This is a genomic window from Streptosporangium album, from assembly GCF_014203795.1.
Classification (GTDB): domain Bacteria; phylum Actinomycetota; class Actinomycetes; order Streptosporangiales; family Streptosporangiaceae; genus Streptosporangium; species Streptosporangium album.
This window is the reverse complement of record NZ_JACHJU010000002.1, coordinates 1-115343: the sequence shown is the minus strand read 5'-3', so window position 1 is coordinate 115343 and position 115343 is coordinate 1. Positions and strand designations below refer to the sequence as shown.

Below are 115343 nucleotides of genomic sequence, written 5' to 3'. Positions count from 1 at the left end.
ACCGCCGTCGCCACGCCCGGCGCCAGCGGGCGTAACAGCTCGTCGAGCACGGCGACACCCACCTCGTCCGCCCGGTCGGCCCCCTCGACCGCGAGCACCACCGCCAGCAGGCCGTCCTCCGTCTCGATGTGCAGAGTGTGCAGCCGGGAGACCACACCCGGCAGGTTCGCGTCCCCGGAGGCGAGCAGCTCCAGGAGCTGGTCCAGCACCCGCCGCTCGATCCGCTGCGCCGCCTCCAGCCTGGAGCGCTCCAGCGCGACCAGCGCGGCCAGCTCCACGATCAGATCCTCGTGCTCACCCCCGGCCCGCACCTGCTCCCCCGCGTAGGCCAGAAACCAGTTGGCGATCCGGTGCGGCGCCCCCTTGCTGACCGGGAAGACCGACAGCACGGTGCCGTCGGCCTGCGTGGCCGTACCTGGGAGGAAGCGAGCGGACAGGAACGCGTGCGCCAGCCGCGCACCGGCCCCCGCGGGCAGCGGTTGCGAACCCACGACGACCCGGCCGGTCGCCGACATGACCCAGCAGGGGACATCCAGCTCTCCGGCCACCGTGGTGACGACCTTGCTCAGGCTCCCGCCGTCCACGAGGGTGCTGGCCAGCCTCCTGCGGGAGCCGTACGGCCTGCTCGGGACGGAGCCGAACTCGTCGATCAGGGCACGCAGCACATACTCGGTGAGGGCGCTGAAGGAGACCTCCACGCCGAGGGCGAGCATCGGCAGGCCGGCGTCGGCGCAGGCGTCGATGAGGTCGGCCGGCGGGACCTTGAGCGCGGTCCCGGAACAGAGCGCGGCGACCCTGGCCTCGGTGAGCGCGGCCACGAAACGCCGGGCGGACTCCGGGCCGTCATGCCAGGTCAGCTCGGTGAGGACGAGCTCGTCGGCCTTGAGGAAGCGGCCCGGCTCGATCAGGTCGGTGGTGGCGATGCCACGGATCCGGCGATCGAGCAGATCATGACCGCTGAGCACCTTCAGCCCCAGGTGGTCGACCTGGCACAGGTCCCTCAGGCGCATACCAGTAGGTTAGCCGCAGCTCATACCGGCCAGGACTCCCGCCGCCAGGCCGCGTCCCAGAACAGCCACTCGTAGCGGGCGGTGGTCAGCGCGTGCTCGCGCAATCTCCCGCGGTCCGCCTCGGGCAGCGACGCGGCGACCTCGTCGAGCAGGTCCAGCACCCCGGCGACGGTCTCCTGGTAGTGCTCGTTGCCGTAGGTCTCGATCCACCACGCGTACAGCGGGTCGGGCGACGACTGCTTCAGCAGCTCCTCGCCGACCTTCGCGTAGATCCAGTAACAGGGCACGATCGCGCCCAGCGCCTCGGGGAAGGTGCCCAGGTGACATGCGCGCAGCAGGTAGGAGCCGTAACCGACGGTGGTGGGGGTGGCGCCCTCACCGCGCGCGTCGTCCTCGTCCATGCCGAACGCGGCCAGCAGCTCGACGTGGAGGCTGTGCTCCACCTCGACCGTGCGCGCGGCGTCCCCGGCGAACCGCTGCACCACGGCCGGGTCCGCCGCCCGCGCCCCGCAGGCCGCCAGCGCCCGCGCGTAGTCGGGCAGGAAGTGCGTCTCCTGGACCACGAAGTGCCGGAAGACCTCGCGCGGCAGCGTCCCGTCGGTCAGTCCGGTGAGAAAGGGGTGGGCCAGGATCTCGCCGTAGACCCCCTCGACGACCTGCCACACCTCATCACGGAACCGGCTCACGCCAGCGATGCTATCGGCATCGGCCGCCCCGGGCCCTCCGGAGGGCCGGGGTCCGCGATGTCACAGCGCACCGTCCCGTCTCGTCCTCCCTGAGAGACTCACGGAGGGAAGGCGAGAATGCCTCATATGCGGGGCGCTGTGGCCTCTCCGGAGAGCAGCCGGCGCATCACGACGCGGGGCGCGAGTTCGATGCCCAGCTCCCGCTCATGAGCCACCAGCCCGGTCAGCTCCGGCCCCCACTCGGCCGGATCGAGCGTGGCGAAGCCCCGCTGGGCATACCACGGCCCGTTCCACGGCACGTCCCGGAACGTCGTCAGCGTCACCGCCGCCGACCCGGTCGAGGCGGCATGGTCGCAGACCGCCTCCAGCAGGCGCCCGCCGATGCCCTGCCGCCCGTGGGAGGGGTGGACGGCGAGCTGGTCGAGGTGGACCAGTCCGTCGACCCAGCCGATCATCGCGAAACCGACCGGCGGGGCACCGGCGACCAGCACCCGTGACGGGTCGTCGGTCTCCTCGATCATGGTGGTCCCCTCCGGGAAGGTGATGCCCACCTGGGCGAACACCCCGTCGGCGGCGACCTCCACCGCCGCGAGGCCGGGCAGCTCCCCGGCCACGGCCCAGCGGACCTCAGTCGAAGTCGAAGATCGAGTGCTTGTCATAGAACTGGAGGATATAGCGGCACCGCACACAGATCATCAGGATCACCTGGCGGGGAGTGAACCCCCACCGGCTGTCGATCCTGCCATGCTCCTTCTGGAACTCCGTGCTCTGGCAGAGGGGACAGACGAGCTCGGATCGCGTCACACCCGGTAGACGGACGGCTCTCCACCGGAGTTCCCGGCCTACAGGTCGAGCAGGGGCTCCAGACCGACGGTCAGTCCCGGGATCTCCCCGACCCGGCGGACACCGAGCAGCACTCCCGGCGTGAAGGACGAGCGGTTCATGGTGTCGTGGCGGATGGTGAGGGTCTCCCCGTCACCGCCCAGCAGCACCTCCTGGTGGGCGATCAGCCCGGCCAGCCGGACCGAGTGCACGCGGACTCCGTCCACCTCCGCCCCACGGGCCCCGTCCAGCTCCGCGCTGGTCGCGTCGGGCATCGGCCCGGATCCGGCCTTCCGCCGCGCCTCGGCGACCAGCTCCGCCGTACGGCGGGCGGTCCCGGAGGGCGCGTCGGCCTTGTTCGGGTGGTGCAGCTCGACGATCTCGACGGAGTCGAAGTAGCGGGCGGCCTGCTGGGCGAAGTGCATCATCAGCACGGCCGCGATGCCGAAGCTGGGAGCGATCAGCGCGTTGACGCCGGGATTGCCGTCCAGCCAGCCCCTGACGGTCGCCAGGCGTCCGGCGTCGAAGCCGGTGGTGCCGACCACCGGGTGGATGCCGTGGGAGATGCACCATTCGAGGTTGCCCATGACCACGTCGGGGTGGGTGAAGTCGACCACCACCTCGGAGCCCGACAGGCCCTCGATCGGGTCGCCCGCGTCGACGGCCGCGACCAGCTCCAGGTCGTCCGCCGCCTCGACGGCCTTGCACACTTCCACACCGACACGCCCTCGGGCGCCCAGAACTCCAACCCTGATCACGGCCCAAGGTTATACCGTCACACCGCGCGGAAGCTCGCGAGCCACCAGGACCACGGACGCATCGGGAACGTGGGCCACCCGGACCATGGGCACCCCGCCTGATGAGCCACCCGGACCGCAGGCCGTCTCCCGTGCCCGTCCGGTGGGAACGGACCGCGGCCCGTGAGCAGAACGGCCCCGGCGCGTGGAGCGCCGGGGCCGTCAGCGAGAGGGACGGTCAGCCGTTCACGGCCCAGCCGAAGTCCTTGTCCTCGTAGGGGCCGATCACCGCGAGGGTCATCGGCCGGTTGAGGACGTCACAGGCGACTTCGGTGATCTCCTCCGGAGTCACCGCCTCGATCCGGGCGAGGACGTCGTCGACCGAGAGAAGCTCGTCATAGACGAGCTCGCCCTTGCCGATCCTGGACATCCTGGAACCGGTGTCCTCCAGCCCCAGCACGAGGCCGCCGCGCATCTGACCCTTGCCGCGAGCGATCTCCTCCTCGGTGATGCCGTCGGCGACCACCCGGAGGACCTCCTCCCGGCAGATCTTCAGCACGTCATCGATCTTCGACGGCAGGCAGCCGACGTAGATGCCGAACTGCCCGGTGTCGGCGTAGGCGGAGGTGTAGGAGTAGGCGGAGTAGGCCAGTCCCCTCTTCTCCCTGATCTCCTGGAACAGCCGCGAGGACATGCCGCCGCCCAGAGCCGCGTTGAACACGCCGAGCGCGAAGCGGCGCTCGTCGGTGCGGGTGAGGCCGGTCGTGCCGAGGACCAGGTTGGCCTGTTCGGTCGGCCGATGCACGAGCCGCACCCCGGAGCGGGCCTCGATGCCGGGACCGGACAGCCGCGGAGCGACCGGCGAGGCGTCCCCGCCGAGGGCTCCGGCCCGCTCGTAGGCGGCGGCGACCAGCGCCACGACCTGCTCGTGGGTGACGTTGCCCGCCACCGACACCACGGTGTGCGTCGGCAGGTAGTAACGGCGGTAGTACTCCGCGATCCGGTCACGGCTGACAGCGTTGATCGAATCGACCGTGCCGAGGATCGGCCGGCCGATGGGAGTGTCGCCGTACATCTCGGCGGAGAACTGCTCGTGCACCATGTCGGACGGGTCGTCGTCGTGCATGGCGATCTCTTCCAGGATCACGCCACGCTCGGCTTCGACGTCCTCCGGGGTGATGAGCGAGGAGGTCACCACGTCGGCGAGCACGTCGATCGCCACCTGCAGATCCTCGTCGAGGACCCGCGCGTAGTAGCAGGTGTACTCCTTGGCGGTGAAGGCGTTGATCTCACCGCCGATGCCCTCGATCGCGGCGGAGATCTCCAGCGCGTCCCGCGTCGGGGTGCCCTTGAACAGCAGGTGCTCAAGGAAGTGAGAGGACCCCATGTGCTCGGGGGACTCGTCTCTGGACCCGATGCCGACCCACATGCCGACCGCGACGGAACGCACGGTCGGCATGGACTCGGTCACCACCCGGAGCCCACCGGGGAGGACGGTGCGCTGCACGACCCCGGCGCCCTCCTTGCCGGGGTGCAGAGTGGTGGTCGTCACGAGTTGCGGTCTTCTCCCCCGCGGCTGCCGCCGCCGCTGGTCCGGGTGCGGGTGCGGCGGGGCCGCTCGTCACGGGGCCGCTCGTCGGCCGCGGGCGCGGCTGCGGGCTGCTCCTCGGGAGCGTCGCCGTCGGCCTTGGCCGCGGCCTCCTTCTCGACGACCTCGACGGGGACCAGGGAGAGCTTGCCGCGCGAGTCGATCTCGGCGATCTCCACCTGGATCTTCTCGCCGACGTTCATGACGTCCTCGACGTTCTCGATGCGCTTGCCGCCGTGCAGCTTGCGGATCTGGGAGACGTGCAGCAGGCCGTCCTTGCCCGGCATGAGGGAGATGAAGGCACCGAAGGCGGCGATCTTGACGACCGTGCCCAGGTAGCGTTCGCCGACCTCCGGCATGTGCGGGTTGGCGATGGCGTTGATCGCCGACCTGGCCGCCTCGGCGGACGGGCCGTCGGTGGCGCCGATGTAGATGGTTCCGTCGTCCTCGATCGTGATCTCGGCGCCGGTGTCGTCCTGGATCTGGTTGATCATCTTGCCCTTCGGGCCGATGACCTCGCCGATCTTGTCCACCGGGACCTTGATCGTGATGATGCGCGGGGCCGTCGCGTTCATCTCCGCCGGAGAGTCGATGGCCTCCTGCATCACGTCGATGATGGCCAGGCGGGCGCCCTTGGCCTGCTTCAGCGCGGCGGCCAGGATCGACGCCGGGATGCCGTCGAGCTTGGTGTCGAGCTGGAGGGCGGTGATGACCTCCTTGGTGCCGGCGACCTTGAAGTCCATGTCGCCCATGGCGTCCTCGGCACCGAGGATGTCGGTCAGCGTGACGTACTGGTCGCCCTCGTTGATCAGGCCCATCGCGATGCCCGCGACGATGCCCTTGAGCGGGACACCCGCGTCGAGCAGCGCCATGGTCGAGGCGCAGACCGAGCCCATGGAGGTCGAGCCGTTGGAGCCGAGCGCCTCGGAGACCTGCCGGATCGCGTAGGGGAACTCCTCGCGGGCCGGAAGGACCGGGACGAGCGCCCGCTCGGCGAGCGCGCCGTGGCCGATCTCGCGGCGCTTGGGCGAGCCCACGCGGCCGGTCTCACCGGTGGAGTAGGGCGGGAAGTTGTAGTTGTGCATGTAGCGCTTGGTGCGCTCGGGGTTGAGCGTGTCGATCATCTGCTCCATGCGGAGCATGTTCAGGGTCGTGATGCCCAGGATCTGGGTCTCGCCACGCTCGAACAGGGCGGAGCCGTGCACGCGGGGCACGACGTGGACCTCGGCGTTGAGCTGACGGATGTCCTTGACGCCACGGCCGTCGATGCGGACGCCCTCGGCGATGACCCGCTCGCGCATGAGCTTCTTGGTCAGCGAGCGGAACGCGGCGCTGATCTCCTTCTCACGCCCCTCGAACTCGGAGCCGACCTTCTCGACGGCCAGAGCCTTGACGCGGTCGAGCTCGGCCTCACGCTCCTGCTTGCCGGCGATGGTCAGCGCGGCGGCGAGCTCGCTCTTGACCGCGTTGGTCACGGCCTCCAGGACGTCGTCCTGGTAGTCGAGGAACAGCGGGTACTCGGCGGTCTCCTTGGCGGCGACCTGGGCGATCCTGGACTGCGCCTCACACAGGACCTTGATGAACGGCTTGGACGCCTCCAGGCCCTGGGCCACCGTCTCCTCGTTCGGCGCGACGGCGCCGTCGGCGATGAGCTTGAGCGTGTCGCGGGTGGACTCGGCCTCGACCATCATGATCGCGACGTCGCCGTCCTCCAGGACACGCCCGGCGACCACCATGTCGAAGGTGGCGTTCGCCAGCTCCGAGTGGGTCGGGAAGGCGACCCACTGACCCTCGATCAGCGCGACGCGGACGCCGCCGATCGGGCCGGAGAAGGGCAGCCCGGCGAGCTGGGTGGACAGGGACGCGGCGTTGATCGCGACCACGTCGTACAGGTGGTCGGGGTTGAGCGCCATGATGGTCGCCACAACCTGGATCTCGTTGCGCAGGCCCTTGACGAAGGACGGGCGCAGCGGCCGGTCGATCAGACGGCAGGTGAGGATGGCGTCCTCGGAAGGACGGCCCTCACGACGGAAGAACGAGCCGGGGATGCGGCCCGCGGCGTACATCCGCTCCTCGACGTCCACCGTGAGCGGGAAGAAGTCGAGGTTCTCCTTGGGATGCTTGGAGGCGGTGGTCGCGGACAGGACCATCGTCTCGTCATCCAGATAGACGACGGCGGAACCCGCCGCCTGGCGCGCGAGCCGCCCGGTCTCGAACCGGATGGTACGCGTGCCGAAAGAGCCGTTGTCGATAACGGCTTCGCTGTTGTGGACACCCTCCACGGGGGACCTCCTTGTGTCGGTCGCCCGCGTCCCCTCAGGCACGCGTCTCGCACCTGAGTCGTCTTCTTAGCCTGCTCCCCGTAGGTGCAGCGCCGGTCTTCGATCGAAGCGCCCGGTTCCGTACGGCTTACACCGTGATGACCGGGGGCCACTACCGAGGACCGGCCCTCCGACGCCGTGGGGCGCGCTTGCTGGCGGACGCGGGGCACTGTCTCGGCTATTCAGTTTGCTCACCGAAACGGTGTCCATGTGGCGCGACGCGCCGGGACCCGTCTCGAGAGATTCGCTATGCGATGAGGGAGTGGCGCGGACGCCACTCCCTCACAACTCTATCGACGCAGGCCGAGCCGCTCGATCAGCGAACGGTAACGCGTGATGTCCTTGCTCGCCAGGTACTTCAGCAGACGGCGGCGGCGACCGACGAGCAGCAGCAGGCCGCGGCGGCTGTGGTGGTCGTGCTTGTGCGTCTTCAGGTGCTCGGTGAGCTCGCTGATGCGCTTGCTCAGCAGCGCGATCTGCACCTCGGGGGAACCGGTGTCGGTCTCACCCTTGGCGTACTCACCGATGATCTGCTTCTTGGCTGCGGTGTCGAGCGACACTTTTCTCCTTGAACTCCTACGGGCACGCGCGATGTACAAGATGCCCGAGCGACCGTGCGTGCCTACAGTCGCCGTGGCGAGGTCAGCGCCGGGGCTGTGAGGCCACCGGTTACAGAGCTGACATGCCAGGTTACCACCGGCACCGGACCGTCGCACATTCTCGGCCACGCCGCGCCACCGGCCGGCGTCCGGGGAGAATCTCAGGAGGTGAGACGGCGTGCCTCGTCCACATCCGCGTGCATCTGCCGGATGAGCGCCTCGATCGAGTCGAACTTGACGTTGCCGCGGAGCCGGGGCCCGAAGTCCACGGCCATGTGGGCGCCGTAGAGGTCCAGGTCGTCGCGGTCGAGCGCGTAGGCCTCGACGGTGCGCGGCACCCCTTCGAAGGTGGGGTTGGTGCCCACCGAGATGGCGGCGGGCCAGCGCTCGCCGCCGTAGACGGCCGGCAGATTGCCCGTCGAGATCCCCTGCAGCCAGCCGGCGTAGACGCCGTCGGCGGGGATCGCGGTGAAGTCGGGCGGTTCCACGTTCGCCGTGGGGAAGCCGAGCCGGCGCCCGCGCTGGTAACCGCGGACGACCACGCCCTCGACGCGGTGCGGACGGCCGAGCGCCGTGGCGACGGCCTCCATGTCCCCGGCGGCGAGCCGCTCGCGTATGAGAGTGGAGGAGATGGTCTCCCCGTTGCTCACCAGCGGGACCGCCTCGGCCACGAAGTCGTACTTCTCACCGAGGGTCTGCAGGGTCTCGACGTCGCCCGCGGCCTTGTGCCCGAAGCGGAAGTTCTCCCCCACCACGACCCCGCCCGCGTGCAACCGGTCGACCAGCACGGTCTGCACGAACTCGTCCGGGCTCATCCGGGAGAACTCCAGCGTGAACGGCAGCACGCACACCGCGTCCACGCCGAGTTGGGCGAGCAGCTCGGTGCGGTGCCGGGCCGTCGTCAGCCGGGGCGGGTGCGTGCCGGGCCGCACCACCTCCTCCGGATGCGGGTCGAAGGTCACCACGACCGAGAGCAGTCCGAGCTCCTCGGCCATCTCGACCGCGCGGGCCACCATCTGCTGGTGCCCGAGGTGAACCCCGTCGAAGACGCCGATCGTGATGACGGACCTGCCCCAGTCTCCGGGCACGTCGTCCAATCCGTGCCAGCCTCGCACCGCAGCCTCTTCCCCTTGTAGCGGATCGATCCCTAAAGCCTGCCATGCCTGGCGGCCATCTCTCCAATCGGGGAGCTCATTGGAAAGTGACAGGCCACCTGACGTCCTCCGGCAAGGCTAAGCGCGGGACGTTCGGTACGGCACCGCTCCTGGGCGATCGGGCAGCGGGGGTGGAAAGAGCAGCCGGTGGGCCGGTCGATCGGGCTGGGCACGTCGCCGGTCAGCACGACACGCTCACGGCGCGGCGCTCCGGACCCGTCGTCGATCTCGGGGACGGCTGACAGCAGCGCGTGAGTGTAGGGATGCGAGGGAGCCGCGTACAGCGCCTCGGCCTCGGCCACCTCGACGATCTCCCCGAGGTACATCACCGCGATCCGGTCCGACACGTGCCGCACCACGCCCAGGTCGTGCGCGATGAAGACGTAGGTGAGCCCGAGCTCCTCCTGGAGATCGGCGAAGAGGTTGAGCACCTGCGCCTGAACCGACACGTCGAGCGCGGAGACCGGCTCGTCGGCCACCACGAGCCTGGGCGCCGGGGCGATGGCCCTGGCGATGCCGATCCGCTGGCGCTGGCCGCCGGAGAACTCGTGCGGGTAGCGGTCCAGATGGGTCCTGGCCAGGCCGACCAGGTCGAACAGCTCGCCAACGCGTTTCCTGATCGCGCCGGCGTCGCCGTACCCGTGAATCCTGAGAGGTTCGGCGACGGCGTCACCTGCCGTGCGGCGCGGGTTGAGCGAGGCGTAGGGGTCCTGGAAGACGAGCTGCAGGCCCTTGCGGACCGGGCGGAGGGCGCGCCGGGACAGGCCGGTGATGTCCTGCCCGTCGAACTCCACCCTGCCCGCGGTGACGTCGGTCAGCCGGACCAGGCAGCGGCCGAGCGTGGACTTGCCGCACCCGGACTCGCCGACCACGCCGAGGGTCTCCCCGGCGCGCACCTCCAGCGAGACCCCGTTGACGGCCCGCACGCCGCGGCCGCCGCGCGCCTTGAAGTGCTTGACCACGTCGGTGGCCCTGAGCAGGGTGCTCATCGTCGTATCCGTTGTGTTCACGGGTTGCTCACCGCTCCTCATCCGCTGTGCGGGCGCTGTGTCGCACCGGGGTGGCCTCCAGGCCGCTCCGGTCGCCGCGCCGGATCTCCGCCCTGTCCTCCCCGGGCAACCAGCAGGCGTCGAGATGGCCGGACCCGCCGACGAGGGAGGGGACCTCGTCGCAGACCGCGTGGCGGTGGGCGCAGCGGTCGGCGAAGGGGCAGCCGCCCCCCGACGCGCCGGGCGTGCCCGGGATCGTGGCCAGCCGCCGGACGCGCGGGCCGTCCACCCGGGGCACCGAATCGAGCAGGCCCCAGGTGTAGGGATGGCGGGGGGTGTGGAAGACGTTCTTGCGGGGACCGCGCTCGACCGCCCGCCCGCCGTACATGACCAGGACCTCGTCCGCGATCTCCGAGACCACTCCCATGTCGTGGGTGATCATAATGATCGCCGATCCGTGGTCGGTGCGCAGGCCGCGCATCAGGTCGAGGATCTGCGCCTGGGTGGTGACGTCGAGCGCGGTGGTGGGCTCGTCGGCGATCAGCAGCCCGGGGTTGCACGACAGCGCCATGGCGATGACCACGCGCTGGCGCATGCCACCGGAGAACTCGTGCGGGTAGGAGTCCACCCGCTTGCCGGGGGCCGGGATGCCGACCTCGTCGAGCAACCTGACCGCGCGATCGCGGGCCTCCTTCTTCGAGATCCTCTCGTGGGCGCGGATCTGCTCGGCGATCTGCCAGCCGACCGTGTAGACGGGGGTGAGGGCCGTCATCGGGTCCTGGAAGATCATGGCGATCTCCCGGCCTCGGATGGCGCGCATCTCCCGATCCTTCAGAGCCAGCAGATCCCGGCCGCGAAAGATGATCTTTCCGGAGATTTCCGCGTTAGGTGTACGGATCAGCCGGAGCACGCCGAGCATCGACACGCTCTTGCCGGAGCCCGACTCCCCCACGACGCCCAGCACCTCGCCGGGCCGTACGGAGAACGACAGCCCGTCAACAGCCGTGAAATGGCCCCTGCCGGTGCGGAAGCGCACCCGGAGGTCGTCGACTTCGAGAATCGGTTGGTCAGGCACGGCGCACCCTCGGGTCGAGCCGGGCGTACAGGACGTCCACCACGGCGTTGGCCAGCACGACGAAGAAGGCGGCATAGAGGACCGTGCCCATGATCACGGGTAGGTCCAGGTTCTGCAGCGCCTGGTAGGTGAGCTTGCCGACCCCCGGCAGGCCGAAGACCACCTCGGTGAGCAGTGCCGCGCCGCCGACCAGAGCGCCGAAGTCCAGGCCGAACAGCGACACGATCGGGATCAGCGAGCAGCGCAGGGCATGCCTGATCAGGATGCGCCGTTCGGACAGGCCCTTGGCGCGGGCGGTGCGCACATAGTCCTCGTTCAGGGCCTGGATCAGCTCGCCGCGCAGCAGCCTGGCGTAGATCCCCGCGTACAGCAGGGCCAGGGTCAGCCACGGCAGGAGCAGGTGCAGCGCCCACTGTCCCGGGCTCTGCGAGAACGGGACGTAGCCGAGCGGCGGAACCCAGGAGAAGACCGAGTCGTGCAGTTCCTTCTGGGTGACCAGGTTGACCACCTCACCCAGCCAGTAGACCGGCAGCGAGACGCCGAACACGCCGAGCAGCATGACCAGCGGGTCGACCAGCGTGCCGCGCATGGCGCCGGCGAGGGTGCCCATCGCCACCCCCAGCACCATCCAGATCACCGCGGCGCCCACCACGAGCGAGAGCGTGACCGGGACCGCGTCCATGATCTGCGGGATCACCAGCGTGCCGCGGTTGACGAAGGAGGTGAGGTCGTGGCTGACGAACAGGTGCTTCATCATCATCAGGTACTGCACCGGCAGCGGCCGGTCGAAGCCGAAGGAGGCGCGCACCTGCTCCAGCGTGGCCGGGTCGGCGTTCTTGCCCGCGATGCGGGCCGCCGGATCCACGCCCGGAGTGGCGAAGAAGATCAGGAAGACCAGCACGCTGATCGCGAAGAGGACGAGCACCGCGGCGCCGAAGCGCCGCAGGATGTAGCCGATCATCAGGCGCCTCCCCGCAGCCGGGCGTTCGGGTCGAGCGCGTCGCGCACGCCGTCGCCGAAGACGTTGAGCGCGACCGCGGTCAGCGCGACGAACAGTCCCGCGGCGATGGTGATCATCGGCCGGGTGTAGAGCAGGGCGAGGCCGTCGTTGATGATCGTGCCCCAGCTCGCGTCGGGCGACTGGACGCCGACCGACAGGAACGACAGCGCCGACTCGGTGAGCATGTTGAGCGCGGTCATCAGCGGCAGGAACACCACCACCGTGGGCAGGATGTTCGGCAGCACCTCACGGCGCATGATCCGCAGGTCGCTCGCGCCCAAGCCGACGGCCGCGTGCAGGAACTCCTTGTCGCGCAGCGCCATGACCTGGCCGCGCAGCGGCCGGGCCACATAGGGGACGTAGATCAGCGCGATGATGACGATCGGCAGCGCGAGGCTGCCCGCGTCGATGTGGACCGGCCCCAGGTGCAGGCCGCTGGTGAGCAGCACCACCGACAGGCAGATGGCCAGCAGGTAGACCGGGAAGGCCCAGATCACGTCGAAGAACCGGGAGAGCAGCGCGTCGATCCAGCCGCCGAAGTAGCCGGCGACCACGCCGAGCACGGTGGCCAGCGCGCAGCAGAGCAGCGCCGAGGAGACGCCGATCAGCAGGCTGTTGCGCCCGCCGTACAGGAGCCTGGCCATGACGTCGCGGCCCTGGTTGTCCGCGCCGAGCAGGTAGTGGCCGGGGTCGCCGGTCGGGCCGATCGGGGTGACGCCCAGGCCGAGGCCCTCGGTGCTCTGCTGGAGGACCTGGACCTCCTGGCCGCCCACGACCGTGGTGCCGGAGATGTTGGAGACGAACGGTTCGGTGTGCGCGATCGAACCCGCGTAGACCGGGGCCAGCAGGCAGACGAGCGCGATGAGGAGCAGCCCGGCTCCGGCGGTCAGCGCGGAGCGGTTACGCAGGATCCGGGTGGCGGCCTGCCGCCACGGACCGGCACCGGGCCGGACCGGGGCGGCGACGGCGGGGATGGGCTCGGCCCCGCTCACCGTGCTCATCTACTTGACCCAGAGCTGGGAGATGAGCATGAAGAACTGCTTGTGGAACTGGTAGTTGCCGACCCTGCTGGAGACGAAGTCCACCTGCTTGGGGGTGAACAGCGGGATGATCGGGCTCGCCTTGGTCAGGTCGCGGTCGATCTCGCCCCACTTGGCGTTCGCGGCGTCCTTGTCGGTCCGGTCCAGCGTCATGGCCTCGGCCATCCGGGCGTCGATGTCCTTGTCGCAGTAGCCGGAGATGTTGATGCTGGAGTCGCTGCCCGGACGGAAGGACGCGCAGGAGAGCAGCACGTGCAGGAAGTCCGAGGCTGCGGGGTAGTCGGCGTACCACTGGGAGACGCTGACCTGGACCTTGTTCTTGTCGTTCTGGATGTAGGTGAAGTGGATGTTCGTCGAGATGACCTTGAGCTTGGCCTGGTAGCCGATCTGCTCCAGGGTGCTGCGGACGTACTCGCCGATCTGCTTGCCCACCTCGTCGTCGGCGACGACCACGGAGACCTCCTGGCCCGCGGTGCCCGACTGCTGGACGAGCTCCTTGGCCTTGGCCAGGTCCGGCTTGGGGAAGTCGCAGAAGTCGGCGTGGCCGGGGATGCCGGGCGGCAGGAGCGTGCAGGCGGGCTGGGCCACGTTGGCCCCGCCGTACATCTTCACCACGGCCTGGCGGTCGATCGCCCAGTTGAGCGCCTGGCGGGCCTCGGGCTTGTCGAACGGCGCCAGGTTGGTGTTGAGCGGCAGGTACCAGAAGGCCGAAAGCTGGTTCACGTGCGCCTGGGAGGCGTACTTGGTGCCGATCTCGCTGAGCCGGTCGGCGGGCAGCGGGTCGAAGACCCAGTCGGCCTGGCCGTTCTGGACCGCGGTGACCGCGGCCTCGGCGGTGAGGCCGTAGGAGTAGACGATCTCGTCCGGGTAGCCCTGCGGCTGCGCCTCGCGCGACCACTCGGTGAAGTTGGGGTTGCGGACGAGCTTGAGCTCCTTGTTGGGGTCGTAGGAGGCCGCCGTGTAGGGCCCGGTGCCGCCGATCGGCTTGGTGCCCTGGTCCTTGTCCGGGGTGTCCTTCGGCAGCACCGCCGCGTGCGGCAGGGCGAGCTTGAGCGGGAACTCCGAGTCCGGCTCGACCAGGTTGATCGTGACCGTGTTCTTGGCCTTGTCGGCCACCACGCCCTTGTCGAGCGTGCACTCCTTGGGCTTCTTGACGCAGGCGGCGGCGCCGACGATCCCGGCGTAGAAGGTGCCGGAGGTGGGCCCGGAGACCTTGTAGATCCGCTCGAAGGAGGCCACCACGTCGTCGACGGTGACCTCGCCGCCGCCGGCGAACTTCACGCCCTTGCGGAGGGTGAAGGTGTAGGACCTGCCGTCCTGGCTGACCTGGGGCATGGCCTCGGCCAGGTCCGGGACCAGGTCGTAGGAGGCCTCGCCGCCGACCTTCTTGAAGGCCAGCAGGCCGTCGTACATGGCCTGGAAGACCTGCCAGTTGCCGTTGCTGTAGTTGATGTGCGGGTCGAGCGTGCCGTCGCCGGCCTTGGCCTGCAGGCGGAGCGTGCCGCCTCTGTGCTGCTCCTGGAATCCCGCGGAGCTCGCCTGGGAGGAGCCGGCCGGGTCGGCCGGTCCGGCCGGGGACGAACCGCCGGAACAGGCGGCGACGGACAGGGCGAGCAGGGCCGCGCCCGCCGCGATCGAGATGGTGCGCTTCATGGGGGTCCTAGTCCGTGGAGTCGAGGAATGAGCCGACCACCTGCAGGAAGAGCTCCTCTTCCTCGATGTGCGGCATGTGGCTGGAGTGCTCGAAGATCTGCCATCGGACGTCGGGGATGTGGTCCGCGAAGGGCTGCACGGTGCGAGGGGTGGCCTCGTCGTGCCGCCCGGAGACGAGCAGGGTCGGCGCGGTCACCCGGTGCAGCCGGTCGACGACCGACCAGTCCTGCAGGGTGCCGACGACGTGGAACTCGGTCGGCCCGTTCATCGTGTGGTACACGGTCGGGTCCTCGGCGGTCTTGGCGTCGCTGGCCAGGACCTCCGGCGGATTGGGCACGATCATGCAGACGTGGCGGGCGTTGAACACCTTCTCCGCCGCGCGGTATTCGGGGCTGTCGGTGGTCCCGGCGGCCTCGTGCTCGCGGAGCGTCCGCTCGACCTCGGCCGGGAGCTCGGCGCGCAGCCGGTCGCACTCCTCGCGCCAGAGCTTCATCGAGGCGGGCGAGTCGGCGATGATCAGCCCCTTGAGGCCCTCGGGCCGCAGGACGGCGTGCTCGGCGGCCAGCATGCCGCCCCATGACTGGCCGATCAGGTGGTAGCGGCCGGCGATGCCGAGATGAGCGAGCAGGTTGTCCAGCTCGTCGAGGAAGAGCTCGGCCGTCCAGAAGCCGGCGCCGCGGTCGGGCAGGTGGGTGGAGAGCCCCACGCCGAGCTGGTCGTAGTGGACGACCGCCCGGTCCTGCTCGGCCAGCCGCGCCATGCGCAGCGTGTAGTCGTGGGCCGCGCCGGGGCCGCCGTGCAGCACGACGAGGGGGGCCTTGTCCGCGTTCAGGTCGCCCGTGACGCGGTACCAGGTATGCCAGTCCTTGAAGGGGGCCAGGCCCTGGGTGGTCGGTTCGGGGATCGCCACCGCAGTCCTCCATATAACAAGTGGGGCACATGCCACCAGATGAGACGAATGTCCGTGTTGTGGACATCTTATGGATTAATGGCCTGAACACAATACCTTTTTTGGAATCGTGTGGTTGTGTAACGTTCCGGGTGTGCACCCCGACTCGACGCCCCCGACCACCGACGACCTCTCCCGCATGCTGGGGCAGGTGCTGGGCGACACCGCCCAGTCCTCCGTGCTCAGCCCGGTCAGGGTGCACTCGGTGGCCACCGAGGTGGCCGACCGGCTGATGACCGCCGTCGCGATAGGCGACTACCTGCCCGGCGAACGCCTCCCCGGAGAGCGCGAGCTGGCCACGATCCTCGACGTGAGCCGCGCGACGGTCCGCGAGGCCATCGGCCGGCTCCAGGCGGTGGGCATCGTGGAGATCAAGCGCGGCCGGACCGGCGGCGCCTACGTCAGGGCGAGCTGGACCGAGGCCACGGCCTCGGCCGTCCGCCGGACACTCCTGCCCCGCTGGCCCGAGCTGGAGCAGCTGTTCGACCTGCGGTGCCTGGTGGAGGGGCTGGTCGCGCGGACCGCCGCGCTCCGCCGCACCGACGAGGACCTGGCGGCCATGCGCGCGGCGCTGGACGGCTACGCGCAGGCCCGCACGCTGGGCCAGGAGCAGGCCGCCGACGCGGCCTTCCACGGCGCCGTGCTGGCCGCGACGGGCAACCCGAAGATCAGCGCGCTCAGCAGGGACATGCTGACGCGGGTGAGCCTCGGATTCCCCGTCGAGCCGTACGGGGAGGACGACCCGGAGGACTACCAGCGGGCGCTGATCGAGCACCGGAAGATCTACGAGGCCATCGCGGCCGGCGACGCCGGGCAGGCGGGCTCCCTGGCGGAGGAGCACTTCACGCTCACCTCCGACATGATGCGCGCCATGCTCGAACGCGCCCAGGAACGGACCGCCGGATGACCCGGCCCCGCCCGGCCGGAGAACGGCCCTAGGAGCGGCTCTCCAGGTAGCCGATCAGCGTGCGGACCATCGCGCCCGTCGCCCCCGCCGGGCCGAGGTCGGTGGCCTTGTCCAGGTAGGCGGTCGTGGCGAAGTCCAGGTGGGCCCAGGGCAGCCCGGCGGTGAACGGTCGCAGGAACAGTGCGGCGATCGTCGCGTCGGCCAGGCTGCCACCCTCGTTCTTCGCGTCGGCCACCTCGGAGGTGAGCCTGTCGGCGTACGGTTCCCAGAGCGGCAGCTCCCACATCGGCTCGCCGGCCCGCGCACCGGCCGCGATCAGCTCGCCGACCAGCTCCCGGTCGCTACCGATCACCCCGGTGATGTCCTCCCCGAGCGCGTGCATCACCGAGTAGGTCAACGTGGCCGCGTCGATCAGCACGTCCGGCGAGCTCTCGGCCAGGTAGGCGAGCGCGTCGGCCAGCACCAGGCGGCCCTCGCTGTCGGTGTCGGTAACCTCGGTGGTCCGCCCGTTGCGGTGCGTGAGCACGTCCCCGGGCCGGGTCGCGGAACCGCTGACCATGTTCTCGGCGGCGGAGACCACGGCGGTGACCCCCACCGGCAGCTCCAGCCGGGCGGCGGCCTGGACGGCCGCGAGCATGGTCGCGCCGCCCGCCATGTCGCACTTCATGGTGGACATCGCCCCGAGGCCCTTGATCGCAAGACCACCGGAGTCGAAGGTGATGCCCTTGCCCGCGAGGCCGATCGTGCCACTCACGCCGTCGCCGGGATAGCTCACCTCGATCAGACAGGGCGGGTTCGCGCTGGCCGCGCCGACGCCGAGGATGCCGCCGAAACCGCCCTCGCGGAGCGCACCGGCGTCCAGCACCCGCACGCCCAGCCCGCACGCCCCGGCCATCGCCCGGGCATGCTCGGCCAGGTCCATCGGGACCAGGTCACCGGCCGGGGTATTGACCAGGTCCCGGGCGAAGGTCACCGCGTCGGCGACGATCCCGGCTCGCGCCACCCCCTGCGGATCCTCGCCCGCCAGGATGATCAGTTCACGTACGGCAGGCCTCGGCGGCTCGCTCTTGTACCCGTCGAACCGGTAGCCGCCCAGCCGCACACCTTCGATGACCGCCTCGACGTGAGGGAAGGCGACCGCCACGGTGGGGAACTCGGCGAGCCGGGGCGCGACGCGGCCCACCGCCCGCCGTACCGCGTGCGCGTCGTCGTCGGCGCCGAGGCCGACCAGCAGGACCGCGGCCGCACGGAAGGCGTCGCCGTCCCGGCGCGGCAGCAGCAGGTCCTGGCCGGCCCGGCCGGTGAACCTGACCTGGCCGAGCACGCCCCCCAGGCCGAGCCCGGGGTCGAGCCCCTCGCGCACCAGCAGGACGAGCAGGTCCGCGGCGATCTCAGCGGGGGCAAGGGAGGAGAGGGACACCTCCATGAGGCGACTCCTAACAGAGCTAAATGGTTCGGTTTATGAACCTTAAAGCACTGTCATGTCACACGGGAGACCGGGTCAGGAGACGAAGACCGCCAGCGACCTGGTGATCCCGCCGTGCTCCTCGACAAGGGCCAGCAGGGTTCCGTCCGGGCCGAACACGCCGATCGGCCCCTTGCCCAGCCCCAGCGAGGGCAGCCGCCCACCGTGCGCGACGGTGCTCGCCTCTTCGGCGGTCACGTCACGGCGGGGGAAGGCGGCCGCGACCGCGTCGGCCATCGGCAGGATCACGCAGTCGGCGGAGAGCTGCTCGACGGTGTGGGCCATCGACAGGTCGTAGGGGCCCACCCGGGTGCGGCGCAGATAGGTCAGGTGACCGCCGGTGCCCAGATCGGCACCCAGGTCACGGGCCAGCGCGCGGATGTAGGTGCCGCTGGAACAGGTCACCGAGACGTCGATGTCGATCAGGTCGCCGTCGCGCCGGACACCGGTGATCTCGAAGGCCGGCACGGTCACCGGACGCGCCTTGAGCTCGACCTCCTCACCCGCCCTGGCCCGCTTGTAGGCGCGCTCGCCGTTCACTTTGATGGCGCTGACCTGCGGCGGAACCTGCATAATCGGACCGGTCAGGATGGCGACACCCTTCCTGATCTCCTCGTCGGTCACCCCGGCAGCCGAGGCCGTCGCGATGATCTCGCCTTCGGCGTCGTCGGTGTTGGTGGACTGGCCGAGGCGGATCGTGCCGTCGTAGCCCTTCTGCGTGAGCGCGAGATGGCCCAGGAGCCGGGTGGCCTTCTCCACGCCGACCACCAGCACTCCGGTGGCCATCGGATCCAGAGTCCCCGCGTGGCCGACCTTGCGTGTGCCGGCGATGCCGCGGAGCTTGCCGACGACGTCGTGCGAGGTCCAATCGGCGGGCTTGTCCACGATGATCAGCCCGCTCGGGGGCGGGGTGCGCTTGGCGCGAGCCGTACTCATTCGAAAAAAGTCCTTCTACAGGAGTGCGCGGAGACTCGCCATCGTCTGCTCGACGGGCAGATGGGAGGTGAAGCCCGCCGCCTTGGTGTGCCCGCCACCGCCCAGGGCGGCGCAGACACGGGCGACGTCCACCGCGCCCTTGGAACGGGTGGAGACCTGCCAGGCGCCGTCGTCGTCCTCCTTGAGGATCACGGCCACGTCCGCCTCCTCGGTGCGCCGGATCACGTCGATGATCCCCTCCACCTCGTCGTACGGCAGGCCGTGGGCCTCCCGGTCGGCCCGGGTGACGAACGTCCAGACCAGCCCCTCGCCCACCTCGGGCTCCAGCGTCACCCGGTCCAGGACGGTGCCGAGCACCTTGAGGTAGCCGAATGGGGAACGGTCCCACAGCTCCCGGGCGATCTCTTCGGGATTCAGCCCGGTGGCCGTCAGCCGGGCGGCCATGAGGTGCACTCCGGGAGTGGTGGAGGAGTGCCGGAACGAACCGGTGTCGGTGACCAGCCCGGCGTACAGGCAGGTCGCGATGGCCTTGTCGACCGGCAGGCCGAGCCGGTTGATCAGCTCCTCGGCCAGCACGGCGGTGGCCGCGGCACCGGAGTCGACCAGGTTGAGCGTGCCGAAACCGGTGTTGGACCGATGATGGTCCACCACGATCAGCTCTCGGGCCTTGACCGCGTTGCCGGCCAGCACACCGAGCCGGTCGACGGTGGGGACGTCAAAAGTGATCATCAACTCGGGCGCGAGCGGGTAGGCGTCGGGCTCGGCCAGGATCTCCTGCCCGGGCAGGAAACGCAGCAGGCGGGGTACCCGGAACCGTCGTTCCCCGAAGGAGGCCGTGACCCGCTTGCCCGCCGCGCGCAGCGCCATGCCGAGCGCCAGCATCGAGCCGAGCGCGTCACCGTCCGGCGAGACGTGGCAGGCCAGTGCGATCTCGTCGGCGGACGAGATCAGGCCGACGGCCCGGTCCCAGTCACCGACCGGGACCGGCCCGACATCGCGCAGGTCGGGCGTCACGTTGCGGAGTATCCCGCGCGCTCTGACGGCTCGTCGTCGTTTTCGCCGGTTCCGTCGCCGTCCTCGTCAGGCTTGCGGTACGGGTCGGCGTCCCCGGCGTGCTGCGCCCCTTCGGCCCGCCTGGCGATCTCGGCGTCCCTGGCCTTCGCCTCGGCCAGAAGCCCGTCGAGGTGACGGGCGCTGTCGGGAAGCGGGTCGTGGGTGAACGTCAGCGTCGGCGTGTGGCGCAGGCCGGTCTGACGGCCCACCTCCGAACGGATGAGCCCCTTGGCGCTCTCCAGCGCCGCGGCGGAGTCGGCCCGCTCTGCCTCCGAGCCGAACACGGTGTAGAACACCGTGGCCTCGCCCAGGTCGTTGGTGATGCGTGCGTCCGTCACGGTCACGAAACCCAGCCTCGGGTCCTTGATCCGGCGCTCCAGCATCTCTGCGACGATCTGCTGGATCCGGTCAGCGATCTTACGTGCGCGTGCGGCGTCCAATTTCGCTCCCCCCTTCTCACAGTAACGACCGGACGCAGAAAGGTGATTCCGCGACCGGTCGTCTCTGTGGCTAGTCCTCGTCCTCGTTGTAGAGCCGCTGCCGGGCGGACAGCAGCTCGATCTCCGGGTGGAAGGCGACCAGGCGCTCGCAGTCGTCCAGCGTCGCGCCGCAGTTGGCGGCGGTGGCGGAGACGACCGCGATCCCGATCTCGGTACGGCGGTGCAGATCCAGATGGCCGGTCTCGGCGACGGCCACACCCGGGAACCGTCGTTGCACCTCGGCGATGATGGGACGCACCACGGAGCGCTTCTGCTTCAGCGAATGAACATCGCCGAGCAGGATGTCCAATGTGAGGGCACCTACATACATGTTGAGTTTCGCCACGGATGTCACCGTGCCACCGACGGCGCCGGGACGCCCGCCGGCCGGAGGCCCCACCCATCGGATGGGCGGTGCCTTCGGCCGGCGAGCGGTCCCCTTGCCGGATCGGAGCATCAGACGCGCGGCTTCTCCCGCATCTCGAACGTCTCGATGACGTCGTCGATCTTGATGTCGCTGTAGCCGACACCGATACCGCACTCGTAGCCCTCACGGACCTCGGTCGCGTCGTCCTTGAAACGGCGCAGCGAGGACACGGTGAGGTTGTCGGAGATGACGACCCCGCCACGGATGATCCGCGCCTTGCTGTTGCGGACGATCGTGCCCGAGCGGACCAGCGCACCGGCGATGTTGCCGATCTTCGGCACCTTGAAGACCTCGCGGACTTCGGCGGTGCCCATCTGGACCTCTTCGAACTCGGGCTTGAGCATGCCCTTGAGGGCCGCCTCGATCTCCTCGATCGCCTGGTAGATGACCGAGTAGTAGCGGATGTCGACGCCCTCGCGCTCGGCCAGGTCGCGGGCCCGGACTTCGGGGCGCACGTTGAAACCGATGATGACGGCGTTGTCGTCGGCGACCGCCAGGTTGACGTCGTACTCGGTGATCGCACCGACGGCACGGTGGAGCACCCGCAGGCGCACCTCGTCGCCGACGTCGATCTTGAGCAGCGCGTCCTCGAGAGCTTCGACCGAACCGGAGACGTCACCCTTGATGATGAGCTTGAGCTCGTCGACCTGGCCCTTCTCCATCTCGCTGAAGAGCTCTTCGAGGGTGCGGCGACGGCCGGACCTGGCCATGTCCGCGATGCGCTTGCGGGCCGCACGCTGCTGGGCGATCTGACGCGCCATCCGGTCGTCGGTGACGACGATGAAGTTGTCACCGGCACCCGGCACCGCGGTCAGACCGAGGACCAGCACCGGACGCGACGGGTCGGCCTCCTGGATCGCCTCGCCGTTGTCGTCCAGCATCGCCCGGACGCGGCCGAAGGCCTCGCCACAGACGATCGAGTCGCCGACGCGGAGCGTGCCGCGCTGGACCAGCACGGTCGCGACCGGGCCGCGGCCCCTGTCGAGGTGCGCCTCGATCGCGACGCCCTGGGCGTCCATCGTGGCGTTGGCCCGCAGGTCGAGCTCGGCGTCCGCGGTGAGCAGGATGGCCTCGAGCAGCTGCTCGATGCCGATCCCGTTCTTGGCGGAGATGTCGACGAACATCGTGGTGCCGCCGTACTCCTCGGCGACCAGGCCGTACTCGGTGAGCTGGGCCCGGACCTTGCCCGGGTCGGCGCCCTCCTTGTCGACCTTGTTGACCGCGACCACGATCGGCACGTCGGCCGCCTGGGCGTGGTTCAGCGCCTCGATGGTCTGCGGCTTCACACCGTCGTCGGCCGCGACGACCAGGACCGCGATGTCGGTGACCTTCGCACCACGGGCACGCATGGCGGTGAACGCCTCGTGACCCGGGGTGTCGATGAAGGTGATCCGACGGTCCTGGCCCTCGTGCTCGGTGGCGACCTGGTAGGCACCGATGTGCTGGGTGATCCCACCGGCCTCGCGCGCCACCTCGTTGGTGTGCCGGATGGCGTCGAGCAGCTTGGTCTTACCGTGGTCGACGTGACCCATGACGGTCACCACCGGCGGACGCGCGACCAGGTCGGACTCGTCGCCCTCGTCCTCGCCGAACTCGATGTCGAAGGTCTCCAGGAGCTCGCGGTCCTCCTCCTCCGGGCTGACCACAAGCAGGTTGTAGTCGAGCTCGGCGGCGAGAAGCTGCAGCGTCTCCTCGTTGACCGACTGCGTGGCGGTCACCATCTCGCCCAGGTGCAGCATGATCTGCACCAGGGACGCGGGGATCGCGCCGATCTTGTCGGCGAAGTCCGACAGGGAGGCACCGCGCGACAGGCGGATCGTCTGACCGTTGCCGCGAGGAGCCTGCACGCCACCGATCGCCGGGGCCTGCATGTTGTCGAACTCTTGACGCCGCTGGCGCTTGGACTTGCGGCCACGGGTCGGGCGTCCGCCCGGACGCCCGAAGGCACCGGCCGTACCGCCACCGCGGCCACGGCCGCCGCCACCGGGACGGCCGGCGAAACCGCCGCCGCCGCCACCGGGACCGCCGGTGCCGGTGCCGGGACGGCCTGCGCCGCCACCGCCACCCGGACGGCCGGCGAAACCGCCACCGCCACCGGGACGACCGCCGCCGCCACCGGGACGGCCACCGCCGCCACCGGGACGACCGCCGCCGCCACCGGGGCCGGGACGGCCTGCGCCGCCACCGGGACCGGCAGGACGGCCCTGCGGCATCATCATCGGGCTGGGACGGGGACCACCGGGACGCGGGCCACCCGCACCGGCGCCGCCGCCGGGACGAGGACCACCGGCACCGGGACCCGGACGCGGGCCGGCGGCACCGGGAGGACCGGAGCGGGCGCCCGGCGGGCGGGGACCGGCGCCGTCGCGCTGTCCCTGCTCGCGGGGACCGCGGTCATCGCGGGGGCCTCCAGGACGCGGGCCCCTGTCGCCGGGGCCGCCTTCACGGCCGCCGGGACCACCCGGGCCGCCGGGACGCGGAGGACGGGCCTGGCCCATGCCGCTGGCGTTCGACGAGAACGGGTTGTTGCCGGGACGCGGGCCACGCGGACCCGGACGCGGACCCGGCTTGGGGCCGGGAGCGCCCGCACCGGGCCGGGGGCCCGAAGGGGCTCCGCCCGGACCGCCGGAGGGGCGGCCTTCCGGACGCGCGGCCTCGGGCCGAGCGGCCGGACCCGGACGCGGTGCCGGAGCCGGGCGCGGACCCGGCTTGGGGCCGGAAGCCGCGGGACGGCCGGCCTCGGGGCGCGGAGCCTCGAAACGCGGCGGCTGAACCGGCGAGGGCGGCTGCTGCTGCGCAGGCGCCTGCTGAGGCTCGGGAACCACGGGCGGAACCTGCGGCGCGGGGGCCGCCGGACGCGCTGCGGGACTGGGCCTCGGACCCGGCTTGGGAGCCGGTCCCGGCTTGGGAATGGATGACGGCGCCGCCGGGGCGCCGCTTCCGGCCTGGCTCTCAGCCGGCCGGGGGGCCGCCTGAGGCGGCCTGGGCGTTCTGTTACCACCCTTGTCGGACGACCCCCTGGGGGGACCGCCCAAAGCTTCCGTGAGCCTACGGACTACCGGTGCTTCGATAGTCGAGGACGCCGAACGCACGAACTCGCCCATCTCCTGGAGCTTGGCCATGACGACCTTGCTCTCCACACCGAACTCCTTGGCGAGCTCGTATACCCGGACCTTCGCCACTGCACTCCCTTACTCGGCCCGGGAGGCAGTGCCGCCGGACCGTCGTTACGTAGACGTACTCATCGCCGCATGCTCATCAGGCGCTCATAGCTATCTGACCAGCCCATCAACTCGGCGTCCTACATGACAGTCGGTAACCATTTCACCCGATCCTTTCAGCGTGAACCTCTTCCAAGTGGCCTCGCACCTGCGACAGATCAAGCGGACCCACCACGCGAAATGCGCGCGGAAACGCTCGGCGACGCTCGGCGAGTTCCAGACAGCTCAGGGAGGGATGCAGCGAAGCACCACGTCCCTGAAGCCGTCGTCGCAGGTCAGGGACGATGACGTCCTCGACCACCACCAGGCGGAGCAGCTCGGAGGAGACCGTGCGAACCCGGCACCCCACACATGTTCTCAGCGGGACGACCTGGCCACCATATTCCAGCTTACCGTGTGGACGCATCTGCGGAACCGGCCGCGTCCTCCGCTTGGGTATCCGGACGGATGTCGATGCGCCATCCGGTGAGCCTCGCCGCCAGCCGGGCGTTCTGCCCTTCCTTGCCGATCGCGAGGGAGAGCTGGTAGTCAGGCACGGTCACACGCGCGGCGCGACCGTCGGCATCGATTACTTCAACCTTGGAAACGCGAGAGGGCGAAAGCGCATTCCCCACGAACTCCGCAGGATCCTCCGACCAGTCGATGATGTCGATCTTCTCACCGTGTAGTTCGGCCATCACGTTCCGCACCCGCGACCCCATCGGGCCGATGCAGGCGCCCTTGGCGTTCACGCCGGGGCGGCGCGACCGCACCGCGATCTTGGTCCGGTGGCCCGCCTCGCGCGCGATGGCGGCGATCTCCACCGTCCCGTCGGCGATCTCGGGCACCTCCAGGGCGAAGAGCTTCTTCACCAGACCGGGGTGGGTGCGCGACAGCGTCACCGAGGGGCCCTTGTGCCCCTTCTTGACCTGGACCACGTAGCAGCGGAGGCGCTCGCCGTGGACGTATTCCTCGCCGGGGACCTGCTCGTTGTGCGGGAGCACCGCCTCGATCCTGCCGAGGTCCACCAGAACGACCCTCGGGTCCTTGCCCTGCTGGATGACCCCGGCCACGAGTTCGCCCTCACGGCTGGCGAACTCACCAAAGTTGATCTCGTCCTCGGCGTCCCTGAGCTGCTGCAGGATGACCTGCTTGGCGGTGGTCGCGGCGATGCGGCTGAAGTTGCCCGGGGTGTCGTCGAACTCCCTGAGCACCTCCCCGCTCTCGTCGTCGATCTCGGCTGCGAAGATGGTCACGTGCCCGGACTGCCGGTCGAGCTCGGCCCGTGCCTTGGCGGCCGCGCCCTCGCTCCGGAAGTACGCGATCAGTAGCGCATCCTCGATCGCCTTGACGACCAGGTCGAAGGAGATGTCCTTCTCCCGCTCCAGGCTGCGCAGGACGCTCATGTCGATGTCCACGAGGCTCCCCCCTTAGCCTTCGTCGCCGTCTTCGCCGTCGTCTTCGGCGTCGTCCAACCGGCGGAATTCCACCTGTACCCGGCCTCGGGTCAGGTCCTCATACTCGATGCGGCGCGATGCGCCCGCAACGTCAAGCTCCACACCGGTCTCGTCGGTGGCGACGATCCGGCCCTCCACCGAGGTGCCGTCCCGCAGTTCGGCCTTGACCAGCCGCTTCACCGCCCTGCGCCAGTGGCGCGGCTCGGTGAGCGGGCGGTCGACTCCAGGCGAGGAGACCTCAAGCACGTAGGGGGTGGTCCCCATCACGTCGTCGGCGTCCAGCGCGGTGGAGACGGCGAGGCTGACCTCGGCGACGTCGTCCAGGCTCACACCACCGTCACGGTCGACGACGACGCGCAGCAGCCGCCGCTTGCCCGCCGGTGTGACCGTGACATCCTCCAGGTCGAGCCCGGAGGCGAGGGTGACAGGTTCCAGAAGCTTCATCAGGCGGTCGCGGGATGTGGCGCTGCCCATGCCGACCTCCCATTGTCACAATCTCAGCCGGGCGGACCTCGCCCATGCGGTTCACCAGCCTATCCACACCAGGGCGTGGAAAGAGCGCCACTCGGTGCGGCGAGCCCGTCCGAGCAGCGCGGTGAATGCGTTTCCCAGCCCTTACGATGCTAGACGTGTAGCAGCCCACCCATGACCGGAGGTCGTCCGTGCGTTCCCTGTCCCGGCGCACCCTGTTGCGGGGCGGCGCTCTCGGGGTGACCGCCCTGACGGTCGCGGGCTGCGCCGCCGAGGAGCGCAAACCCCTGCGAGCCGCGCCTCCCGACCCGGAGACCGTGCTGCTCAGGCAGCTGATCGCGGGCAAGGAGCAGACCATCGCCCTCTACTCCTCGGTCGCCTCCGCCAAACTCGCCCCTTTCAGGGAGCGTCACGAGGCCCATCTCGCCGAGCTCCGCAGGCGGCTGCCTCCCGATGCCACCCCCACCCCCGCTCCGCCCTCGGGCTCCCCGGCTCCCTCGGGCTCCCCGGCTCCCTCGGGTTCCCCGACGCCGGGGCCGAAGGCCTCCCTGCGGACCCTGCAGAGGCTGGAGCAGAAGGCGGCGGCGCTCCGTCCCCTCCAGATCGAGGGGATCTCCCCCGCGCTGGCCCAGCTGATCGCCTCCATCGGGGCCTGCGAGGCCGCGCACGCCGTTGCCCTGGCGAGGTCGCTGTGAGTGTCGACCGGGCGCTCGGCACGGCCCTGGCGGCCGAGCACGCGGCCGTCTACGCCTACGGGGTCATCGGGGCCCGGACCACGGGAGAGCTGCGCGCCGTGGCGACCGACGCCTTCAACGCCCACCGCGCCCGCCGCGATCAGCTCCGCACCCTGGTCATCGCCCGTGGGAGCACCCCGGCCGAGCCGGATTCGAGCTACCGGCTGCCGGTCACCCCGACCACGGCGGCCCAGGCCGTCGAGCTGGCCGTGCTGGTCGAGCGAGGAGTGACGGGCGCCTATCTGGAGCTGACCGCGTCCGGCGACCCGGCTCTGCGGAAGATGGCCGCGCTGGCCATGCAGGAATGCGTGGTCCGTTCGTACGGCCTGCGCCCGGCCATCGAGACCTTCCCCGGAATGCCCGTGCGGCCCGATCCCACCCCCACGGCGACGGCTCCGTCCTCTTGATCGCGTAGACCATCACGGTTTACCCACGTTTGAATCACCCCTGACGGGTAGCTGAACCTCCGCTGACGGGCGGCGCACGCTGAGCGTGAACCGCCCGGAGGTTTCCACTGGCGCAAGACTCTCCGCGGCAGCTCCCGCTAGCGGACGGGCCCGCCGGTGACGACGGGCCGCTCCCTGACGGCGTGAGGCCGGGCCCGTAGGGTCAGCCGCGGCAGGCAGCCACGACGCGGTCCACGGCCTCGTCGATGGGGATCTCCTCCTTGACACCGGTGGCGCGGTCGCGCAGCTCGGCGACGCCCTGGGCGAGTCCCCGGCCGATGACCAGGATGGTCGGCATGCCGAGCAGCTCGGCGTCCTTGAACTTCACGCCCGGGGAGACCCCCGGACGGTCGTCCACCAGGACGCGCAGGCCGCGGGCCTCGAGGTCCTCGGCGAGCCCGGTCGCGACCTCGATCTGGTTGTCCTTGCCGGTGCCCACGATGTGGACGTCGACCGGGGCGACCTCGCGGGGCCAGACCAGGCCGAGCTCGTCGTGCTTCTGCTCCGCCAGCACGGCCACCGCGCGGGAGACGCCGACGCCGTAGGAGCCCATGGTGATGCGGACCGGCTTGCCGTCGGGGCCGAGGGCGTCCAGCTTCGCGGCGTCGGCGTATTTGCGGCCGAGCTGGAAGATGTGGCCGATCTCGATGCCCCGGTCGATGGAGAGGCCGGAGCCGCAGACCGGGCAGGCGTCGCCGGCCCGGACCTCGGCGGCCTCGATCGTGCCGTCGGCGACGAAGTCGCGACCGGCGACCACGCCGGTGGCGTGCTTGCCGGGCTCGTTGGCGCCGGTCACCCAGGCGCTGCCGTCGACCACGCGGGGGTCGACGAGGTAGCGGATGCCGAGGTCCTTGAGCACCTGCGGGCCGATGTAGCCGCGGACCAGACCGGGGTGCCTGGCGAAGTCCTCGGCCTCGAAGATGGCGGGCTCGCCGGGGGCCACGGAGACCTCCAGCCGCTTGAAGTCGACCTCGCGGTCGCCCGGCACGCCGATGATCAGCGTCTCCGTCTTGCCGGAGCCGGGGGTCGTGACCTTGACCACGATGTTCTTGAGCGTCTCGGCGGCGGTGATGCCCAGGCCGTGGTGCTCGTTGACGTGGTCGACCAGCGACTCGATGGTCGGGGTGTCGGGGGTGTCGAGGACCCGCAGGGCCGGCCGCTCACCGGTGATCGCGGCGGGCGCGGGGGTGGTGACCGCTTCGGCGTTGGCCGCATAGCCGCACTGGTGACAGGCCACGAAGGTGTCCTCACCCGTCGCGGCGGGCGCGAGGAACTCCTCGGAGGCGGAACCGCCCATCGCGCCGGAGGTGGCGAAACAGATCTTGTACGTGATGCCGAGGCGGTCGAAGGTCTTGATGTAGGTGTCGCGGTGCTGCTCGTAGGAGCGCTTGAGACCGTCGTCGTCGAGGTCGAAGGAGTAGGAGTCCTTCATGACGAACTCGCGGCCGCGCAGGATGCCCGCCCGGGGACGGGCCTCGTCACGGTATTTCGTCTGGATCTGGTAGAGGGTCACCGGATAGTCCTTGTAGGAGGAATACTCCCCCTTGACCATGTCGGTGAACATCTCCTCATGGGTGGGGCCGAGGAGATAGTCGGCGCCCTTGCGGTCCTTGAGGCGGAAGAGCGTGTCGCCGTACTCCGTCCAGCGGCCGGTCGTCTCGTAGTACTCGCGGGGCAGGAGGGCGGGGAAGAGCACCTCCTGACCGCCCATGCGGTTCATCTCCTCACGCACGATGCGCGTGACGTTCTCCAGAACCATCTTGCCGAGCGGCAGCCAGGAGTAGACGCCGGGTGCGACACGACGGACATAACCGGCGCGGACGAGCAGCTTGTGGCTCGGGACTTCCGCGTCTGCCGGGTCGTCCCTCAGCGTTCGAAGAAACAACGACGACATGCGCAGCAGCACGGCTACTCCTAGCTAGCAGGGATCGATGGCTACAGGCTATCGACTCGCGCAACCCGGTTGTCTGCCATTAGAGACCGGCGACGAAAACGAAGTAGGCGGACGCGATGACCGCACTCACGATCGCCGCGCGGAACCGGGCCTTCCCCTGCCGTAGCGCGACCAGCAGTCCCAGCGAGATCGCGGTCACGACCAGGACGTTCCACGGCCAGAATCCGGGGACGTACTCCGGCCAGCTGGGCAGCGCCTTGCCCATGCCCTCGACCACGACCACCCCGGCCATCGCACCGCCCGCGAGGTCTCCCCAGAAGTCGTCGCGCCTGGTGAAGTAGGACAGCAGGCCGAGGGACGCGATGACGAGCAGCGTGAGGTTCAGCGTTGCGCCGTTGCTGCCGAGGGTCAGATCGTCACCCGTTCTGAAGAGCGAGGCGGCCATCAGGGAGATCATCGTGCCGAGCGTGGCCAGTGCGCTGGTCAGCGCCGCCCAGCCGAGGCTGACGGCGGTCCGTCCCACGATGACGACGAGCAACAGGTAGGCGTAGGGCTCGTAGGCGGCGTACAGCAGGTCGGGGCCGTAGGAGAGCACCGCGCCGATGACACCGAGGGTCAGCCCTCCGACGAGCGAGAACACCATGTGCCAGACGATGGCCCGTTCCTGTTGGTCATCGGCGAGAAAGGCCGCGGTGTAGTTCTGATCGATCATGTTGTTCTGGTCAACCGTAGCCACTGGTTCCCCCGATCCGCATTCACCCAGGGCCGTATAAAAGTAGTCTGACCTGCAAGAACATACCAAAACTGGCAAATGTTCCCAAATAGGCAAAAGATTGGACTTATCGGTCCGGACCGGGGAGCCGCCCGCGCCCCGCGAGGCCGCCCGGCAGGTGAGCCGGCGGCCGGGCGGCGCCGGTCCGACGCCGGACCGCTCGGAACGGTTCCATCATCTCGCACGAGGCAGACCGCCGGCGGAGCGCCCCCACCCGCTCCGTCCCGCCGAGGCGGCGGAGAGATCAGCCGCCGAGGAGCTCTTCCCAGGGCTGGCGAGAGGGGACTCTCCGGGTGGTGTCGAACGCCTCGGCCAGCCGCCAGAAGTCGGGACGGCTGCGGATGCGTTCGCGGCCCACGGGGTCGACCGCGCGCAGGACGAACAGGATGCCCAGGACATCGAAGGTGGCGGTGGCGGAGGTGGCCGGCCCGGCAGGGGTGACCGGCGACCCGGGGACGCCGGGATCACGGATGTGCCCGGCCAGCGCGGTGGCGACCTCGGCGGCGCCGGGACCCTCGCGCCACTCGACGTTCCAGCCGTGGCCTGTCCCCTGCCACCAGGTCAGGTCACGGCAGGACTCCATGAGCTCGGCCTCGGCCGCCAGCGCGGCCATCACCCGGCCGAGGGCCTCGAACCGGAGGGCGTCGGACGCGTCGAGGGAGCGGGCCGCCGCGCGCGGCCCCCGCCGGTCCGGGAGCGTGCCGTCGTTCTGGCGTCGCGCGTCTGCTTTTCGCCGTCTGTCCGCCCCTGAGGTCACGAGAACCAACTGTGAGCCGCGGGACCTGTCCCCGCAAGCCCCGGTTTGACAGCCCGGCAGACGGATATATCCGGTACGGTTCCAGGCCCCTCACCGGGGACGAGGGCGCACCGGCCAGGTGGATCTTCTGATCACGCCGGCCTGTCGAGGCTGGCAGGACAGGCTCCGTTGATACAGAATCGCGCTCACGGGAACCAGTTCCTAGGAGGCGACGTGTCACTGCGAGTCGCGATTGTCGGGTCGGGGCCTGCCGGGATCTACACGGCCGAGGCACTGATGAAACAGGCTTCCGGGTCCGTCGAGGTGGACGTGATCGAGCGGCTGCCCACGCCGTACGGTCTGGTCCGGTACGGCGTGGCCCCCGACCACACCTCGATCAAGTCGATCGCGGAATACCTGAGCCGGGTGCTGGAGCTGCCGGGCGTCCGGTTCCTGGGCGGCATCGAGCTCGGCAGGGACGTGGGCGTCGCCGACCTGCTGGCCTGCTACGACGCGGTGGTCTACTGCACCGGTGCGATGGTGGACCGCCGGATGGGCATCCCCGGGGAGGACCTGCCCGGCAGCGTGGCGGCCACCGACTTCGTGAACTGGTACTGCGGTCACCCCGACATGCCCGCCGACCGCTTCGTCCTCGACAGCCCGGAGGTCGCGGTGATCGGCGTGGGCAACGTCGCGGTCGACGTGGTGCGCGTCCTCGCCAAGAGCGCCGAGGAGCTACGCGCCACCGACGTGCCGCACGAGGTGCTGACCCGGCTGGCCCGCAGCCGGGTCAAGGCCATCCACATGATCGGCCGCCGGGGGCCCGAGCACGCCAAGTTCACCCTGAAGGAGCTGCGGGAGCTGGGCGAGCTGGCCAACGCGGACGTGCGCGTGCGGCCCGAGGAGACGGTGGCGGACGTCACCGGGATGTCCCGGCAGATCCGGGGGAACGTCGAGGTGCTGCAGAGCTGGGCCGCCCGCGGCCCGGTAGGCCGCCCCAGGCGGCTGGACGTGCGGTTCTGGATGCGCCCGGTGGAGATCCTCGGCGAGGACCGGGTGCAAGCGCTCAGGCTCGAGCGCACCCACCTGGTGGACGGCCGCGTCGTGGGGACCGGGAAGTTCGAGACCCTTCCGGTCGGCATGGTCCTGCGCTCGGTCGGCTACCAGAGCGTGCCGCTGCCCGGCGTCCCCTTCTCCGAGGCCACCATGACCGTGCCGAACGAGGCCGGCCGGGTCCGTGACCGCGAGTACGTGGCCGGCTGGCTCAAGCGGGGCCCCACCGGTGTGATCGGCACCAACAAGTCCGACGCCGCCGAGACGGTCCGCACCCTCCTGACCGATCTCGCCGGCCGCGAGCCCGTACGGCACGACGACCTCGACGCCCTTCTCGCGTCCCGGGGCGTCTCCCCCATCACCTACCGGCACTGGCTGTCCATCGAGGCGGCCGAGGCCGCCCTGGCCAGGACCCTGGACCGCGGCGAACGCGTCAAGCTCCTCGGCCTCGCCGCCATGCTCACCGCCTCCGGCCGCTGACGCCGGGACACCGGAAAGGCGAGGAGACCGGGAATCGCGGCACCATGGACACGGCGGCCGGACAGGGCAGAGCATGGGTGCGGTTGGTCGGACATGTCACGAGGAGCACCCCATGCGCGTCACGCTCGGCGATCCGCCGGCCCTCATCCCCGGGTTCGAACAGGCTCACCGCGAGCAGTCGGCGGCCTATCCCGCGACGGCGGTGGAGTGGCAGCCGGTGCACACCGTCTACGTCCCCGCCGACCGGTTCGACGCGGGCACGGTCGCCGGGTGGGGGAACACCGCACTGGACCTGCTGCGCCGGCACCTGTCCAGGAAGGACATGACCAGGTTCTTCGAGATGCACGAGCAGACGGCGAGGATCGTGCACGAGAAGGTGACGGCGAAGCTCGGCACCGAACCCGTCGAGGACCTGCGGGTGGACTTCGAGGACGGCTACGGCCTGCGTCCCGCGGAGGAGGACGGCCACGTCGCGCAGGCCGCCGAGGCGGTCGCGGCCCTGCACGCCGATGGAACGCTCCCGCGCCGATGGGGGCTGCGGGTGAAGTCGTTCGCCGACGGCGACCCGGTCCGGAGCATCCGGACGCTGGACGGGTTCCTGACCGGGGTGATCGAGCGGGTCGGGCACCTGCCCGAAGGGTTCGTGGTGACCTTCCCGAAGGTCTTGATGAAGGCCTATCTGGGTCAGTTCGCCGACTGCCTGGAGGCGCTGGAGAAGGGGCTCGGCCTCGCAGAGGGCAGGCTCCGCTTCGAGATGCAGGTGGAGGCTCCCCAGACGGTGCGCTTCCTCGACGCCGGCCTGGTCCCCGCGCTCGGGGGCCGGCTGGCGGCGGCGCACTTCGGCGTCTTCGACTACACCGCGAGCTGCTCCCTGCCCCCGCACGAGCAGCGGCTGGACCATCCGGCCTGCGACCATGCCCGGCACGTCATGCAGACGTCGTTCGCCGGGACGGGGGTGGAGCTGTCGGACGGCTCGCTGGCCGCCTCCCCCGCCTCCGACGACAGATATGTCGTGCGCAACCTGTGGTGGCGGCATGTGAGCCTGATCAGGCACTCCCTGAGCCACGGCTTCTACCAGGGCTGGGACATGCACCCCTCCCACCTGGTCAGCCGCTATGTCGCGGTCTACCACTTCCATCTGTCGCACTACGAGGAGTACGCGCAGCGGGTGCGTGACTGGGAGGAGCGGCGCGGGCCGGAAGGCGGGGTGATGGACGAGCCCGCCACCGTCAAGACGATGGCCGCCGCCCTGCGCCGCGCCGACCTGGCCCTGGGGAACGCCTGAGCGGCCCGCCCGCCATCGGCGTGAACGGGCCGGCGGGTCCCGGGGAGCCGTCACCGCCGGAGGTCCGCCTCGCCTCGCGGGGCGGACCGTCCGTACGCGTCAGTCGATCAGCTCACGCCACTGGCGCACCAGGCGCGCCTCGACCGGGTCGGACCACGACGCCCGTACGGCGCTGCCGACGTGGAAGGCCCGCACGCCGTAGTCCATGAGCACCGGGACGAGACCGGGCCTGAGCCCGCCGCCCGCCATGATCAGCGGACCGTCCCCGGCCTCGCACCGGGCCTTGATCGCCGGCAGCCCGTCGGCCACGCCGCCGGGCGCACCCGAGGTGAGGACGGTGGCGAGGTTGGGCAGCAGGCGGACGGCCCGCCAGCTCGCCTGGGTGTCGGCCGCGTGGTCGACCGCCCGGTGGAAGGTCCAGGGCAGCGGGGCGACGGCGTGGATGAGCGCCTCGGTGGCGGCCAGGTCGACCACACCGGCGGAGTCGAGGAAGCCGAACACGAACCCGGCCGCGCCCGCCTCGGAGAGGATCTTGGCATCGCGCCGCAGACCCTCCAGCGATTCGGGCGTGGCCAGGAACGAGGCCTCACCGCGCAGCATCACCATCTGTGGCAGCGCGCACTTCCTGGAGATCGCCGCGACCGTCTCCGCAGCCGGGGTGAGCCCGTCGGAGGCCATGTCGACGACGATCTCCAGGCGGTCGGCACCGCCCTCTTCCGCCGCGACGGCGTCGCGCACGTCGAGCGCGATCACCTCAAGCAAGGATCCGGTCATGGGGTGAGGCTATCGGATGACTTTGTCCTGGGATCGCCGTGGTTCAGACATGCTGCCGAATGGATGATCCACGACGGTCCACAAAGGGCAACGCGGTGCCGAGGGCGCCACCGCGCAGCCCTCCGGCCCGCTGGAACAGCGCCCCCGACGCGCGGTGCGGCAGATCGACCGTGCGGAGGTGGGCGAAACGCTGGCCCCGATAGTAGTCCTGCAGCCGCGCGTTGTCCTTGGAGCAGTCAAGCCGGAGCCATCTTCCGCCCATTCCCAGGACCCGCAGCCCCGCCCAGTCGAGCAGCGCCTCACCCAGGCCTCGGCCGGAGTGGGCGCGTGCCACCGAGAGTTTGTGAACGTAGAGCGCGGATCCCGGGTCGTCCTCGGCGGCCCAGAACTCGGGGTCGGCGTGGCCGTCCAGGGCGAGGGTGGCGGCCGGCCCCTCATCGCCGTCCAGCAGATACATGGTTCCCTCCTCGATCAGCGGGGCGATGCGCTCTGCGGGGAAGCCCCCTGCGGGCCACTGGCGCACGCCCCGGGCGTTCAGCCAGCCCGCGGTCTCCGCGAGAAGCGCGAGGACTCCCGGGAGGTCGCCCTGGTCGGCCCTGCGGAGCGTGAGCCGGTGCATCGCGGCGGGGTTGACGGTGTTGGAGTGCATGATTCATCCCTTCGTTGCGCTGGGTGCGCGAGGTGACACTGAAAGTGACCGTGCGATGGCGCACGGTATCCATGCCGGGCTAGGCGGAACGCCTAGTAGTACTTCGTTAAGTTACGAAGTGTTATGGGGCGCGTACATTTGATGGCATACGTGGCAAGCGCCGGTCCAGGTGGCGAGTAAAGCCTGGAGTTCGCCGAGAACCTCATACAAGGTCAGGCCGGCGCAGGGACTTTTGGGTCTAGCCGTAGTTCGGTACAGAATGCCTGCGCTAATGCGGCCAGGGTGACGTGGCGGTGCCAGCCGAAGAAGCTCCGCCCCTCAAAATGCTTGAGGCCAAGACCGGTATTGAGCTCCCGGTAGTCATGCTCGATCCGCCAGCGGATCTTGGCGAGCCGGACGAGTTCGCGCAGCGGAGTCTCGGCGGGGAGATTGGTGATCCAGTAATCGGTGGGTTCGGATTCGCCTGCCGGCCATTCCACCAGCAGCAAACGCGCAGGCAGGCTGCCGTCGGGGTTGCGGGGGATGTCTTTGTTGGCCAAGAGAACCGGTAGAGCCATGAAGCGTGATCGCATTTTCGCGCCTGGATTACCGCTGGTCTTCCTTGTGCCTTGCCGCCAGGTCACCCGCCGCAGATTCGCCCGCCCTGCCGCCAATGCGAGATTGCGCAGATTCGATGGCTTGCCTGGATAGCGTGGTCTCGGCGGGCGCCCCTTGCCGCTGTATTCCGGCAGTTCAGGCACCGCATCTCCGGGGTAGGCCGACAGATCATCGGAGACGGCCGCCACGTAAGACAGGCCGCGGTCCTCCAGTCCCAGCCGGAAAGCGGTGCAATCGCCATAACCGGAGTCAAAGACCACCGGAAGATCGGTGCCGACTCCCCACTCGTCGTACATCTGGTCGATCATGTTTAACGCCAGTCGCCACTTCTCCTGGTGACCGACGTCCTGAGGGATCTTGCACCGGTCGCGGCGCTTGTGGACCGTTTCCGCCTGAACCGGATCCTCGATCTTGGCCGGGTCCCACGACTCGGGGATGAACAGCCGCCAATTGACCGCGGACGAGGCATGATCGGTGACCAGATGTGCGCTGACGCCGATCTGGCAGTTTCCGGTCTTGCCCAGCGTCCCGGAATACATCCGGGCCACTCCCGGAGAATTCGGGCCGTCCTTGGGGAAGCCGACATCGTCGATGACGACCGCCTGCGGACCGATCCGTTCCAGCGCCCAATGTGTGAGGTTTTCCCGGACCGGTTCGTAGTCCCAGGTCGAGTCGGCCATGAATTGCTGTAACCGCTGGGTGTCAACTCCCAGACGCTCCGCCATCGGATCCATCGACTTGCGCCGCCCGTCCAGCATCAGCCCCCGCAGATACAACTCGCCGGTGGCGAGTTGATCACGGCGACGAAGCACCCTCCGCAGCATCTGATCTGCAAACTTCTCAAGCCGCGGGCGCACCGGCGCCATCTCGTCAGGTGTCACGACAACATGATCCCGAAGTGACTTCTCAAAATGATCACGCTAGGTGATCGACAATCTAACGAAGTACTACTAGGGGTATGTGGCGAGCGGGGGGAAGAGGTCGCGCCCGGCCGTCCGGCGGGCGCGACCCGATGGCCGCCCGCGCCTATCCGTCCGGCGGGCGCGGCCCGGTGGCCGGCGGCGGCGCGGACGGCACTGGGGCCGCCCTGTCAGGGCGGCCACGGGGACGTCAACGGCTTTCCAGCTCGTATCTGATCAGGTGCTTGTCGGCGGGGAGCACGGACACCGCGACGCGTACGGGGGCGTCGGCCTCGTCGTAGCCGACCCGGACGTAGACGACCACAGGCGTTCCCGACTGGAGCTGGAGCCGCTCCGTCTCCGAACTGGTGGGCATCCGCGCCCAGATGTCGTCCACCACCCGGACCTGAGGGTGGCCGAGCTCCTCCAGCACCCTGTTGGCGCCGCGCACGATGTCACCGGGACGGGCGATCTCGGAGTCCGCGACCAGCGCCAGGGGGAAGTAGGAGTCGTTGGTGTTGTACGGCTGATCGTCCACGAACCTCAGCCGGCGGCGGACCACGGCGAGCTCCTCGTCGGGCAGCTCCAGCCTGCTGGCGACCTCCTCGGCCGGATGCACGATCGAGACCTCGATCTCCTGGCTGGGCGCGCGACCCTCCTGCGAGACCGCCCAGGCGAAGGCCTCCCTGGTCTCCAGGGGCTGCGGCTGGAGCTCTCGCTGGGGGTGGATGAGCAGCGGGCGGCGCTCCCTGACCACGGTCCCCCGGCGCGGGGTGCGGGTGACCAGACCCTCGTTGACCAGCTCACCGAGGGCGAGCCGGACGGTGTTACGGCTGACCTGGTGTGCCAGCATGAGCTCCACTTCGGTCGGCAGCTGATCCCCCGGCCCGAGCGCACCGGAGTAGATGGTCCTCCGAAGCTCGGAGGCCACCAACTGATACAGCGTTGACCGTGCCATTTAGTCCCCTTTGTGCCAACAAAACTAGACGATCTGGTTCTAGTGGGGAACAGCCCCTTGACCCAACCTCCCGCGACCCGCATTATCCAATCGTTGGTACAAATCCATCGAAAGGTCTGCCGGGGGTGAGGGACGGTGCTGTCGGTCCACTCGGACACGCCATACCTGCCCTGGCGCGACCCCTGCGAGGCAACGCGTTTACTGCGCTACGCGCTGCACCGCCAGGGGTTCACCCACACCTACCAGAGCAATGGGAATGGGATGTCCGTGCTTTCGGTACAGACCGATCTGACCGTTTGGTGCAAAAACGGCCTTTTCGTATGGAGGGAAGGCGGCCGCGAGACCTCTCACCCGGCTGACGACCCGGTCGGAGCGGCCCGTCTCATCTCACGGCACTACCGCCGTCCGGCGACCGGCGACTCCCCCCACGAGGAGAGAACGGGCCCCTGAGGCCCGCCCTCTCCTCCCACTGACTCCGCGCGCGACCAGACGGAGTGAGGACCCCAACCCTCGCCGGGGTCCTCGCACCGCCGCGCCGGAGCGGAACGTGCCCTGGCGGGTCCCCCACGCCCGCCAGGGCACGCTTCCACCACCGCCCAGGCCTCTCCCCGGGCCCACGACCCTCCGCCACACCCGGAAACGACAGAGTCCCCGTCGACGACGGGGACTCTGTCAACGGCGGGGCTCCGCCCGCGTCTTCTCCACTGTCGAACTCGCCGCGCCTCACTCCGCCGGCGGAGACGCCCCCCGCACCGCCCGCACCGCCCGGACCACCCGGACCACCCGGACCACCCGGACCACCCGGACCGATGACGGCGGGCAGGGTGGTTCACGCCCTCAGTGGCACCCCCGTCACCCCCTGTGACATCTCCGGTGTCGTCGATCCAGGTGTCATGACGACAGCCGGAGGGTATCCGGAATTACATGGACGCATGGGATAAAAGGGACGACATGCTAGTGCATGGGACAATGCCCTACAACGCCGAGCCACCACCGTACGCGCCGGCCGATCATCCCCTCATCCCGCTCGACACCCTCTACAGCCGCGGCCACGGCCCCGTTCCCGACCTGGACCCGGCGCGCCGCCGCCGACCCGAGCGAGGGTGAAAACATGATCATCGCCCGCGCCCGGGACATCACCGCGGCCACCCGGCCGGAATCGGCCCGGCACCTGTGGAATCCCAGGGGACATGCCGACAGCTCGTGGTCACGCGTCCGCGTCACCTGCCGCTCCTGAGAGAGGTGCCGCATGATCCCACCTCCCTCAGTGAACCCTGTAAAACATCCGATGGTCCTAGGAAATGTCCGAGTCCGGCGCGCAGCCGAGGTTGCTCGGCACGGCCCGGGTGAGTATCCACCAAATGTCGAAGGTGCCGGACGGGCTGCCGGCCGGACGCCGCTGTTCCCGACAGCGAGGGGCAGGAGGATTCGATGGCGAACAGCGACAAGTCCCCGGTGAGCGTCACCCTTCTGGGCGGCTTTCGACTGCTGGCCGGGGGCGACCAGGTGAAGATGTCAGGCGGGTCCGAGCGCCTTCTGGCGTTCGTCGCCCTGTGCGGCCACCCCGTTCCCCGCCCTCTGCTGGCGGGCACCCTGTGGCCCGACACACCAGAGCGGCGCGCGGCTGCGAGCCTGCGGTCGACCCTGGTGCGCCTGAACGGCGCCGGACGGCAGGTGCTCAACATCGGCGCGACCGAGATACGCCTGCGTCCCGAGGCCGACGTGGACGTCCACGACGCCCGGTCGCTGGCCCGGCGCATCCTCGATCCCGGCACGCCGACCGGGGAGCAGGACCTCAGCGCAGAGGCCGTCGCGCTGCTGTCGAACAGCCTGCTGCCCGGCTGGTACGACGACTGGGCCGTCGTCGAGGCGGAGGAGTGGCACCAGCAACGCCTGCACGCCCTGGAGACACTGGCCGACGATTTCATCGCGGCGGGCCGGTACGCCGACGCCGTCGCCGCCGCCGGGGTGGCGGCGCGCGCCGATCCGTTGCGCGAAAGCGCCCGCACCGCGCTCATCCGGGCCCATCTGGCGGAGGGCAACCAGGCCGAGGCCCTGCGGTGTTTCGAGCACTACAGGCAGCACCTCCACGCCGAACTGGGCCTTCAACCGACCTCACGCCTGTGCGGCCTCGTCGGCGGGCTGCGCTCAGGCGCAGGGCGGTGACGGCGACATCACACCGGCGTCACGGCGGGGTGACGGGGGCCGAGAACGATGGGGGGTGAAGGTCAGGGCAGGCCACGGCCGTCGGATGATCGCCGCGGGCGCTGCTGATCCCGATAGAAAAAGGAGATAGGCATGCATGGCAAGCGACGTCTGATGCTGCTTGGTCCGGCACTCCTCACCGTTATCGCGTTCGGGCCCGCCGTAGCCGCGAACGCCTCGGTCGCCCCCGGCTCGACGAGGACGACAACGGCCGGCGCCCTCCAGAACGCGGCACCCGCGTTCCACAACAACCCGCCGAAGGGCAAGGAATACCGCCGGGGCCACAAGCTGGGATACATGGAAGGTAAGGGCGACTGCCGGGCAAAACGCTCCTACGACTCCAGCACCCGGAGCAACCAGCGCTTCGACAAGGGATACCGGCACGGGTACGAGTCGGGCTTCCAGAACTGCAAGGAGAAGCGGGCCCGCTACGGGGAGCACCGGTCCCATTACGGGGAGAACCGGATGCGTTCCGAGGAGAACCGGACCCGTTCCGGGGAAAACCGGATGCGTTCCGGGGAGAACCGGATGCGTTCCGAGGAGAACCGGACCCGTTCCGGGGAAAACCGGATGCGTTCCGAGGAAAACCGGACCCGTTCCGGGGAAAACCGGATGCGTTCCGAGGAGAACCGGACCCGTAACGAGGAGAACCGGACCCGTTAACAGAACGTCCAGGAGCCGGGAAGGCGACATGGCGCCCACCGCCGTATCGCCTTCCCCCTTCTCGAGCGGCCTCGGATCAACGGCAGCCGTCTGACTTCGCGGCGTGCCTCACCGGCACCCCACCTAGCGGAGCACCGGCCCCTGCCTCTAGCGTGCGCATCATGACCACCGATGGGCGCTCGGCGCACATTCTCAACGTCCTGATCACCGAGTTCGGCGACTCCATCAGGCGTGACCCCGCCGCCTTCCGGCGCAAGTTCCGGAAGATGGCGGCCACTCCGTTCGCCTTCTACCGGGGTAGCGCCTCCCTGTTCTACGCGGACATGACGGGGGCGTTCGCCGACGACGCCTTCCTCGACGGCCGGACACGCCGGGTGTGGATCCACGGCGACCTGCACGCCGAGAACTTCGGCACCTACATGAACGCCTCGGGCGTCCTGGTCTTCAACGTCAACGACTTCGACGAGGCCTACGTCGGCCCCTACGTGTGGGACCTCAAGCGGTTCGTGGCCAGCGTCGCGCTCGTCGGGTACGCCAAGGCCCTGTCGGACGATGTGATCACCGGCCTGGTGACCGAGTTCGCCCGCGCCTACCTCGCCGAGCTGACCGGCATCTCGGAGGGCGGGGACGACGCGATCGGCTCGCTGACCCTGGAGACCACCTCCGGCGTGCTCCACCGGGTGCTGCAGGTGGCCCGGCTGAACACCCGGGTGGCGTTGCTGGACGTGGAGACCACGATCGACAGCTTCGACCGCAGGTTCGCCGCCATGGACGGCCGTCATCCGATCGACGAGGAGACCAGGCACGCGGTGGAGGCGGCCTTCCGTGACTATCTGACCACGCTCCCCACGACCTCCGAGGTCGAGCACACGATCAAGGACTTCGCGCTCCGCACGGGAGTCGGCATCGGCTCGGCCGGACTGCCCTCCTACAACATGCTGCTGGAGGGGCACACCCAGGCCCTGGAGAACGACGTCATCCTCTACATGAAGCAGGCCCAGGTCCCGGCCGTGGCCCGGCACATCACCGACGAGAAGGTGCACGGCTACTTCAAGCACCAGGGCCACCGCACCGCCGAGTCCCAGCGGGCCCTGCAGGCCTACGCCGACCCCTGGCTCGGCTACACCACGCTGAACGGCGTCGGCCAGCTCGTCGCCGAGGTCTCCCCCTACTCCTCCGACCTGAACTGGGAGGATGTCAACGAGCCGGAGGAGCTGGCATCGGTGATCCGCGACCTCGGCCGGGCCGTGGCCCGCATGCACTCGGTCGCCGACGACGAGTCCAGCCACGACCTGGTCGACTTCTCCACCGAGGACGCGATCACGGCCGTGATCGACGGTGACACCGGCGGCTTCACCACCATGCTCGTCGACTTCGCCCACTCCTACGGCGCGCAGGCCAGGGCCGACCACCAGCTCTTCGTCGATCTGTTCCGCAACGGCCGTCTCCCCGGCCTCTGAGAAAGGGCCGGAAACCCGGTCGCCCGCTCCTCGCCGTCACCGCGGGCAGACATCCCGGTAGGACAGGGACGGCAGGTAGGCGCGCCACTCGGCCCCGGTCAGCGTCCTGCCCGCGCGGGCGCAGACGGCGGAGGCCGCCTGGTCGGGGTCGACGACATGCTCGGACAGCGTGCCGGTCTCGTCGACGCTGAGCAGCCGCGAGCCGTCGGCGGTGAAGGCCAGCGACTCGATGTGATCCGTGTGCACGGCGATCGGCTGCCCCAGGCGCATCCCGGAGCTCACGTCCCACAGCATCACCTTCTTGTCGTCCACGACGGCGGCGACCACGTCACCGCGCGGCGAGTAGGCCAGCAGGAAGACCCCGTCCGTGCCCGCGCGGAGCTGCGCGCCCCGGCTGCTCCGCGTGGCCGTGTCCCAGACCGAGAGCCGTCCCGCGTCGATATCACCGCCGGAGCCGATGCCGGCGCCGACCGCGATGCGGGAACCGTCCTTGCTGAACGCCAGGCCGACGACCCGGACGTTGGACGCCGGCGCGCCGTAGGGACGGCCGACGGCCTTGCCGGTGGCGACGTCCACCAGTCTGTTCTCGCCGCCGGCGACCCCGAGGGACCTGCCGTCGGGATGGAAGGCGAGGCCGGTCACGCCATCCTGGCGGAGCACCCAGCGCTGTCTGCCACCGGGCAGGTCCCACAGGTGGATGGTGCTGTCCGGGGTCGCGGCGGTCTCCTCCACGGCGGCGGCCAGCGCCGTGCCGTCCGGGCTGAACGCCATCGCGGTCACCCCGCCCTGCCCCTTGGAGGAGACGGTGGCGACCCGCTTGAGGGACGAGGTGTCCCAGATCCCGATGGTGGAGCCGCCCCCGCTGCTGCCCTGCCTGCTCACGGCGAGCCTCCGGCCGTCGGGGGTGAAGGCCATGTGGAAGAAGGAACCCCGGCCGACGTCCAGCGGCGCGCCGACCGGCCTGCGGAGCCGTACGTCCCAGAGCGTGACCCGGTGGGTCCCCTCAGGGCGGGCGGCGAGCAGGCGCCCGTCGGGGCTGAGCACCGCCCCGCCGTCCGTCCCCTTGAGCCGGGCGGGTCCGAGCAGGGCCCCGAGATCGAGGGTGACGACCGTGTTCTCCTCGAGATAGCGGACCGTGCGCCCGTCCGGGTCGAAGGCGAGCGACGGCGTGATCGAGTCGATCTTGTGTACCAGGACGGGGACGAGGTTGAAATCCGACCAGATCGTGATGGAACTGCCGGTATATGAGGCCAGGTGCCGTCCATCGGGGCTGAAGAGCAGCTCACCGCGGCTGCCGTCGCTGAGCGTGTCGGCGGCCGTCCCACCGGTGGCGGTCTCCTTGACCTCGACGGAGCTGCCCTTGGTGACCGCGACGAGCTTCCCGTCGGCGCTGTAGGCGCCGCCGAACGCGCAGGCGTTGCAGACCCTGCCGAACGAGATCTTCCCCGGGCCGGCGAGGTCCCGGATCTCTATCTCCCGGGCCGGGCTGTCACCCACGATGTGCCGCCCGTCCGGTGCGGTGTCGAGCACGTGGACGGGCGGTCTCCTCTTCTCTCCCGTTCTGAGGTTCCAGACCGTCTGCTCCTCGTCGTGGGTGACGACGAGCAGGTCCTCGGCATGCCCGAACAGGAGGCCGGTCCGGACCGCCTCGATCTCCAGGGCCCGCAGGAGCAGACGCGCACCCCTCACCCTGCCGGTCCGCACGTCCCAGACCCGCACCCCTCCGCCGCCCATCACGGCGAGGGTCCGTCCGCTCGGGCTGAGCGCGACGGCGCGCACGTTCTTCCCGACGCCGGTGAAACCGCCGGTCTTCCGGCTGGTCCGCATGTCCCACACCCGTACGGAATCGTCGCCGACGCTGACCAGCGTGCGACCGTCGCGGCTGAGCACCCTGAGGGTCTGGGCTGCCGTCGCCGGATCGTGGAAGGCCGCCGTCTCCTGCTGGGTCAGCGAGCCGCTCAGCGCCGCCCTGGCCTCCGGGACCCGCGCGAGCCGCCAGGACGCCACGCTGAGCAGCATCGCCTTCACCGGCTCCGTGACGCGCAGGGGGTCGGCGAGCGTCGCGACCCGCCTGGCCTCGGACTGGTCGTGCTGGACCGCGATCGTGGCGCTGCGCTCGTCGGCGACCCCGCTCTGCCGTACGGCGAGCGCCCCCGCGGCCAGCGCGACGACCAGCAGTCCGGCCAGCGCGACGGTCAACAGGCGGGCCCTTCTGGACCGGCGCCGGGCAAGAGCCGTCCCCTCGTCGAGGAAGTCGCGTTCGGCCGGGCTGAGCACGATGTCGCGGCGCTCGGTGGCGGCCCACCGGACGGCTGCCCGCAGGCTGTGGCCCTGCAGCAGGTCGGCGTCCCTGCGCCCGCGAGTCTCCCAACGTCGCACGGCGGTCCAGATCTCCCGGTGCGCGGCCAGGCCGTCCCGGTTGGCCTCCACCCACGAGCGCAGCCGGGGCCAGGCGTGCGGCAGCGCGATCCTGGTCAGCCAGATCTCCCGGCCGTCACCGGTGATCAGGTAGGCGAACACCTCCAGCAGCCGCCGGGCCCCGTCGGGGAACTCGGCCAGCCCTGCCCGCCGTGCCCGCAGCTCGCCGTCGTCGTCGACGGTGATCAGCCGCAGGAACACCTCGGGGGCCAGTGCCTGCTCCACGGGGTGGAGCATCGCGTAGGAGTCCTCGGCGAGGGTGCCCATCCCCGGGTCGTCGGTGGCCATGTGGACTCGGCCACCCTCCCGGCTGCCCTCGGCGAGCAGCCGGACCGTGTCCAGCCGTCCGTCACCGCTGATCAGCGCGAGCAGCAACTGCCTCGCTGTCGGCCTGGCCGCCGGGTCCTTGTTCAGTGCGGCGCCGACCAGGCCGCGCAGCGAGCCGGGCAGCGCGCTCAGGTCGGGATCCGACGACAGCACCCGGTGCATCACCCCGCCCAGGCTCTCGCCCTCGAACGGGTCCTGGCCGGTCACGGCGAACAGCATGATGCCGCCCCAGGCGAACACGTCCGCCGGAGTGCCGGCCCGCTGCCCGGTGAACACCTCAGGCGCCATGTAGGTCGGGGTGCCCGTCACCAGCCCGGTGGCGGTCAGCGACATATCCAGCGTGCGTGCCACACCGAAGTCGATCACCCGGGGGCCGTCCGGGCCGAGCAGCACGTTGTCCGGTTTCATGTCCCGGTGGATCACCCCGGCGTCGTGGATCGCGGTCAGCGCGGTGGCGATCGCCGTACCCAGGCGGTGCAGGTCGTCCCCGGCGAACCTGCGTCCGCCGGAGACGGCCTGACGCAGGCTCATCCCCTCGACGTACTCGCTGACGATGTACGGCCTGGCCCCGTCCAGTTCGGCCGCGATCACTCCGGCCGTGCAGAACGAGGCCACCCGCTGCGCCGCCGTGGCCTCCTTGCCGAACCGTTCCCGCAGCTCCGGGTCGCTCGCCGGGTCCCCGTGCAGCACCTTGATCGCCACTCGGAGGCCGTCCTCGCCGTAGGCCTCGTAGACGACCCCCTGACCGCCCGCGCCGAGCCGGCCGGCCAGCCAGTACTTCCCCAGCCGCTGAGGGTCCCCGTCAACCAACGCCGTCGCCACGCTGTCCTCCTCCGCAGTGTGATCTTCCCCCTCTTGGATGCGCGGCGTGGCGACAAAGTTGTGATGTGCTGAGGAAACGCCCGTCCCACCGGTGGGCCCGGGCGCCGGGACGGACGTCGGACGGTGGCTACCCCTGGCACACCGCGGCGTAGTGGCAGGCGACCTGGGAGCCGGCCGCGGAGGGAAGCACCGGAAGCTGCTGTGACCTGCACGGCCCGTCGACCCCGGCCTCGGCGGCCGCACCGGCGGCGAGGACCTGGCAGCGCGGGTGGAAACGGCAGCCCTGAGGGATCCGGGTCGGGTCCGGCGGCTCGCCGCCCAGCACCACGGGCGACGTCGACTCCGGGAGGACCGACAGCAGTGCCTGCGTGTAGGGGTGCGACGGCGACTTCAGGATCTGCTCCACCGGCCCCGACTCGACGATCCTGCCGAGATACATCACCGCGACGCGGTCGGCGATGTTCCATGCCAGGCCGAGGTCGTGGGTGACGACCAGGGCTGACAGGCCCAGCTCGTCGCGGAGCCGGAGCATCAGGGCGAGGATCTCGCCGCGGACGGAGGCGTCCAGTGAGGCCACCGGCTCGTCGGCGACCAGGACCCGGGGGTCCAGCGCGAGGGCTCCGGCGATGACGACGCGCTGGCGCTGACCACCGGACAGCTCGTGCGGGTAGGAGTGCAGGAACCGCTCCGGCGGGCGGAGCCCGGCGCGTGACAGCGCCGAGGTGACCCGCTCCTCCTCGTCGCGCAGGCCGTGGATGCGCGGCCCCTCGGCCACCGCCTCGTAGACGGTGTGCCGGGGGTTGAGCGACCCGGTCGGGTCCTGCAGCACGAGCTGCACCTCGCGGCGGTAGGCCTTCAGCGCTCGCGAGGAGTAGGCCAGGGGGGCTCCGCCGTACAGGACCGACCCGGAGGTGGGCCGCTCCAGGCCGAGCAGGGTGCGCGCCAGCGTGGTCTTGCCGCAGCCGGACTCGCCGACCAGAGCGACGATCTCCCCCTCGCCCACCTGGAGGTTCACTCCGTCGACCGCGCGGGCGCGTCGCCCGCGTGAGGGGAACTCCACGCACAGGTCCCGGGCTTCGAGCAGGGTCATGCGTCCTCCTTCGCCGGTCGCATGACCGCGGTGCCGGAAGTCTCGGTCTCTTCGCCCGCCGGCAGGACGTGCACGCAGGCGGCGGTACGGCTCTCGCCCGCGGGCCACAGCTCGACGTCCGCCGACGCGCACGACGGCAGCGACACCGGGCAGCGGGGGTGGAAGGAACAGCCTCCCGGCAGGTGCATGGGGTCGGGCGGGTCGCCGCCCAGACCTCGGGGCGCCAGCCGGGAGGCGGGGTCCCCGACCGTGGGGAAGGCCGCGGCCAGCGCCTTGCCGTAGGGGTGGCGCGCGTCCCGGAAGACCTCGTGCGAGGGCCCCGACTCCACCATCCGGCCCGCGTACATGACCGCCAGCCGGTCGCACATGGAGGCCAGGACCGACAGGTCGTGAGAGATCATGATCAGGCTGATGCCGTGCTCGGCGATGAGTGAGCGGATCAGCGTGAGCACCTGCGCCTGGATCATCACGTCCAGGGCGGTCGTCGGCTCGTCGGCGATGATCAGACGTGGCGAGCAGGCCAGCGCCATCGCGATCATCACGCGCTGGCGCTGCCCGCCCGACAGCTCGTGCGGATAGCTGCGGGCCCGCCAGGCGGGCAGGCCGACCTGCTCCAGCAGCTCCGCCACCTTCCGGCGCGCCTCGACGGGGGTGGCCAGCCCGTGGACCAGCAGCGGCTCGGCGATCTGGTCCTCGATCCGGCGCACCGGGTTGAGGGCGTGCTGGGCTCCCTGGAAGACCACCGAGGCCGACGCCCAGCGCACCGCGCGCAGCCGTCCCCACTTCATCGCCAGGACGTCCTCGCCGTCCAGCAGGATCTCGCCGGTCACCCGGGCGTCCCGGGGAAGCAGCCGCAGCAGGGCCATGGCCAGGGTCGACTTGCCCGACCCCGACTCCCCCGCCACGCCGAGCGCCCGGCCCGCCTCCAGATCCAGCGAGACCCCGCGCACGGCGGGCACCTCGCCCGAGGCGACCCGGTAGGTCACCGCGACGTCGCGCAGTTCAAGCAGGCTCATCGGGGGACTCCCCGCAGGCGTGGGTTGAGTACGGCCTCCAGCGCCCGGCCGCAGAGTGTGAACGCCATGACGACCACGACGATGCACAGGCCGGGCGCGAGGATGTACCACCACGCGCCGGAGGTGGCGGCACCCCAGTCGTAGGAGCCGCGCAACAGACCGCCCCACGACACCTGGCCGGAGTCGGCGCCGAGGAAGGCCAGGGTCGACTCGGCGACGATGGCGTGGGCCACCTGCAGGGTCGTGTTGGCCAGCACCAGCGGTGCGACGTTCGGCAGCACGTGGCGGGTCATGACGTGCCAGTGCCCGGCGCCGAGCGCCCGGGAGCGCTCGATGTACGGTCTGGCCTCGACCGACAGCGTCTGCGACCTGATCATCCGGGCCGTGGACGCCCAGGAGGTCACCCCGATCGCCACGATGATCGTGGTGGTGCCGCCGCCGAGGATGGCGGCGAGCACCAGGGCCAGCACGAGCGAGGGCAGGACGAGGAACCAGTCGGTGATCCGCATCAGCACGGCCGACATCCAGCCTCGGAAGTGGCCGGCCGCGATGCCGACGACCGTGCCGATGGTCATGCTGAGCAGGGCCGCCATGAAGCCGATGAGCAGCGAGACGCGCGAGCCCCACAGGACCATGAGCAGGACGGACCGGCCCGACTCGTCGGTGCCCAGCGGGAAGTCCAGGTTGGGGGCGCCCATCTTGGCACCCGTCGCCTTGGTGACGTCCAGGCCGAGCGGGTCGGTGACCAGCGGGGTGAGGAGGGCCAGGACGACCGCCGCGACCAGGATCGCGGCGCCGTACAGCCCGGCGCGCTGGCGGCGGTAGCCGCGCCAGAAACGCGCCAGTGCGCGCCTGCGCCGGGTCCAGGCGATTCCGGTGGTGCTCATGCCGACCTCACCCTCGGGTCCAGGACGCGGTAGACCACGTCGGCCAGCGTGTTCATGATGATCACGGCGGTGCACACCACGATGAACGTCCCCTGCATGACCGCGAAGTCCGGCCCCTTGATCGCCTCGTAGAACAGCAGGCCGAGCCCCGGCCAGGAGTAGACGGTCTCCACCGAGACCGCGCCGCCGACGACGAAGCCGATGTTGATGAACACCAGCGTCACGGTCGGCAGCAGCGCGTTGGGGACGGCGTGGCGCCGCCGTACCTCGTCGTCGCGCAGCCCCTTGGCCCGGGCGGTGGTCACGTAGTCCTGGCCGATCTCGTCCAGCAGCGAGGAGCGCATCACCAGCAGGTACTGGGCGTAGACCACGGCGACCAGGGTGAGGCACGGCAGCACCAGGTGGTGGGCGACGTGCAGGAGGTAGAGCGGCCCGTCGGGCGCGTCGATGTCCTCCATGCCCCGGGTGGGGAAGATCCCCGGGATCGGCCCCACCCCGGCGGCGAAGACCATCAGGAGCAGCAGGCCGAGCCAGAACGTCGGCACCGACCACAGGACGAGCGAGATCCCGGTGGAGACGCGGTCGAACCGGCTGCCGTGCTTCCACGCCGCCCTCGTGCCCTGCCACAGGCCCAGGCTGACGGAGATGACCAGGCCGGTGCCCACCAGCACCATCGTCGGGCCCACCCGCTCGCCGATGAGGTCGATGACCGGGCGCTTGTACTCGTAGGAGGTGCCGAAGTCCAGCCGGATGGTCCGCAGCACGAAGTCGAGGAACTGCTGCATCAGGGGTTTGTCGAGCCCCATCCGGTGGCGGAGCAGGTCGAGCTGCTCCGGGCTGAGCGGCACGTCGCGCGTGTAGGCGATGGCGGGGTCGCCGGGGATCAGCCGGAACACGAAGAACGTCGCGACGATGACCATGCCGATGCTGAGCACGGCCCCGCCGGCCTTCGCCAGCGCGTAGCGCAGCACCCCCCGATAGGCGCTGCGCTCGTCGCCGGGGCCCGCCGCCGGTGCGGCGGCGGGCTCGGTGTCGAGAGGTGCTGTCATGGAGGCGCTACTCGCGGTCGTCCGCGACGGAGCGGCGCCGCCGGGCCAGGAAGAAGCCTCCGGCGCCCAGGATGACGACGGCCGCGACGCCGCCCACGATGAGACCTGTGCTGGACCCGCCGGCCGAACCGGCGGCCGGGGTGGCCACCGCGTCGAGGGAGTAGACGGGCCAGTAGCCGCTCGCGCCGTACAGGATGCCCTTCTCCTCGGGCATCGACGTGATGCTGGTGATCTGGTCCTTGCGGTAGCCCTCGAGGTTGTTCGGGTAGTAGAGGGCGATGACCGGCGCGTCGGTGTAGAGGCGCTTCTGCATCTGCTTGATGATGTCGGCGCGCTTGGTGCGGTCGAGCTCGCTCAGCTGCTCCTGGTAGAGCTTCTCGTAGGCGGGGTCGCAGTAGAACGACTCGGTGCCACCGCCCTCGCCGCCGGCCGTGGGCCTGCGGCTGCACAGGTGGGTGGCCAGGATCTCCTCGGGGTCGGGGTTGACCGACCAGCCGCTGATGGCGATGTCGAACAGGCCGGTGAACCCGGTCTCCTCGGTGAACTTGCTGGGTTCGAGCTTCTTGGTCGACAGCGCGATGCCGATGTCCTTGAACCAGCCGGTCAGGTACTGCGCGAGCTTCTCCTCCACCGGGGTGTCGGTGTGGATGCTGAAGCGCATCTCCAGCTTGCGCTTGCCGTCGGGCATCGTGCGGACGCCGTCGGGGCCCTTCTCGTAGCCGGCGTCGTCAAGGATCTGGTTGGCCTTGGCGACGTCGTGGGTGACGAGGTCGTCGCCCTCGGCCTGCCAGAAGAAGTCCTTGTACATCGGCGGGATGACAGACCCGTCGGCCGGTACGGCCAGGCCGTTCAGCACCTGGTCGACCAGGGCCTGCTTGTCGATCGCGTAGTGGATGGCCTGACGGACCTTCGGGTCCTTCAGGGCGGGGTGGCCGTCGCCGACCGGCTTGTTGTCGATCGTCTGCGCGCCGTGGTTGATCTGCAGGTAGGCGGCCCGGCGACCGGGGGTGTTCCACTGCACGATGTCCGGGTTGCCGGCGAGAGACTGGAACTGGGCGGCGTCCAGGCGGCCGATCAGGTCGATGTCGCCCTTCTTCAGGCCGGCGATGGCGGCCTCGGGGTTCTGGTAGAAGATGACGTGCAGCTCGTCGATCTTGGGAGCGCCCCGCCAGTAGCCGGGGTTGGCCTTGAGCTTGACGTAGGCGTCCTTCTTGTGTTCGACCGCGATGAAGGGGCCGCTGCCGACGGCCGGGTAGACGTCGTTCTCGAACTTGCCGATGTCGCCGACCTTCTCCCAGACGTGCTTGGGCACGATCGGGATCGGGTTGTCCAGCATCGAGGCCTGCGGCTTCTTGGTCTTGATGACCAGGGTCCGGTCGTCGGTCGCCGTGACGCTCTCGAAGTTCTCGACCGCCGGGCCGTTGGCCTGCTTGGCCGCGTCGACGGTCATGATCGTGTTGAAGGTCCACGCGGCGTCCTGCGCGGTGACGGGCCGGCCGTCCGACCACTTCGTGTCGCGGATCTTGAAGGTCCAGGTGAGCTTGTCGTCCGACGTCGTCCACGACTCGGCCAGGTCGGGGCTCGGCTGCAGGGTCTTGGGGTCGGGCACCGTCAGGTAGCTGTACGTCCAGCGGTGGATCGACGACGAGACCAGGCGGACCGCCAGGAACGGGCTCATCGAGTCCACGGCCTGCGTCACGCCCAGCCGCACGATCTTCTTGCCCGGCTCGGGCGCCTGCCTGGCCATTGCCTGGGTCGCCGGGAGTATCGCCAGCAACAGCGTCAGGCCAAGCGCGGCCAGCCGCGCGCCCATTCTCGTCATGGTGGTGCCCCATCTTCGTACCGATGAACCGTTGTAGACGAAGGCACACCATAGGGATACCGCATGTCAACGAGCGGTGGAGGATTGTTTCATTCCCGTTTCCTTAATCGGCATTATTCTTCAACCGACCGCCCGGTATGGACGAACTCTCCCGGGGTGCGGCATGCTGCGGAACATGACTCTGTTCTCGGTGGAAGGCAAGACGGTCGTCGTCACCGGAGGCTCACGCGGGATCGGCCGGATGATCGCGGCGGGGTTCGTGGACGCCGGCGCGACGGTCTACATCTCCTCGCGCAAAACCGCCGAGGTGGAGAAGACCGCGGCCGAACTGGGCTGCTTCGCCGTACCGGCCGACCTGTCCACCGAAGAGGGCGTCCGCACGCTCGTGGAGGCGGTCTCGGCACGGGAGTCACGGCTGGACGTGCTGGTCAACAATGCCGGGGCGGCCTGGGGCGCGCCCCTTGCCGAGTATCCGGAGCACGCCTTCGACAAGCTCTGGGGGATCAACGTCAAGGGCGTGTTCTTCCTGACCCAGCGGTTCCTGCCGCTGTTGCGCGCCGCCGCGAGCCCCGACGACCCGGCCAGAGTGATCACCATCGGGTCGATCGACGGCATCCGGGTGCCCGCGATGGAGAACTACGCCTACTCGGCGGCCAAGGCGGCCGTGCACATGCTGACCCGGCACCTGTCCCAGCGGCTGGCCAAGGAGGCGATCACGGTCAACGCCATCGCGCCCGGCCCGTTCGAGTCGAAGATGATGGCCTTCGCGCTCGACGACCCGGCGAGCCGCTCGGCGATCGAGTCCCACGTGCCACTGGGCCGGATCGGCCGCCCCGAGGACATGGCCGGGACCGCGATCTTCCTGTCGTCGCGGGCCGGCGCCTACCTGACCGGGACGGTCATCCCGGTGGACGGCGGCATCTCCGCCGGTCATGGGTAGCAGGCGAGAGCATTTCTGTAGGACACGACGGTATTTTCACCCACGGATATCACCAAATGCCCCATCCGTAACATAAGTGTAAAATTTCATATCTTGTCGTCATTCATCACAGATGACACCGTAATCACATGGTGAACCGCTCCAAAGTGATCGCGCCGGCCATCGTCGCCATCGCCATCGCCCTCCCCGCCGGGGCCGCCCAGGCGGAACCCACCCCGGTGACATCCCCCGCCGCCACCTGCGACGCCACCCAGACCACCCCCGAATACCACGGCAAGGTGCCCACGCCCAAGAGCGTGCTCGGCTTCGACCTCGGCGAACGCGAGGTCACCACGGCCGAGTCCGACACACTGCTGACCGCCGTCGACCGGGCCAGCGACCGCGTCGTCTCCGGCACCCTGGCCACCAGCGCCGAGGGGCGGGCGCTGAAGTACGCGATCGTCGGCACTCCGCGCAACCTCCGCAACCTGCGCGCGATCGAGGCCTCGATCAAGCTGCTGCGCAACCCGCTCACCCCCGCCCCCGCGGCGAAGGTCCTCGCCAGGAACACACCCGCGATCCTCTGGATCGCCGGAAACGTGCACGGCGGCGAGGAGAGCGGCACCGACGCCGCCCTGAAGACCCTCTACGACCTGGCCGGGCGGGACGACTGCGCGGCGAACCGCATCCTGGACAACGCCGTCGTGGTGATCCTGCCCACGCAGAACCCCGACGGCCGCGAGGCCGACACCCGGCGTAACGCCTACTCCTTCGACATGAACCGGGACTGGTTCGCCCGCACCCAGCCGGAGACCGACGGCAAGATCGAGCTGATGCGCAAGTATCCGCCGCAGCTCTTCATCGACGCCCACGAGATGGGCGGCACCGAATTCTTCTTCCCGCCCAACGCCGACCCGATCTACCACGACATCGCCGAGCCGACCGTCGACTGGATCAACAACACCTACGGCGCCGCGATGATCGGCGAGTTCACCAGGCGCGGGATCCCGTTCTTCAACCGCGACGTCTACGACATGTTCTACATGGGCTACGGCGACACGGTCCCGACGACCGGATTCAACGCGGCGGGCATGACCTACGAGAAGGGCAACGCCTCACCGATCGCCACCCGGACCTTCGAGCAGGGCCTCACCCAGTGGGTCTCCCTGTCGGCCGCGGCGGCCAAGAAGACCGAGATCCTCACCACCTGGCACCAGATGTACGCCGACGCCCTGAAGCAGGGGCTCGACGGCAGGCTGGAGCCGAACCAGGTCTACAACCCGGGCAACGACGTCATCACCCAGGTGCCCGACCGGAAGGTGCGCCACTACTTCCTGCGCGCCGACGACCCCGCCAAGAAGGCCGAGACCGACCTCGTCGTGCGCCGCCTGCAGCGCATGGACGTCCAGGTGTTCAAGCTGGCCCGGCCGCTGACGGTCAAGGACTTCAAGGCGTACGGCAGGCCCGAGACGAGCACCACCCTGCCCAAGGGCACCTACTGGATCCCGCTGGCCCAAGGTCAGAAGCACTGGATCCAGGCCATGCTGAACGAGGACACCTACACCCCGTTCCCCTACTTCTACGACGTGACGGCCTGGAGCCTGCCGCTGCTGGGCAACGTCTCCGGCGGCTCATCCGGCCAGGTGCTGCTGCCCGCCGCGACCCCGGTCGGGCCGGTGGACGCCCCCTCGGCCCGGCTCACCACCTCGCACCGGATCGGTGTGCTGCAGATGTCGGGCGGCGCGGCGCAGAACGCCGGCGAGTCCAGCGGCTGGCTCCGTCACCGCCTGGACCGCGACTGGAAGCTGCCCTACAAGGTGCTCGTGCCGGCCGACGTCGCCGCGGGCAAGCTGGACGACGTCGACGTGCTGCTGGTGCCGGACGGCTCGGCCAACGCGGCCAACACCGCTCTCGGCGAGGCCGGCCGCGGCGCGCTGAAGAACTGGGTCTCCTCAGGCGGGCGGTACGTCGGCTGGTCCGGCGGCACCCAGCTGGCCGTCCTGACGGGGATCTCCGGCGCTACGCTGGCCGAACCGACCTCGGACGTGCCCGGCTCGCTCTTCCGGACCACCGTGGCCGAAGGCCCGCTGAGCAAGGACGTCGGGCCGAGCGTCATGCAGTTCTACGCCTACGACCTGGTGATGCGGGCCGCCGACCCCTCGCAGGTGGTCGCGTCCTACCCGGCGGCGGACTCGCCCGACTGGTACCTGTCCGGCTTCGCGCTGGGCGCCGGGGAGCTCGGCGGGACGGCCTCCGTGGTGGACGAGCCGGTGGGCGGCGGTCACGCGGTGCTGTTCGCCGCCGAGCCGAACTTCCGTGCCTTCACGGACGGCACGGCGAAGATCGTCGCCAATGCGATCACCGCCGACCTGCCCTCCTCGCGGGCACGGACGCTCGTCCCCGCGCCCGACGTCTCGCGATCCGCGGCGGCCATCCCTGACCGGGAGTCGCCGATCCGCGTCACCGTCCCCGCCTCCGGCCGGGACAGGGTCCGTGACGTGCTGAAGGGCTTCGGCGCCGCCTGGACCGAGCAGGCCGGCGCCGGCGGCGCGGTCCGGTTCGTCGTCGCCAACCCCGGCGGCCTGGACCTGCACGAGCACCCCTGGGCGGGCAGACTGCCGGGTGCGCTGCGCACCTCCGGTGTCTCCCCCCTCGCGGTGGTCCTGCCGCAGTAAGCGGTCGCCCCGGCCGCAGTGGCCCGTACGGCGTGCGTCTCCGTGATGGAGCGCACGCCGTACGGGCGTGTCAGGTCCCGGTGAGACCCGTCAGGCTCGCGTGGTGTCAGCCGTGCGAGGCGTCAGGCACACGTGTGATCTCAGGCGTGATGGGATCTCAGAGCGCCTCGGCCAGCGCGCGGGCCAGGTTGGCTGCCCCGTCGGGCGCGTAGCGCAGGAACAGGTAGGGCTCGGTGAGCTCCAGTTCGATGAGGACCGGGGTGCCGTCGGGCAGGCGGACCAGGTCCACGCGGGCGTAGAGGACCTCGGGGAACTCGGCCAGCACCCGCTCGGCCAGGGCGAGCTGGTCGGGCTCGGGGTCGCGGAGCCCACCCCTGCTGTTCTCCTCGTCCAGCCCGGTGGCGTTCTCGACGAGCATCGGGATACGCCGGATGGCGTGGCTGAACCGGCCGCCGAAGTAGAGCAGCGAGGTCTCGCCCTCGGCCTCGACCATGTCCAGATACGGCTGGATCATCGCGGTCCGCCCCTCGGCGGCCAGCTGGGCCGCGTGTGCCTCGGCCTTCCCCCGGTCAACGGTCCTGATCGTGTCGCGTGCCCCGGACGACACCGAGGGCTTGACCACATACTCCTGAAGGTCCGGGAAGTCCACGGCCTCGCCCGGCGCGACCCAGTAGGTGGGGATGGCCAGGTCGTCGAGGGCGCGCAGGTAGGTCTTGTCGGTGTTACGCTCCAGCACGGCAGCCGGGTTGAGCAGCCGGGTGACGGACTCGACACGGCGCGTCCAGTCGAGGAACTCCGCGCGCCGGCCCACGTAGTCCCAGGGGGTGCGGACCACGACGGCGTCGAACGCGGCCCAGTCGATCTCGGGATCGTCCCAGCGCACGATGTGCCCGGTGATCCCGGCCTCGGCCCAGGCCGCGAGGGCGATCTCCTTCTCGTCGTCGACCCCGTCCGGATCGACGAAGGTCACATAAGCCGCGGAAGTGCTCACTTGATGTCCTATACGTAAGTAGCAACAGAGCACTGTGCACATTACACATTCCGCTGCTCATGCGGCCCCGACCGGTCGCCGTCCGCTTCTCATCCGGCCTCGCGGACATGCCGCACCCGAGCACCCGCATCATTTGCCGCTGTATGCCAATGGGCCTCGGTTCCACTTATCAACCTATGCCCCCAGTTTTGCTTGACCACGGTGCGGGTGCGGCCGAACGCGTCCGGCGGGGTGAAGGCGTAACGGCCGAGGAAGTCGATGTGGCCGTACCGCGCCTTGGGGAACATCGGTGCAGCCGTTGGCGGTAGGGTCGGGAGCTGGCGCGGTGGTGATCATGGTTGACGGTAGGGCCCAGGGCCTGTCTTCCGCCGGTTTCCCGGTCGGCTGTGCTCTCCCTGGTGTCCGTGGTCAGGTCACTCCGTTTCCAGCTCCCGCCGCATCGAACTGGGCGTGCGGTTCTCCCGCACCCAGCTCACCGACGCCGTTCACCGCCGGTATTCAGCTTTTCCCGCCAGGGCTTGCCGGCTCTGGGCGGGACGACGATTCCAGACAGCTTGATCAGGCCGCACTGGTCCGGCGAGCGGTAGGCGACCACGTCGATGCCGAAGCGCCGTCCGCGTTTGTGTCGCTTCCCGATAAAGATCGCCAGCCGTTGGATCGCGTAGTGCCTGATCTTGCCGATGCGGATCGTGGAGTGGCCGTACTTGAAGTACGTCGCCCACCCGCGCAGGAAGGCGTTCACCTCCTGCACGACCGCTTCGACCGACATCCACAGCCGGGACCGGTGGGTGAGTTCCCGGATCCGGTCGCGGGCGTGTGCCATCGCCTTGTCTGCGGGCCAGCGAGCCAGGAACCGCACCCCTCTGCCTCCGCGCCTCCCGCGAGAGCGCACCATCCGGTGACGGAAGCCCAGGAAGTCAAAACCGGGGCCTCCTTCCTCCAGGTGGATGATGGCCGTCTTGGCCTCCTTCGGCTCCAGGCCGAGTTCGGCCAGCAGCTCCCGCAGGCGCGCGAGCGCGGCCTCGGCCTGCTGCCGGGATCTGCACATCACCAGCAGGAGAGTAGGCCGGGGGAATCGCACCCCCGGCCTCTCGCAGAACCGGACTTAAACCTCTCGGCTTATCCGGCTCCCATCGCCCAGCCGTCAGGACGAGCGCCGAGACGCCAGTGCGCGAACAGGCGGGGAGATCGCCGGGCGATCTCGGCCAGCCAGGCCATCGCGCGCCGTTCCCGGCGTTTGAGCCGTTTGTATTTCCGGCACGCCCAGCCCACCAGGAGCTTGTTGAGATGCCGGAGGAAGGAGAGCAACCGGGACCGGTAGAAGCGCCCGTAATAGTTGATCCACCCCTGCACGATGCTGTTGAACATGCGGGCAAGGTCGTCCAGAGACTTGTCACTGCGCCGGGACAGATGCCAGGAGCGGATCACCGCTCCCATCGCCTTCATCGCCTGCGTGCTGACCGCGGGCAAGAACGACACGAAGTGCTTGCCGTGCTTGTTCTTGGCCAGCCGGGGCCGGAACTCATAGCCCAAGAACGTGAACCGGGTGTGCTCGTGCGAGCCCGTCCGGTCGGCGTCCTTGCAGTAGATGATGCATGTCTTGTCCGGATGCAACTCCAGGCCGACCTGCGCCAGACGCATTGAAGTAATCCCAACGACTTTCACGTGATCTTGCCGTACTCGATGTGGGTGAGAACGAGAGCGGCCTTGGCGATATCGCCGACTCGGCTGGGGCTGAGCGTGATGTGCTGAAGCGTCCGCCAGCGTTGCTCCAAGAGCGCGAAGCCACGTTCTCCCAGGCAGCGCAGAGAACGGAGAAGCGCGTTTCTGGTACGGGTGTCAACGTCCAGGTCCCGTCCGTCGGCGGGCTGCTTGACCGGGACGTAGATGCCGATGCCTGCGCCTTCGTAGCCCGAGTCGGCCAGCAGCGGCATGTCCCTGAGATAGGGGCGGATGGCATCGAGAACCTGTTCTCGCGCTGCGGTGATGTCGTGGGTGGAGCCGGGAAACGCTCCGGATATCCAGATCGGGAAGCCGCCGGGCTGCATGAGGGCTTGGAGGTTGGCGGCGAAAGCGCGGGCCTTGCCGGAGTACCACGCGTCGATCTCCTTGCCCTTCACGCTGGTCTTCTTCTCGCCGACCCGGTCGATGCTCGTCAAGGTGCCGTCGATGATCAGGTGAGGCAGTCCGTCGTCGCGGGCCCGCTCCAGTGCGTCCTTCAGTTCGGGTGCCTGCTCTGCCAGGACATCGATGACTTCGTCCAGGTAGCGGTAGGAGGTGGAGCGGGACAGGCCGAAGCCTCGGCCGAGGTTGGGGATGTCGCCGCCGTTGCGGAACCACACCAGACCGAATACCGCCTGCCACCAGGTGGTTCGCTTCCTGGTGCCCTTGCGGGTGCCGCGCACGCGTCGTTCGCGACCCAGCAGCTTGGAGAGATAGGAAACCAGCTCCCGTGGGACGTCGAGGATGGCACGATAGGAAATCACGTGGAGTCCTTCGGAGATTACGGATCGTGAACAATCCGCTTCTATCGGGGACTCCACGGTCATGTCAGGCGAACGACGGCACCTCTACATCTCGGCCGCTTCGCGCAGGACCATCCCGTTTTGCCTGCTGGGATTACCTCATTGCAATCGCGTCTCGCACGTATTCGGCCTGCCGGCGGCTGCCGCAGTGCACCACCGCGTCATCGCAGTAACGCTCGAAACCAAGCGCCGGAAATTCCCGGGCCAGCCAGGCGTCGAACGCGTAATGCATGAACAGGTTAGCCAGCAAAGGTGAAATCGCCGACCCCTGCGGGGTCCCGCGATCTCGGGCGACCAGGGTGCCATCCTGCCGTTGCATCGGAGCGGTCAACCACCGCTGGACATACAACAGGATCCACCGCTGATCCGGTGAAAGGTGCTTGGCGACGGCCTTGAGCACCAGGTCATGCGGCACGGTGTCGAAGAAGGCCCGGATGTCCATGTCGATCACCCAATCCTTCCGCCAGCACCGCACCCGGCACGCCCCAACCGCATCCAGCGCCGACTTGCCCGGCCGATAGCCGTAGGAATCCGGATGGAAGATCGGTTCGACCTTCGGCTCCAGATACATCCGCACCACCGTCTGGGCCACCCGGTCGGCCACGGTCGGCACGCCCAGCACCCGCACCCCTCGCCCTTGCGGCTTGGGGATCTCCACCGCTTTCACCGGCGGCGGGAAGTACGAGCCTGAGGACAACCGGTTCCAGATCCGATACAGATTCCGGTCCCGATCGGCCTCGAACTGCGCGATCGACTCCTCATCGACCCCCGCCGCCCCCTTGTTGGCCTTGACTCTCTGAAACGCTTCCCAGACCTTCCACTTGTCGATCTGAAACGGCTTGTCCTGCTGCCTGAGTTCGCTCACCTGGCTCCTCCCGGCCCGATCGGATGACCAGCCGGTTGACCACCAAGCGACTCCGGGCGACCCGGCCCCTTCGCTCCACGCCCATTACGGCGCTTCTGCACTACTACGAGCCGGTCCGTCCCTCCGCCTCGCCCCGGTACTCGGCCCCTTGCAGTGTCCGCTGCTTGGGGTACTCCCTTCGGCCGGACGCTCCAACACGCGCCCGACACCGCTGAGACGGCAGGTTCCCACGTTCCGTACTGGCGCCCAAGCCGAACTCGCGCCACCTTGACGCCGGTCACCACCTGGCCAGCAAGCAGGCACCCGCCAGGCTCATCCCGGGGCAACAACTGGACCCCGGTTTCGATGACGCCGCTACGCTTTCGACGTTTCATCAGTGGTTCACTCTCGTTCGCCTTCTCGGCTCACACCTGACGCATCTCGTGCGCCTTTTCCGCGACGCTCACCACCACGGCCATTGAGCCGCAGCAACTCGCGGTGGTTTGGGACCTCCCCCTGCGTGAGCGATCCCGGAGGACCTACCTCCATCACCAGCACAGCACCGCATCCGAAGCTCGCGATCTTCTACATCACAACCTCCATCAGCGTTCGTGGCGCACGATCGTCGGCGAACCGGATGATCACACCGTGCTCGCGTTCGTCCCATGCCCGGTCGATCCGGTGCAGGTAGACGTTGCAGAGCAGCGGCGAGATCGGACCGCCCTGGGCGGTTCCGGTCACCTCACGCCGGACCTGTCCGTCCTGCATGACACCGGCTCGCAGGATCTGCCGGATCAGCTTCAGGACGGACTGGTCACACACGCGTTCCTCGATCGCTTGCATCAACCGATCATGCGGAATCGCCGAAAAGCAGTTGGCGATATCCGTCTCGACCACCCACCGGCGGCCCCGCCAAGCCTCATCGATGACGACTTGAAGCGCGTCGTGCGCCGACCGTTTCGGCCGGAACCCGAAGCTGCACGTCGCGAAGTCCGCCTCGAACACCGGCTCAAGCACGATCTTCAACGCGGCCTGCACGACCCGGTCCCGAACCGTCGAGATGGAAAGCGGACGGTATTCATCCGCCCGTCCCGGTTTGGGGATCATTACCCCGCGCGCGGGCAGCGGACGGTACCGGCCCTCCCTCAGCTCGGCGGCCGGCTCGTCCACAAGCCGGACTGCTCCGTACTCGTGTTCGATCTGGTCCAGAGTGGTCCGGTCGATGCCGGGTGCGCCGTTGTTGGCGCGCACCGCGGCCCACCCACGCCACAGAACGTCCCTGCGCAGGACCTTGTCCATGAGCGCGTGAAACCGTCGTCCGGGATCGGCCTTGGCCGTCCGGTAGAGCGTGTGCTGCAGGGCACGCACCTTGTCCAAGGGAGCCTTCACCAGGGCGGTGGGACCAGCCGACATAGCGGCACTCACCGGGCACCTCCATCTGCCCCGGCATCATCTGGGGCGTCTGCATCAGCACGCGTCGACGAAGTAGGGGCCCTTCCCTCACCGCCGGTTCTGTTGTCCGATCGGCTCAAGCGGTACTACGGCCCCCTCCGACGCCCACCCGGCCAGTGATCCACTTCCCGAGGTCATCGGTTATGGGACACCACGCTCCGGCAACACGACTGCGCAGGTCACCGGGCCGGGGAGGGCCTCTCCAGTTCCCGCCGCCACTATCTGTACGTTCCACGCCCTCTACGCCGGGGGATCCTTCACGGCTGCATCTTCAGGATCTTCACCGCTTCCATGGCCTTCGCCCTTCTCAGCCGGGCTCGGCATCCCCTCGCCCCACCCGTCACCGGGTGAGAGATCTAACGACGCGGCAGGCTTCGCTTCATGCTGCGGACCGCACAGTTGCACGCCCCCAAGGGACGCTTGACGCTGGGCTTCGACTCCGACCGTTTCCAGACGGAGCCGCCAGCCTGCTACCGGGCTCCCTGACGACTACCCGGACCGGACTCGCACCGGCAAGCGACGACGAGCTTACGAGATCAGTCGTTAACCACTCATTTCGATCAACCACCTATCTCTACTGGACGCACCTGAGACTGATCTTGAACGGCAGAGGTGCCCGACCGTCGTGGCCTGTCCGCGCTGTTCTGGACCCACCTGAACCTGTACGGCCGGTTCGAACTCGACATGAACAACCACCTGCCCGGCCCCCGCGCCCGCATCCTTGACGCCCTACCCGGGCTCAGGGACCTGATAAGATGTCCGTCATCACTTAGGCCTTCTTGGTGCGGATTCCCATCCGCCGAGGAGGCTTTTTTCATGTCCGGGATGGCCGTGCCCCCGGTGCAGGTGGACCCCTCTGTCGAGACTGCGGTCCTGACCAGTGACCCGGACATGCAGTCCCCGCCATCCGTCGTTCTCACCGAGGAGATTCATGCCAGACATATGTGTGCGCCTCGCGCAGGTCGCCGATCGCCCCGTTGTGGAGCGTCTTTGGCTGATGTTCCGCCACGACCTGTCCGAATTCCGCGGTGTCCTGCCCAACTCGGACGGAACCTTCCGGAGCGACCGGCTCCAAGCGGCGTTCGCCGATGCCGACTGGGCGCCCTACCTGGTGACAAGCGGCGAGCGGCCTGTCGGTTTTGCCGTCGTCCGCGGCTTGACTGGCCCGACCCGCGTACTGAACAGCTTCTTCGTTGCGCGCGGGGCGCGAAGAGCGGGCATCGGACTGCGTGCCGTCCGAGAAGTCCTCGCCCAGCACCCGGGCCCGTGGGAGGTCGCCTTCCAGGATCACAATCCAGCCGCAGTACATTTCTGGCGCCGAGTCGCAACCGAGGTCGCCGGCCGCGCTTGGACCGAGGAACGCAGGCCTGTACCGGACCGGCCGGAACTGCCACCCGACGTCTGGATCTCGTTTGCCGTCCCGGAGGGAGCGCGGCAGATCATTACCTCGCACACCAACACCGCGGCGGCCGCGGGTACCTGGAAGCTCGGCGACCTGACGGTCAATCGCGTCGGGTTCGGCGCGATGCGCCTCACGGGCGGTGCCGCTTTCGACCTGGGCAGGCCGAGCGACCGCGAACGGTCGATCAACGTGCTCCGGCGCGCGGTCGAACTGGGCGTCAATCACATCGACACTGCCGCGTTCTACTTCTCGTCGTTGCGCTCCGCCAATGAGCTAATCAGCCGGGCGCTGGCGCCGTACCCGGACGACCTGGTCATTGCTACCAAGGTCTGGCCGGGCCGGGATCCGTCGGGCGGATGGTGGTGGGCCACGCCAGAGCAGTTGCGCGGCCAGGTCGAGGAGAACCTGCGCCAGTTGGGCCGTGACCACCTGGACGTCGTGAACCTACGTGTCCCCCCAAGTCGGAAAACCGGCTCGATTGCCGAGCATTTCGGCGCACTCGCTGACCTGCGCGATGCCGGGCTCATTCGCCACCTGGGAATATCCAATGCCACACCCGAGCATCTGGCGGAGGCCCAGGCCATCGCGCCGGTGGTCTGCGTGCAGAACGCCTACGGTGTCGGCGCGTCAGCCGAGGAACAGGCGTTCTTGCAGGCCTGCGGCGAGCAGGGCGTCGCCTTTGTGCCGTTCTTCGCGATCGCCGGTGCTGGGCGTGAGGCAGGCGCGAGCGCAACCGACAGCGAAACAGTGCTCGCCGCCGCACGCGCACACGATGTAACGCCTGCGCAGGTCCGGCTGGCGTGGACGCTCCACCAGGGGCCACATGTGCTGGCCATCCCCGGCACCGGCAACCCGGAACACCTGGCTGCCAACGTGGCCGCCGGCGCACTGCGGCTCTCGGATGACGAAATAGCACGCCTTTCGTCCCTTTATTAGGTCAGCGTGTAGGTCAGACGCCGGCCGGGGACCGTTTCACCGTTCCGGTTCACCGGTCGGCACCCGCACCCCCACCAAGACGGAAACGGGCATGAACGCCCCTCTGACCAGCAACTACTCGTCAATGGTGTCCGGGGCGCACAGCGGCCCGAAGCCGCCGGGTCGGCCTGCCGGCCCGCATCGCCCGGTGAGCCCCGGACCCCTATCTCAAACACCAGCCACAAAGAGGCTGTGCGTGATGCTCGGGCCGTTGGATCGGCGGACGAGGAGTCATGGCTGCGCTGCCGGGTTCTGTCGTTCCTGCACAAGCCGTACTTCGACGACGTCCGCACGTCCAAGCCGGGCTGTCCGCCCCCGGGCTACGAGCTCGTGGAGGTCGTCCAGCGATGGTGGCGCTGAGACGCACCTGACGTTGTCACCGAATCAGGGGAGCTCCTTTACGAAGTATGTCCGTTTTTGGGATGGGCTGGTGGGAGCCTAGATGACGGTCAGACCTCGCTCGGCGAGGATCGCGGCCGCCTGGGCGGAGCTGAGGACCGCACCGCGGAGCGAGCGGAGCCGGGTGTCGTCGACCGTGCCGAGGTCGGCCCCGCGGAGGTCGGCCTTGGAGAAGACCGTCTCGACGGTCCGGGCACCGATCATGCGGCACTCGGTGAACACCGCCTTGGTGAAGTCGACGCCGGAGAGGTTGGCCTCATCCAGGCGCACACCCTCGAGGCGGGCACCGCGCAGCGAGCAGCCGACCAGGTCGGCCAGCATGAGGTTGCAGCCGGTGAACCGGTATCCGGTGCCCCGGCACCCGGAAAGCACCGCGCCGACCATGCGGCAGCCGGTGAAGGACGCGTCGGTGAGCAACGCGCCCTCGAAGACCGCTCCGGCGAGGTCGACGTCGGTGAAGACCGCGTCGATCATCTCCGCGTGGCCGAAGCGCATCCCCGCCCCCCCGCCTCCGGAGAAGCCCACTCCGTCCAGGTCGGCGTGCCGGAAGTCCGCCCCCTCCAGCACGCATCCCTCGAACGAGGCCCGCACCAGGCTCGCGCCGGTGAACTCCGCCTTGGAGAGATCACAGTCCCTGAAGACGTAGGGAGGACCGTCCTCGACCAGGTGCTCGGTGATCGAGACCTCGGTGAGGTCCACTCCGGTTATCTCCCGCTCGTCCGCGAGCAGCCGCGCCACGTCCATCACGCGATTCAAGCAGTCCCGGCCGACAGAACGGCCTACTTCCGGAGTCGTCACCCGCTCGCCCGCGCAAAACCGCGGCCCGTCCAGAACTCCGGCAGGGGCGCGACACGGACGAGCGGGAGCCGTACGGGGTGGCGAACCGTCCAGCTTTTCATCAGCGAACGGTGTCAGAGCCGGGCGTCTCCGGCGAGGACCTCGGCGGCGGCCTGGCCGCAGACCCGGGCGGACCCGTGGGTGGCGATGTGGACGGCGCCGAGGTCGGAGCGGCCGGGCAGGCCCATCTCGACCACGACGGTGTCCGGACGGGCGGCCAGGAGGTGGTTCAGGGCGCCGGTCTGCCAGGGGTGGCGGTGGGCGTCGCGCACGACGGCGACCAGGGGGCGGTCGACGGCGGCGGCCAGAACGGCCTCGACCGCGCCGCCGGTGGTGGCCGCGGCCTCCAGGCGGGTCACCGTGGTGCCGGGGAGGAGCTTGCCGAGCGGCTCCCCGACCCCCCAGGGAGTGCTCTTCTCGATGGCGAGGTTCATCTCCGGGGCCAGCTCGACGACATGTGGCGGGGCGGGCAGCGGCAGGACCGCCGTCGCGGAGCGGCGGGTGATCCGCAGGGCCCGCCGGGCCGCGGTCAGGCCGATCGCGACGTCGCCGGGGTGGACGGGCGCGGGGCGGTGGTGTACGGCGGGCGCACTCCAGATGGCGAGGTCGCGGACCCGGTCGGCCGCGTCCGCCAACCGCTCCTCGGGGAGCCGGCCCTCGATCACGGCGTCCACGATGGCGTCGCGGACGGCGGTCGCGGTGTGCTCGTCGGCGTGCTCGCCGCCCACGCAGATCGCGTCGGCGCCCCCGGCGACGGCCAGCGCCGCGGCGCCGCCGATGCCGTAGGGGCCGGAGACGGCCGTCATCTCGATGCCGTCGGTGATGATGACGCCCTCGAAGCCCAACTCGGCCCGGAGCAGGTCGTGCAGCACCCGGCCGCTGAGCGTGGCGGGCATGTCGGCGTCGTAGGCGGGGACCAGGAGGTGCCCGGTCATGACCGTGCGCACGCCTTCGGCGATGGCCGCGCGGAAGGGGCGCAGCGCCACCTCGTGGAGCTCCTCGGTGCCTGACGCGACCAGCGGGACGCCGTGGTGGGAGTCGACGGAGGTGTCACCGTGGCCGGGGAAGTGTTTGGCGCAGGCCGCGACGCCGGTCGACTGCAGTCCCCGGATCCAGGCGGCGGTGTGCCGGGCGACCAGTTCGGGGTCGGCGCCGAAGGAACGCAGGCCGATGACCGGGTTGTCTGGGTTGGAGTTCACGTCCGCGGAGGGGGCGAAGTCGAGGTTGACCCCCGCCAGGGCGAGGTCGCGGCCGAGGTCGCGGGCGATCTCCTCGGTCAGTTCGAGGTCGTCGACGACCCCGAGGGCGTAACTCCCCGGCCGGGTGCTCCCCGCCACCGCCTCCAGGCGCGTGACCTCTCCCGACTCCTCGTCGATGCCGACGAGGACCTGGGGGTTCTCCGCCCGGAGCGCGGCCGTCAGGTCGGCCGCCTGGGACGGGCCGGCGATGTTCCTGGAGAAGAGCACCACTCCGGCCAGGCCGTCGGCCAGCCGCCGGCGGAGCCAGTCAGGTGGCGCCTTTCCCTCGAACCCCGGCAGGACGACCGTGTCCGCCAGGCGGAGCAGCTCTGGGCCGTGCTTCATGCACCCTCCTCGCCTGACAGCCGACCGGCATCCCTTGCCGAAGACACGCAGACAACAACGTTGTGTGGGCACCTCCGGAGGAAAGCGCTCCCCTGAGGCCTGGCGCAAATCTAATAGGAAAGTTTCCTAATTGCTAGTGGGCTGACCATGGGTCTTCGAGGCGGCGTCCCACATCGGCGTGATCCAGGGCGAGAGGACGAGACCGCGCGGTCTCTTCCGCGACCGCGGACGGACTCCGCCGTCCCTCCTCCGGGCGCCGCCGCCATTGACTTTCGTCAAGGGCGACCGGCGACGTTCGGTGACGGTCCGCCGCCCCTCCCGCTCCCTACGGTCGTAGGACATACCGGAAACGACGCGGAGGAAGCGTGCACAACGAGATCGAGGACGTCCCCGACATCAGCGCCGAGTGGTATCGGGAGATCACCGAGTTCGCCCGGACCACCCCGCCCTGGTTCCAGGATCTGGCCGAGATCGGCACGGAGGCCGTGCTGCTGATCTTCGCTGCCCTCTTCCTGGGCGCGTGGTGGCGGGCTCGGCGCGGAGACGACAGGACCATGGCGCTGGCGCTCCTCGCGCCCGTCGCGATGGTGATGTCCTACCTGGTCAGTGAGATCGTCAAGAACACGCTGCGGATCGACCGGCCCTGCCGCCTGGTCCACGGCGTCGTCACCATCGCCGGGTGCCCGGAGTACGGGGACTGGTCACTGCCCAGCAACCACGCGACCCTCGCCGGCGCCACGGCGGTGGCGCTGGCCGTCGCCTGGCGCCACACGCTGCTCTACGTGCCGGTCCTGGCGGCGCTGGGAGCCTTCTCCCGCGTCTTCGTCGGCGTCCACTTCCCGCACGACATCCTGGCGGGCCTGCTGCTCGGTGCGGTCGTGGCGCCGCTGGTCGTCCTGACCCTGGTCGCACCGGCGACCTGGCTGGTGCGGAGAGTGCGGGAGCACGCCACCCTGCGGCCGCTGGTGGCGGGCGCCGGCGGCGATCGGCGGTAGGCGAGGGGCGGGGCCGGAACGGGCGGGGCCGGGCGCCCGCCCGGGGACCCGGCCCGCGTCAGGGCCGTACGGCCAGCCCGGCCTCATGGGCGAGGACGGCCGCCTGCACGCGGTTGCGCACACCGAGCCGCCCCAGGATCGTGCTCACGTACGTTTTGACGCTGCCCTCGACGAGGTGCAGGCGGCGGGCGATCTCCGCATTGGACAGGCCCGCGCCGACCAGGCCGAGGACCTCCCGCTCACGCTTGGTGAGCACGCCGATCCGGTCGAGGGCGACGGTCCTTCTGCCGAGCCTGTCGCCGGTGAGCTCGTCGATCACTCGTGAGGCCACCCGGGGCGACAGGTACGCGGCCCCGTCGGCCACCGCCCGCACCCCCAGCAGGAACTCGCGCGGGTCCCCGGTCTTGAGCAGGAACCCGGCGGCGCCGTCGCCGAGCGCCCGGGCGATGTGGGCGTCCGCGCCGAAGGTGGTCATGATCAGCACCGCGGTGCCGGGGGCGACGCGGCGGAGCTCGGGAACCGCGGCCAGCCCGTCGAGCTCCGGCATCCGGATGTCGACCAGCGCGACGTCCGGCCGGTGCGCACGGACCAGCTCGACCAGGACCCGTCCGTCCGCGGCCTCGGCCACCACCTCGATCTCCGGGTCGGCCGACAGGATCATCCGCACCCCCGCACGGACCACGGCCTCGTCATCGGCCAGTACGACACGGACCACGATGTCCTCCCCCCGAGCTGTCGCCCGACTCTACGGAACCCGGTCCGCCGGCAGGAAATCCTTGCTCGCCAACCGGCCGTCCGCGAAGCACAGCCGGTACAGCTCACGGCTCAGCGCGTCGAAGGGGTCCGGGCGCGTGCCGTAGTAACGGCATCCGGCCCCGGCGGGCACCGGAGGCTCTCCCGCCGCCGGTCCGTCGATCCGGGTCCTGGCCGGCAGCACCGCCCCGACCGCGGGCTCCGACTGGCCCACCCGCAGCCGCCCGAAGTCGGCCGGCGACAGGACGGAGGTGACGGCGTCGTACGTCATGAAGCCGAGTACGGCCGCCGTCGCCCCCGCACCGGCGACCAGGGCCGCGGCGATCGCGGTCACGCGCGTACGGCGCACCCGCCGCCGTGCCTCCCGCAGGTGGACGGCGGACGGGGACAGCAGCGGGGCCTGCCTGACGGGGCCCGGGGTATGGGGCAGCGTGGCCTCCAGTTCGAATCCCCCGTCCTGACGCGCCGCGTGGAGGGACCCGCCGCACAGGCGTACCCGCTCGGTCAGCCCGGCCAGGCCGTACCCTCCGGCCGGAGGACGGGCGGGTGCCGGATCGTGGCCGCCCGCCGGCGCGGCGGGCGGCGCGCCGTTGGACACGGTCACCACGGTCTCGCCCGCCGAACGGTCGAGCCGGATCACCACCGGGACGCCCGGCGCGTGCTTCGCGGCATTGGTCAGCCCTTCCTGCACCACCCGCCTGAGCGCCCGCTCCGCCATCGGCGGAAGCCGTACGTCGTCCTCCCCGCCGTGCAGCTCGACCCGCATTCCGGCGGCCCGGGCCCGTCCCACCAGCTCCGCTACGTCTCGCCGGTCCGGCTCGGGATCGGAGTCGTCCCGGAGCACCTCGACGATCTCCCGGAGGCGGTCGGACGCGGCGGTGACCGCCGAGCGGGCCTCGCCGGCGGCCTCGCGGTAGCGCTCGTCGAGACCGGGGGCCACCTCCAGTCCGCCGATCCGGAGCGCGACCAGGCTCAGCTCGTGGCCGAGCAGGTCGTGCATGTCCCCCGCGATACGGGCCCGTTCCCGCAGCCGGACCTGCTCGGTGAGGATGCGCTGCTCGCGCTCCAGGTGCTCGGCGCGCTCCCAGCCCGCACGGACCAGCTCCAGGTGCTGATGCCGGGCACGTCCGGCCAGCCAGGGGACGACCTCGAACAGCACGATCCCGGTGACCGCGACGAACCAGCTCCCGGCGTCCCAGCGCAGCACCGGAACGGCGACCACGGCCGCGGCGGCGGTCGCGCCCAGCGCGGACGCCGCGGGCCGGGCCCGCACCGTCCGGACCCCCGCCAGGTAGCTCATGGCCGCCATCGCCGGGAAGAACGCCGTCGCCTTGCCGATGACGACCGCGAGCAGCCACAGCGCCGCGGTGACGAGCATCGCCGGCAGCGGACGGGACCGGCCGAGTGTCACCGCCACTCCGATGGCGGCCGCCCCCGCGCCCACCTCCCACCAGGTGTATCCGTCGGCGAGGAAGGAGGTGAGGGCGCCCCAGAGCAGGGGCAGGCACAGGACCGCCCACAGCAGGACGTCCTTGGCCACTACCGCCTTCCGCCTCATCGAGGCCACGTTATCCACGCGCCGGCCGTGATCTCACCGCCGAAGGCCGGAGTTCCCGGCCGACCGGGATATATCAAGCGCTTGGCCGCGCTGAAAGACTGGGGTGAGCTGGCACGTTCACGTGAACAAGCGATTGCGCAAGGGCTCATAATGGGGGACGTGAACACGCGAAAGAACTCCGGCGGCGCGACCACCACCCCGGTCAAGCGCCAGGTGACGAAGCGCGCGGCCTCATCCGGCTCCGCCTCCGAGCGCCGCGACCATCTCGTCAAGCTCGCCGCCGAGCTTTTCGCCCGCAAGGGCTTCCAGGCGACCACCGTCCGCGAGATCGCGGAAGAGGCGGGCATCCTGTCCGGGAGCCTCTACCACCACTTCGACTCCAAGGAGTCGATCGTCGACGAGGTGCTGACCACGTTCCTCGACGACCTCGTCGGCCGCTACCGCGTCGCGCTGGAGCAGGAGGGCGAGCCCCGGGCCATCCTCTCAGAGATGGTGCGCATCGGGTTCGGCACCCTCGAACCGCACCGCGCGGCGATCACCGTCATGCAGAACGACTGGAACTACCTGCGCTCCCTGCCCGGCGGCCGCTTCGACTACCTGGTCAAGGCCGAGGACGAGGTCGAGCGCATGTGGGTCGAGCAGATCAAGCTCGGCCAGGCCGTGGGCCAGTTCCGCGCCGACGTGGATCCCAAGCTCACCTACCGTATGATCCGCGACACCATCTGGGTCGCGGTCCGCTGGTTCCGTCCGGGCGGCCGCCTCAACACCACCGGCCTCGCCGAGCACTACATCACGGTCCTGTTCGACGGCCTGGCGACCGGGGAGCGGAGCAGTCAGAGAGCGTGACGCCCGCGAAGGGATCCGATGAGGGACGAGCCGTCGGTGATGTGAACGAGGAGCGCTGGGTGAGCTTGGACGTACTGCACAAGGCTGTGTTGATCGCACTCACCGAGGCGGCGGATCCCGGGAAGGCCCCCATGATGCGGGCCTACATGAAGTCGGACATGCCGTTCCTCGGGGTCCAGGCCGGGCCTCGCCGTACGGCGCTGAAGAGGGTCTTCACCGAGCACCCGATCGACAGCGCGCCCGAGTGGTGCGCGGCGGCGCTCTCCCTTTGGCGGGACGCCGAATACCGCGAGGAGCGCTACGCCGCGATCGAGCTGACCGGCTTCCGGCCCTACCGGGGATTCCAGACGCTCTCCGCCCTCCCGATGTACGAGGAGATGATCGTCACCGGGGCCTGGTGGGACTATGTCGACGAGCTCGCCGTCCATCGCGTCGGCGGCCTTCTGGCGGCCTTCCCCGACACCATGCGTCCGCTCATGCTGGAGTGGGCCCGCGACGGCGACCTGTGGAAGCGCCGCACGGCCATCCTCTGCCAGAACAGGTTCAAGACCGCCACCGACACCGGTCTGCTCTACGCCTGCATCGAGCCGAGCCTGTCCGACAACGACTTCTTCGCGCGCAAGGCGATCGGCTGGGCCCTGCGCGAATACGCCAAGACCGACCCCCGGGCCGTCCGCCGCTACGTCGACCATGTCGGCATCAGCGGCCTCAGCCGGCGCGAGGCCCTGAAGAACCTCGCGGCCGGCTGATCCCTCTCCCCCGTGCGCCTCCCGTCCGCCGGAGCCGGTCAGCCGATCCGGTAGGGGTCGCCGTAGACCTTCCAGGACAGCGGGGTGTTCAGGTCGAGATTCCCCTTGTTGAGGAAGACCCGCTGGGCGGTGTCGACCCGGCTGGTGTCCTCGTGCGCCTCCTCGGCCCTCATGGCGACCTTGCGGGCGTCGAGGAAGGCGTTCAGGTACTTCGTCTCGTCACCGCCCTGCGCGGGCGGCTTGGCCTTCTTCAGGGCGTTCTTTCGGATCGAGCCGAAGCTCTGCGGATCGTCCCCGTCGCCGTGCATGACGATGGCGTCGTAGTAGACGAACTGGCCCAGGGCGCGCAGGCCGTCCTTCTTGGCCTGCGCGACCGCGGGGTTGAAGTAGACCCGGTCCCGCTCGTCGTTCTGCGCCTGCTGGAAGACCGTGTCCTTGGCGGCGGTGGCCCAGTCCCTGGTGTAGTTCGGGTCCAGACCCTTGTGGGAGTCGGTGCCGTCGACCTTGCGGAGAGCGGGCAGGTAGGTGGCGAGCACGTTTCCGGGCTTGCGCCGGGCGTAGAGCTCGACGAGATCGAGCATGTCGCCGGTGCCGGAGCAGAAGCCGATGATCCCGGCGGTGTAGCCGCGCCCGTCGTCGATGTCCTCGATGTACTTGTACTGCGCCTTCCAGTTGAGGGAGGAGTTCTCCGCGCTGGAGACGAGCTGCATCGCGATGTCCTTCTTGCGCGGATCGGTGAGGTCGGCCCCGGCGGCGGAGACCGTCGCCTGCGAGGACACGGCGGAGGACGGGACGGGCTCGGCGGCGCGCCCGGGACCCGCCAGGATGACCAGGGCAGGGGCGGCGGCCATGACCGGGACGAGGAGGAGCCGCAGGGACCGGTGGCCGGGGCGCGGATCTGACGAGATGGGCACGTGTCTCTCCCTGGGGTTGGCGGGGAAGGGCCGGAGGTGAGGGCCCGCGCTCGTTCGTTAGGAAGGTTTCCTAACGAACCTAACCCACCACCCGCCCCATGAGTCAACCCATTCTCTCCCGATAGTCAAACGGGATCTCCCGGCTACTTGAGCGCCCCCGCGGTGAGGCCCTTCTGGATCTGGCTCTGGAAGATCGTGTAGACGACCAGCATCGGGAGGATGGCCATGCTGAGCGCGGCGAACAGGGCCGACCAGTCCGCGTCGTAGCCGGCGGCGGTGGAGATTTCGGCGATGCCCTGGGTGAGCACCCACTTCTGCCTGTCGGAGTTGAGCAGGACCAGCGGGAGCTGGTACTGGTTCCACTGCCCCAGCACGTTGAAGATCGTCACGCTGACGATGCCCGGCTTGGCCATCGGGAGCATGATCTGGAAGAACACCCGCGCGTGCGAGGCACCGTCCACGAAGGCCGCCTCGGCCACCGCGCCCGGCAGCGTCCGGAAGAACGCGGCGAGGAAGAACACGGTGAACGGCAGCGAGTAGGCGATGTAGACGAGGACCAGCCCGCCGTGGGTGCCCAGGCCGATGAACGGGCCGACCACCGGGAGGGTGCCCATGTTCTGCACGACGAAGAACAGCGGGCCCAGCGCCAGGTAGACCGGGAACGCCAGACCCGAGACGAAGAGCAGGTAGACGGCCCGGTTGCCGAAGAAGGAGTAGCGGGCGAGCACGTAGGCGGCCATCGAGCCGAACAGCATCGTGCCGAACGTGCCGCACGCCACCACGATGACGCTGTTGATCATGTATTGGCCGATGTGGGCCTGCTCCCAGGCCCGCCCCCAGCTGTCGAAGCGCAGGACGGCCGGCAGCGACCAGGCGTCGCCGAAGATCTCGTCCTCGCTCTTGACCGACGCCAGGAAGGTCCACACGATCGGGACCACGACCAGGACCGTCCACGCCAGCAGCGCGAGGTGCGTCAGAGCCGCGAAGGGCCCCAGCGCTCTTCTGCGCTCCTGCCGGACCTGGGCCCGGCTCCGGGGGATCACCGCTTCCGCCACTAGAACTCGATTCGCTCACGCCGCGACAGGCGCAGGGCCAGCGCCGCGAACCCAATGGTGAAGAAGAACAGCACCACGCCCATCGCGGAGGCGTAGCCGAACTTGAAGTAACCGAACGCGGTGCGGTAGACCTCCGCCGCCATCACGGTCGTTGAGTGGTCGGGTCCGCCCTGCTCGGCCGTCATCACCCACACGACGGCGAAGACGTCCATCGCCGCGATGCCGAGATAGACCCAGCCGACCTGGATGGTGTCCCAGAGCAGGGGCAGGGTGATCCGGAGGAAAAGCTGCGCTCCCCCGGCACCGTCGATGGCCGCCGCCTCGAACAGGTCGCGCGGGATGGAGGCGATGCCCGCCGAGAACAGCACCACGTAGAAGCCGACCGCCTGCCAGACGAGCACGCCGAGGATCGCCCACAGCGCCACGCCGGTGTCGGACAGGAACCCGATCGGCTCGAACCCGAGGGCCATGAGCGGCGCGTTGAGCATGCCGCTCCTGTCGGGCCGGAAGACCTGCTGGAACAGGACCGCGACCACGGCGACGGCGAGGACCTGGGGGAAGAAGAACACCACCCGGTAGAACTTCGACCCCCAGACGCCCCCGGTGCCGCCCCGCCCGCCCGCGTTGAGCAGGAAGGCGAAGAAGAGAGCGATGGTGACGGTGAGCAGCGGCATCAGGACCAGCAGGAGGAGGTTGTGGCCGACCGCCCTCCAGAAGACGTCGTCGTCGAGGAGCCTCCGGAAGTTCTCCAGGCCCACGAACCGCGGGGTGGCGGTGACTCCGCGCCAGTCGGTGAGCGCGATGTAGAACGCCTGCGCGTACGGGGCGATCACGTAGATCAGGTAGAGCGCCACCGGGATCGAGAGGAACCCGGTGACGAATCGTGTCCTGCCGTGGTTCACCGGCCGCCCCCCGCTTCCTCGCCCGCCCCGCCGGCCACCGCGCCCGCTCCGTCCGCCACGCCGGATCCGCCTCCGCTCCTTGCCGGTCCCCCGGCGCCGCTGCCCACCTCGGCTACCTCGTGAACTTCTTCACGGAGGAGTCATTCTTGATCGAGTCGGCCTTCCGCTGCGCGCGGTCCGCCCACTGCGCGACGGTCAACTTGCCGTTCATGAGCTGTCCGGAGGCCGCGGCCACCTCGTCGTGCATCTCGACGTACCACTTGCGGAACAGGAACCAGACGACGTTGTCGCCCGCGGCGGCCAGGGCGGCCGAGGCGCTCTGCAGGCCCGGCTTGAGCGTGCGGCCCTCCCCCGCGCCCTTGACGACGGTCAGGGTGGAGACCAGCTCCATGAACTTGCCGGCGCCCTCCTTGGAGAGCATCGCCCGCATGTACTCCAGGCCCGCCTGAGGGTTGGCCGACTTGGCCGGCACGACATACTCCTCGCCCGGCCGGGAGTGCAGTGTGCCGTACGGCAGAGCGTCGGAGGACCCGAAGTCCGGCAGCGGGAACATGGCGTAGCCGAAGTCGGCCGGGGTGGAGTCCTTCTGCTCGTTCTCCAGCCAGGAGCCGCAGGGCAGCATGGCGACCTGGCCCTTGTTGTGCGCCGTCTGGGTCTGGACGTGGTCCAGGCCCGCGGTGCCCTGGAGCAGGTATTTGGCGCCGAGCTCGACGAAGGCGGTCGCGGCCTGCGTGACCGGCTCGGCCTTCCAGGCGCCGTCCTCCAGGTTGTCGATGTTCTTCAGCACGTCCTTGCCGCCGATCTTGGCGGCGAGTGTGAGGATCGTCTCGTAGATGTAGAAGGGGTGCTTGCCCGCGTAGGTGAACGGCGCGATCTTGCCCGCCTTCTTGATCGTCTCGCAGAGGTCCAGGAACTCCTGCCAGGTCCTGGGCGGCTGCCAGCCTTCGGCCTCGAAGAGTTTCTGCGAGTACCAGATGCCCCAGACGGTGCTGGCGTAGTTCATGACGTACGGCTTGCCGTCGTAGCTGCCCAGCTCGATCGCGGCGGGGTTGATCGTGTCGCGGACCTTGACAGCCGGGTCGTCCCAGCTCGGCGCGTCGTAGAGAGGGGTGAGATCGGCGAGCAGGCCGTCCTGGACCAGTGCTCCGAAGTCCATCGCGTTGGCGCCCGAGTTGTTGATGAACTCCGGGGGGTTGCCACCGGCGAAGCGCGGTTGGAGGGTCTTGGCGATCTCCTTGGTCGTGTTGTGCTTGATCTCCAGCTTGGGGAACCTGGCCTTGACCAGCGGCTCGTGGATGTTCTTGGCGTAGGCGTCGCCGAAGCCGCCGTCGAAGATCCAGATTTCCAGGGGTCTGCTGTCGACGAGGCCGAGAGGGTTGGCCGCGCTGGTGACCCCGGCGGCCGGTGCCGCCGGGGAGGCACCGCCGGAGGGGGTGGCGCACGCGGAGAGGGCCGGCAGGGCGATCCCTGCCAGAGCCGCGCTGCGCAGAAGCTCGCGCCGGGACAGGTGGGTCATGCTTCCTCCTGCAGGGGGTGTTCAGGCACCTCGCCGGATCCTTCCGGCGTAGCGGTCTTCGAGAGCCCGGTTGTGCTCGTCGCCGCCGATCACGTTCGCGGACCGGTAGACCGGCGGGGTCTGCCCCGCCTCGACCAGGCCGCGCACCACCTCGGTCATCATCATCTGGGCCAGCAACGCCGAGGTGATCGTGGAGACGGCGCCGAACGCGCCGCCGTCCGGGAGGGGCAGGACCGCGTCGCCGTACGGGGCCCCGTTGTCGAGCACCACGTCGGCGAGGTCGAGCAGCTTGCGGCCCGAGGGGTGGCGGGAGGTCATCGCGGTGCTGTGCTGGACGGAGGTCAGGGCGACCAGGCCGTGTCCCCTGTCCTTGACGATGGAGGCCAGCTCCACCACCGAACCGTTCACCCCGGAGCTGGAGATGAGCACGAAGACGTCCTGCGGCCGCACGGGGGCCAGGTCGTAGATCCGCTGGGCGATCGACGGGTCGCGCTCCAGCTCTCCGCCGACGCCCAGGAGCACGCCCACCGGGTCCTCGCCGTACAGGACGACGTCGCGCAGCGCGAGCCGGTTGGTGGGGACCAGCCCGCCCGCACGGCCGGCGATCTCCATGGCGATCGCCTCGGAGTGGCCGGATCCGAAGGCCTGGATGACCCCGCCGTCCAGCAGCGCCCCGATCAGCAGGCCGGCCGCCTTCCTGACGGCGCCCCCCTGGGTGTGGGAGACATCGTCCACCAGTGCCTTCACTTCATGGACATAGTCGGCGGCGCCGATGTTCACGGTCAGTTCCTCTCTACACGGTGGCTCTCCAGCGCACGGATGGTCAGCTCGAACGCCTCGTTGGTCTGCCCGTAGGTGCGCTGCGCGACCGCCACGTAGACGGCGTCGAGGACGAAGAGCTGGGAGTGGACGGCGGCCAGGCCGCCCAGCCTGAAGGTGGTCTCCCGGCTCGCGGTGGTCAGCACCTCCTCGGCCAGCTCGGCCAGCGGCGACCGGGCGAAGGAGGTGACGGCGACCGTCAGGGCACCCCGGTCTCCGGCCTCGGCGAGCGACTCCAGCACCTCGCGGGTGCGTCCCTGGTGGGAGATCCCGATCGCGACGTCCCTCTCGGCCAGCAGTGCCGCGTCGGCGAGCGCCTCATGGGCGTCGGCGTGGCTCCAGCAGGGCACCCGGATCCTGCGGAGCCGTCCGCCGATCATGGCGGCCACTCCGCCGCTGATGGACACCCCGAAGATCAGCACTCGGCGGGCCGCGACGATCGCGTCGGCGACCTTGGCGACGGTGCCCGCGTCGAGCTGGGCGGCGGTCTCCCGGATGAGCCGGGAGTCGGCGGCGGCCATCACGCCGATCGCCGCGTCGAGCGGGTCGGTCGGGCCGATCTCGTGGCCGACGCTGGCGTCCCAGTTGGCCTGCGAGGCCCGGCCGGTCTCGGTGGCCAGCGCGACCCGCAGTCCGGCGTATCCGGTGAAGCCGAACACCCGGCAGAACCGTGTGACGGTGGCGGGTGAGCTGCCGCTCCGCTCGGCCAGCGCGATGATCGTGGATCGGGCGGCACCGGCCGGGTCAGCCAAGATGGCCTCGCCGACCCGGCGCAATGCCTCGGGCAGCGCGGGCGTCTCGGTCTGGATGCGTCCGAGAGCCCCTGCCACCACAAGCATTCCTTTCATCCATTGGATGATTGGATGAAAATTATTCTTATCGAGGTCTCGTGGTCAACCCCTCAGCGCGGTTCTCTCTCGGATCGCCAGACCATTGGAGAAAAACGTCATTCGACAACCGATTAATGTTGATTATTGACATTAATCGCCGTCTGTCCGCGAAGCGACCACCTGCACCATCCGGGCAGCCGCCCGGATGGCACGACGACGCGCGGGGCGGGCAGCGGCCGGGACCGGCGCGTGAATGAGCCGGGGACATGAGCGGAGGCCGGCGCCGGCCCAGCATCCTCGGCGCGGTCGCCAAGGCTCCCTGAGCGGCGGACTCGGGCACGGCCCTCAATTAGCTAGTAGTACTATCTAAAGATGCGGATATCCCAGCTCAGCGCCGCGTCGGGCGTTCCCATTCCCACGATCAAGTACTACATGCGCGAAGGTCTGCTCCCCGCCGGAGAGCAGACGTCCGCCACCCGGGCGGAGTACGGCGAGAGCCATGTGCGCCGGCTGCGCCTGATCCGCGCGCTGCTGGAGGTCGGGCGGCTGCCCATCGCGTCCATCCGCCAGGTGATCGCCGCCGTGGACGACGAGAGCCTGAGCATGCACGAGGTGCTCGGCACAGCCCACTACGCCCTCGCCCCGGCGGTCGAGTCCCCCACCGGCGACGAGGACTGGCGGCGGGCCCGCGCCGAGGCCGACGACCTGATCACCGGCCTCGGCTGGCGGATCCACCCCGACGCCCCCACCCGTGACGAGCTCGCCCAGGTCATCCTCACCCTCGACCGGCTCGGCATGCCCGCCACCGGCGAGTCCCTGCGCCCCTACGCGCGGACCGCCGTCGACCTCGTCGAGCACGAGATCGGCACCATTCCCCCGCGGGGCCCCCGAGAGGCCGCGGTCGAGGCCCTGGTCGTCGGCACCGTGGTGCACGGCCGGGCCCTCGACGTGCTGCGCCGCCTCGCCCACGAATCCGCCTCGGCACGCTTCTTCGACGTCTCAGAGGGCTGACCTCACCGGAACCGGGACGGACGGGCGGCTCACACGCTCCAGAAAAGAGGTGTGCGAACTTTTCCGGCCACCCCTGCCTGGACAAACGGGCCCGGGTAACGTCCTGTTCACATTCGGGCAACAGATGCGAAATCGCGACTTGCGACTCTGGAGGAGCAGCGAACCACTTCCCTCCTCAAGGACTCCGCCGATGACCTTCAAGGCTGAATACATCTGGATCGACGGCACCAAGCCGACCGCGAAGCTCCGCTCGAAGACCAGGGTCCTGGCCGACGGCGCCGAGCTCCCGGTCTGGGGCTTCGACGGGTCCAGCACCAACCAGGCCGGCGGCTCCTCCTCCGACCGCGTGCTCAAGCCGGTGTTCACCTGCCCGGACCCGATCCGCGGCGGCAGCAACGTGCTGGTGCTCTGCGAGGTGCTCGACATCGACATGACCCCGCACGCCAGCAACACCCGCGCCGCGCTCGTCGAGGTGGCCGAGAAGTTCGCCGACCAGGAGTCGTGGTTCGGCATCGAGCAGGAATACACCTTCTTCAAGGAGGGCCGCCCGCTGGGCTTCCCGCTCGGCGGCTTCCCCGCCCCGCAGGGTGGCTACTACTGCGGCGTCGGCGCCGACGAGGTCTTCGGCCGCGAGATCGTCGAGAAGCACCTCGACCTCTGCCTCGAAGCCGGCCTGGCGATCTCCGGCATCAACGCCGAGGTCATGCCCGGCCAGTGGGAGTTCCAGGTTGGCCCGGCAGGTCCGGTGGAGGTCTCCGACCACATGTGGATCGCCCGCTGGCTGCTCTACCGCATCGCCGAGGAGTTCGACGTCGCCGCCACGCTGGACGCCAAGCCGGTGAAGGGTGACTGGAACGGCGCCGGCGCGCACACCAACTTCTCCACCAAGGCGATGCGCGAGGGCTACGACCCGATCATCACCGCCTGCGAGGCTCTCAGCGCGAACGCCGCGGAGCACGTCAAGTACTACGGCGCCGACATCGAGGAGCGTCTCACCGGCCACCACGAGACCGCCCCGTGGAACAAGTTCAGCTACGGCGTCTCCGACCGCGGCGCCTCCGTCCGCATCCCGTGGCAGGTCGAGGTGGACAAGAAGGGCTACATCGAGGACCGTCGCCCCAACGCCAACGTCGACCCCTACCAGGTGACCCGTCTCATCGTGGGCACCTGCTGCGCCGCCCTGGAGAAGGCCGGCCAGGTCTGATCCGACCACGCGCACAGAGGCCGCGACCATCCTGCCGGGGGTGGCCGCGGCCTCTGCCGCGCGAGTTCCCCGCCCCTGATCATCGGTGGGCCCGGCCACGCACGATGAATCCGATCCCGCCCCTGTGGAGATCACCGGAAGGCGCTCACCACCAGGCGGGCCGGTCCCTGCCGGCCATCTCACCGGTCGAACGTCAGGCCGATAAATACAAACCTAAATTAGGCGCTTTAGGACAATACAAAACTACCGTCGCGCGCCGTACGATGGCTGCGATGCGGGACGTGGTGGAACAGTTGCAGCGCCTGGGCATGTCAGGCTACGAGGCTAAGGCCTATGTCACGCTGGTCGGCTCCGGACAGCCGCTCAACGGATACGAGGTGGCCAAGCGTTCGGGCGTGCCGCGCAGCACGGTCTACGAGACGTTGGGCAAGCTGGTCGCCAAGGGCGCGGCCTACGAGGTGCGGGGCACCGAGGACACCACCGACTACCTGCCGCTGCCGCCCCGGTCGCTGCTGGAGCGGATGCGCAGGGAGTTCGACGACTCGATCGAGTCGCTGCAGGCCTCGCTGCCCACGATCGTGGCGCCCCCCGAGGCCCACCTGATCCACAACCTCAAGGACGCCGAGGCGCTGCTCGTACGGGCTGAGGACGTGGTGGCCGCCGCGCGCACCGACCTGTTCGTGTCGATCTGGCCCGAGGAGATGAGGCGGCTGTCACCGCTGGTCAGACGGGCGGTCGAGCGTGGCGTCGACGCCTCGGTGATGCACTTCGGCCCCGCCCAGGACGTGGTGGGGCATCTGTACGAACACCGGTTCTCCACCCCTGATGTGATCATGGAGGACCTGGGCTGCCGCCTCCTCGTCGTCGTCGGCGACCGGCGAGAGGCCCTGATCGGCGGCTCCGTGAACGGCTCGGCCTGGGGCGTCTACACCGAGGACCCGGCCGTGGTCCTGATGGCGGTGGAGTACATCAGGCACGACATCGCCCTGCAGATCATCGCCGACCGGGTGGGACACGAGTCGCTGCGTGAATTCTGGACCAGCGACCCGGAGTTCACGCGGCTGCGTGCCGGCCGCGGCCACCCGGCCGCCCTGCTCCGCGCCGCCGGGTGCCCCGCCCCGGGCCTTCCCGCAGGGTGATCTGAAACAGCTGATGTGACATCCTTCGAGATAGGTTGTCGGTATAACCGGGGGGAAACAGGTCATGGACAAGCCGGTCATCATGACAGTCGACGACGATCCGGGCGTCTCACGCTCCGTGGCGCGCGACCTACGGCGCCGTTACGGCCACTCCTACCGCATTGTCCGGGCCGACACCGCGGTCGGGGGGATGGAGAGCGTCCGCCAGCTCAGGCTGCGCGGTGACGACGTCGCGGCGATCCTCGCCGACTACCGGATGCCCCAGATGAACGGCGTGGAGTTTCTGGAGCAGGCCATGGACCTGTATCCGTATGCCCGTCGCGTGCTGCTCACCGCCTACGCCGACACAGACGCGGCGATCCAGGCGATCAACGTGGTCGATCTCGACCACTACATGCTCAAGCCGTGGGATCCGCCGGAGGAGAAGTTCTATCCGGTCCTGGACGACCTGCTCGACGCCTGGCACCGGGCCGACCGGCGCGAATCCGACGAGCTGCGCGTGGTGGGAGCACGCTGGTCGGCCAGGTCCTACAAGATCCGCGACTTCCTGGCCCGCAACCAGGTGCCCTACCTCTGGATGCTGGCCGACGACCCCGAAGGCGCGCAGCTCCTCGCCGCCGCCGGCGAGGAGGGCGAGATCAGCCCGGCCAAGCTGCCGCTGGTCATCACCTCCGACGGCACGATGCTCACCGCCCCCAGCACCTCCGAGCTCGCGGGCGCCGTCGGCCTGTCCACCGCCCCGGCCACCGACTTCTACGATCTGATCGTCATCGGCGGCGGCCCCGGCGGGCTGGGCGCGGCCGTCTACGGGGCCTCGGAGGGACTTCGCACCGTGATGGTCGAGCAGCACGCCTCCGGCGGGCAGGCCGGCCAGAGTTCCCGCATCGAGAACTACCTGGGCTTTCCCGACGGCGTCTCCGGCTCCCAACTCGCCGACCGTGCCCGCCGCCAGGCGCTGAAGTTCGGCGCCGAGCTGCTCACGGCCCGCAAGGTCACGAGCCTGGAGGTCAAGGGTCAGGCCCGGGTGGTCGGTTTCGCCGACGGTGGCAGCATCGCCGCGCACACCGTCATCCTGGCCACCGGTGTCTCCTACCGGCGGCTGGCCGCTCCCGGCCTGGACGACTTCGTGGGCCGGGGGACCTACTACGGCGCGGCCGTGACCGAGGCGCCCGAGTGCCGGGGCTGCGAGGTCTACATCATCGGCGCGGCCAACTCCGCCGGGCAGGGCGCGGTCTACCTCTCCGGTTTCGCCACCCGGGTCCATCTGATCGTCCGGAGCGACGGGCTGGAGAGGTCCATGTCGCACTACCTGATCGAGCAGATCGCGAACATTTCGAACATCGAGGTGCACACCGGCACCCAGGTGGTCGGCGCGGAGGGCGACGACCATCTGGAACGGCTCACGCTGAAAGGCCCGGAGGGCGAGCGGACGGTCGACACCGAGTGGGTGTTCGTCTTCATCGGCGCCGAGCCGTTCACCGACTGGCTCGGCGACACGATCGAGCGCGACGCCAAGGGCTTCGTCCTCACCGGACCGGACCTGACCGCCACCGAGAACCGCCCCCGCAACTGGCCGCTACGCCGCGAGCCGTACCACCTGGAGACCAACGTGCCCGGGGTCTTCGCCGCCGGTGACGTCCGCGCCGACTCGATCAAGCGGGTCGCCTCCGCGGTCGGCGAGGGCGCGATGGCCGTGGCACTCGTTCACCGTTACCTGGAGAAGGCATGACCGAACGGAGCCAGAGTCCCGGCAGGCGCGGCACCTGGACGATGGGGGACGGGGGAGCCCTCGCGACCAGCATCGACGTCCTCCGCCGGCTGTTCCTCTTCGAGAAGCTCGACGACGAGAAGCTGGAGTGGCTGGCCTCTCACGGCGAGGAGCGCGACTTCGGCGCGGGCGCGCCGATCGTACGGCAGGGCGATCCGGCCGAGTGTTTCCTCGTTCTCGTCGACGGCGAGATCGTCATGTCCACCGAGACTCCCGCCGGGGTGGTCACCATGACCCCCACCTCCCAGCCCGGGGTCTACGCCGGTGCGACCTCCGCCTATCTGGGCGACCGCGCGCCTGACACCTACTCCCACTCGCTGCGCGCGACCAAGCCCTCACGGCTCTTCGTGCTCCCCGCCAAGAAGTACGGCCTGATGATCGGCAAGTGGTTCCCGATGGCGGTCCACCTGCTCGACGGGGTGCGGCTCGGCGGGCTCGCCCAGCGGGAGCTCATCGACCGGCGGCAGCGGCTGACCGCGCTCGGCACGATCACCGCGGGGCTCACCCACGAACTCAACAACCCGGCGGCGTCCGCCGTACGGGCCGTGGGCGAACTCCGGGACAAGATCCGGACAGCACGGCGGCAGCTCGCCACACTGGCCGAGGAGGGAATCTCGGCCGGACGGCTGCGCGCGTTGATCGACATGCAGGAGAGCTGCACGGACAAGGCCACGCCCCTGCCCTCGCGGTCCCCTCTGGAGATCTCCGACGCCGAGGACGAGCTGGGCGACGCGCTGGAGGAGGCCGGGGTGGACGACGGCTGGGAGCTCGCGCCGCCGCTGGTGGCCGCCGGGTTCGCGGCCGACGGGATGGAGAAGGTCCGCGAGGCCGTCGGCGAGGAGCACCTGCCCGGGGCCGTGCACTGGCTCGCCGAGGCCATCGAGATCAACCAGATGCTGAGCGAGGTGACCGACGCGACCGAGCGGATCTCCACGCTGCTCGCCTCCGCCAAGCAGTACTCCCAGATGGACCGCGCGCCGTACCAGACGGTGGACGTCCGGGAGCTGCTGGACAGCACGCTCACCATGTTCCGGGGCAAGATCCCGCCGGGGATCAGCCTGGCCACCGACTACGACCCCGAGCTGCCGCCGATCCCGGCCTACGCCGGAGAGCTCAACCAGGTGTGGACCAACCTGATCCACAACGCGCTGGACGCGATGGAGGGCACCGGTACGCTCACCGTCCGCACCCGCCTGGAACACGACACCATCGCGCTGATCGAGATCTGCGACACCGGCCCCGGCGTCCCCGAGGAGCTACGCGAACGGATCTTCGAACCGTTCTTCACCACCAAGGCCGTCGGCGAGGGCACCGGTCTGGGTCTGGACATCTCCTTCCGTATCGTCGCCGGCCGGCACGGCGGTGACCTGCGGGTGGAGTCGGTGCCCGGCGACACCCGCTTCCAGGTACGGCTGCCGCTGACCGAGCTCCCCTCCCCCTGAACCGCCCCATGCGGTTCGGGATCCTGGGCACCACGCGGGTATGGCGTGACGACGGGAGCGAGGTGCCCGCCGGAGGACCGACCCGGCGCGCGCTGCCGGCCCTGTTGCTCGCCCGCCCCGGCGCTCAAGAGCGGGGGCCGCTCAGGAGCCGTGGACTCCGCTGACCGTGTCCATCAGGCGGGCCAGCACCTGGCCGCCGGAGACGCGGACGCCGTCGTGCTCCCACTCGTTGGTCACCCAGGTCCGCACGTTGCCGACCGCGCGGGCGGTCCGCGTGGACAGCTCCTCGTCGACGTACATGTCGTCGTAGTAGACGGCGGCGGCCACCGGGACCCGGTTGACGGCCAGCCGTACCGGGTCGTAGAGGTCGGGCCAGGCGCCGTCGGCGGCGAGGATCTCGGCGGCGCCCTTGAAGGGGCGCAGGGCGGCGATCTCGTCGAACATCCAGGGATAGATCATCTCTCCGACGGGGAGCAGCGGGTCCGCGTCGTGGCCGAACTCCTTGGGCAGCAGCCGGTCGGCGGCCCAGCCGGTGGGCGCGCCCTGGGCGTAGATCAACTCGTGCAGCACCGCGTAGAGCGGGCTGCCGATGAATCCGGTGGCCATCATGACCTCGTACAGGAACAGGTCGGAGAGCCGCTCGCCGCTCCAGGCGGTCTCCAGCAGCCAGTGCAGGTATTCCGCGCCGTCGCTCATGCCCAGGCACCGGCCCAGCGTCTGCAGGCGACGGACGGTCAGCGTGTCGCCGTCGGGCAGCAGGACCTCCTCGCGGCGCAGGTACTCGGCCACCGCGTTCAGGCGGGCGTCGTCGCCGGGATAGCGGGCGAAGTAGCGGTCCACCTTGCCGCGGACCCGGGGGTAGGTGCGGGAGTAGACCTCGTCGGCGGAGGCGTCCAGCCCCGGCAGGCCACCCGTCACGTAGCAGGCCCTGAGCCCTTCGGGGGCCCGGGACAGGTAGGTCAGCGTGATGAACCCGCCGTAGCTCTGACCGAGCGTCTCCCAGGGCCGGTCGCCGCAGAGCTCGCGGCGGATCAGCTCGGCGTCGGCCACGATCGAGTCGGCGCGGAAGTGCCTGAGGTAGGCGGCCAGCTCGGCGTCCGTGCCGGCCGGTGTCCCGGCGGTGACGGGTGTGCTCCTGCCGGTCCCCCGCTGGTCGAGCAGGAGCACCCGGTGCGTCCTGAGCGCCTGCCCCAGCCAGCCGTCGGCCGCCTTCGGCCTCGGCGACTTGTCTCCCGGGCCGCCCTGCAGGAAGAGCAGCCACGGCAGCTCCCGCTCTCGCTTGGCCGGGTCCACCGCCTCGCGGGCGAAGACCTCCATCGTCCGGCCGTCCGGGTCGGCGTGGTCGAGCGGGACGGTGAAGACGTGGTCGGTGAGCGCGACACCGGGCAGCAGGACGGTCATCCGGAAACGCTACACCCGCGTTCCGCCTGAGGACCGCCGGCCATCGGCCTCTCGACCGCGTCGCCGAGGTGCACACCCTGAGCGTGATCCCACGACGTCGTGACGGCGGCGCCGGGCCGGCCTCGCCCCATCCGCGCAGGTCCGGCCCGTTGTGCGGACCGGCCTCACCAGGTCCCGCCTGAACCCGTCGCCGAACCCCGACGGGAGTGCCGCCCGACGACCTCTTGCATGGAACAAGGTCCGCTGGTGGGGATGTCCATTTATGGGGCAAACCTCGGTGCGGCCGGTAGGGCGGGGCTAGGCTTGGCGGCCATGGACGTCACGCCAAGCATGAAGTTCAGCTCGGTCAGCGAGCTGGCCGACCAGGTGGACGAGGCCCGCAAGGCCGTGGAGCAGGGCCGCGCCGCCCTCGCGGGAGGCCCCGGAGCCGTCACCTACGTGCCGGTGCCGAGCGTGCCCGGCTCCAACGCGTTCGGCAACACCGACAAGGCCACCGCGGCGGGGTCCGCGCACGCGGATCTGCAGGCGGCGGCCGACGGCCTGGCGGAGATCCTCATCGGGGTGCTCGACTCGGACCAGGGACGGCTTCGCAAGGTCATCACCGCTTTCAAGGAGCTGGACGACGAGATCGCCGACCGTCTCTTCGCCGACGCCGCCAAGGGCTTCGACGTCTACAGCGCCCACGTGCACAGCCACGGTCTGCACAAATATGACGACTTCGTGCGGACCGGTCAGATCGACAAGCTCCACGACGCCATGAACCGCGGCCCGTCGCTGCTGGGCGCCGACCTCAACATCGTGACGAACAACGGCGACAACCCGAAGAACACCTCCTCCGCCGATGCCATCCACGACCTCAAGGAGGAGGGCTACACGGTCTACTCGGGCGCGGCCGACGAGGACGGGAAGGTCGTCGGCACCTCACCCTCGGGCACCCGCATCGACCACGTGACCGGCTCGCCGGGCCTCACCATGAGCGGGCAGCCCGTCCTGGTGGACGGGGCCACCTCCGACCACGACGGCCAGCAGGTCGACGTGGAGATCCCGAACTGGTAGGCCGCTCACCTCGGCCTGATGTTGACCTCCGTCTTGGCCGCGGACCGCCCCTCGCCGTCGTCGATCCGTGTGTCGCCCGTCCCCGGCGCGCTGGCCGGAAGGGTGATGCTTCCGCCGTCGACGTCGAGCTTGATCCGCTCGCTGTCCCCCGTGCCCTCGATGACGTCGCCTTCGCGGACGAGCACGGCGTTGCCGAACGGCGCGTTGATCACGTCCCCGAGGATGGGCAAGTCGTCGCTGGCGTGGTACTTCTTGCTCGCCTCTTCGAACTTGACGTCCCAGTTGTCCCCGGTGCGGCTTTCGAGCTCCTCCTCGAGGTCCCACATGTCGTGCTTGAAGACCTCCTGCACGGTGGCGATGTCCGCGTCCTGGTCGGCGACCACCTGCGCGATCTTGGAGATGTCCTCGCCGGAGTCCGTGCCGGCGGAGTTGCCCGGAGAGTTGCCGGCGCCCTGGCCGACGTTGAGGTTCAGCAGGCGCACCGTACGGGGCTTCCACTGCTTGGCTATCAGGTCGAACTGGTCCTGGTAGAACTTGAGGTCCTGCCGCTTCTCCTCAAGCACCCCGTCCACCCGTTTGCGGATCTCCGTCGCCGTCGAGATCGCCCCGCTGACCAGGCTCGACTGCTCGGCGTCCTTCGGACGGAAGGTCACACCCGCGAGGTCCGTGCTCACCGGCACCGCGTTGAGTTTCCGGCGTTCCTCGTCGAGGAGCCCTTGCTGCACGCGCAGCGTGGTGGCCGTGAGGTCGAGCGTGTCGGCGATGTTGGTCGCCCACGCGCCGAACAGTTCGACATCGGCGGTCAACTTCTTGCGGTAGTCGTTGAACGCGTCAGCGGTGTCGCCCGTCCAGTGTTCGTTGGAGAACACGTTCTGCGCGGCATTGTTGACCTTGCCCTCCGCAGAGCCCGCCTTGGTCCCCAGGCTCCGCCAGGTGTCGGCGAGCATCTCCAGCCGGGCCGGATCGGACTTCAGATCCCACAGGTCGGAGCTGCTGATCGGTGTGGGCCTCGTCTGGCCGTCAGGTTCCGGGGCCATGAATGCCTTCCTTGGTTCCGGGACATCGACACCAGGGTCGCACCAAGACGTCGCCGTCCGCAAGATCATCAAATTACCCCTGTTGTCCCTGTCTGACACCTGGGCACACGCGCACCGCCGATCGCATCCGGCGATCACGTCACCTCCGTACGGGCACGGCCTGCATGCTTACCGTCGAACACCAAGATCCGCTAAAGTCCCATCCGTGAAAGACGGACCGTTGCCGTGGGAGGTGGACGGTGAGTGAGGAACTCCGGTTCGACCACGCATCGCTGAACGAGGCGGGCCGGCACCTGCTGGACACCGCCGATCTGTTCCGGCGGCATACCGGCAACCTGCTCGCAGTCGTCCATGGCACCGGAGGAACGGCATGGGGCGGCAGCGCCACCGGCCAGGACATGGACCAGCTCACCGAACTGCTCCATCAGGCCTGCGGACGGCTTCACGGCAACCTCTACCTGACCGGGGAGGGCGTCCAGACGATGGCGCACACCATGCGCGTGAACGAGCTCGACATTCAGGACACCATCCAGGCCATCACCCCGGCAAGCACCCCCCGCAAGGCCTGACACGATGGCAGTGACCCTCCCAGCCCACCTGCAGTCCCCGTTCGGCCTGCTCGGCGTGGAATGGCCACCAGAAGACGAAGGCCACCTCCACGCGTGCGGGGCGGCCCTCCACGCCTGCGCCACCGCCCTCACCGGCGAGGTGAACCCGACGGCCAACGGCGCCGTCACGCACGCCGCCACGAAGAACTCCGGCGACCACATCGACGAGCTCAACGACCACTGGGCCGACTACCAAGGCGACGACAAGCAGACCGGACACCTGCCGAACCTCGCGGCCTCCCTGCACGCCCTGGCAGACGGCCACAACCTGTTCGCCAAGGTCATCACAATCGTCAAGCTCCTCCTGAAACTCCTCGCGACCTACGCCCTGATCGCCGTGGCCTGGGCGATGACCACGGCAGTGATCTCCGGCGGCCTCGCCGCGCTCCAGGCCCGGAGCTTCATCGCGGCCCTGCGCCTCTTCGCCAAAAAAGCCGTGGCGACCCTGCGCCACAAACTCGAACGATACTTCGGCCAGAAACTGATCCGGGTCGTGGAGACCCGCCTGCGCCGCCTGCTCGGCGCCAAGGCCCCCACATTCTCAGCGGCCGCGAAAGGCTCGCGCTTCGGCAGGGCGGCCGGGCCCGCAGGTGTGCTCGCGACGGCTTCGGGTGCCACGTGGATGATGGAACAGCGGCCGGAAGCGCACCCGCATCCGCCGCCGCAGTCTCCGGAGGAGGGCCCGCGGGACGGGAAGTACGACCTTGGCCCGCCTCGGGATCCCGGGATTCCCTACGACGATCCCTGGCCGTACGACCCCGACGCGCGGCCCTCACCGGGGGACTACGCGCTCTGGTACAAATGGCAGGCGCTGCTGCACGGCGAGGAGGCGATGCCCGGTTACGACGAGGCGGCGGCCACCTTCAAACATTACCTGGACGGCTCCGGCACCGACTACCGGATCGACTACGACAAGGCCTACCACGAGGACAAGGCGGTCCGTGAGGCCGTCGACGCGGAGATACGCCGAGCGCAGGAGAACGCCGAGCGTCTCTACCGGGAGACCGGCCAGCGGGACTTCCAGATGACGGGTGAGCCGGCGAAGGTCACGGACAGCGCGACCAAGAACTGGGAGTACGCACTCGGCCGCCACTCGATCTGGGGCAGCTCCGACGTCAAGGTCAATGGCGATCAGGCGACCATGGAGGTCACCATCCATGCCTATGACCGCTACAACTTCAACCGGGAAGACAAGTGGATCAACCAGGAGAACGGGCGGTTCGAAACCCTGGGATGGGCCAGGTCCTACGACACCCACGGGGCGTTGACCCGCACCGTGACGTGGACACTCCCGCCCAAGTGACCCCCGGCCCGACACCTCCGGCCACGCCGTCCCGGAAGAAGCGCGACCGGCCGTAAGGTCGCGTGCGGGATGCCGTCGCACCCGGATCCCCGACCACTGACGCGATCGGACCGCCGGCCTCCTCGACCATCCGGACGGTATGCGCCAGGGTCCTGTCGCACCGCGCCTTCCGCCCGAACAGGACGGCCCACCCGAGCTTCACCGCCGGTACGAGCGGCGGCGGAGCCGGACGGCTGAACCCGGCTCAGGAGTGAAGCCCCGCCTCTTGACGGCCATCTTTCTAATAAGTTAAATCAAGTAAAGAAATAAGGCGTTGATTTACATCATGTCACCGGTCGCGCCTGCCTGCCGTTAGACCTTCCACCCCCCGATCCCCTGTGGAGACAAGCATGAGAGGTCTGTTCCGTCCTGCCGCTTTATGGGCTGCTTCGGCGGTCGTAGCGGCTCTGATCGCCGTACCGTCCAGTCCGGCCCTGGCGGACACGCTGTTGTCACAGGGCAAGGCCGCGACGGCCTCCTCGTCCGAGAACGGCGGCACCGGCCCGGCCAACGCGGTCGACGGCAACACCGGCACCCGCTGGTCCAGCGTGGCCGGTGACCCGCAGTGGATCCAGGTGGACCTGGGAGCCTCGGCCGGCATCAGCAGGATCGTGCTGAACTGGGAGGCCGCCTACGGCAGCGGGTACAAGATCCAGGCATCCGAGAACGGGACCACCTGGACGGACCTCAAGACCGTCACCGGCGGTGATGGCGGGACCGACACCTGGGACGTCACCGGCAGCGGCCGGTACGTCCGGATGCTCGGCACGACGCGGGCCACCGGCTACGGCTACTCCCTGTGGGAGTTTCAGGTCTTCGGCGCCGGCGGAGGCACCGGAGGCCAGTGCGGAACCACCGATGCCGCGCTGAACAAGACCTCCAGCGCCTCCTCGACCGAGAACGCCGGAACCCCCGCGAGCGCCGCCTTCGACGGCAACGACGGAACCCGCTGGGCCAGCGCCGCCGGCGACGCGCAGTGGATCCAGGTGGACCTCGGTTCGGCCCAGACCGTCTGCAGGATTGACCTGAGGTGGGAGGCCGCGTACGCGAGTGCCTTCAAGCTCCAGGGGTCGGCCAACGGCACCACCTGGACCGACCTGAAGACCGTCACCGGCGCCACCGGCGGCGTTCAGTCACATGACGTGAGCGGCTCCGCCCGGTACGTCCGGATGCAGGGCACCACGCGGGCCACCCCCTACGGCTATTCACTGTGGGAGTTCGCCGTTTACACCACATCGGACGGCCCGGTGATCCCCGGCGGCGGGGAACTGGGCCCGAACGTCCACGTCTTCGACCCGTCGATGTCCAGCGCCGGCATCCAGAGCCAGTTGGACGCGGTCTTCCAGCAGCAGGAGTCGGCCCAGTTCGGCACCGGGCGCCACGCCTTCCTGTTCAAGCCGGGCACCTACAACGTGAACGCCAAGGTCGGCTTCTACACCTCGATCATGGGCCTGGGCCAGTCGCCCGACGACGTCACCCTCAACGGCGTGACCGTCGACGCGGGCTGGTTCGGCGGCAACGCCACCCAGAACTTCTGGCGCTCCACGGAGAACCTGTCGGTCCAGCCGCCCGGCGGCACCAACCAGTGGGCGGTCTCCCAGGCCGCGCCGTTCCGCCGCATGCACATCAAGGGCGCGCTGAACCTGGCACCCACCGGCTACGGCTGGGCCAGCGGCGGCTACATAGCCGACAGCAAGATCGACGGCGCCGTCGGCCCGTACTCGCAGCAGCAGTGGTACACCCGGGACAGCTCCGTCGGCGGCTGGGTCAACGGCGTGTGGAACATGGTGTTCTCCGGGGTGCAGGGCGCTCCCGCCACCGACTTCGCCGGCAAGTCCTACACCACGCTGGACAACACCCCGATCAGCCGCGAGAAGCCGTACCTCTACGCGGACGGCAGCGGCTACCGGGTGTTCGTCCCCTCCAAGCGGACCAACGCGAGCGGCGTGAGCTGGGCGAACGGGCCCACCCCCGGCACCTCGCTCCCGCTCAGCCAGTTCTACGTCGCCAAGCCCGGCGACTCGGCCGCGACCATCAACGCCGCGCTCGGCCAGGGCCTGAACCTGCTGCTCACCCCCGGCATCTACAACCTCAACCAGCCGATCAACGTGACCCGGGCGAACACCGTGGTCCTGGGCCTCGGCCTGGCCACGATCATCCCGGGCGGCGGCGCCAGCGCGGTCAAGGTGGCCGACGTGGACGGCGTGAAACTCGCCGGCTTCCTGGTCGACGCGGGCCCGCAGAAGTCCGACGTGCTCATCGAGGTCGGCCCGCAGGGGTCGAGCGCGGACCACGCCGCCAACCCGACCACGCTGCAGGACGTGTTCGTCCGGATCGGCGGCGCCTTCGCCGGCAACGCCACCACCAGCGTGGTCGTCAACAGCGACGACGTGATCATCGACCATACCTGGCTGTGGCGCGGTGACCACGGTGACGGCATCGGCTGGAACGTCAACACCGCCGAGACCGGCCTGATCGTCAACGGCGACGACGTCCTGATCACCGGCCTGTTCGTCGAGCACTACCGCAAGTACGACGTGGAGTGGTACGGCGAGCGCGGCCGGACGATCTTCTTCCAGAACGAGAAGGCGTACGACCCGCCGAACCAGGCGGCCTACATGAACGGCAGCACCAAGGGGTGGGCGGCCTACAAGGTCGGCCCCGCGGTCAACACCCACGAGGGCTGGGGTCTCGGCAGCTACGTCTACTTCAACGTCGATCCGACGATCGAGGTGGAAAACGGGTTCGAGACTCCGGCGAAGCCGGGCGTCAAGTTCCACAGCCTGCTCACCGTGTCCCTCGGCGGCAACGGCCGGGTCAACCACGTGATCAACGGCACCGGAGGCCCCGCCTCCGGCACGGCGACGGTCCCCTCCAAGGTCGTCTCCTACCCGTGAGGTCCTGAACCCGCCTGATCAGCGGTGGTCACCCCGCTCTCCTCGCCGATCAGGCGTTCCACCCCGCGTGGTGGGTCTCCGCTACCGCAGGGAGGCCCACCGCGTCCGCGAGGAGACCGGCATGCCGGCGCTCGGGACCGGTGGTCGCCGTTGTCGTGGAGTCCGTCGGGATCGAGACGGCGCTCTACAAGCCGGGCGACCTCCCGGCGCGGCCGTGGCGGGCAGCCCGCCACGGAGAGCCGGGAGGCTGCCCGCGCCGGCTCAGACGGTCTTGACCGCTCCGCCGTCGATCAGATAGTCGGCGCCGCTGACGCTGGCGGCGTGGGGGGAGGCGAGGTGGACGACCAGGGCGGCCACCTCGGCCGGCTCGACCAGACGGCCCGTGGTCATGCCCGACCAGGCCGGGAGCTGCGCCAGCACCTGCCCGTGCTCCAGTCCCATCGACCTGGCGAGCGCCGCGCCGTACCCGGCCGGGTCCTCCCACATGGCGGTGCGCACCGGGCCGGGAGAGACGGTGTTGACGCGCACCCCCCTGGGACCGAACTCCTCGGCGAGAGCCTTGCCGAACGCGGTCAGCGCCGCCTTCGCGGTGGTGTAGGCGACCGGCCCGGCGTGCGGCATCCGGGCTCCGTTGGAAGAGATGTTGACGATGCCTCCCCGGCTCCGCAGGAGGCTGGGAAGCGCGGCCCGGGTGGCGCGGACCGCGCTGAGGAAGTTGAGGTCGAACGCCTGCCGCCACTGCTCGTCGTCGAATCCCAGGAAGCCGTCCGTCTGGCCCTCGCCACCGTCGCCACCGCCGACGTTGTTGACGAGCAGGTCGACCTCGCCGAACTCCGCCAGCGCCGCACCGACCAGCAGCGCCGGGCCGTCCGGGGTGGACAGGTCCACGGGCACGGCGACCGCGCCGGTCTCCTTCAGCCCGGGTGTGACCGTACGCGCGCCGGCCATCACCCGCATCCCCTCGGCGGTGAGCGCGGACACGATCGCCAGCCCGATCCCGCGGCTGGCCCCGGTCACCACGGCGGTCTTCCCGTTCAGTCGCATGTCCATGAGGATCCTTTCACGATTCGCATCACCAAAGACGCATTGAACGTACTAAATGCAACATCAATGGTGCAACTGATGCCGGTATGGCGTCTCTGGTGTAGTCTCCGATCCGTGACCGAAGGAGAGATGGCGAGCCACGGCGGCCGAGCGCGCCGCGCGGATGCCGAGCGGACCGTGCTGACGATCCTGGAGGCGGCCGAACGGGTTCTGAGCAGGAATCCCGCCGCGACCATGGAGCAGATCGCCGAGGCCGCCGGCGTCGCCCGCACCACCGTTCACCGCCGGTTCGCCTCCCGTGAGGCACTCGTGGGCGCCATGACGGCCTGGGCCACCCGCCAGTTCGACGCGGCCGTGGAGTCCGCCCACTCCTCGACGGCTCCGCCGCTGGTCGTCCTTCACCAGGTGACCGCGAACGTCCTCCGCGTCAAGATCGACTGGGGGTTCGCCATGAGCCGGACCTCCACGGGTGACTCCGAGGTCAACCAGGTCCACGCCTCCGTGCTGGACAGGTGCGACCAGATGTTCCGCCGTGCCCGCGAGACCGGCGTCCTGCGGCCCGATGCCGATCTCCTCTGGACCCGGCGCGTCTACTACGCCCTCATCCACGAGGCGGCGCAGAGCGAGGGCGACCCCGACACCCTCGCCATCCAGGTCATCGACACCCTGCTCCGAGGGGTCGGCACCGGAGCAGACCGCTGAACGGTCCCTGCGGAGACAGCACGCCTCAGCCCACGCATCAGACCCCCGCAGCCGGTGACAAAAGATAATCACCTCACCACCCTCCGCGAAAGTTCGCGAACCATGACAACCGACCGCGGGGGTGAGACCGTCGAACAGACAACGGCGCTCGGAGGGGGACTGAATGGTTCCGGGATACCGCGAGGTGCGAGAGCTCGGCACCGGAGGGAGCGGCCGGGTGGTGCTGGCCACCTATACCTCCACCGGCGCCTACGTGGCCATCAAATACCTGAGCGCCGCCCTGCGGGACGACCACGCGTTCATGACGTGCTTCCGCGAGCACGCACGGATCATGGTGGAGCTGCGTGACCCGAACATGGTCCGGTTCTACGAGTACTACGAGGACGTGCTCGAAGCCGCGGTCGTGATGGAACTGGTGGACGGCGTCGCGCTCAGGAAGATCCTGGACGAGCACGGCACCACGAGTCCCGAGGCCGCGCTGGCGGTGCTCAAGGGTTCACTGGCCGGCCTGGCGGCCGCGCACTCCGCAGGGGTCGCGCACCGCGACTACAAGCCGGAGAACGTGCTGATCCAGGCGGACGGCACCGGCAAGCTGGCCGACTTCGGCATCGCCGCCCGGTCAGGGGAGGAGGACACGCCCGCGGGCACCCCGTCCTACTCGGCGCCCGAGCTGTGGGCGGGGGAGCCGGCCGGCCCCGCGAGCGACGTGTACGCCGCCACATGCGTGTTCTTCGAGTGCCTCACCGGGCGCAGGCCATACGGGACGGACCACCCCACCACGCTCATGCACCGGCACCGGACGGCGCCGATCCCGCTGGAGGCGGTGCCGAGCTCGGTGCGCAAGCTGATCGCCCGGGGCATGGCCAAGGACCGGGCTGACCGGCCGCCGACAGCGGAGGCGTTCGTCGCGGAGCTGGAGACGGCGGCGCTGTCGGCCTACGGGCCCGAATGGGAACAGCGTGGCCGACGGCATCTGGCCGAGCTCGCCACGCTGCTGGCGCTGACGTTCCCGCTGGCCAGGTCCACGTCGCCGGTGAGCGGCTCACCGGCGCGGAGTGCAGCCGGCCGGATGGGCGGGATACGCCGTCCCCGGCCGGGTCCCCGGGTGCTGGCCGGGGTGGCGGTGATCACCGCTGCGGTCACCGTCGGCCTGGTCGCCGCCGGCCGGACACCTGACAGGCTCTCCGCCGACGCGATCTTCACTCCGGCGCCTCGGCCGCCCGCGGGCGAGGCGCCGGGGCCTCCGGCGAAGACTCCCTCGGGAAGGGACACGGGATCTCCGCCGCCCGAGCCGGTCACCACTCTCGGGCCGTCGCGGCGCGCCGGCACCGGCCAGGCCGCGCCCTCCTCGGAGAGCGCCAACCCGGACCGTCCCACCCGCCCCACCCGTCCTGCCCACCCCGCCCCGACCCCGTCGAGGACTCCCCCGGCGGCGCCCAGCCCGACCCCCACGGTGCCGCCGCCGCCCGCGCAGACGGTCAGCGGCCTGACGATCACCGGCATCGACACGGGCGGCACCACGATCGGCCTGCGGGCGTCGACCACGGCGGACGTCGTACTCACCGTCGGGTTCGCCGAGGGACAGGCCCCCGACCGGCTCACAGAGGCACCCTCGCGCCGCTTCACGCTCACCGGAGCCGATGTCTACTCACCCACCGTTCCGCACGCCTTCACGGTCCCGGCCTGCGGGCAGACCCTCTACCGGCGGGTAACGGTCTCCACCTCGCCTCAGGCCGCCGGTGGCCCGCAGAGCCGCACGACGGAGGTCAGGGGCGCCCCGTGTCCGGCGCCCTCGGTCGAGAGCGTGGACATCACCTCCTTCGACGGCACCACGGTCCGCTTCCGGGTCCGGACCGTCGGCACCTCCGCGGTGACGGTGAAGCTGGGGTCCGCCCAGAAGGTCGTCGGTGGTGGGGGCGGGTTCACCAGCGACGTCCAGACCCTGGAGCTGTCCGGCCAGACCGACTACGCGCGCGAGGTCTCCCTGAGGTTCGCCCCACTGCCCGGATGCGGCGAGTACGCCCACCGGGTGGTGACGATCACCACCGTCCCCGGCGGTGACATGCGGTCCAGCGATATGAGGCTCAGCCTGCCCCCCTGCGCCCCGGACCCGAGTCCCGACGGCTCGGAGCAGGCCACCGACGACGGGCCCGTTCCCGACGGATCCGCCGGAGGCGACACCCTTGTGAGCCGGTCGGCCCCACCGGCTTGATGATCGACGGCAGGTGACCGGGCCACGATGGTGCGCCGGCCGCCGCGCGCTCCCGCGCCGTCGGATTCATGGCCGGAGGGGGCGGTGCGAGCGGTGCCATCGCGACATGACAGGTGCGGCAGAAACGGCCTGGACATAATGTGGATGCTGTCGGCCCGTTTCCAGCGCACGGTGACCCACTGGCCGGAGCCGACGCGAGGCGCTGATGAGCACAACGACACCGACCGATCCGAAGCGCAGGCAGGCCGCGGGCCTGCCTGCCGAGGTGACCAGTTTCGTGGGGCGTCGGCACGAGGTGGCCGAGACCAGACGGCTGCTGTGCGAGGCGCGCCTGCTGACTCTCACCGGCGTCGGCGGGGTCGGCAAGACCAGGCTCGCCCTACGGGTCGCGGCCGAGATGGGGCGGGCCTTCCGGGACGGCGTGTGGCTGGTCGACCTCGCCGGGCTGCCGAGTCCCGAACTGCTCGTCCAGTCGGTGACCGAGGCGATGAAGATCCAGGTCCACTCCTCCCGGCCGCTCATGGAGGTGCTCACCGATCACCTGCGCGACAGGCAGGTACTGTTGATCCTGGACAACTGCGAGCACCTGTTACGCGACTGCGCCGTGTTGGCCGAAACGCTGATCCGCTCCACGTCCGCCGTGCGGATTCTCGCCACCAGCCGCCAGCCTCTGGGCATCGTCGGCGAGCAGACGATGCCCGTGCCGACACTCTCCGTGCCGTCTCCCGGCATCTCGCGCCTCCCCATCGGATCGCTCGCGCAGTGTGACGCGATACGGCTGTTCGTCGAGCGGGCGAGGGCCGTCCTGCCGGATTTCGCCCTCACCGAGGACAACCGGGACGCCGTGGAGTGGATCTGCCGCCGGCTGGACGGCATTCCGCTCGCGATCGAACTGGCGGCCGTCCGGCTGCGGGCGCTCACCGTCGAGCAACTGCTGGCCAGGCTGGACGACCGGTTCCGGATGCTCACCGCCGGATCGCCGGCGGCACTGCCCCGCCAGCAGACACTGCGCGCGCTGATCGACTGGAGCCATGCCCTGTGCACCGAGCGGGAGAGGCTGCTGTGGGCGCGCGTATCGGTGTTCTCCGACGGCCTGGATCTGGAGGCCGCCGAGGAGATCTGCTCCGGTGAGGGGATCGACCGCGAGGAGGTCGCCGAACTGGTGATGGGGCTGGTGGACAAGTCCATCCTGGTGAGAGATGATCATCCGTCCCATCTCCCGGCGGCGCGGTACCGACTGCTGGAGACGGTCCGGCAGTACGGCCAGGAGCGGCTGGTGGCCTCCGGGCAGGAGAGCGCGCTGCAACAGCGGCACCGCGACTACTACCGGAAGCTCGCGGCTGAGGCGTACACGCAACGGTTCGGCCCGCTCCAGGTGGCCTGGTTCAGCAGGCTACGGCTTGAGCACGCCAACCTGCGCAGCGCCCTGGAGTACTGCTTCACCGAGCCGACGGCCCCTGCGGCCGGCCTGGAAATGACTGCTGACCTGCTCTATCACTGGATCACGAGCTACTATCTCTCCGAGGGACGCCGCTGGCTGGACCGGGCACTCCTCGCCGACACCGCACCGAGCGAGGTACGGGCCCGCGCACTGTGGGCCAACAGCTGGCTGGCCATCATCCAGGCCGACATCGCCTCCGCCACGGTCATGCTGCGAGAGGCCCGGGCGCTCGGGGAGCAGCTGGGGCAACAGGCGCCTCTTGCCTACGCCGCGCTCTACTCGGGGATGGTCGCCATGTATCGGGGAGACGCCGAATCCGCGATCCCGCTCTACCAGGAGGCCATCGCCCTCCACCGCGCCACCGGTGACCCGATGGGCCTGGCACTGGGACTCATCCGGCTCTCCCTGGCCTACTCCTTCCAGGGCGACTCCCCACACGCGGTCTCCATCGGGGAGGACTGTCTCGCCCTCTGCGATGCCCATGGGGAGAACTGGCACAGGGCGTACATGATGATGGCACTCGGCATCGAGATCTGGCGGCAGGGCGACGTCCGGCGCGCGACCGAACTGGAGAAGGAGAGCCTGAGGTTCAACCGCTCGCTCGACGATCTGCTGGGCGTGGGGATCAATCTGGAGGTGCTGGCCTGGATCGCCGCCACACAGAACCAGTACCAGAGGGCGGCCAGGCTGCTGGGAATCCTGGACACCGTCTGGCGGGCGGTCGAAGCGCCGCTGTCCGGATACGGGCATCTGATCCGTTACCACGATGAATGCGAGGCCCGGACCCGCGAGGCTCTCGGGGAAGCGGCCTTCGACGCGGCCGTCAGACGAGGTGCCGCGACCCCCTACGCGGAAGCCCTCTCCTTCGCCCTCGAAGAGAGGGAGAGCACGGCGGGGAAGCCCTCCGAGGGGACCAGGGAGCCGTCACCGCTGACCCGCAGAGAAACGGAGATCGCCCGGCTCGTCGCCCAAGGTCTGAGCAACAAGGACATCGCGGCTTCGCTGGTGATCGCCCAGCGCACCGCCGAGGGGCACATCGAGCACATCCTGAACAAGCTCGGCTTTCACTCGCGTGCCCAGATCGCCGTCTGGATCGGCGAGCAGATCCGGGACGTGGACGGCGAGCACCCGTCCGGCACCTGACCGCGGCCCTCGCGCCGCCCAGGGGACGCCGGAGCAGGCGCGCGTGGTGACCTCGCCTGTTCCGGCGTCCCGGCCGAAGGGATGGAAAGGGGAGAAGAGGGCCCTTCAGCCCTGGAAAATGGCATGTGTGGGCAGTTCAAACCAGACGGCCTTGCCCATGGCTGTCCCGGCGCTCCCCCAGCAGCAGGACAGCAGCTCGAGCAGGTGCAGCCCGCGTCCTCCCTCATCGTCCTCGCGGGCCCGGCACGGGCGGGGAAGAGCGGGGCTGTCGTCCTCGACCTCGCAGCGCAGCAGGCCGTCCTCGAAGAGAAGGGCGAGCCGGATCGTTCCCCGCGCGTGGTGCAGGGCGTTGGTGACCAGTTCGCTGACGAGGAGCTCGACGATCCCGGCCTGTCCGTCGAGGTCGCGGCCGGCCAGCCAGTCGCGGGCCAGATGGCGGGCACGGGGCACGGAGGACGGCACTGGCGGGAGCAGCCATGAGACCTGCTGGCTGCCCGGCTCGCCGAAGGCAGGGCGGACCTCGACGCGGAGCCGGCCGAGGACGGTCCTGAGCTGATACCGGAGACGGACGGATCCGCGCATACCGGCGGAGGCCGCCGGGCCGCTCTGCGACAGCCCGTCCGGATGGTCGGCCAGGACGTAGGGACTCATGCCGCCTGCCCGCAGGGCTGACCGTGGACCGGGATGCTGCGCCCGTCGGGCAGGAGCCCGCCGGTGTCGTCGAAGACCACCACCCCGTTGCAGAGCAGCCCCCACCCCTGCTCCGGGTGGAAAGCCACCAGGGCCGCGGCCTCGTGATCGAGCGCGTTCACGGGAGGACATTGAGCTTGGTGCTGACACATGGCTCGTACCTTCGATTCCTTGGGACTACGGCGGAGCCTTACCGTTCGTACCAGGGTCCCTCACCCAAGAAGTGGACATAACGGGATAAATACCCATCCTTATACCTACTTCCGAGGGGTCCCCTTGGGGCTGGGATGGGGTACACCCCTCCGGCCCTCCCGCGACCTCCACCGCCCGGGGCACGGGACGGGCCGGCAAGGACGGCCGGCCCGCATGATCCGAAGATTTTTTGCCCGGTCGACCGAAGGGGTAAAAATCCTAAAAGAGCCTCTGACGTCGGCATTCGCCGCCCAATCGACACTACGTCCACTTTGAGCGCTCTTTAAGCTGTCTTGACCTTCGATTACCACCGGGTAGCCTCCCTGGTCACGGAAGACAACTGGTCAATGGTGCCGCCACACACGTCACGACCGTCCCCCTGGATCGGTCCGCGTGAACGCGCCATCGCTCAACCCGTCTCCCGGTAGCCGGGTTGCGAGGGCGGCGCGACCATGCCTCCATGGCTGCCGGGGGTCCCTCGAAACGATCTATGACCCCTGAGATGCAGAAGTTCATCGAACTGCTGGAGAACGAGCTCGGATACTCCGAGAAGAGCGGCGGTTACACCAAGTTCGGCCACTGGTACGGCAACCACGTCGAGTTCGACGCCGACTACACCGCGGCACCCTGGTGTGACATGTACCTGTCCTGGGCGGCCGACAAGCTCGGTTACCAGGACTGGGTGGGGCAGTTCGCCTACACCGTTCACCACGCCGAGTGGTTCAAGGAACAGGGCGCCTGGGGCACCACCCCCAGCCCAGGCGCCATCGTCTTCTTCGACTGGAGCGGCTCAAAGAAGATCGACAACATCGATCACGTGGGGATCGTCACCAAGGTGGCGGGCAGGACGATCCACACGATCGAGGGGAACATCGACGGAGGCGTCGCCAAGCGTAAGGAACGCGACACCGGCAAGGTCGTCGGCTACGGGTATCCGGAGAAGATCAAGGCCCGGATGGACAAGGAGGCGTCCCAGAAGCAGACGGTCGTCACCGCCGACGCGCAGTCGGGCAACTCGGTGGCGCTGACCTCAGGGCCCAACCTGCTCGCGCTGGTCCCCGCGCCCGACCTCACGAGGGAGCACGACACCTCAGCGAGCCGCCCCGCCGCGGCCAAGGCCCGCTCCAAGCACGCCAAACCCGGCGGCGAGCACGCAGCGTCCTCCTCCGGGGACGGGAAGCCCACCCCGGCGAGCACCCCGGGGCCCGGCCAGAGCGCCGTCCTCCCTCGGGCGTCAGCCGACCGTGGGGCCACCGGCGGCAAGCACGCCAAGCCCGCCACCGCGGACACGAACGCCCTCGCGGCGGCCCCCGCGGCTCTCCACAGCGACCTCCCCCCGCACGTCCCCCAGCTTGGCACTCCCGCTGTGCTGGCCCCGGTACTGCTCGCCGCGGTCGCGATCATCGCCCACACCAAGGTCCGGCAGTCGAAGGTACGGCTCGCCCTCGCCGAGAGGGACGCCGCCCCCGCCCGCCCGTCCCGCCGGGCTCCGGGCGGCCGTGCACCCGGCCGCCGCGCTCCCGGTCGCCGCCGGATCACCAAGGGCGCCCCCGCCCCCGCCAGAGAACTGCGGACCACCAGGGAGATCGTTCCCGAGACCACTCTCCCGGCGGCCACGACGGCCTGGCTCCCCTCGGCCACCACGACCTCCCTCCCCCGCGTCGAGGAGATCAGCGGGACCGGCTTCTTCCGGACCGAGGAGATCGGCCCGGTTCCCCGCCGTCATGACGGCCCCCGTGTCCCCTACCAGGGCAGGCGCCGTCTCCGAGAGCGGCCGGCCGCCGAGACCTCCGCCTTCGTCCCGGACGCCCCCCTGCGCGGCCGGCGCCATCGCCGGGTCGAGCCCGTGGTCAGCACGACCATCCCGGCCGGCCCACTCCCCGCCGAACCCACCGACGTCCTGGTCCACAGTGGCTACCGGGGGCGGCGCCGGGCGAGGGTAGCGGTCTGACCGGACGGGACAGCGGTCCGGAAGATGGGGGTGGCAGGTCACCGCTCGTCGGGCGGGCGCTGCCCCAGGGTGCGGCGCAGCTGCTCCAACTCCGCCTCAAGTCCGGCGATCCGGGTGTTCGCGCCGGGGCCGGGGTTCTGCTGCGGCGCTCCGTACAGCACCCACGGCAGAATCGGCGAGGAGCTCTCGTTCTTGCCCGCGGTGACGGCCTGCTGGGAGTCGGAGATGTACCGGGCGACGTAGGGATGGTTCGGCTGCAGTGCCTGGACCTCACGGAACTTGGGCAGCGCATCGGAGTAGGGGTTGGCGAAGAAGAGGCCGAGCGCCTCGTTGTAGGTCTTCGTCGTCACCGACTCGGCCGACTTGATGTTCTTCTCGTTCAGTTTCTCCCTGATGTCGTGCCCGGTTGACACCGGGCACGACACCCGCGCTTTCTCCGGCTTCCTCAGCCCACGGACGCGATCCTGGCGAGGCACACCCCAGGAGCCTTATAGGTCCAATAGCTCAACGAGGACCCGATAGACACGGGTATGCACGACCAACAGGTCACGCAGGCCCCGGAACCCGAATTGGGGTTCCCGGGATTCACCTGGCCAGGGCGCCCGACGGGACCGGGAGGACCCTCAGGACCGGGAGGACCGGGAGGACCGGGAGGACCGGGAGGACCGGGAGGACCTTCAGGCCCGGGAGGACCCACGGGAACAGACAGCGGACCGCCGACAGGGCCGGTGAGACCGGTCGGACCAGTCGGACCAGTCGGGCCCATGGGACCAGTGGCACCCGTGGGACCGGTGGGACCGACAAACCCTGTAAGGCCGGTCGGACCCGCCGGACCTGCCGGACCCATAAGGCCGGTCGGACCTGCCGGACCCGCCGGACCTGCCGGACCCATAAGGCCGGTCGGACCTGCCGGACCTGCAGGACCCATAAGGCCGGTCGGACCTGCCGGACCCGCCGGACCTGCCGGACCCACAAGGCCGATGGCACCGTCTATCCCGTTGGCCCTGTTGACCCCGTTGACCCCGTCGATGCCGTCGATGCCGTCGATGCCGTCGATGCCCCGAATACCCGAGGCGCACGAAGGACCCGGCTGACCGTCCCTGCCGTTCAGGCCGTCCCTGCCATCTCTGCCATCCCTGCCGTGCCTACCGTCTCTACGGTCACAGTCGCGGTGTCCACGCCAGCATCCGCAGTGCCTCCGGCAGCATCCGCAATGCCTTCTCCGGCATCCACAGTGACCACCCGAGCAGTGGCGAGGAGCCCTCCTCGCCACGACATGCGTGGGGGGAGCCGAGACCGGGATGGGGATTCCATCGCTGGCATCGGACGGGGACGCGACCACTTCCACCTGTCCGGTGTCGGCACTCGCCGGGGCTGGATTCGACGAGACGACGAGGGCACCGGCCGCGGCCGCCATGGCCAAGGCCCCGATACGCTTACCGAAGATAGTACTTAATGTCCATTTATTTACACGGTAAAGCACTTAACTTCCCCTGACGTTCTTCATGACGGGAAATTCTGATCGATCACGCCGCTACAGCAACGTTTAGCCAGAAAGTATCTTCAGAGCACAGGAGACCCCTCGTTGACATAGTTCAGAAAAAGCAAATAAATGCTATGGACATAAAACCTTCACCGCCTCTTCGTATGCTTCACCTCTCTTATGATGATTTAACGAGAATTCATGTTGTGAATAAATGTGAGGCCGGGCGGTCGCGGCGGGATATCCCGCCGCGACCGCCCGGCCTCAGCGCAGGAGAGGTCCTAGAACCAGAAGACCGGACCGGTCGCCCTGCGCATCATGCAGGGATTGCTGTAGGTCTGCTCGAACCGGATGTATCGGCCGTTCCAGAGGCCAGTGGCGGTCGCCCTGACAGGGTCATACACCCTCGTGCAGAACACCCCCGACGGAACCGAGACCCTGGCGGGATTGCCGTAGGCCGGGGTCAGGACGGCACATGCCTGGGCCGCGCGCGGATGCGTACCTCCCGCCGGGACGCACCTGAGCTGGACACGCCGTGGCACGGGTTGCGGGGCCTGCGTCCTGGTGACGGTCAGCGTGAGATTCCTGGGGGTCTGCCCGGTGGGCCCCGGGTAGGGGGGCCACGGCGGGGTGGGGTAGCCCGGATAGGGCCAGGGCGGGGGGTAATCCGTGGGGTAGCCCGGAGGATAGGTCCACGGCGGACCGGACTGAGGCGGAGTGAGATAACCCGATCCGCCCGGTCCGCTTGGTCCACCCGGTCCGCCTGGCCCGCCCGGCTGAGGCGGATCGGGATAACCCGGCCCATCCGGTCCGCCTGGCCCGCCCGGCTGAGGTGGCGGCGGGAGAGGCTGGAGAACGGGCTGGTCGGCTCCGGAGGTCGGGGTCGGGGTCGGGGCCTGGGTTGCTGCGGCAGCCGTACCGCCGAGAAGGAAGAGCCCTGCGGCGGTCAGGCAAAAGAGATGTCGCATGAAATCCCCAATGAATCGCGTTGTTGAATGGCCAAAAAGGGAGACTTTCGGCCATTCGGGGGGATGACATACTCCCTGATCACCGGAGATGCTATATCAAATCATGACGGGATGTCTCACAGCGACTCACCATGGAACGCTATTAATACGCTGCTTGCATCCATAGGCATGGTGAACCGGCAGTCCGCAACGGACCAGCCGTTGGACCGTTATGTCCGATAGTTCTTTTCCAACTGGAGAGAATGCGGGACCGGCCGCCTTTCCTCGGCGGATATCCGGGCAGGCGACGCCGGCCACCGGACACGGATGGCGGCAGCCCAGCGGTCCACCGGTATCCGCGAAAGCGCGGCCGAGTGCGATGTGACCGTGTTCGGCCGGCGGTCAGCCGTGGCCGGCGCCGACGAGTTTCCGGGGAGCCACGCCGGTGGAGGTCTCCTCCTCGTTCCCCTCGATGGAGAGATTGGGCAGGATCCGGTCGAGCCACCCGGGGCACCACCAGTTGAACCTGCCGAGCAGAACCATGGTCGCGGGGACCGCGAAACCGCGGATGACGGTGGCGTCCACGGCCACGGCCAGGCCGACACCGAATATCTTGACCATGGGGTCGGGGTAGGCGATGAAGGCCACGAAGACGGCGACCATGATCAGGGCGGCGGAGGTGATGACCCTGCCGGTGGTGCCCAGCCCCTCGGCCACTGCCCCGCGGTTGTCGCCGTGCTTCAGGTATGCCTGCCGTACCGCGGTGAGCAGGAAGACCTCATAGTCCATCGAGAGGCCGAACAGTACCGCGAACAGCATCAGCGGGATGTGAAACGTTTACCTACAGGTGCGTACAGAACGTACATGGCCCCCGGTCCGGGCCCGCCACGGCATCGGCTCTTCCCCTGCCCGCCGGTCCGCACCCCGGCGGCCCCTCACCCTCAGCCGGACTCTCCGGCCGAACCTGGCACCTCCGAACCCGTGGAGTCGGCGGGGGCGCTCGTCTCGCCGGGATCGGGATCGGGATCGGGACCCGGACCGGTCTGTCCCTCGACGCCGACCGTGATCACGACCACGGCGTCCGGCCGGGCACACGGGCCGGAGGCCCCGCTCTGCGCCAGCACCACGCCGGACTGCGCCGGATCGCTGACGAGCCGGGGGCGCACCCGTACGGCGAAGCCCGCCTCGCTCAGCGCGCTCCGCGCGTCCGCCTCCTTCCGGCCGACGACCGAGGGCACCTCGGCCCCGCGTTTGGAGACGACGAGCGTCACCGCGCTGCCGGAGGAGACGTGCTCCCCAGCAGCTGGGGCGCTGGTGAGGACCCGCCCTCCCGGCTCCGCCGAGCAGCGCATGGTGACCTCTCCCAGAGCCAGTCTCGCCTGGGTGAGAGCGGCCTCGGCCTGCTTCCTGCCGAGGCCGGCCAGCGCCGGCACCGGCACTCCCGCCGAGACCTGCAGGTCGACCTTGGTCCCCTTGGCCACCGCGGTCCCCGCCACCGGCACGGTGCTGAGCACCTGCCCGATCCGGAGGTCGGAGTCGGCCCGAGTGAGGGTCCCGGCGACCAGCCCCGCCTGTTTGATCAGGCGGAGCGCTTCAGAACGATCCAGCCCGGCGAGCACCGGCACCGGGACTTCCGGAGGCGTCGAAGGCGCCGGAGATGCCGGAGGCGCCGGAGAATCAGAGGGCGCAGGGGGCGATGCGACTGTGGTACCGGCGTTCGGCACGGGCGCGGCGGGGCGGGCCACCCCGGCCTGCTGCGGGGTGAGCTCGACCCGTGTGCCGGATGTCCCCGGCGGATTCCGGGGCTCGCTCCGCCCCGCCTGGTCGTCACTCCCGGTCAGAGCCGGGACCAGCACACCCACCAGCACGGCCGCGCTCACCAGCAGCGCCCCCGACACCGCCACCGACGCCCTGGTCGCCGCCCGTCCCGGACGGGTCCGCGGCTCGGCGAACTCGCCGGAGGCACCGCGGGGACCACGGCTCGGCGACGCCGCCGGGGCCGGCGGGGATCCGAACGCCACCGGCACCCGGACCGACGGGGACCTTGCCGCTGCCGGCCGTACGTCGTCTCCGAGCAGGGAGAGCAGCAGTTCACGACTGGTGGGGCGGTTGCGGGGATCCTTCTCCAGGCAGTCGGCGACCAGCGCGCCGAGCTGCCCGTCGAGGTGACCGAGCTCCGGAGGCGCGCTGAGGATTCGGTGGAACACGGCTGCGACCGAGTCCTGCCCGAACGGGGCGTGGGCGTTGGCGGCGAAGCAGATGGTGGCACCCCAGGAGAAGACGTCGGCCGCCGGGCGGATCTCGGTCCCCTCCACCTGCTCGGGCGCCATGTAGGCGGGCGTGCCCGCACCGCGACCGCTCTGCGTGGCTCCCGCCTCCAGCGCCCTGGCCAGCCCGAAATCGATGACCCTCGGCCCGTCGGGACCCAGCAGTACGTTCTGCGGCTTGAAGTCGCGATGCACGATGCCGGCCCGATGAATGGCCGCGAGCGCGGTGGCCGTACCGATGGCCAGGCGCTCCAGCGCCCCTCCCCCGCGGGGACCGGTGTCCGCGACCTCCCTGTGGAGGGAGGGACCGTCGATGTACTCGCTGACGATGTAGGGGCGGTCACCGGCCAGCCCCGCATCGATCACCTGGGCCGTGCAGAACCGGGCGACCTGTTTGGCCAACTCGACCTCGCGCAGGAAGACCGCCTCGTCCTCCCCGAGCGGACCGTGCAACAACTTGATCGCGTAGGACTCCGAGCCGGTCTCGGGGTGCACACCGAGATAGACGACTCCTTGACCGCCCTCCCCCAGGCGGCCCATGATCGCGTACTCACCGAGCTTTTCGAGGTCCCCTGTCCTGAGCGGCTGGGCATGCGGCACGCGACCCTCCCCTCCCCACCACTCTTCCCACTCAAGAAGAGGTATTCCCGGCAGTCAACCGTGGTGAAGCGCTTGAGGTCCGCACCGTGACACTCATGTAATGCTCAGGTCAGGAGAAACGATGGACATCACCCCAATAACGCGGCTTCGTCCCTCCCGGGCCGGCCACCTGAGAGGCCGGCCGATCAGCCCTGACCGTCTCTCAGCCGCCGCTCACACCCATCTCGGCGAGGGCCGGCTCCACGGACCGGTCGAGCGGGTCGTCGACGGCACCGATCCGGTGTAGGGCCGCCATCCCCAGATAGACGTCATAGCCGGCGACGACGCGCAGGTGGGCGAGTTCGGACGGCTGCCCCATGGGCAGCGGGCTGGTCCGGCGGATAATGCTGCGTGCCATCCGGGACAAGGCGACCAGGTAGCCTGGCGGAGTGCTGGAACAGATCACGGCGACCCGCTACGTGACACCCCTGCGTGAGGGCGGGTCGCTCCCCGGAGTGGTCGAGGCCGACGACCTCGGCACCTATGTCGTGAAGTTCCGCGGTGCCGGACAGGGCCGCCGGGTGCTCGTCGCAGAGATCATCTGTGCCGAGCTGGCCAGGCGGCTCGGCTTCCGCATCCCCGAACTGAAGGTGATCGACGTCGATCCACAGATCGGCGCGCGGGAGCCCGATGAGGAGATCCAGGACCTGCTCAAGGCCAGCGAGGGCCACAACCTGGCGGTCGACTTCCTGCCCGGCGCGCTCGGCTTCGAACCGCTCGCCTGGCCTCCGGAGCCCGGCTACGCCTCCCGGCTGCTCTGGTTCGACGCTCTGATCCACAACGTGGACCGGAGCTGGCGCAACCCGAACCTGCTCCTCTGGCACGGCGAGACCTGGTTGATCGACCACGGGGCCGCCCTCTGGTTCCACCACAACTGGCCCACCGCCGACCCGCAGCGCGGCTTCGACGCGCGCGACCATGTGCTGGCCCCCTTCGCCACCAGGATGACGGAGACCGACGCCGAGCTCAGTGAGAAGATCACCAGAGATCTCCTCGACGGGGTGGTGGACGAGGTCCCCGACGAGTGGCTGGAGGACGAACCCGGGTTCGACGGGGCGCAGGCCGTACGGCAGGCGTATGTCGAGCACCTGCTGGCCCGCGCGCAAGGGCCCCGCGCGTGGCTGCCCGGACCGTCGAGCGCCTCCAGCCAGGAGAAGAAGGCCGGCTCGGTGGGCTCGTTCTGGAAGGACAGCCGGTGAGAGACATCTACGAGTACGCCGTGATCCGGGTGGTCCCCCGCGTGGAGCGAGGCGAGCTGATCAACGCCGGGGTGGTGCTCTACTGCCAGCCCCGCGGCTACCTGTGCGCGCGGGTGGAGCTGGACGAGGCGCGGCTGCGCGCGCTCGACCCCCATGCCGACCTCGACGGCGTACGGCACGCACTCGGCGCCTACCAGCGCTCCTGCACCACCGATGCGGGACCGCTGGCCGAGGAGCCCCTCGGCGGCCGGTTCCGCTGGCTGACCGCTCCGCGCAGCACGATCGTGCAGACCGGCCCGGTCCACGCGGGCCTCACCGCCGACCCCGAAGCCGAGCTCGAACGCCTGGTGACCTGCCTGGTGCGCAGCCTCTGAGCGCCTAGAAGAGCACCGACATGAAGGTGCCGACCTCGCTGAACCCGGCCCTGCGGTAGGCCGCCCGGGCGGGGGCGTTGTAGTCGTTGACGTAGAGCGAGACCACGGGCGCGAAGCAGTCGAGCGCGTGCTTGACCACCGAGGCCATCCCGGCCACCGCGTGTCCACGGCCACGCAGGTCGGGGTGGACCCAGACCCCCTGGATCTGACAGGCCAGCGGCGTGACGGCGCCGATCTCGGCTTTGAAGACGACCCTGCCGTGCTCGATCCGCGCGTAGGACCGGCCGATCCGGATCAGCTCGGCGACCCGGGACCGGTAGAGGGCACCGCCGTCCCCCGCCTCCGGGGAGATGCCCACCTCCTCGGTGAACATCGCCACGCAGGCCGGGAGCAGGATCTCGAACTCCTCCGGCCGCACCCTCCTGACCAACGGGTCGATCGGGACCGGGGACGGTTTGGCGACCGCCATCACCGGCTGGGCCCGGCGGATCGCGCGGGCCGCGCCCCAGTAGGGCTCCAGCCGCTCCCACAGCGACGCCACGGCGTCCGCGGGGCCGACGATCGAGGAACAGCGACGGCCCTGCTTACGGGCACGGTCAGCGAAGGCGTGCACGGCGTCGGCGCCGGCGTTCACCGGGACCAGATTGGCTCCGGCATAGCAGAGAGAGGTCAGACCGCCGCGCGGCCCGAACCCCCACATCTGGCCACCGAGCCTGGCCGGATTGAGCCCGACGGCACGGACCCTGGAGGCGACGAAGACGTTGGCGACGGGATCGGCGTCCAGAAGCGCCAGCACCTCGTCACGGTCGTTGTCGTCGAGCACGCGCGACGCCGTTGTGCGCAGCATCACGCGCTCAGCCTACGCGACCCCTGCGATTTTGGCAGGAACCAACATAGAGCCAGTCATCTCCACCTACCCGGCCGGCGGCACCCTCGTCGCCATACGCGCGGCGGGCACGGACTCCGGGGCCCCCGGGCAGCGGGCGTCCGGGGCGGCGGTGGCACGCCGGGCCTGGCCGGGCAGGGTGCCGTCCCTGAGGTAGGCCATCAGGTAACGGTCCGCGCAGCGGTTCCCGCCCAGCGAGACACCGTGGTTGCCGCCGGGAACGGTCACCAGCCGGGAGGCGCCGAACAGCTTGCGCACCTGCAGGGCCCCGGAGTAGGGCGTGGCGGCGTCGCGCTCGGCCTGGATGAGCATGACCGGCGGCAGCTCCGGGCTGTCCTGGATCTTCACCGGCGTGCCTCCGCGCTCGGGCCAGAACGCACAGGGCGCGTTGTACCAGGCGTTCGCCCAGGTGAGGAAGGGCGCCTTGGCGTACAGCCTGGACATGTCGGTCCGCCATCGGGACCAGTCACGGGGCCAGGCGGCGTCACTGCACTGCACGGCCAGGTAGACGGCGTACTCGTTCTCCGCCTTGGCGTCGTTCTCCGCGTGCCGGCGGTAGGCGGCGAGCATCGGCTCGTCGTCGTCCTTCTTGACGTAGGCGGAGAACGCCCTGGCGAGCTGCGGCCAGGTCAGGTCGGAGTAGCCGCCGGCGGTGTAGATGTCGTCGAGCTCGCTCGGGCCGACCACCCCGCGGACCGGACGGATACGCAGCCGATCCCGCATGGCGTACCACGCGAAGGAGACCGACTTGCCGGTCGCACCCAGCTTGTAGACGTCGTTGTGGCGGGCCGTCCATTTCAGGAAGTCCTGGTGCCGCCGGCCGAAGGAGACGTCCTGGACGAGGTTGGAGTCGTACCAGACCCCACGGGGGTCCACCACGCTGTCCAGGACGAGCCGCTTGACCCTGCCGGGAAAGAGCGTCGCGTAGACCTCGCCGAGGTAGCTCCCATAGGAGTAGCCCAGGAAACTGATCGTGGGCTCACCGAGTGCCGCTCTGATCGCGTCCATGTCCCTGGCGGAGTTCTCGCTGCTCATATGGGGCAGCATCCACTTCCACCGGTCCCCGCACGCCGTGGCGTACTGCTGAGCCCTGCCGATCAGCACGGTCTCCTCCCGCGCGTTGCCGGGCACGTGGTCGGGGAGCGGCGGGGCGTAGTATTTCGCGGGGTCCACGCATCGGAGCGCGGGCTCGCTGTTCCCCACCCCCCGCGGATCGAAGCCGACCACGTCGAACCGCTCCGCCAGGTTGGCGGGGAGCCGGGCGGCGACGTATTTGGCCAGGTTGCGACCGGAGGCCCCGGGCCCTCCGGGGTTGACCAGCAGCACACCGAGGTGGTCGTCGCCCCTGACGGCCTTTCCTCTGATCCGGTTCAGGGCCAGGCTGATGGTCTGGGAGGGGTTGCCGTAGTCGAGCGGCACCCTCAGGTTCGCGCACTCCACCTCGCCCGCCTTGGCCGGAGCCGGAGCGGTCAGCACGCCATCGAGCAGTCCGGTCTTGGGCGCATCGTCACAGGGCCCCCAGACCAGCTCACTCCGCTTCTGCTGCGCCACCGCCCCCTGCGGAACTCCCATGGTGACGGCCAGCACTGCGACGACCGCGACAACCCCGACAACCCTTTTCACCGGCGTCCCCTCCTCATAAGGCAGAGGCGATGCTCTCTCAGGCGAGGGCACGGCCACGGGGAACACGACCGGAATCTTAACAATCCGTATGCGAACGATTGCTATATGCAACCAACGGAGTCGAGGCCGTCCCGCGCGCACCTCTCCGAGATCGCCGCGCGCGGGGATCCGCCCCAGACGGAACAGGACCGTCCGGCGCACCGCAACGGCGCTCCGGACGGTCCTGGCAGATCAGTGCCTAGCCGACGACGACCTCGGGGCCCGAGACGTCCCCGTCGAGGTCGACGTCCACGCCCATCTCCTCGGCGAGACGCAGGGCCTCCTCGATGAGGGTCTCCACGATCTGGGACTCGGGGACGGTCTTGATGACCTCTCCCTTGACGAAGATCTGGCCCTTTCCGTTGCCGGAGGCGACGCCGAGGTCCGCTTCGCGGGCCTCACCGGGACCGTTGACGACACATCCCATCACCGCGACGCGGAGCGGGACCTTCAACCCCTCAAGGCCGGCCTGAACCTGCTCGGCCAGGGTGTAGACGTCGACCTGGGCGCGGCCGCAGGACGGACAGGAGACGATCTCCAGACCACGCTCGCGCAGGTTCAGCGATTCCAGGATCTGGGTGCCGACCTTGACCTCCTCGACCGGCGGGGCGGACAGTGACACGCGGATGGTGTCGCCGATGCCCTCGGCCAGCAGCGCGCCGAACGCGACGGCGGACTTGATCGTGCCCTGGAACGCCGGGCCCGCCTCGGTGACGCCCAGGTGGAGCGGGTATTCGCACTGGGCGGCCAGCAGGCGGTATGCCTGGATCATCACGACCGGGTCGTTGTGCTTGACCGAGATCTTGATGTCGCGGAAGCCGTGCTCCTCGAAGAGCGAGCACTCCCACAGGGCCGACTCCACCAGCGCCTCGGGCGTCGCCTTGCCGTACTTCTGCAGCAGCCTGGGGTCGAGCGAACCGGCGTTGACACCGATCCGGATGGGAACCCCGTGGTCGGAGGCGGCGCGGGCGATCTCACCGACCTTGTCATCGAACTTCTTGATGTTGCCGGGGTTGACCCGGACGGCCGCGCACCCCGCCTCGATCGCGGCGAAGACGTACTTCGGCTGGAAGTGGATGTCCGCGATCACCGGGATCTGGGACTTCTTCGCGATGATCGGCAGCGCCTCGGCGTCGTCCTGGGAGGGCACGGCCACCCGGACGATCTGGCAGCCCGACGCGGTCAGCGCGGCGATCTGCTGAAGCGTGGCGTTGATGTCAGCGGTGACCGTGGTGGTCATCGACTGGACGGAGACCGGCGCGTCTCCGCCCACCGGGACGGATCCCACCATGATCTGACGGGATTTGCGTCGCTCGGCGATCGACCTGGTCCTTACGGAAGGGATACCGAGAGCAACAGAAGTCATTTTCAGCCCTTGAAGAGTCGACGACATTACCCAGTCTAGGCAGTCCCGGTGAGCTCCCGAGCCCGCGCCCGCGCCCATTCGTCGGCATCGAGCACTTCTGCTACGGAATCTGCTTTGGTCACGATGTGCTCGGAGACAACTGTGGCCACAGTGTCGACGATGCCGAGGAAGGGCAGCCGCCCGGTCAGGAACGCGTCGACGCAGACCTCGTTGGCCGCGTTGTAGACGGCGGGGGCCGTGCCCCCCGCCGAACCGACGTGGCGGGCCAGCGCGACGGAGGGGAAGGCCTCGTCGTCGAGCGGGTCGAACGTCCAGGTGTGTGCCCTGGTCCAGTCGACGGTGGGGGCGGCGTCGGCGACCCGTTCCGGCCAGCCGAGGGCCAGCGCGATGGGCAGTCTCATGTCGGGCGGACTGGCCTGGGCGATGACCGAACCGTCCACGAACTCGACCATGGAGTGGACGACCGACTGCGGATGGACCACGACGGTGATCCTGTCGAAGCCGATGTCGAAGAGCAGATGGGCTTCGATGACCTCCAAACCCTTGTTCACCAGAGTGGCGGAATTCACCGTGATGACCGGGCCCATCGACCAGGTCGGGTGGGCCAGGGCCTGCTCGGGGGTCACATCCGCGAGCTCCGCACGCGACCTGCCGCGGAAGGGACCGCCGCTGGCGGTGACGACGAGACTCCGCACGGCCGACGCGTCGGGCCCGGAGGGTCCGGCGGCCCACAGGCACTGGGCCAGCGCGGCGTGCTCGGAGTCGACCGGTATCAGCTGCCCCGGCTTGGCCAGGCGTTTCACCAGCGGCCCGCCGATGATCAGCGACTCCTTGTTGGCGAGGGCGAGCACCCTGCCCGCCTCGAGCGCGGCCAGCGTCGAGGTCAGTCCCAGCGCGCCGGTGATGCCGTTGAGCACCGTGTCGGCCGGCCAGACGGCCGCCTCGGCGACCCCCTCCGGCCCGGCGAGCACCTCGGCACTCACCCCGTGCGCGGCCAGGGCCTCCCGCAGCGCGGGCACGGCCGAGGGGTCGGCGACGGCCACCGCGTCGGGCCGGAACTCCGCCGCCTGGCGGGCCAGCAGGTCGACCCTGCCTCCTCCGGCGGCGAGCGCCGCCACCCGGAACCGGCCGGGGTTACGGGCGATGACGTCGAGGGACTGGGTCCCGATGGAGCCGGTCGAGCCGAGCAGGACGACGGAGCGAGTGGTGTCTGGCTGCACCGTCCCATTCTCCCGGCTCCCGTCTCCCTGTCGAACCGGCACCGAAATCTGTGATGGGTGAAACCCGCGATAAAAGGCGCTACTTACGTCTGAATTTCGCTATATCAATAGTTGTAAATATCGAGAAATGCGGTTATCCAGCGCATTAGCTTCCCGACTCAGCATCAGGTCTCGGGAGGTACAAATGCGTCGTACGGCACGCCTGGTCCCCATACTCACTCTCGTCGCGGGCGGCACCCTGCTCCCCGCGGCGGTCGCGCACGGCACCGTCGCGACGGCGGCCGGCCCTCATCCCATCGAGAAGGAGGCCGCCGACACCAGGACCGAGCAGCGCACCGTCCAGCGCTACTGGACGGAGGCGAAAATGGAGGCGGCCCAGCCACTGGACAGCCTCGCCCCGAAGAAGAGCGGAGTCCGGCTCGCGGCGGCGGCGGTCGCGGCACAGGCGGCGGCCGAACCCGTCTCGGTCCCGGCGACCTCACCCGACGGTGACACCGTCATGACCGTCCAGCGCTCGGCGCCCGCCCGCGCCTCCACGGGATCGCCGTGGAAGGGCCGAGGGGCGATCTCCACGACCGCCGGGCGGATCTTCTTCACCTACCAGGGCCGCAACGCCTCCTGTTCGGGCAACGCGGTGACCAGCGACAACAAGAGCACTGTGATCACCGCGGGGCACTGCGTGAAGATGGGCGGCGCCTTCCACAGCAACTGGGTCTTCGTTCCGGGCTACGACAACGGGGACCGGCCGCACGGCACCTGGGTGGCGACCACGCTCTACACCACCCCGCAGTGGAACAACAGCGAGGACGTCAACTACGACGTGGCGGCCGCCGTGGTGGCTCCGCTGGACGGCCGGTCGCTGACCGACGTGGTCGGCGGCCAGGGCGTCTCCTTCAATCAGGCCAGACGGCAGCAGATGCACTCCTTCGGATATCCGGCGGCCAGCCCCTATGACGGATCGAAGCTGGTCTACTGCGCCGGCCGGGCGTTCGACGACTTCCTGATGTCCCGTGACATCGGCCTGAACTGCGCCATGACCGGCGGATCGAGCGGCGGCCCCTGGTTCGTCGACTTCAACGAGACCACCGGGCTGGGCACGCTGAACTCGGTGAACAGCTTCAAGTACGGGTTCGCCGGCGGATGGATGTTCGGTCCCTACTTCGGGACCGACGCGCAGGCGGTCTACGAGGCGGCGCAGAGCACCGACACTCCCCGAAATTGACGGAAAGTAGTTATAGCTACACACCACGTAGTGCAAAATCGGCTCCATGACCTCGACCCTCCCCCTGTTCGCGGGTGCCGTGCTCGTCACCGGTCTGATGGGCGCCTCCCCTGCCGCCGCGACGACCGCGGAGCACGGGCAGGCCGCCCACCCGCTCCAACCGGCCGTGAAGGCCGCCCAGAAAAGGGACGACGTCGTCGAGCACACGGCCGCCGACGGCACCTCGGACCAGAACCGCGTGCTCGGCTACTGGACCCCTCGCCGGATGGCGGACGCCGCCCCGATCGACCTGCTCGGGGCGGCGACCAAGGTGCTCGGCACACCGGGCGCACCCGTTCACCAGCAGAGCCCCCGCACCGGCGGAGCGCGCTGGGGGGCGGGCGGTTCGGTGACCCGCACCACCGGCCGGGTCTTCCTCACCATCGGCGGGCTCGACTTCGTGTGCTCGGCCAGCTCGATCAGGAGCGCCAACAAGGACCTCGTGGTGACCGCCGGCCACTGTGTCAAGGACGGCACCGGAGCCTGGGCCGACAACTGGACCTTCGTGCCCGGTTACGACGCGGGCCGCCAGCCCTACGGGCAGTTCACCGCCCGCCGCATGTTCGTCACGGGTCCATGGTCGCGCAGCGCCGACGACAGCTACGACGTCGGCATGGTGGCGCTCAACCCCAGAGACGGCAGGCACGTGGAGGACGTCGTCGGAGGCCAGGACATCGCCTTCGGCACCGCCCGGGGGCGCCCGGCCCACACCTTCGGCTTCCCCGCCGAGTCGCCCTACGACGGCGAGCACCTGGTCTACTGCGCCGGCCCGGTCCGCGCCGACCCCCACGACCAGACCGGCGACCAGGGCATGCACTGCGACATGACCGCCGGATCCAGCGGCGGGCCCTGGCTGACCGGCTTCGACACCGCCACCGGGCGCGGCGCGATCACCTCGGTGAGCAGCTTCAAATACAGCGACGACCGGAACACCATGTACGGCCCCTACTTCGGCACCACGGTCAAGGAGCTCTACACCACCGCCGAGAGGTCCTGACCGCGAGCCCGGGGCGGGTCCGTGGTGAGGCTGAAGGTTCTCGCTGTTCGCGCTGCGGTGGGTGTTCCTTTGCGCTGCGGGTGTCCCGGTCTGAGGGCCTGTCGCCGTTCGCGCTGCGGTGGGTGGGTGTTCCGGAAGAGTGAGTGGCCGTTCGCGCTGCGGTGGGTGG

At 69.7% G+C, this 115343-nt stretch carries 101 protein-coding genes (1 of these 101 running past the window's edge); 34 read left to right on the top strand and 67 right to left on the bottom strand.

Features of this window, described 5'->3' with window-relative positions:
- The 15 genes from FHR32_RS24000 to FHR32_RS23930 form a co-directional block, all read right to left on the bottom strand.
- Positions 1 to 1010: the 5' portion of a PucR family transcriptional regulator gene (locus tag FHR32_RS24000; protein ID WP_184756774.1), read on the bottom strand. The gene continues 535 nt to the left of window position 1, outside the view; the window shows 1010 of its 1545 coding nt (coding positions 1–1010); the start codon lies at positions 1008 to 1010; its stop codon lies off the left edge, out of view.
- A gap of 20 nt (positions 1011 to 1030) precedes the next feature.
- On the bottom strand, positions 1031 to 1696 hold the full coding sequence (gene tenA / locus FHR32_RS23995) for a thiaminase II (RefSeq protein ID WP_184756773.1): 666 nt from the start codon (positions 1694 to 1696) through the stop codon (positions 1031 to 1033).
- A gap of 122 nt (positions 1697 to 1818) precedes the next feature.
- Entirely contained in the window at positions 1819 to 2355 is a 537-nt protein-coding gene (locus FHR32_RS23990) for a GNAT family N-acetyltransferase (protein WP_184756772.1), read from the bottom strand.
- Complete coding sequence (locus tag FHR32_RS23985) at positions 2324 to 2500, bottom strand: hypothetical protein (protein ID WP_184756771.1); 177 nt, start codon at positions 2498 to 2500, stop codon at positions 2324 to 2326. The genes FHR32_RS23990 and FHR32_RS23985 overlap by 32 nt, the downstream gene beginning before the upstream one ends.
- A gap of 38 nt (positions 2501 to 2538) precedes the next feature.
- Complete coding sequence (gene dapB / locus FHR32_RS23980; protein ID WP_184756770.1) at positions 2539 to 3276, bottom strand: 4-hydroxy-tetrahydrodipicolinate reductase; 738 nt, start codon at positions 3274 to 3276, stop codon at positions 2539 to 2541.
- A 217-nt stretch (positions 3277 to 3493) separates the two neighbouring features.
- The gene (locus FHR32_RS23975; RefSeq protein ID WP_184756769.1) at positions 3494 to 4807 is read right to left on the bottom strand and encodes a M16 family metallopeptidase; all 1314 of its coding nucleotides are present in this window, start codon (positions 4805 to 4807) and stop codon (positions 3494 to 3496) included.
- A complete protein-coding gene (locus FHR32_RS23970; protein WP_184756768.1) occupies positions 4804 to 7125 on the bottom strand; it encodes a polyribonucleotide nucleotidyltransferase in 2322 nt (773 codons plus the stop codon). Before FHR32_RS23970 ends, FHR32_RS23975 begins: the two co-directional genes overlap by 4 nt.
- A 329-nt stretch (positions 7126 to 7454) precedes the next feature.
- Entirely contained in the window at positions 7455 to 7724 is a 270-nt protein-coding gene (gene rpsO, locus FHR32_RS23965; protein WP_184756767.1) for a 30S ribosomal protein S15, read from the bottom strand.
- A 200-nt stretch (positions 7725 to 7924) separates the two neighbouring features.
- On the bottom strand, positions 7925 to 8878 hold the full coding sequence (locus FHR32_RS23960) for a bifunctional riboflavin kinase/FAD synthetase (RefSeq protein ID WP_184756766.1): 954 nt from the start codon (positions 8876 to 8878) through the stop codon (positions 7925 to 7927).
- A 32-nt stretch (positions 8879 to 8910) separates the two neighbouring features.
- Entirely contained in the window at positions 8911 to 9927 is a 1017-nt protein-coding gene (locus tag FHR32_RS23955) for an ABC transporter ATP-binding protein (RefSeq protein ID WP_376773381.1), read from the bottom strand.
- A 7-nt stretch (positions 9928 to 9934) separates the two neighbouring features.
- The gene (locus FHR32_RS23950) at positions 9935 to 10981 is read right to left on the bottom strand and encodes an ABC transporter ATP-binding protein (protein WP_184756764.1); all 1047 of its coding nucleotides are present in this window, start codon (positions 10979 to 10981) and stop codon (positions 9935 to 9937) included.
- Entirely contained in the window at positions 10974 to 11942 is a 969-nt protein-coding gene (locus FHR32_RS23945) for an ABC transporter permease (protein ID WP_184756763.1), read from the bottom strand. The genes FHR32_RS23950 and FHR32_RS23945 overlap by 8 nt, the downstream gene beginning before the upstream one ends.
- The gene (locus FHR32_RS23940; RefSeq protein ID WP_221466181.1) at positions 11942 to 12982 is read right to left on the bottom strand and encodes an ABC transporter permease; all 1041 of its coding nucleotides are present in this window, start codon (positions 12980 to 12982) and stop codon (positions 11942 to 11944) included. Before FHR32_RS23940 ends, FHR32_RS23945 begins: the two co-directional genes overlap by 1 nt.
- On the bottom strand, positions 12983 to 14674 hold the full coding sequence (locus FHR32_RS23935; RefSeq protein WP_184756762.1) for an ABC transporter substrate-binding protein: 1692 nt from the start codon (positions 14672 to 14674) through the stop codon (positions 12983 to 12985). It lies immediately after the preceding gene.
- Positions 14675 to 14681: 7 nt separating this feature from the next.
- Complete coding sequence (locus FHR32_RS23930; protein ID WP_184756761.1) at positions 14682 to 15584, bottom strand: proline iminopeptidase-family hydrolase; 903 nt, start codon at positions 15582 to 15584, stop codon at positions 14682 to 14684.
- Positions 15585 to 15717: 133 nt separating this feature from the next.
- On the opposite strand from FHR32_RS23930, the gene FHR32_RS23925 reads away from it, so the two are divergent.
- Positions 15718 to 16530, top strand: a complete 813-nt coding sequence (locus FHR32_RS23925; protein ID WP_312882679.1) for a FadR/GntR family transcriptional regulator — start codon at positions 15718 to 15720, stop codon at positions 16528 to 16530.
- Positions 16531 to 16558: 28 nt separating this feature from the next.
- Here FHR32_RS23925 and FHR32_RS23920 read toward each other — a convergent pair whose 3' ends face one another.
- The 9 genes from FHR32_RS23920 to rimP all read right to left on the bottom strand — a co-directional run bounded on the left by FHR32_RS23920 (position 16559) and on the right by rimP (position 26021).
- A complete protein-coding gene (locus FHR32_RS23920) occupies positions 16559 to 17956 on the bottom strand; it encodes a leucyl aminopeptidase (protein WP_184756760.1) in 1398 nt (465 codons plus the stop codon).
- Between the two features lie 75 nt (positions 17957 to 18031).
- Positions 18032 to 18931, bottom strand: coding sequence for a tRNA pseudouridine(55) synthase TruB (truB, locus tag FHR32_RS23915; RefSeq protein WP_184756759.1), 900 nt, complete (start codon positions 18929 to 18931; stop codon positions 18032 to 18034).
- A gap of 15 nt (positions 18932 to 18946) precedes the next feature.
- On the bottom strand, positions 18947 to 19945 hold the full coding sequence (locus tag FHR32_RS23910; protein ID WP_184756758.1) for a DHH family phosphoesterase: 999 nt from the start codon (positions 19943 to 19945) through the stop codon (positions 18947 to 18949).
- Positions 19942 to 20424, bottom strand: coding sequence for a 30S ribosome-binding factor RbfA (gene rbfA / locus FHR32_RS23905; RefSeq protein WP_184756757.1), 483 nt, complete (start codon positions 20422 to 20424; stop codon positions 19942 to 19944). The genes FHR32_RS23910 and rbfA overlap by 4 nt, the downstream gene beginning before the upstream one ends.
- 70 nt (positions 20425 to 20494) lie before the next feature.
- Entirely contained in the window at positions 20495 to 20794 is a 300-nt protein-coding gene (locus FHR32_RS23900) for a DUF503 domain-containing protein (RefSeq protein ID WP_184757795.1), read from the bottom strand.
- Positions 20795 to 20919: 125 nt separating this feature from the next.
- Positions 20920 to 24072, bottom strand: a complete 3153-nt coding sequence (infB, locus tag FHR32_RS23895; protein WP_184756756.1) for a translation initiation factor IF-2 — start codon at positions 24070 to 24072, stop codon at positions 20920 to 20922.
- 142 nt (positions 24073 to 24214) lie between these two features.
- Positions 24215 to 24517 carry a YlxR family protein gene (locus tag FHR32_RS23890; RefSeq protein ID WP_184756755.1) on the bottom strand — a complete coding sequence of 101 codons (303 nt, stop codon included), beginning with the start codon at positions 24515 to 24517 and terminating at the stop codon, positions 24215 to 24217.
- Positions 24501 to 25496 (bottom strand): transcription termination factor NusA, encoded by a 996-nt coding sequence (nusA, locus tag FHR32_RS23885; RefSeq protein ID WP_184757794.1) that lies wholly within the window; start codon positions 25494 to 25496, stop codon positions 24501 to 24503. The genes FHR32_RS23890 and nusA overlap by 17 nt, the downstream gene beginning before the upstream one ends.
- Positions 25497 to 25520: 24 nt before the next feature.
- Entirely contained in the window at positions 25521 to 26021 is a 501-nt protein-coding gene (gene rimP, locus FHR32_RS23880; protein ID WP_184756754.1) for a ribosome maturation factor RimP, read from the bottom strand.
- Positions 26022 to 26209: 188 nt separating this feature from the next.
- Here rimP and FHR32_RS23875 point away from each other — a divergent pair, with 188 nt between their 5' ends.
- Together FHR32_RS23875 and FHR32_RS23870 are read left to right on the top strand one after the other, a co-directional pair.
- Positions 26210 to 26713 carry a hypothetical protein gene (locus tag FHR32_RS23875; RefSeq protein ID WP_184756753.1) on the top strand — a complete coding sequence of 168 codons (504 nt, stop codon included), beginning with the start codon at positions 26210 to 26212 and terminating at the stop codon, positions 26711 to 26713.
- Positions 26710 to 27159, top strand: a complete 450-nt coding sequence (locus tag FHR32_RS23870) for a ferritin-like domain-containing protein (RefSeq protein WP_184756752.1) — start codon at positions 26710 to 26712, stop codon at positions 27157 to 27159. Before FHR32_RS23875 ends, FHR32_RS23870 begins: the two co-directional genes overlap by 4 nt.
- A gap of 202 nt (positions 27160 to 27361) precedes the next feature.
- Here FHR32_RS23870 and FHR32_RS23865 read toward each other — a convergent pair whose 3' ends face one another.
- The 3 genes from FHR32_RS23865 to FHR32_RS23855 form a co-directional block, all read right to left on the bottom strand.
- Entirely contained in the window at positions 27362 to 29104 is a 1743-nt protein-coding gene (locus tag FHR32_RS23865; RefSeq protein ID WP_184756751.1) for a proline--tRNA ligase, read from the bottom strand.
- 67 nt (positions 29105 to 29171) lie between these two features.
- Entirely contained in the window at positions 29172 to 29828 is a 657-nt protein-coding gene (locus FHR32_RS23860; protein ID WP_184756750.1) for a hypothetical protein, read from the bottom strand.
- 280 nt (positions 29829 to 30108) lie between these two features.
- The gene (locus tag FHR32_RS23855; RefSeq protein WP_246467388.1) at positions 30109 to 30621 is read right to left on the bottom strand and encodes a hypothetical protein; all 513 of its coding nucleotides are present in this window, start codon (positions 30619 to 30621) and stop codon (positions 30109 to 30111) included.
- A 213-nt stretch (positions 30622 to 30834) separates the two neighbouring features.
- Between FHR32_RS23855 and FHR32_RS23850 the strand changes: the two genes are divergently transcribed.
- Both FHR32_RS23850 and FHR32_RS23845 read left to right on the top strand, forming a co-directional pair.
- The gene (locus FHR32_RS23850) at positions 30835 to 32133 is read left to right on the top strand and encodes an FAD-dependent oxidoreductase (protein ID WP_184756749.1); all 1299 of its coding nucleotides are present in this window, start codon (positions 30835 to 30837) and stop codon (positions 32131 to 32133) included.
- Positions 32134 to 32245: 112 nt separating this feature from the next.
- Positions 32246 to 33418: a DUF6986 family protein gene (locus FHR32_RS23845; protein ID WP_184756748.1), complete on the top strand. Its 1173-nt coding sequence runs from the start codon at positions 32246 to 32248 to the stop codon at positions 33416 to 33418.
- 99 nt (positions 33419 to 33517) lie between these two features.
- On the opposite strand, the gene FHR32_RS23840 is transcribed toward FHR32_RS23845, so the two are convergent.
- From FHR32_RS23840 to FHR32_RS23825, 4 genes are all read right to left on the bottom strand, one after another.
- On the bottom strand, positions 33518 to 34192 hold the full coding sequence (locus FHR32_RS23840) for a copper homeostasis protein CutC (RefSeq protein WP_184756747.1): 675 nt from the start codon (positions 34190 to 34192) through the stop codon (positions 33518 to 33520).
- 43 nt (positions 34193 to 34235) lie between these two features.
- Complete coding sequence (locus tag FHR32_RS23835) at positions 34236 to 34841, bottom strand: GNAT family N-acetyltransferase (RefSeq protein WP_184756746.1); 606 nt, start codon at positions 34839 to 34841, stop codon at positions 34236 to 34238.
- A 212-nt stretch (positions 34842 to 35053) separates the two neighbouring features.
- Positions 35054 to 36319 (bottom strand): IS701 family transposase, encoded by a 1266-nt coding sequence (locus FHR32_RS23830; protein WP_221465336.1) that lies wholly within the window; start codon positions 36317 to 36319, stop codon positions 35054 to 35056.
- Between the two features lie 229 nt (positions 36320 to 36548).
- Complete coding sequence (locus tag FHR32_RS23825) at positions 36549 to 37295, bottom strand: GntR family transcriptional regulator (protein ID WP_184756745.1); 747 nt, start codon at positions 37293 to 37295, stop codon at positions 36549 to 36551.
- A 951-nt stretch (positions 37296 to 38246) separates the two neighbouring features.
- On the opposite strand from FHR32_RS23825, the gene FHR32_RS23820 reads away from it, so the two are divergent.
- The 5 genes from FHR32_RS23820 (at position 38247) to FHR32_RS23805 (ending at position 41623) form a co-directional block, all read left to right on the top strand.
- On the top strand, positions 38247 to 38402 hold the full coding sequence (locus FHR32_RS23820; protein ID WP_184756744.1) for a hypothetical protein: 156 nt from the start codon (positions 38247 to 38249) through the stop codon (positions 38400 to 38402).
- Positions 38403 to 38406: 4 nt separating this feature from the next.
- Positions 38407 to 38532: a hypothetical protein gene (locus tag FHR32_RS46095; RefSeq protein ID WP_281391040.1), complete on the top strand. Its 126-nt coding sequence runs from the start codon at positions 38407 to 38409 to the stop codon at positions 38530 to 38532.
- Positions 38533 to 38726: 194 nt separating this feature from the next.
- On the top strand, positions 38727 to 39461 hold the full coding sequence (locus FHR32_RS23815; protein WP_184756743.1) for an AfsR/SARP family transcriptional regulator: 735 nt from the start codon (positions 38727 to 38729) through the stop codon (positions 39459 to 39461).
- A 132-nt stretch (positions 39462 to 39593) separates the two neighbouring features.
- Positions 39594 to 40163, top strand: a complete 570-nt coding sequence (locus tag FHR32_RS23810; RefSeq protein WP_184756742.1) for a hypothetical protein — start codon at positions 39594 to 39596, stop codon at positions 40161 to 40163.
- A 161-nt stretch (positions 40164 to 40324) separates the two neighbouring features.
- Positions 40325 to 41623 carry a DUF2252 domain-containing protein gene (locus tag FHR32_RS23805; protein WP_184756741.1) on the top strand — a complete coding sequence of 433 codons (1299 nt, stop codon included), beginning with the start codon at positions 40325 to 40327 and terminating at the stop codon, positions 41621 to 41623.
- 36 nt (positions 41624 to 41659) lie between these two features.
- On the opposite strand, the gene FHR32_RS23800 is transcribed toward FHR32_RS23805, so the two are convergent.
- The 6 genes from FHR32_RS23800 to FHR32_RS23775 form a co-directional block, all read right to left on the bottom strand.
- On the bottom strand, positions 41660 to 45190 hold the full coding sequence (locus FHR32_RS23800) for a WD40 repeat domain-containing serine/threonine protein kinase (protein WP_184756740.1): 3531 nt from the start codon (positions 45188 to 45190) through the stop codon (positions 41660 to 41662).
- 127 nt (positions 45191 to 45317) lie between these two features.
- The gene (locus FHR32_RS23795) at positions 45318 to 46280 is read right to left on the bottom strand and encodes an ABC transporter ATP-binding protein (protein ID WP_184756739.1); all 963 of its coding nucleotides are present in this window, start codon (positions 46278 to 46280) and stop codon (positions 45318 to 45320) included.
- Positions 46277 to 47296, bottom strand: coding sequence for an ABC transporter ATP-binding protein (locus FHR32_RS23790; protein ID WP_184756738.1), 1020 nt, complete (start codon positions 47294 to 47296; stop codon positions 46277 to 46279). Before FHR32_RS23790 ends, FHR32_RS23795 begins: the two co-directional genes overlap by 4 nt.
- The gene (locus tag FHR32_RS23785; RefSeq protein ID WP_184756737.1) at positions 47293 to 48183 is read right to left on the bottom strand and encodes an ABC transporter permease; all 891 of its coding nucleotides are present in this window, start codon (positions 48181 to 48183) and stop codon (positions 47293 to 47295) included. Before FHR32_RS23785 ends, FHR32_RS23790 begins: the two co-directional genes overlap by 4 nt.
- On the bottom strand, positions 48180 to 49232 hold the full coding sequence (locus FHR32_RS23780; RefSeq protein ID WP_184756736.1) for an ABC transporter permease: 1053 nt from the start codon (positions 49230 to 49232) through the stop codon (positions 48180 to 48182). The genes FHR32_RS23785 and FHR32_RS23780 overlap by 4 nt, the downstream gene beginning before the upstream one ends.
- 7 nt (positions 49233 to 49239) lie before the next feature.
- A complete protein-coding gene (locus FHR32_RS23775) occupies positions 49240 to 51054 on the bottom strand; it encodes an ABC transporter substrate-binding protein (protein ID WP_184756735.1) in 1815 nt (604 codons plus the stop codon).
- Positions 51055 to 51229: 175 nt separating this feature from the next.
- Here FHR32_RS23775 and FHR32_RS23770 point away from each other — a divergent pair, with 175 nt between their 5' ends.
- Entirely contained in the window at positions 51230 to 51994 is a 765-nt protein-coding gene (locus tag FHR32_RS23770) for an SDR family oxidoreductase (RefSeq protein WP_246467386.1), read from the top strand.
- A gap of 128 nt (positions 51995 to 52122) precedes the next feature.
- Positions 52123 to 54648 (top strand): M14 family zinc carboxypeptidase, encoded by a 2526-nt coding sequence (locus FHR32_RS23765; RefSeq protein WP_184756733.1) that lies wholly within the window; start codon positions 52123 to 52125, stop codon positions 54646 to 54648.
- A 157-nt stretch (positions 54649 to 54805) separates the two neighbouring features.
- Here the strand turns inward: FHR32_RS23765 and FHR32_RS23760 are convergent, their stop codons facing one another.
- The 6 genes from FHR32_RS23760 to FHR32_RS46765 all read right to left on the bottom strand — a co-directional run bounded on the left by FHR32_RS23760 (position 54806) and on the right by FHR32_RS46765 (position 60433).
- Entirely contained in the window at positions 54806 to 55639 is an 834-nt protein-coding gene (locus tag FHR32_RS23760; protein WP_184756732.1) for an ATP-grasp domain-containing protein, read from the bottom strand.
- 472 nt (positions 55640 to 56111) lie between these two features.
- Complete coding sequence (locus tag FHR32_RS44680) at positions 56112 to 56687, bottom strand: group II intron maturase-specific domain-containing protein (protein WP_184756731.1); 576 nt, start codon at positions 56685 to 56687, stop codon at positions 56112 to 56114.
- A gap of 71 nt (positions 56688 to 56758) precedes the next feature.
- Positions 56759 to 57280 (bottom strand): group II intron maturase-specific domain-containing protein, encoded by a 522-nt coding sequence (locus tag FHR32_RS23750; RefSeq protein ID WP_184756730.1) that lies wholly within the window; start codon positions 57278 to 57280, stop codon positions 56759 to 56761.
- A gap of 20 nt (positions 57281 to 57300) precedes the next feature.
- A complete protein-coding gene (locus FHR32_RS23745; RefSeq protein ID WP_184752317.1) occupies positions 57301 to 58125 on the bottom strand; it encodes a transposase family protein in 825 nt (274 codons plus the stop codon).
- 133 nt (positions 58126 to 58258) lie between these two features.
- Positions 58259 to 59029: a group II intron reverse transcriptase/maturase gene (locus tag FHR32_RS23740; RefSeq protein ID WP_184756729.1), complete on the bottom strand. Its 771-nt coding sequence runs from the start codon at positions 59027 to 59029 to the stop codon at positions 58259 to 58261.
- Positions 59030 to 59593: 564 nt separating this feature from the next.
- Positions 59594 to 60433, bottom strand: a complete 840-nt coding sequence (locus FHR32_RS46765; RefSeq protein WP_221466179.1) for a reverse transcriptase domain-containing protein — start codon at positions 60431 to 60433, stop codon at positions 59594 to 59596.
- A gap of 973 nt (positions 60434 to 61406) precedes the next feature.
- Here FHR32_RS46765 and FHR32_RS44670 point away from each other — a divergent pair.
- Positions 61407 to 62798 carry an aldo/keto reductase gene (locus FHR32_RS44670; RefSeq protein WP_184756728.1) on the top strand — a complete coding sequence of 464 codons (1392 nt, stop codon included), beginning with the start codon at positions 61407 to 61409 and terminating at the stop codon, positions 62796 to 62798.
- A gap of 231 nt (positions 62799 to 63029) precedes the next feature.
- Positions 63030 to 63197, top strand: a complete 168-nt coding sequence (locus tag FHR32_RS23725; RefSeq protein ID WP_184756727.1) for a hypothetical protein — start codon at positions 63030 to 63032, stop codon at positions 63195 to 63197.
- Between the two features lie 78 nt (positions 63198 to 63275).
- Here the strand turns inward: FHR32_RS23725 and FHR32_RS23720 are convergent, their stop codons facing one another.
- Positions 63276 to 63980, bottom strand: a complete 705-nt coding sequence (locus FHR32_RS23720) for a pentapeptide repeat-containing protein (RefSeq protein ID WP_184756726.1) — start codon at positions 63978 to 63980, stop codon at positions 63276 to 63278.
- Positions 63981 to 64147: 167 nt separating this feature from the next.
- Positions 64148 to 65656 (bottom strand): glycoside hydrolase family 3 protein, encoded by a 1509-nt coding sequence (locus FHR32_RS23715; protein ID WP_184756725.1) that lies wholly within the window; start codon positions 65654 to 65656, stop codon positions 64148 to 64150.
- A gap of 365 nt (positions 65657 to 66021) precedes the next feature.
- Here FHR32_RS23715 and FHR32_RS44665 point away from each other — a divergent pair, with 365 nt between their 5' ends.
- Positions 66022 to 66651, top strand: a complete 630-nt coding sequence (locus tag FHR32_RS44665; protein WP_184756724.1) for a phosphatase PAP2 family protein — start codon at positions 66022 to 66024, stop codon at positions 66649 to 66651.
- A gap of 58 nt (positions 66652 to 66709) precedes the next feature.
- On the opposite strand, the gene FHR32_RS23705 is transcribed toward FHR32_RS44665, so the two are convergent.
- Positions 66710 to 67366, bottom strand: coding sequence for a response regulator (locus tag FHR32_RS23705; protein ID WP_184756723.1), 657 nt, complete (start codon positions 67364 to 67366; stop codon positions 66710 to 66712).
- Positions 67367 to 67396: 30 nt separating this feature from the next.
- Complete coding sequence (locus tag FHR32_RS23700; protein ID WP_184756722.1) at positions 67397 to 68962, bottom strand: sensor histidine kinase; 1566 nt, start codon at positions 68960 to 68962, stop codon at positions 67397 to 67399.
- Positions 68963 to 69121: 159 nt separating this feature from the next.
- Between FHR32_RS23700 and FHR32_RS23695 the strand changes: the two genes are divergently transcribed.
- Both FHR32_RS23695 and FHR32_RS23690 read left to right on the top strand, forming a co-directional pair.
- Positions 69122 to 69808, top strand: a complete 687-nt coding sequence (locus FHR32_RS23695; protein ID WP_184756721.1) for a TetR/AcrR family transcriptional regulator — start codon at positions 69122 to 69124, stop codon at positions 69806 to 69808.
- Positions 69809 to 69867: 59 nt separating this feature from the next.
- On the top strand, positions 69868 to 70557 hold the full coding sequence (locus tag FHR32_RS23690) for a DNA alkylation repair protein (protein ID WP_312882678.1): 690 nt from the start codon (positions 69868 to 69870) through the stop codon (positions 70555 to 70557).
- Positions 70558 to 70595: 38 nt separating this feature from the next.
- On the opposite strand, the gene FHR32_RS23685 is transcribed toward FHR32_RS23690, so the two are convergent.
- The 6 genes from FHR32_RS23685 to FHR32_RS23660 all read right to left on the bottom strand — a co-directional run bounded on the left by FHR32_RS23685 (position 70596) and on the right by FHR32_RS23660 (position 76611).
- Entirely contained in the window at positions 70596 to 71471 is an 876-nt protein-coding gene (locus tag FHR32_RS23685) for a chitosanase (protein ID WP_312882677.1), read from the bottom strand.
- A 143-nt stretch (positions 71472 to 71614) separates the two neighbouring features.
- Positions 71615 to 72526, bottom strand: a complete 912-nt coding sequence (locus FHR32_RS23680) for a carbohydrate ABC transporter permease (RefSeq protein WP_184756720.1) — start codon at positions 72524 to 72526, stop codon at positions 71615 to 71617.
- A complete protein-coding gene (locus FHR32_RS23675; RefSeq protein WP_184756719.1) occupies positions 72526 to 73428 on the bottom strand; it encodes a carbohydrate ABC transporter permease in 903 nt (300 codons plus the stop codon). Before FHR32_RS23675 ends, FHR32_RS23680 begins: the two co-directional genes overlap by 1 nt.
- Before the next feature lie 112 nt (positions 73429 to 73540).
- Positions 73541 to 74944: an N-acetylglucosamine/diacetylchitobiose ABC transporter substrate-binding protein gene (gene ngcE, locus FHR32_RS23670; protein WP_184756718.1), complete on the bottom strand. Its 1404-nt coding sequence runs from the start codon at positions 74942 to 74944 to the stop codon at positions 73541 to 73543.
- 21 nt (positions 74945 to 74965) lie between these two features.
- Complete coding sequence (locus tag FHR32_RS23665; protein ID WP_184756717.1) at positions 74966 to 75724, bottom strand: sugar isomerase domain-containing protein; 759 nt, start codon at positions 75722 to 75724, stop codon at positions 74966 to 74968.
- Between the two features lie 2 nt (positions 75725 to 75726).
- Positions 75727 to 76611 carry a MurR/RpiR family transcriptional regulator gene (locus FHR32_RS23660; RefSeq protein WP_246467384.1) on the bottom strand — a complete coding sequence of 295 codons (885 nt, stop codon included), beginning with the start codon at positions 76609 to 76611 and terminating at the stop codon, positions 75727 to 75729.
- 354 nt (positions 76612 to 76965) lie between these two features.
- Between FHR32_RS23660 and FHR32_RS23655 the strand changes: the two genes are divergently transcribed.
- The 5 genes from FHR32_RS23655 (at position 76966) to FHR32_RS23635 (ending at position 83157) form a co-directional block, all read left to right on the top strand.
- The gene (locus FHR32_RS23655; RefSeq protein WP_184756716.1) at positions 76966 to 77604 is read left to right on the top strand and encodes a MerR family transcriptional regulator; all 639 of its coding nucleotides are present in this window, start codon (positions 76966 to 76968) and stop codon (positions 77602 to 77604) included.
- A gap of 190 nt (positions 77605 to 77794) precedes the next feature.
- Positions 77795 to 78808 carry a glutamine synthetase gene (gene glnII, locus FHR32_RS23650; protein ID WP_184756715.1) on the top strand — a complete coding sequence of 338 codons (1014 nt, stop codon included), beginning with the start codon at positions 77795 to 77797 and terminating at the stop codon, positions 78806 to 78808.
- 272 nt (positions 78809 to 79080) lie between these two features.
- Positions 79081 to 79947: a TrmB family transcriptional regulator gene (locus FHR32_RS23645; RefSeq protein ID WP_184756714.1), complete on the top strand. Its 867-nt coding sequence runs from the start codon at positions 79081 to 79083 to the stop codon at positions 79945 to 79947.
- A 64-nt stretch (positions 79948 to 80011) separates the two neighbouring features.
- Entirely contained in the window at positions 80012 to 81676 is a 1665-nt protein-coding gene (locus tag FHR32_RS23640) for an NAD(P)/FAD-dependent oxidoreductase (RefSeq protein ID WP_184756713.1), read from the top strand.
- Positions 81673 to 83157, top strand: coding sequence for an ATP-binding protein (locus FHR32_RS23635; RefSeq protein WP_246467382.1), 1485 nt, complete (start codon positions 81673 to 81675; stop codon positions 83155 to 83157). Before FHR32_RS23640 ends, FHR32_RS23635 begins: the two co-directional genes overlap by 4 nt.
- 141 nt (positions 83158 to 83298) lie before the next feature.
- Here FHR32_RS23635 and FHR32_RS23630 read toward each other — a convergent pair whose 3' ends face one another.
- Positions 83299 to 84558 carry an alpha/beta fold hydrolase gene (locus FHR32_RS23630; RefSeq protein WP_184756712.1) on the bottom strand — a complete coding sequence of 420 codons (1260 nt, stop codon included), beginning with the start codon at positions 84556 to 84558 and terminating at the stop codon, positions 83299 to 83301.
- Positions 84559 to 84870: 312 nt separating this feature from the next.
- Between FHR32_RS23630 and FHR32_RS23625 the strand changes: the two genes are divergently transcribed.
- Entirely contained in the window at positions 84871 to 85614 is a 744-nt protein-coding gene (locus FHR32_RS23625) for an endonuclease/exonuclease/phosphatase family protein (protein ID WP_184756711.1), read from the top strand.
- Between the two features lie 5 nt (positions 85615 to 85619).
- On the opposite strand, the gene FHR32_RS23620 is transcribed toward FHR32_RS23625, so the two are convergent.
- Positions 85620 to 86651 (bottom strand): endonuclease/exonuclease/phosphatase family protein, encoded by a 1032-nt coding sequence (locus tag FHR32_RS23620; protein WP_184756710.1) that lies wholly within the window; start codon positions 86649 to 86651, stop codon positions 85620 to 85622.
- Positions 86652 to 86890: 239 nt separating this feature from the next.
- Here FHR32_RS23620 and FHR32_RS23615 point away from each other — a divergent pair, with 239 nt between their 5' ends.
- The 3 genes from FHR32_RS23615 to FHR32_RS23605 all read left to right on the top strand — a co-directional run bounded on the left by FHR32_RS23615 (position 86891) and on the right by FHR32_RS23605 (position 91498).
- Positions 86891 to 87220, top strand: a complete 330-nt coding sequence (locus FHR32_RS23615; protein WP_184756709.1) for a hypothetical protein — start codon at positions 86891 to 86893, stop codon at positions 87218 to 87220.
- A 4-nt stretch (positions 87221 to 87224) separates the two neighbouring features.
- The gene (locus FHR32_RS23610; RefSeq protein WP_184756708.1) at positions 87225 to 88562 is read left to right on the top strand and encodes a WXG100-like domain-containing protein; all 1338 of its coding nucleotides are present in this window, start codon (positions 87225 to 87227) and stop codon (positions 88560 to 88562) included.
- Between the two features lie 389 nt (positions 88563 to 88951).
- Positions 88952 to 91498 carry a discoidin domain-containing protein gene (locus tag FHR32_RS23605; RefSeq protein ID WP_184756707.1) on the top strand — a complete coding sequence of 849 codons (2547 nt, stop codon included), beginning with the start codon at positions 88952 to 88954 and terminating at the stop codon, positions 91496 to 91498.
- Positions 91499 to 91759: 261 nt separating this feature from the next.
- Here the strand turns inward: FHR32_RS23605 and FHR32_RS23600 are convergent, their stop codons facing one another.
- Positions 91760 to 92548, bottom strand: a complete 789-nt coding sequence (locus tag FHR32_RS23600) for an SDR family NAD(P)-dependent oxidoreductase (protein WP_184756706.1) — start codon at positions 92546 to 92548, stop codon at positions 91760 to 91762.
- Positions 92549 to 92656: 108 nt separating this feature from the next.
- Here FHR32_RS23600 and FHR32_RS23595 point away from each other — a divergent pair, with 108 nt between their 5' ends.
- The 3 genes from FHR32_RS23595 to FHR32_RS23585 all read left to right on the top strand — a co-directional run bounded on the left by FHR32_RS23595 (position 92657) and on the right by FHR32_RS23585 (position 98040).
- Positions 92657 to 93244: a TetR/AcrR family transcriptional regulator gene (locus FHR32_RS23595; protein WP_312882676.1), complete on the top strand. Its 588-nt coding sequence runs from the start codon at positions 92657 to 92659 to the stop codon at positions 93242 to 93244.
- 163 nt (positions 93245 to 93407) lie between these two features.
- The gene (locus FHR32_RS23590; protein WP_184756705.1) at positions 93408 to 95456 is read left to right on the top strand and encodes a serine/threonine-protein kinase; all 2049 of its coding nucleotides are present in this window, start codon (positions 93408 to 93410) and stop codon (positions 95454 to 95456) included.
- 205 nt (positions 95457 to 95661) lie between these two features.
- Positions 95662 to 98040 (top strand): ATP-binding protein, encoded by a 2379-nt coding sequence (locus tag FHR32_RS23585; protein WP_184756704.1) that lies wholly within the window; start codon positions 95662 to 95664, stop codon positions 98038 to 98040.
- Between the two features lie 105 nt (positions 98041 to 98145).
- Here the strand turns inward: FHR32_RS23585 and FHR32_RS23580 are convergent, their stop codons facing one another.
- Together FHR32_RS23580 and FHR32_RS23575 are read right to left on the bottom strand one after the other, a co-directional pair.
- Positions 98146 to 98691, bottom strand: coding sequence for an ATP-binding protein (locus FHR32_RS23580; RefSeq protein WP_184756703.1), 546 nt, complete (start codon positions 98689 to 98691; stop codon positions 98146 to 98148).
- Positions 98688 to 98882, bottom strand: coding sequence for a DUF5999 family protein (locus FHR32_RS23575; RefSeq protein ID WP_184756702.1), 195 nt, complete (start codon positions 98880 to 98882; stop codon positions 98688 to 98690). Before FHR32_RS23575 ends, FHR32_RS23580 begins: the two co-directional genes overlap by 4 nt.
- Positions 98883 to 99424: 542 nt before the next feature.
- Between FHR32_RS23575 and FHR32_RS43080 the strand changes: the two genes are divergently transcribed.
- Positions 99425 to 100873, top strand: a complete 1449-nt coding sequence (locus FHR32_RS43080) for a CHAP domain-containing protein (protein WP_246467380.1) — start codon at positions 99425 to 99427, stop codon at positions 100871 to 100873.
- Positions 100874 to 100911: 38 nt separating this feature from the next.
- On the opposite strand, the gene FHR32_RS23565 is transcribed toward FHR32_RS43080, so the two are convergent.
- The 5 genes from FHR32_RS23565 to FHR32_RS23540 all read right to left on the bottom strand — a co-directional run bounded on the left by FHR32_RS23565 (position 100912) and on the right by FHR32_RS23540 (position 106567).
- The gene (locus FHR32_RS23565) at positions 100912 to 101286 is read right to left on the bottom strand and encodes a hypothetical protein (RefSeq protein WP_184756701.1); all 375 of its coding nucleotides are present in this window, start codon (positions 101284 to 101286) and stop codon (positions 100912 to 100914) included.
- Positions 101287 to 102637: 1351 nt separating this feature from the next.
- Positions 102638 to 103324 (bottom strand): SSI family serine proteinase inhibitor, encoded by a 687-nt coding sequence (locus FHR32_RS47335; protein WP_184756700.1) that lies wholly within the window; start codon positions 103322 to 103324, stop codon positions 102638 to 102640.
- 381 nt (positions 103325 to 103705) lie between these two features.
- Positions 103706 to 104122 carry an MMPL family transporter gene (locus FHR32_RS23550; protein WP_246467378.1) on the bottom strand — a complete coding sequence of 139 codons (417 nt, stop codon included), beginning with the start codon at positions 104120 to 104122 and terminating at the stop codon, positions 103706 to 103708.
- A 122-nt stretch (positions 104123 to 104244) separates the two neighbouring features.
- The gene (locus FHR32_RS23545; protein ID WP_184756699.1) at positions 104245 to 106170 is read right to left on the bottom strand and encodes a protein kinase domain-containing protein; all 1926 of its coding nucleotides are present in this window, start codon (positions 106168 to 106170) and stop codon (positions 104245 to 104247) included.
- Positions 106171 to 106372: 202 nt separating this feature from the next.
- Positions 106373 to 106567 carry a hypothetical protein gene (locus tag FHR32_RS23540; protein ID WP_184756698.1) on the bottom strand — a complete coding sequence of 65 codons (195 nt, stop codon included), beginning with the start codon at positions 106565 to 106567 and terminating at the stop codon, positions 106373 to 106375.
- 31 nt (positions 106568 to 106598) lie between these two features.
- Between FHR32_RS23540 and FHR32_RS23535 the strand changes: the two genes are divergently transcribed.
- Both FHR32_RS23535 and FHR32_RS23530 read left to right on the top strand, forming a co-directional pair.
- Entirely contained in the window at positions 106599 to 107408 is an 810-nt protein-coding gene (locus tag FHR32_RS23535; RefSeq protein ID WP_184756697.1) for a HipA family kinase, read from the top strand.
- Positions 107405 to 107782, top strand: a complete 378-nt coding sequence (locus FHR32_RS23530) for a DUF3037 domain-containing protein (protein ID WP_312882675.1) — start codon at positions 107405 to 107407, stop codon at positions 107780 to 107782. Before FHR32_RS23535 ends, FHR32_RS23530 begins: the two co-directional genes overlap by 4 nt.
- A gap of 4 nt (positions 107783 to 107786) precedes the next feature.
- Here the strand turns inward: FHR32_RS23530 and FHR32_RS23525 are convergent, their stop codons facing one another.
- The 4 genes from FHR32_RS23525 to dxr form a co-directional block, all read right to left on the bottom strand.
- Entirely contained in the window at positions 107787 to 108629 is an 843-nt protein-coding gene (locus FHR32_RS23525) for a GNAT family N-acetyltransferase (protein WP_184757784.1), read from the bottom strand.
- A 66-nt stretch (positions 108630 to 108695) separates the two neighbouring features.
- Positions 108696 to 110291, bottom strand: coding sequence for an alpha/beta hydrolase (locus tag FHR32_RS23520; protein WP_184756696.1), 1596 nt, complete (start codon positions 110289 to 110291; stop codon positions 108696 to 108698).
- Positions 110292 to 110529: 238 nt separating this feature from the next.
- Positions 110530 to 111696: a flavodoxin-dependent (E)-4-hydroxy-3-methylbut-2-enyl-diphosphate synthase gene (gene ispG / locus FHR32_RS23515; protein WP_184756695.1), complete on the bottom strand. Its 1167-nt coding sequence runs from the start codon at positions 111694 to 111696 to the stop codon at positions 110530 to 110532.
- Between the two features lie 35 nt (positions 111697 to 111731).
- The gene (gene dxr / locus FHR32_RS23510) at positions 111732 to 112916 is read right to left on the bottom strand and encodes a 1-deoxy-D-xylulose-5-phosphate reductoisomerase (protein WP_184756694.1); all 1185 of its coding nucleotides are present in this window, start codon (positions 112914 to 112916) and stop codon (positions 111732 to 111734) included.
- Between the two features lie 184 nt (positions 112917 to 113100).
- On the opposite strand from dxr, the gene FHR32_RS23505 reads away from it, so the two are divergent.
- Positions 113101 to 114138: a trypsin-like serine peptidase gene (locus tag FHR32_RS23505; protein WP_184756693.1), complete on the top strand. Its 1038-nt coding sequence runs from the start codon at positions 113101 to 113103 to the stop codon at positions 114136 to 114138.
- A 46-nt stretch (positions 114139 to 114184) separates the two neighbouring features.
- The gene (locus FHR32_RS23500) at positions 114185 to 115174 is read left to right on the top strand and encodes a trypsin-like serine peptidase (protein WP_184756692.1); all 990 of its coding nucleotides are present in this window, start codon (positions 114185 to 114187) and stop codon (positions 115172 to 115174) included.
- The last annotated feature ends 169 nt before the right edge of the window (positions 115175 to 115343 follow it).

Excerpts from the sequence above, each read along its gene's own strand:
- FHR32_RS23540 (WP_184756698.1), bottom strand. The coding sequence starts at position 106,567 with ATGGCACGCAGCATTATCCGCCGGACCAGCCCGCTGCCCATGGGGCAG.
- FHR32_RS23505 (WP_184756693.1), top strand. The coding sequence starts at position 113,101 with ATGCGTCGTACGGCACGCCTGGTCCCCATACTCACTCTCGTCGCGGGC.
- FHR32_RS23810 (WP_184756742.1), top strand. The coding sequence starts at position 39,594 with ATGCATGGCAAGCGACGTCTGATGCTGCTTGGTCCGGCACTCCTCACC.
- FHR32_RS23720 (WP_184756726.1), bottom strand. The coding sequence starts at position 63,980 with ATGGACGTGGCGCGGCTGCTCGCGGACGAGCGGGAGATAACCGGAGTG.
- FHR32_RS23770 (WP_246467386.1), top strand. The coding sequence starts at position 51,230 with ATGACTCTGTTCTCGGTGGAAGGCAAGACGGTCGTCGTCACCGGAGGC.
- rimP (WP_184756754.1), bottom strand. The coding sequence starts at position 26,021 with ATGGGCAGCGCCACATCCCGCGACCGCCTGATGAAGCTTCTGGAACCT.
- ngcE (WP_184756718.1), bottom strand. The coding sequence starts at position 74,944 with ATGACCCACCTGTCCCGGCGCGAGCTTCTGCGCAGCGCGGCTCTGGCA.
- FHR32_RS23940 (WP_221466181.1), bottom strand. The coding sequence starts at position 12,982 with ATGAGCACGGTGAGCGGGGCCGAGCCCATCCCCGCCGTCGCCGCCCCG.
- FHR32_RS23625 (WP_184756711.1), top strand. The coding sequence starts at position 84,871 with ATGGACGTCACGCCAAGCATGAAGTTCAGCTCGGTCAGCGAGCTGGCC.
- truB (WP_184756759.1), bottom strand. The coding sequence starts at position 18,931 with ATGAGTACGGCTCGCGCCAAGCGCACCCCGCCCCCGAGCGGGCTGATC.
- FHR32_RS46095 (WP_281391040.1), top strand. The coding sequence starts at position 38,407 with ATGATCATCGCCCGCGCCCGGGACATCACCGCGGCCACCCGGCCGGAA.
- FHR32_RS23715 (WP_184756725.1), bottom strand. The coding sequence starts at position 65,656 with ATGAAGCACGGCCCAGAGCTGCTCCGCCTGGCGGACACGGTCGTCCTG.
- FHR32_RS23610 (WP_184756708.1), top strand. The coding sequence starts at position 87,225 with ATGGCAGTGACCCTCCCAGCCCACCTGCAGTCCCCGTTCGGCCTGCTC.
- FHR32_RS23635 (WP_246467382.1), top strand. The coding sequence starts at position 81,673 with ATGACCGAACGGAGCCAGAGTCCCGGCAGGCGCGGCACCTGGACGATG.
- FHR32_RS23750 (WP_184756730.1), bottom strand. The coding sequence starts at position 57,280 with ATGCGTCTGGCGCAGGTCGGCCTGGAGTTGCATCCGGACAAGACATGC.
- FHR32_RS23580 (WP_184756703.1), bottom strand. The coding sequence starts at position 98,691 with ATGAGTCCCTACGTCCTGGCCGACCATCCGGACGGGCTGTCGCAGAGC.
- nusA (WP_184757794.1), bottom strand. The coding sequence starts at position 25,496 with ATGAGCGTCCTGCGCAGCCTGGAGCGGGAGAAGGACATCTCCTTCGAC.
- FHR32_RS23620 (WP_184756710.1), bottom strand. The coding sequence starts at position 86,651 with ATGGCCCCGGAACCTGACGGCCAGACGAGGCCCACACCGATCAGCAGC.
- FHR32_RS23820 (WP_184756744.1), top strand. The coding sequence starts at position 38,247 with ATGCTAGTGCATGGGACAATGCCCTACAACGCCGAGCCACCACCGTAC.
- FHR32_RS23645 (WP_184756714.1), top strand. The coding sequence starts at position 79,081 with ATGCGGGACGTGGTGGAACAGTTGCAGCGCCTGGGCATGTCAGGCTAC.
- FHR32_RS23655 (WP_184756716.1), top strand. The coding sequence starts at position 76,966 with ATGCGGATATCCCAGCTCAGCGCCGCGTCGGGCGTTCCCATTCCCACG.
- FHR32_RS23825 (WP_184756745.1), bottom strand. The coding sequence starts at position 37,295 with ATGGCACGGTCAACGCTGTATCAGTTGGTGGCCTCCGAGCTTCGGAGG.
- FHR32_RS47335 (WP_184756700.1), bottom strand. The coding sequence starts at position 103,324 with ATGCGACATCTCTTTTGCCTGACCGCCGCAGGGCTCTTCCTTCTCGGC.
- FHR32_RS23835 (WP_184756746.1), bottom strand. The coding sequence starts at position 34,841 with ATGCACTCCAACACCGTCAACCCCGCCGCGATGCACCGGCTCACGCTC.
- FHR32_RS23605 (WP_184756707.1), top strand. The coding sequence starts at position 88,952 with ATGAGAGGTCTGTTCCGTCCTGCCGCTTTATGGGCTGCTTCGGCGGTC.
- FHR32_RS23765 (WP_184756733.1), top strand. The coding sequence starts at position 52,123 with ATGGTGAACCGCTCCAAAGTGATCGCGCCGGCCATCGTCGCCATCGCC.
- FHR32_RS23805 (WP_184756741.1), top strand. The coding sequence starts at position 40,325 with ATGACCACCGATGGGCGCTCGGCGCACATTCTCAACGTCCTGATCACC.
- FHR32_RS23600 (WP_184756706.1), bottom strand. The coding sequence starts at position 92,548 with ATGGACATGCGACTGAACGGGAAGACCGCCGTGGTGACCGGGGCCAGC.
- FHR32_RS23840 (WP_184756747.1), bottom strand. The coding sequence starts at position 34,192 with ATGACCGGATCCTTGCTTGAGGTGATCGCGCTCGACGTGCGCGACGCC.
- FHR32_RS23795 (WP_184756739.1), bottom strand. The coding sequence starts at position 46,280 with ATGACCCTGCTCGAAGCCCGGGACCTGTGCGTGGAGTTCCCCTCACGC.
- FHR32_RS23590 (WP_184756705.1), top strand. The coding sequence starts at position 93,408 with ATGGTTCCGGGATACCGCGAGGTGCGAGAGCTCGGCACCGGAGGGAGC.
- FHR32_RS44680 (WP_184756731.1), bottom strand. The coding sequence starts at position 56,687 with ATGTGCAGATCCCGGCAGCAGGCCGAGGCCGCGCTCGCGCGCCTGCGG.
- FHR32_RS23630 (WP_184756712.1), bottom strand. The coding sequence starts at position 84,558 with ATGACCGTCCTGCTGCCCGGTGTCGCGCTCACCGACCACGTCTTCACC.
- glnII (WP_184756715.1), top strand. The coding sequence starts at position 77,795 with ATGACCTTCAAGGCTGAATACATCTGGATCGACGGCACCAAGCCGACC.
- FHR32_RS23780 (WP_184756736.1), bottom strand. The coding sequence starts at position 49,232 with ATGACAGCACCTCTCGACACCGAGCCCGCCGCCGCACCGGCGGCGGGC.
- FHR32_RS23660 (WP_246467384.1), bottom strand. The coding sequence starts at position 76,611 with ATGAAAGGAATGCTTGTGGTGGCAGGGGCTCTCGGACGCATCCAGACC.
- FHR32_RS23640 (WP_184756713.1), top strand. The coding sequence starts at position 80,012 with ATGGACAAGCCGGTCATCATGACAGTCGACGACGATCCGGGCGTCTCA.
- FHR32_RS23900 (WP_184757795.1), bottom strand. The coding sequence starts at position 20,794 with ATGTATGTAGGTGCCCTCACATTGGACATCCTGCTCGGCGATGTTCAT.
- FHR32_RS23845 (WP_184756748.1), top strand. The coding sequence starts at position 32,246 with ATGCGCGTCACGCTCGGCGATCCGCCGGCCCTCATCCCCGGGTTCGAA.
- FHR32_RS23815 (WP_184756743.1), top strand. The coding sequence starts at position 38,727 with ATGGCGAACAGCGACAAGTCCCCGGTGAGCGTCACCCTTCTGGGCGGC.
- FHR32_RS23550 (WP_246467378.1), bottom strand. The coding sequence starts at position 104,122 with ATGCTGTTCGCGGTACTGTTCGGCCTCTCGATGGACTATGAGGTCTTC.
- FHR32_RS43080 (WP_246467380.1), top strand. The coding sequence starts at position 99,425 with ATGCAGAAGTTCATCGAACTGCTGGAGAACGAGCTCGGATACTCCGAG.
- FHR32_RS23775 (WP_184756735.1), bottom strand. The coding sequence starts at position 51,054 with ATGACGAGAATGGGCGCGCGGCTGGCCGCGCTTGGCCTGACGCTGTTG.
- ispG (WP_184756695.1), bottom strand. The coding sequence starts at position 111,696 with ATGACTTCTGTTGCTCTCGGTATCCCTTCCGTAAGGACCAGGTCGATC.
- FHR32_RS23700 (WP_184756722.1), bottom strand. The coding sequence starts at position 68,962 with ATGAGGCGGAAGGCGGTAGTGGCCAAGGACGTCCTGCTGTGGGCGGTC.
- FHR32_RS23790 (WP_184756738.1), bottom strand. The coding sequence starts at position 47,296 with ATGAGCCTGCTTGAACTGCGCGACGTCGCGGTGACCTACCGGGTCGCC.
- FHR32_RS23935 (WP_184756762.1), bottom strand. The coding sequence starts at position 14,674 with ATGAAGCGCACCATCTCGATCGCGGCGGGCGCGGCCCTGCTCGCCCTG.
- FHR32_RS23525 (WP_184757784.1), bottom strand. The coding sequence starts at position 108,629 with ATGCTGCGCACAACGGCGTCGCGCGTGCTCGACGACAACGACCGTGAC.
- FHR32_RS23575 (WP_184756702.1), bottom strand. The coding sequence starts at position 98,882 with ATGTGTCAGCACCAAGCTCAATGTCCTCCCGTGAACGCGCTCGATCAC.
- FHR32_RS23500 (WP_184756692.1), top strand. The coding sequence starts at position 114,185 with ATGACCTCGACCCTCCCCCTGTTCGCGGGTGCCGTGCTCGTCACCGGT.
- FHR32_RS23945 (WP_184756763.1), bottom strand. The coding sequence starts at position 11,942 with ATGATCGGCTACATCCTGCGGCGCTTCGGCGCCGCGGTGCTCGTCCTC.
- FHR32_RS23785 (WP_184756737.1), bottom strand. The coding sequence starts at position 48,183 with ATGAGCACCACCGGAATCGCCTGGACCCGGCGCAGGCGCGCACTGGCG.
- FHR32_RS23890 (WP_184756755.1), bottom strand. The coding sequence starts at position 24,517 with ATGCGTCCACACGGTAAGCTGGAATATGGTGGCCAGGTCGTCCCGCTG.
- FHR32_RS23990 (WP_184756772.1), bottom strand. The coding sequence starts at position 2,355 with ATGACAAGCACTCGATCTTCGACTTCGACTGAGGTCCGCTGGGCCGTG.
- FHR32_RS23920 (WP_184756760.1), bottom strand. The coding sequence starts at position 17,956 with ATGGAGGTGTCCCTCTCCTCCCTTGCCCCCGCTGAGATCGCCGCGGAC.
- FHR32_RS23585 (WP_184756704.1), top strand. The coding sequence starts at position 95,662 with ATGAGCACAACGACACCGACCGATCCGAAGCGCAGGCAGGCCGCGGGC.